This window comes from Calditerricola yamamurae (genome assembly GCF_054654135.1).
The window spans coordinates 1-110,579 of sequence record NZ_BAAIFH010000003.1 but is presented as its reverse complement, the minus strand read 5'-3'; the positions used below and the strand labels follow the sequence as shown (position 1 = coordinate 110,579).

Annotated in this window: 113 protein-coding genes, 4 tRNA genes and 1 CRISPR repeat array (1 of these 118 running past the window's edge); of the genes, 97 read left to right on the top strand and 20 right to left on the bottom strand. The window is 62.8% G+C overall.

Going from position 1 to position 110,579, the window contains the following annotated elements:
• The 7 genes from ACYQ0Z_RS00655 to ACYQ0Z_RS00625 form a co-directional block, all read left to right on the top strand.
• Positions 1 to 202, top strand: the 3' portion of a protein-coding gene (locus ACYQ0Z_RS00655; RefSeq protein WP_459863400.1) for a hypothetical protein. It extends 191 nt beyond the left edge of the window; only the last 202 of its 393 coding nucleotides appear in the window; the start codon falls outside the window, past its left edge; the stop codon is at positions 200 to 202.
• The gene (locus ACYQ0Z_RS00650) at positions 133 to 639 is read left to right on the top strand and encodes a prepilin-type N-terminal cleavage/methylation domain-containing protein (RefSeq protein ID WP_459863398.1); all 507 of its coding nucleotides are present in this window, start codon (positions 133 to 135) and stop codon (positions 637 to 639) included. Before ACYQ0Z_RS00655 ends, ACYQ0Z_RS00650 begins: the two co-directional genes overlap by 70 nt.
• Positions 614 to 1,039: a hypothetical protein gene (locus tag ACYQ0Z_RS00645; RefSeq protein WP_459863396.1), complete on the top strand. Its 426-nt coding sequence runs from the start codon at positions 614 to 616 to the stop codon at positions 1,037 to 1,039. Before ACYQ0Z_RS00650 ends, ACYQ0Z_RS00645 begins: the two co-directional genes overlap by 26 nt.
• Before the next feature lie 7 nt (positions 1,040 to 1,046).
• Positions 1,047 to 1,580 (top strand): shikimate kinase, encoded by a 534-nt coding sequence (locus ACYQ0Z_RS00640; protein ID WP_459863393.1) that lies wholly within the window; start codon positions 1,047 to 1,049, stop codon positions 1,578 to 1,580.
• 29 nt (positions 1,581 to 1,609) lie between these two features.
• On the top strand, positions 1,610 to 1,774 hold the full coding sequence (locus tag ACYQ0Z_RS00635) for a YqzE family protein (protein WP_459863391.1): 165 nt from the start codon (positions 1,610 to 1,612) through the stop codon (positions 1,772 to 1,774).
• Positions 1,775 to 1,809: 35 nt separating this feature from the next.
• Positions 1,810 to 2,082 (top strand): YkuS family protein, encoded by a 273-nt coding sequence (locus tag ACYQ0Z_RS00630; protein ID WP_459863389.1) that lies wholly within the window; start codon positions 1,810 to 1,812, stop codon positions 2,080 to 2,082.
• Positions 2,083 to 2,274: 192 nt separating this feature from the next.
• The gene (locus tag ACYQ0Z_RS00625; RefSeq protein WP_459863387.1) at positions 2,275 to 2,832 is read left to right on the top strand and encodes a hypothetical protein; all 558 of its coding nucleotides are present in this window, start codon (positions 2,275 to 2,277) and stop codon (positions 2,830 to 2,832) included.
• Here ACYQ0Z_RS00625 and ACYQ0Z_RS00620 read toward each other — a convergent pair whose 3' ends face one another.
• Complete coding sequence (locus tag ACYQ0Z_RS00620) at positions 2,833 to 3,573, bottom strand: cytochrome c biogenesis CcdA family protein (RefSeq protein WP_459863384.1); 741 nt, start codon at positions 3,571 to 3,573, stop codon at positions 2,833 to 2,835.
• 55 nt (positions 3,574 to 3,628) lie between these two features.
• Here ACYQ0Z_RS00620 and ACYQ0Z_RS00615 point away from each other — a divergent pair, with 55 nt between their 5' ends.
• Positions 3,629 to 4,084, top strand: a complete 456-nt coding sequence (locus ACYQ0Z_RS00615) for a YhcN/YlaJ family sporulation lipoprotein (protein ID WP_459863382.1) — start codon at positions 3,629 to 3,631, stop codon at positions 4,082 to 4,084.
• A gap of 206 nt (positions 4,085 to 4,290) precedes the next feature.
• On the opposite strand, the gene ACYQ0Z_RS00610 is transcribed toward ACYQ0Z_RS00615, so the two are convergent.
• The 4 genes from ACYQ0Z_RS00610 to lipB all read right to left on the bottom strand — a co-directional run bounded on the left by ACYQ0Z_RS00610 (position 4,291) and on the right by lipB (position 7,847).
• Positions 4,291 to 5,580, bottom strand: a complete 1,290-nt coding sequence (locus tag ACYQ0Z_RS00610) for a helix-turn-helix domain-containing protein (protein WP_459863380.1) — start codon at positions 5,578 to 5,580, stop codon at positions 4,291 to 4,293.
• Between the two features lie 264 nt (positions 5,581 to 5,844).
• The gene (locus ACYQ0Z_RS00605) at positions 5,845 to 6,162 is read right to left on the bottom strand and encodes a YbjQ family protein (protein WP_459863378.1); all 318 of its coding nucleotides are present in this window, start codon (positions 6,160 to 6,162) and stop codon (positions 5,845 to 5,847) included.
• A 204-nt stretch (positions 6,163 to 6,366) separates the two neighbouring features.
• Positions 6,367 to 7,107, bottom strand: a complete 741-nt coding sequence (locus ACYQ0Z_RS00600; RefSeq protein ID WP_459863376.1) for an alpha/beta hydrolase — start codon at positions 7,105 to 7,107, stop codon at positions 6,367 to 6,369.
• Positions 7,104 to 7,847, bottom strand: a complete 744-nt coding sequence (lipB, locus tag ACYQ0Z_RS00595; RefSeq protein WP_459863374.1) for a lipoyl(octanoyl) transferase LipB — start codon at positions 7,845 to 7,847, stop codon at positions 7,104 to 7,106. Before lipB ends, ACYQ0Z_RS00600 begins: the two co-directional genes overlap by 4 nt.
• Positions 7,848 to 8,048: 201 nt before the next feature.
• Here lipB and pdhA (ACYQ0Z_RS00590) point away from each other — a divergent pair, with 201 nt between their 5' ends.
• From pdhA (ACYQ0Z_RS00590) to lpdA, 4 genes are all read left to right on the top strand, one after another.
• Positions 8,049 to 9,131, top strand: coding sequence for a pyruvate dehydrogenase (acetyl-transferring) E1 component subunit alpha (gene pdhA / locus ACYQ0Z_RS00590; protein WP_459863372.1), 1,083 nt, complete (start codon positions 8,049 to 8,051; stop codon positions 9,129 to 9,131).
• Positions 9,132 to 9,134: 3 nt separating this feature from the next.
• Entirely contained in the window at positions 9,135 to 10,115 is a 981-nt protein-coding gene (locus ACYQ0Z_RS00585) for an alpha-ketoacid dehydrogenase subunit beta (RefSeq protein WP_459863370.1), read from the top strand.
• Positions 10,116 to 10,176: 61 nt separating this feature from the next.
• Complete coding sequence (locus ACYQ0Z_RS00580; RefSeq protein ID WP_459863368.1) at positions 10,177 to 11,505, top strand: dihydrolipoamide acetyltransferase family protein; 1,329 nt, start codon at positions 10,177 to 10,179, stop codon at positions 11,503 to 11,505.
• A 2-nt stretch (positions 11,506 to 11,507) separates the two neighbouring features.
• Entirely contained in the window at positions 11,508 to 12,920 is a 1,413-nt protein-coding gene (gene lpdA, locus ACYQ0Z_RS00575; RefSeq protein WP_459863366.1) for a dihydrolipoyl dehydrogenase, read from the top strand.
• A gap of 846 nt (positions 12,921 to 13,766) precedes the next feature.
• Here lpdA and ACYQ0Z_RS00570 read toward each other — a convergent pair.
• The gene (locus ACYQ0Z_RS00570) at positions 13,767 to 14,987 is read right to left on the bottom strand and encodes an ISL3 family transposase (protein ID WP_459863364.1); all 1,221 of its coding nucleotides are present in this window, start codon (positions 14,985 to 14,987) and stop codon (positions 13,767 to 13,769) included.
• 297 nt (positions 14,988 to 15,284) lie between these two features.
• Between ACYQ0Z_RS00570 and ACYQ0Z_RS00565 the strand changes: the two genes are divergently transcribed.
• Positions 15,285 to 15,470 carry a hypothetical protein gene (locus ACYQ0Z_RS00565; protein WP_459863362.1) on the top strand — a complete coding sequence of 62 codons (186 nt, stop codon included), beginning with the start codon at positions 15,285 to 15,287 and terminating at the stop codon, positions 15,468 to 15,470.
• Positions 15,471 to 15,565: 95 nt separating this feature from the next.
• On the opposite strand, the gene ACYQ0Z_RS00560 is transcribed toward ACYQ0Z_RS00565, so the two are convergent.
• Together ACYQ0Z_RS00560 and ACYQ0Z_RS00555 are read right to left on the bottom strand one after the other, a co-directional pair.
• A complete protein-coding gene (locus ACYQ0Z_RS00560) occupies positions 15,566 to 16,909 on the bottom strand; it encodes an Nramp family divalent metal transporter (protein ID WP_459863360.1) in 1,344 nt (447 codons plus the stop codon).
• A 233-nt stretch (positions 16,910 to 17,142) separates the two neighbouring features.
• Positions 17,143 to 17,775, bottom strand: coding sequence for a GNAT family N-acetyltransferase (locus ACYQ0Z_RS00555; protein WP_459863358.1), 633 nt, complete (start codon positions 17,773 to 17,775; stop codon positions 17,143 to 17,145).
• Between the two features lie 124 nt (positions 17,776 to 17,899).
• Between ACYQ0Z_RS00555 and ACYQ0Z_RS00550 the strand changes: the two genes are divergently transcribed.
• The 16 genes from ACYQ0Z_RS00550 (at position 17,900) to bioB (ending at position 36,383) form a co-directional block, all read left to right on the top strand.
• Positions 17,900 to 18,823 (top strand): M14 family zinc carboxypeptidase, encoded by a 924-nt coding sequence (locus ACYQ0Z_RS00550; protein WP_459863356.1) that lies wholly within the window; start codon positions 17,900 to 17,902, stop codon positions 18,821 to 18,823.
• 82 nt (positions 18,824 to 18,905) lie between these two features.
• Positions 18,906 to 19,979 carry a CRISPR system precrRNA processing endoribonuclease RAMP protein Cas6 gene (gene cas6, locus ACYQ0Z_RS00545; RefSeq protein WP_459863354.1) on the top strand — a complete coding sequence of 358 codons (1,074 nt, stop codon included), beginning with the start codon at positions 18,906 to 18,908 and terminating at the stop codon, positions 19,977 to 19,979.
• Positions 19,976 to 22,354 (top strand): type III-A CRISPR-associated protein Cas10/Csm1, encoded by a 2,379-nt coding sequence (gene cas10 / locus ACYQ0Z_RS00540; protein WP_459863352.1) that lies wholly within the window; start codon positions 19,976 to 19,978, stop codon positions 22,352 to 22,354. The genes cas6 and cas10 overlap by 4 nt, the downstream gene beginning before the upstream one ends.
• The gene (gene csm2 / locus ACYQ0Z_RS00535; RefSeq protein WP_459863350.1) at positions 22,344 to 23,021 is read left to right on the top strand and encodes a type III-A CRISPR-associated protein Csm2; all 678 of its coding nucleotides are present in this window, start codon (positions 22,344 to 22,346) and stop codon (positions 23,019 to 23,021) included. The genes cas10 and csm2 overlap by 11 nt, the downstream gene beginning before the upstream one ends.
• 12 nt (positions 23,022 to 23,033) lie before the next feature.
• Positions 23,034 to 23,873 (top strand): type III-A CRISPR-associated RAMP protein Csm3, encoded by an 840-nt coding sequence (csm3, locus tag ACYQ0Z_RS00530; protein ID WP_459863348.1) that lies wholly within the window; start codon positions 23,034 to 23,036, stop codon positions 23,871 to 23,873.
• Positions 23,819 to 24,799 carry a type III-A CRISPR-associated RAMP protein Csm4 gene (csm4, locus tag ACYQ0Z_RS00525; protein ID WP_459863345.1) on the top strand — a complete coding sequence of 327 codons (981 nt, stop codon included), beginning with the start codon at positions 23,819 to 23,821 and terminating at the stop codon, positions 24,797 to 24,799. The genes csm3 and csm4 overlap by 55 nt, the downstream gene beginning before the upstream one ends.
• A complete protein-coding gene (gene csm5 / locus ACYQ0Z_RS00520; RefSeq protein WP_459863343.1) occupies positions 24,796 to 25,917 on the top strand; it encodes a type III-A CRISPR-associated RAMP protein Csm5 in 1,122 nt (373 codons plus the stop codon). Before csm4 ends, csm5 begins: the two co-directional genes overlap by 4 nt.
• Before the next feature lie 56 nt (positions 25,918 to 25,973).
• Entirely contained in the window at positions 25,974 to 27,329 is a 1,356-nt protein-coding gene (locus ACYQ0Z_RS00515; protein WP_459863341.1) for an RNA repair transcriptional activator RtcR family protein, read from the top strand.
• A gap of 109 nt (positions 27,330 to 27,438) precedes the next feature.
• Positions 27,439 to 29,668: direct repeats of the CRISPR family, unit length 30 nt; unit sequence GTTTTGACCTGAGTTATAAGGGACGGAAAC.
• Between the two features lie 359 nt (positions 29,669 to 30,027).
• Positions 30,028 to 30,103 (top strand) — tRNA-Lys (locus ACYQ0Z_RS00510).
• A 7-nt stretch (positions 30,104 to 30,110) separates the two neighbouring features.
• A tRNA-Leu gene (locus ACYQ0Z_RS00505) sits at positions 30,111 to 30,197 on the top strand.
• A gap of 160 nt (positions 30,198 to 30,357) precedes the next feature.
• On the top strand, positions 30,358 to 31,734 hold the full coding sequence (gene bioA / locus ACYQ0Z_RS00500; RefSeq protein WP_459863339.1) for an adenosylmethionine--8-amino-7-oxononanoate transaminase: 1,377 nt from the start codon (positions 30,358 to 30,360) through the stop codon (positions 31,732 to 31,734).
• Complete coding sequence (gene bioD / locus ACYQ0Z_RS00495) at positions 31,731 to 32,471, top strand: dethiobiotin synthase (protein WP_459863336.1); 741 nt, start codon at positions 31,731 to 31,733, stop codon at positions 32,469 to 32,471. Before bioA ends, bioD begins: the two co-directional genes overlap by 4 nt.
• Positions 32,468 to 33,652 (top strand): 8-amino-7-oxononanoate synthase, encoded by a 1,185-nt coding sequence (bioF, locus tag ACYQ0Z_RS00490; RefSeq protein ID WP_459863333.1) that lies wholly within the window; start codon positions 32,468 to 32,470, stop codon positions 33,650 to 33,652. The genes bioD and bioF overlap by 4 nt, the downstream gene beginning before the upstream one ends.
• Positions 33,649 to 34,491 (top strand): alpha/beta fold hydrolase, encoded by an 843-nt coding sequence (locus tag ACYQ0Z_RS00485; protein WP_459863331.1) that lies wholly within the window; start codon positions 33,649 to 33,651, stop codon positions 34,489 to 34,491. Before bioF ends, ACYQ0Z_RS00485 begins: the two co-directional genes overlap by 4 nt.
• A gap of 21 nt (positions 34,492 to 34,512) precedes the next feature.
• Entirely contained in the window at positions 34,513 to 35,334 is an 822-nt protein-coding gene (gene bioC, locus ACYQ0Z_RS00480; protein WP_459863329.1) for a malonyl-ACP O-methyltransferase BioC, read from the top strand.
• A gap of 38 nt (positions 35,335 to 35,372) precedes the next feature.
• Positions 35,373 to 36,383, top strand: a complete 1,011-nt coding sequence (gene bioB, locus ACYQ0Z_RS00475) for a biotin synthase BioB (RefSeq protein WP_459863327.1) — start codon at positions 35,373 to 35,375, stop codon at positions 36,381 to 36,383.
• Positions 36,384 to 36,437: 54 nt separating this feature from the next.
• On the opposite strand, the gene ACYQ0Z_RS00470 is transcribed toward bioB, so the two are convergent.
• The gene (locus ACYQ0Z_RS00470) at positions 36,438 to 37,631 is read right to left on the bottom strand and encodes a pyridoxal phosphate-dependent aminotransferase (RefSeq protein ID WP_459863325.1); all 1,194 of its coding nucleotides are present in this window, start codon (positions 37,629 to 37,631) and stop codon (positions 36,438 to 36,440) included.
• A 116-nt stretch (positions 37,632 to 37,747) separates the two neighbouring features.
• Between ACYQ0Z_RS00470 and ACYQ0Z_RS00465 the strand changes: the two genes are divergently transcribed.
• Entirely contained in the window at positions 37,748 to 38,893 is a 1,146-nt protein-coding gene (locus ACYQ0Z_RS00465) for an alanine racemase (protein WP_459863323.1), read from the top strand.
• A gap of 59 nt (positions 38,894 to 38,952) precedes the next feature.
• Here the strand turns inward: ACYQ0Z_RS00465 and ACYQ0Z_RS00460 are convergent, their stop codons facing one another.
• A complete protein-coding gene (locus tag ACYQ0Z_RS00460; RefSeq protein ID WP_459863321.1) occupies positions 38,953 to 39,849 on the bottom strand; it encodes a LysR family transcriptional regulator in 897 nt (298 codons plus the stop codon).
• A 411-nt stretch (positions 39,850 to 40,260) separates the two neighbouring features.
• On the opposite strand from ACYQ0Z_RS00460, the gene ACYQ0Z_RS00455 reads away from it, so the two are divergent.
• The 53 genes from ACYQ0Z_RS00455 to ACYQ0Z_RS00195 all read left to right on the top strand — a co-directional run bounded on the left by ACYQ0Z_RS00455 (position 40,261) and on the right by ACYQ0Z_RS00195 (position 88,260).
• Positions 40,261 to 40,998, top strand: coding sequence for an RluA family pseudouridine synthase (locus ACYQ0Z_RS00455; RefSeq protein ID WP_459863319.1), 738 nt, complete (start codon positions 40,261 to 40,263; stop codon positions 40,996 to 40,998).
• Between the two features lie 61 nt (positions 40,999 to 41,059).
• On the top strand, positions 41,060 to 42,682 hold the full coding sequence (locus ACYQ0Z_RS00450; RefSeq protein ID WP_459863317.1) for an ATP-binding protein: 1,623 nt from the start codon (positions 41,060 to 41,062) through the stop codon (positions 42,680 to 42,682).
• Positions 42,683 to 42,907: 225 nt separating this feature from the next.
• The gene (locus ACYQ0Z_RS00445) at positions 42,908 to 43,435 is read left to right on the top strand and encodes a helical membrane plugin domain-containing protein (RefSeq protein WP_459863315.1); all 528 of its coding nucleotides are present in this window, start codon (positions 42,908 to 42,910) and stop codon (positions 43,433 to 43,435) included.
• Positions 43,428 to 43,823, top strand: coding sequence for a hydrogenase maturation nickel metallochaperone HypA (hypA, locus tag ACYQ0Z_RS00440; protein ID WP_459863313.1), 396 nt, complete (start codon positions 43,428 to 43,430; stop codon positions 43,821 to 43,823). The genes ACYQ0Z_RS00445 and hypA overlap by 8 nt, the downstream gene beginning before the upstream one ends.
• Positions 43,783 to 44,472 (top strand): hydrogenase nickel incorporation protein HypB, encoded by a 690-nt coding sequence (hypB, locus tag ACYQ0Z_RS00435; RefSeq protein ID WP_459863311.1) that lies wholly within the window; start codon positions 43,783 to 43,785, stop codon positions 44,470 to 44,472. Before hypA ends, hypB begins: the two co-directional genes overlap by 41 nt.
• A gap of 31 nt (positions 44,473 to 44,503) precedes the next feature.
• Positions 44,504 to 45,475 (top strand): hydrogenase small subunit, encoded by a 972-nt coding sequence (locus tag ACYQ0Z_RS00430; protein ID WP_459863309.1) that lies wholly within the window; start codon positions 44,504 to 44,506, stop codon positions 45,473 to 45,475.
• Positions 45,476 to 45,557: 82 nt separating this feature from the next.
• Positions 45,558 to 47,192: a nickel-dependent hydrogenase large subunit gene (locus tag ACYQ0Z_RS00425; protein ID WP_459863307.1), complete on the top strand. Its 1,635-nt coding sequence runs from the start codon at positions 45,558 to 45,560 to the stop codon at positions 47,190 to 47,192.
• Between the two features lie 48 nt (positions 47,193 to 47,240).
• On the top strand, positions 47,241 to 47,708 hold the full coding sequence (locus ACYQ0Z_RS00420; RefSeq protein WP_459863305.1) for a hydrogenase maturation protease: 468 nt from the start codon (positions 47,241 to 47,243) through the stop codon (positions 47,706 to 47,708).
• The gene (locus ACYQ0Z_RS00415) at positions 47,698 to 47,883 is read left to right on the top strand and encodes a hypothetical protein (RefSeq protein ID WP_459863303.1); all 186 of its coding nucleotides are present in this window, start codon (positions 47,698 to 47,700) and stop codon (positions 47,881 to 47,883) included. The genes ACYQ0Z_RS00420 and ACYQ0Z_RS00415 overlap by 11 nt, the downstream gene beginning before the upstream one ends.
• Positions 47,884 to 47,918: 35 nt before the next feature.
• A complete protein-coding gene (locus ACYQ0Z_RS00410) occupies positions 47,919 to 49,169 on the top strand; it encodes a tetratricopeptide repeat protein (protein WP_459863301.1) in 1,251 nt (416 codons plus the stop codon).
• Positions 49,156 to 50,022, top strand: a complete 867-nt coding sequence (locus ACYQ0Z_RS00405) for a NifU family protein (protein WP_459863299.1) — start codon at positions 49,156 to 49,158, stop codon at positions 50,020 to 50,022. Before ACYQ0Z_RS00410 ends, ACYQ0Z_RS00405 begins: the two co-directional genes overlap by 14 nt.
• Positions 50,019 to 51,104, top strand: a complete 1,086-nt coding sequence (locus ACYQ0Z_RS00400; RefSeq protein ID WP_459863297.1) for an NHL repeat-containing protein — start codon at positions 50,019 to 50,021, stop codon at positions 51,102 to 51,104. Before ACYQ0Z_RS00405 ends, ACYQ0Z_RS00400 begins: the two co-directional genes overlap by 4 nt.
• A 50-nt stretch (positions 51,105 to 51,154) precedes the next feature.
• On the top strand, positions 51,155 to 51,493 hold the full coding sequence (locus tag ACYQ0Z_RS00395) for a HypC/HybG/HupF family hydrogenase formation chaperone (protein ID WP_459863295.1): 339 nt from the start codon (positions 51,155 to 51,157) through the stop codon (positions 51,491 to 51,493).
• A 49-nt stretch (positions 51,494 to 51,542) separates the two neighbouring features.
• Positions 51,543 to 52,655, top strand: a complete 1,113-nt coding sequence (gene hypD, locus ACYQ0Z_RS00390; RefSeq protein WP_459863293.1) for a hydrogenase formation protein HypD — start codon at positions 51,543 to 51,545, stop codon at positions 52,653 to 52,655.
• Between the two features lie 42 nt (positions 52,656 to 52,697).
• The gene (locus tag ACYQ0Z_RS00385; RefSeq protein ID WP_459863291.1) at positions 52,698 to 53,387 is read left to right on the top strand and encodes a HoxN/HupN/NixA family nickel/cobalt transporter; all 690 of its coding nucleotides are present in this window, start codon (positions 52,698 to 52,700) and stop codon (positions 53,385 to 53,387) included.
• A 134-nt stretch (positions 53,388 to 53,521) separates the two neighbouring features.
• Positions 53,522 to 55,132, top strand: coding sequence for a long-chain fatty acid--CoA ligase (locus tag ACYQ0Z_RS00380; RefSeq protein WP_459863703.1), 1,611 nt, complete (start codon positions 53,522 to 53,524; stop codon positions 55,130 to 55,132).
• 29 nt (positions 55,133 to 55,161) lie between these two features.
• Positions 55,162 to 56,694 carry an acyl-CoA synthetase gene (locus ACYQ0Z_RS00375; protein ID WP_459863289.1) on the top strand — a complete coding sequence of 511 codons (1,533 nt, stop codon included), beginning with the start codon at positions 55,162 to 55,164 and terminating at the stop codon, positions 56,692 to 56,694.
• Positions 56,695 to 56,849: 155 nt separating this feature from the next.
• Positions 56,850 to 57,119, top strand: a complete 270-nt coding sequence (locus tag ACYQ0Z_RS00370; protein WP_459863287.1) for an acyl-CoA dehydrogenase family protein — start codon at positions 56,850 to 56,852, stop codon at positions 57,117 to 57,119.
• On the top strand, positions 57,050 to 58,018 hold the full coding sequence (locus tag ACYQ0Z_RS00365; protein ID WP_459863285.1) for an acyl-CoA dehydrogenase family protein: 969 nt from the start codon (positions 57,050 to 57,052) through the stop codon (positions 58,016 to 58,018). Before ACYQ0Z_RS00370 ends, ACYQ0Z_RS00365 begins: the two co-directional genes overlap by 70 nt.
• Positions 58,019 to 58,020: 2 nt before the next feature.
• Positions 58,021 to 59,178: a thiolase family protein gene (locus ACYQ0Z_RS00360; RefSeq protein ID WP_459863283.1), complete on the top strand. Its 1,158-nt coding sequence runs from the start codon at positions 58,021 to 58,023 to the stop codon at positions 59,176 to 59,178.
• A 74-nt stretch (positions 59,179 to 59,252) separates the two neighbouring features.
• A complete protein-coding gene (locus tag ACYQ0Z_RS00355; protein ID WP_459863281.1) occupies positions 59,253 to 60,017 on the top strand; it encodes a 3-hydroxyacyl-CoA dehydrogenase in 765 nt (254 codons plus the stop codon).
• A gap of 492 nt (positions 60,018 to 60,509) precedes the next feature.
• Complete coding sequence (locus ACYQ0Z_RS00350; RefSeq protein ID WP_459863279.1) at positions 60,510 to 61,298, top strand: hypothetical protein; 789 nt, start codon at positions 60,510 to 60,512, stop codon at positions 61,296 to 61,298.
• 73 nt (positions 61,299 to 61,371) lie between these two features.
• The gene (locus tag ACYQ0Z_RS00345) at positions 61,372 to 61,983 is read left to right on the top strand and encodes a hypothetical protein (protein WP_459863277.1); all 612 of its coding nucleotides are present in this window, start codon (positions 61,372 to 61,374) and stop codon (positions 61,981 to 61,983) included.
• Positions 61,984 to 62,265: 282 nt separating this feature from the next.
• The gene (locus ACYQ0Z_RS00340) at positions 62,266 to 63,690 is read left to right on the top strand and encodes a BaiN/RdsA family NAD(P)/FAD-dependent oxidoreductase (protein ID WP_459863275.1); all 1,425 of its coding nucleotides are present in this window, start codon (positions 62,266 to 62,268) and stop codon (positions 63,688 to 63,690) included.
• Positions 63,644 to 65,278, top strand: coding sequence for an amidohydrolase (locus ACYQ0Z_RS00335; RefSeq protein WP_459863273.1), 1,635 nt, complete (start codon positions 63,644 to 63,646; stop codon positions 65,276 to 65,278). The genes ACYQ0Z_RS00340 and ACYQ0Z_RS00335 overlap by 47 nt, the downstream gene beginning before the upstream one ends.
• Positions 65,279 to 65,311: 33 nt before the next feature.
• The gene (locus tag ACYQ0Z_RS00330; protein ID WP_459863271.1) at positions 65,312 to 65,665 is read left to right on the top strand and encodes a hypothetical protein; all 354 of its coding nucleotides are present in this window, start codon (positions 65,312 to 65,314) and stop codon (positions 65,663 to 65,665) included.
• A gap of 143 nt (positions 65,666 to 65,808) precedes the next feature.
• Positions 65,809 to 66,459: a DUF2953 domain-containing protein gene (locus ACYQ0Z_RS00325; protein WP_459863269.1), complete on the top strand. Its 651-nt coding sequence runs from the start codon at positions 65,809 to 65,811 to the stop codon at positions 66,457 to 66,459.
• Positions 66,432 to 66,902 (top strand): GerW family sporulation protein, encoded by a 471-nt coding sequence (gene ytfJ, locus ACYQ0Z_RS00320; protein ID WP_459863267.1) that lies wholly within the window; start codon positions 66,432 to 66,434, stop codon positions 66,900 to 66,902. Before ACYQ0Z_RS00325 ends, ytfJ begins: the two co-directional genes overlap by 28 nt.
• 107 nt (positions 66,903 to 67,009) lie before the next feature.
• The gene (locus tag ACYQ0Z_RS00315; RefSeq protein WP_459863264.1) at positions 67,010 to 67,531 is read left to right on the top strand and encodes a hypothetical protein; all 522 of its coding nucleotides are present in this window, start codon (positions 67,010 to 67,012) and stop codon (positions 67,529 to 67,531) included.
• 85 nt (positions 67,532 to 67,616) lie between these two features.
• Positions 67,617 to 68,390, top strand: coding sequence for an enoyl-CoA hydratase-related protein (locus ACYQ0Z_RS00310; RefSeq protein ID WP_459863701.1), 774 nt, complete (start codon positions 67,617 to 67,619; stop codon positions 68,388 to 68,390).
• A 154-nt stretch (positions 68,391 to 68,544) separates the two neighbouring features.
• On the top strand, positions 68,545 to 68,685 hold the full coding sequence (locus ACYQ0Z_RS00305; RefSeq protein ID WP_459863262.1) for a hypothetical protein: 141 nt from the start codon (positions 68,545 to 68,547) through the stop codon (positions 68,683 to 68,685).
• Positions 68,686 to 68,964: 279 nt separating this feature from the next.
• Positions 68,965 to 69,945: a 1,2-phenylacetyl-CoA epoxidase subunit PaaA gene (gene paaA / locus ACYQ0Z_RS00300; protein WP_459863260.1), complete on the top strand. Its 981-nt coding sequence runs from the start codon at positions 68,965 to 68,967 to the stop codon at positions 69,943 to 69,945.
• A gap of 13 nt (positions 69,946 to 69,958) precedes the next feature.
• The gene (locus ACYQ0Z_RS00295; protein WP_459863258.1) at positions 69,959 to 70,303 is read left to right on the top strand and encodes a phenylacetic acid degradation protein; all 345 of its coding nucleotides are present in this window, start codon (positions 69,959 to 69,961) and stop codon (positions 70,301 to 70,303) included.
• A complete protein-coding gene (gene paaC, locus ACYQ0Z_RS00290) occupies positions 70,300 to 71,094 on the top strand; it encodes a 1,2-phenylacetyl-CoA epoxidase subunit PaaC (RefSeq protein WP_459863256.1) in 795 nt (264 codons plus the stop codon). Before ACYQ0Z_RS00295 ends, paaC (ACYQ0Z_RS00290) begins: the two co-directional genes overlap by 4 nt.
• Before the next feature lie 396 nt (positions 71,095 to 71,490).
• Positions 71,491 to 72,369 carry a branched-chain amino acid ABC transporter permease gene (locus ACYQ0Z_RS00285; RefSeq protein WP_459863254.1) on the top strand — a complete coding sequence of 293 codons (879 nt, stop codon included), beginning with the start codon at positions 71,491 to 71,493 and terminating at the stop codon, positions 72,367 to 72,369.
• Complete coding sequence (locus ACYQ0Z_RS00280; RefSeq protein ID WP_459863252.1) at positions 72,369 to 73,382, top strand: branched-chain amino acid ABC transporter permease; 1,014 nt, start codon at positions 72,369 to 72,371, stop codon at positions 73,380 to 73,382. Before ACYQ0Z_RS00285 ends, ACYQ0Z_RS00280 begins: the two co-directional genes overlap by 1 nt.
• Positions 73,358 to 74,140 (top strand): ABC transporter ATP-binding protein, encoded by a 783-nt coding sequence (locus ACYQ0Z_RS00275; protein ID WP_459863250.1) that lies wholly within the window; start codon positions 73,358 to 73,360, stop codon positions 74,138 to 74,140. The genes ACYQ0Z_RS00280 and ACYQ0Z_RS00275 overlap by 25 nt, the downstream gene beginning before the upstream one ends.
• The gene (locus tag ACYQ0Z_RS00270) at positions 74,119 to 74,886 is read left to right on the top strand and encodes an ABC transporter ATP-binding protein (protein WP_459863248.1); all 768 of its coding nucleotides are present in this window, start codon (positions 74,119 to 74,121) and stop codon (positions 74,884 to 74,886) included. The genes ACYQ0Z_RS00275 and ACYQ0Z_RS00270 overlap by 22 nt, the downstream gene beginning before the upstream one ends.
• A 41-nt stretch (positions 74,887 to 74,927) precedes the next feature.
• The gene (locus ACYQ0Z_RS00265; RefSeq protein WP_459863246.1) at positions 74,928 to 76,124 is read left to right on the top strand and encodes an ABC transporter substrate-binding protein; all 1,197 of its coding nucleotides are present in this window, start codon (positions 74,928 to 74,930) and stop codon (positions 76,122 to 76,124) included.
• A gap of 252 nt (positions 76,125 to 76,376) precedes the next feature.
• On the top strand, positions 76,377 to 76,982 hold the full coding sequence (locus tag ACYQ0Z_RS00260) for a TetR/AcrR family transcriptional regulator (protein WP_459863244.1): 606 nt from the start codon (positions 76,377 to 76,379) through the stop codon (positions 76,980 to 76,982).
• Entirely contained in the window at positions 76,979 to 77,965 is a 987-nt protein-coding gene (gene paaA, locus ACYQ0Z_RS00255) for a 1,2-phenylacetyl-CoA epoxidase subunit PaaA (protein WP_459863236.1), read from the top strand. The genes ACYQ0Z_RS00260 and paaA (ACYQ0Z_RS00255) overlap by 4 nt, the downstream gene beginning before the upstream one ends.
• Before the next feature lie 36 nt (positions 77,966 to 78,001).
• The gene (locus ACYQ0Z_RS00250) at positions 78,002 to 78,385 is read left to right on the top strand and encodes a phenylacetic acid degradation protein (protein WP_459863234.1); all 384 of its coding nucleotides are present in this window, start codon (positions 78,002 to 78,004) and stop codon (positions 78,383 to 78,385) included.
• Positions 78,354 to 79,148, top strand: coding sequence for a 1,2-phenylacetyl-CoA epoxidase subunit PaaC (gene paaC / locus ACYQ0Z_RS00245; protein WP_459863232.1), 795 nt, complete (start codon positions 78,354 to 78,356; stop codon positions 79,146 to 79,148). Before ACYQ0Z_RS00250 ends, paaC (ACYQ0Z_RS00245) begins: the two co-directional genes overlap by 32 nt.
• 43 nt (positions 79,149 to 79,191) lie before the next feature.
• On the top strand, positions 79,192 to 79,677 hold the full coding sequence (gene paaD, locus ACYQ0Z_RS00240) for a 1,2-phenylacetyl-CoA epoxidase subunit PaaD (RefSeq protein ID WP_459863230.1): 486 nt from the start codon (positions 79,192 to 79,194) through the stop codon (positions 79,675 to 79,677).
• Between the two features lie 151 nt (positions 79,678 to 79,828).
• Entirely contained in the window at positions 79,829 to 81,184 is a 1,356-nt protein-coding gene (locus ACYQ0Z_RS00235; RefSeq protein ID WP_459863228.1) for a phenylacetate--CoA ligase family protein, read from the top strand.
• 102 nt (positions 81,185 to 81,286) lie between these two features.
• The gene (locus ACYQ0Z_RS00230) at positions 81,287 to 81,595 is read left to right on the top strand and encodes an EthD family reductase (RefSeq protein ID WP_459863226.1); all 309 of its coding nucleotides are present in this window, start codon (positions 81,287 to 81,289) and stop codon (positions 81,593 to 81,595) included.
• 9 nt (positions 81,596 to 81,604) lie between these two features.
• Positions 81,605 to 82,384: an enoyl-CoA hydratase-related protein gene (locus ACYQ0Z_RS00225; protein ID WP_459863224.1), complete on the top strand. Its 780-nt coding sequence runs from the start codon at positions 81,605 to 81,607 to the stop codon at positions 82,382 to 82,384.
• 29 nt (positions 82,385 to 82,413) lie between these two features.
• Positions 82,414 to 83,193, top strand: a complete 780-nt coding sequence (locus ACYQ0Z_RS00220) for an enoyl-CoA hydratase-related protein (protein WP_459863222.1) — start codon at positions 82,414 to 82,416, stop codon at positions 83,191 to 83,193.
• 88 nt (positions 83,194 to 83,281) lie between these two features.
• Positions 83,282 to 84,136, top strand: a complete 855-nt coding sequence (locus ACYQ0Z_RS00215; protein WP_459863220.1) for a 3-hydroxyacyl-CoA dehydrogenase NAD-binding domain-containing protein — start codon at positions 83,282 to 83,284, stop codon at positions 84,134 to 84,136.
• Positions 84,123 to 84,869 (top strand): 3-hydroxyacyl-CoA dehydrogenase family protein, encoded by a 747-nt coding sequence (locus ACYQ0Z_RS00210; RefSeq protein ID WP_459863218.1) that lies wholly within the window; start codon positions 84,123 to 84,125, stop codon positions 84,867 to 84,869. Before ACYQ0Z_RS00215 ends, ACYQ0Z_RS00210 begins: the two co-directional genes overlap by 14 nt.
• Positions 84,870 to 84,898: 29 nt before the next feature.
• Positions 84,899 to 86,104: a 3-oxoadipyl-CoA thiolase gene (gene pcaF, locus ACYQ0Z_RS00205; protein ID WP_459863216.1), complete on the top strand. Its 1,206-nt coding sequence runs from the start codon at positions 84,899 to 84,901 to the stop codon at positions 86,102 to 86,104.
• A gap of 45 nt (positions 86,105 to 86,149) precedes the next feature.
• Positions 86,150 to 87,628, top strand: a complete 1,479-nt coding sequence (locus ACYQ0Z_RS00200; protein ID WP_459863214.1) for an aldehyde dehydrogenase family protein — start codon at positions 86,150 to 86,152, stop codon at positions 87,626 to 87,628.
• Between the two features lie 161 nt (positions 87,629 to 87,789).
• Entirely contained in the window at positions 87,790 to 88,260 is a 471-nt protein-coding gene (locus ACYQ0Z_RS00195) for a PaaI family thioesterase (protein ID WP_459863212.1), read from the top strand.
• A 100-nt stretch (positions 88,261 to 88,360) separates the two neighbouring features.
• On the opposite strand, the gene ACYQ0Z_RS00190 is transcribed toward ACYQ0Z_RS00195, so the two are convergent.
• Positions 88,361 to 88,885, bottom strand: a complete 525-nt coding sequence (locus ACYQ0Z_RS00190) for a gamma carbonic anhydrase family protein (RefSeq protein WP_459863210.1) — start codon at positions 88,883 to 88,885, stop codon at positions 88,361 to 88,363.
• A 92-nt stretch (positions 88,886 to 88,977) separates the two neighbouring features.
• Here ACYQ0Z_RS00190 and ACYQ0Z_RS00185 point away from each other — a divergent pair, with 92 nt between their 5' ends.
• The 9 genes from ACYQ0Z_RS00185 (at position 88,978) to ACYQ0Z_RS00145 (ending at position 97,952) form a co-directional block, all read left to right on the top strand.
• On the top strand, positions 88,978 to 89,964 hold the full coding sequence (locus tag ACYQ0Z_RS00185) for an NAD(P)H-dependent flavin oxidoreductase (RefSeq protein ID WP_459863699.1): 987 nt from the start codon (positions 88,978 to 88,980) through the stop codon (positions 89,962 to 89,964).
• A complete protein-coding gene (locus tag ACYQ0Z_RS00180; protein WP_459863208.1) occupies positions 89,961 to 90,353 on the top strand; it encodes a thioesterase family protein in 393 nt (130 codons plus the stop codon). Before ACYQ0Z_RS00185 ends, ACYQ0Z_RS00180 begins: the two co-directional genes overlap by 4 nt.
• Before the next feature lie 90 nt (positions 90,354 to 90,443).
• Positions 90,444 to 91,550 carry a Glu/Leu/Phe/Val dehydrogenase dimerization domain-containing protein gene (locus ACYQ0Z_RS00175; protein WP_459863206.1) on the top strand — a complete coding sequence of 369 codons (1,107 nt, stop codon included), beginning with the start codon at positions 90,444 to 90,446 and terminating at the stop codon, positions 91,548 to 91,550.
• A 21-nt stretch (positions 91,551 to 91,571) separates the two neighbouring features.
• Positions 91,572 to 92,633, top strand: coding sequence for a pyruvate dehydrogenase (acetyl-transferring) E1 component subunit alpha (pdhA, locus tag ACYQ0Z_RS00170; protein ID WP_459863204.1), 1,062 nt, complete (start codon positions 91,572 to 91,574; stop codon positions 92,631 to 92,633).
• Between the two features lie 2 nt (positions 92,634 to 92,635).
• Entirely contained in the window at positions 92,636 to 93,613 is a 978-nt protein-coding gene (locus tag ACYQ0Z_RS00165) for an alpha-ketoacid dehydrogenase subunit beta (protein ID WP_459863202.1), read from the top strand.
• A gap of 181 nt (positions 93,614 to 93,794) precedes the next feature.
• A complete protein-coding gene (locus ACYQ0Z_RS00160; RefSeq protein ID WP_459863200.1) occupies positions 93,795 to 94,016 on the top strand; it encodes a hypothetical protein in 222 nt (73 codons plus the stop codon).
• A gap of 528 nt (positions 94,017 to 94,544) precedes the next feature.
• Complete coding sequence (locus ACYQ0Z_RS00155; RefSeq protein ID WP_459863198.1) at positions 94,545 to 95,366, top strand: Cof-type HAD-IIB family hydrolase; 822 nt, start codon at positions 94,545 to 94,547, stop codon at positions 95,364 to 95,366.
• The gene (locus ACYQ0Z_RS00150) at positions 95,353 to 96,396 is read left to right on the top strand and encodes a hypothetical protein (RefSeq protein ID WP_459863196.1); all 1,044 of its coding nucleotides are present in this window, start codon (positions 95,353 to 95,355) and stop codon (positions 96,394 to 96,396) included. Before ACYQ0Z_RS00155 ends, ACYQ0Z_RS00150 begins: the two co-directional genes overlap by 14 nt.
• Before the next feature lie 140 nt (positions 96,397 to 96,536).
• Positions 96,537 to 97,952 carry an NAD-dependent malic enzyme gene (locus ACYQ0Z_RS00145; protein WP_459863195.1) on the top strand — a complete coding sequence of 472 codons (1,416 nt, stop codon included), beginning with the start codon at positions 96,537 to 96,539 and terminating at the stop codon, positions 97,950 to 97,952.
• Between the two features lie 157 nt (positions 97,953 to 98,109).
• On the opposite strand, the gene ACYQ0Z_RS00140 is transcribed toward ACYQ0Z_RS00145, so the two are convergent.
• From ACYQ0Z_RS00140 to ACYQ0Z_RS00110, 7 genes are all read right to left on the bottom strand, one after another.
• Positions 98,110 to 98,610: a DUF2062 domain-containing protein gene (locus ACYQ0Z_RS00140; RefSeq protein WP_459863193.1), complete on the bottom strand. Its 501-nt coding sequence runs from the start codon at positions 98,608 to 98,610 to the stop codon at positions 98,110 to 98,112.
• A gap of 103 nt (positions 98,611 to 98,713) precedes the next feature.
• Positions 98,714 to 100,336, bottom strand: coding sequence for a hypothetical protein (locus ACYQ0Z_RS00135; protein ID WP_459863191.1), 1,623 nt, complete (start codon positions 100,334 to 100,336; stop codon positions 98,714 to 98,716).
• Positions 100,320 to 101,093, bottom strand: coding sequence for an ABC transporter ATP-binding protein (locus ACYQ0Z_RS00130; protein ID WP_459863189.1), 774 nt, complete (start codon positions 101,091 to 101,093; stop codon positions 100,320 to 100,322). The genes ACYQ0Z_RS00135 and ACYQ0Z_RS00130 overlap by 17 nt, the downstream gene beginning before the upstream one ends.
• A gap of 512 nt (positions 101,094 to 101,605) precedes the next feature.
• Entirely contained in the window at positions 101,606 to 101,818 is a 213-nt protein-coding gene (locus tag ACYQ0Z_RS00125; RefSeq protein ID WP_459863187.1) for an RDD family protein, read from the bottom strand.
• Positions 101,819 to 101,968: 150 nt separating this feature from the next.
• A complete protein-coding gene (locus tag ACYQ0Z_RS00120) occupies positions 101,969 to 105,418 on the bottom strand; it encodes a pyruvate carboxylase (RefSeq protein WP_459863185.1) in 3,450 nt (1,149 codons plus the stop codon).
• A 26-nt stretch (positions 105,419 to 105,444) separates the two neighbouring features.
• Positions 105,445 to 106,626, bottom strand: coding sequence for an aminotransferase class I/II-fold pyridoxal phosphate-dependent enzyme (locus tag ACYQ0Z_RS00115; RefSeq protein WP_459863183.1), 1,182 nt, complete (start codon positions 106,624 to 106,626; stop codon positions 105,445 to 105,447).
• Positions 106,623 to 107,117 (bottom strand): Lrp/AsnC family transcriptional regulator, encoded by a 495-nt coding sequence (locus ACYQ0Z_RS00110; protein WP_459863181.1) that lies wholly within the window; start codon positions 107,115 to 107,117, stop codon positions 106,623 to 106,625. Before ACYQ0Z_RS00110 ends, ACYQ0Z_RS00115 begins: the two co-directional genes overlap by 4 nt.
• A gap of 224 nt (positions 107,118 to 107,341) precedes the next feature.
• Between ACYQ0Z_RS00110 and fabI the strand changes: the two genes are divergently transcribed.
• The gene (fabI, locus tag ACYQ0Z_RS00105; RefSeq protein WP_459863166.1) at positions 107,342 to 108,118 is read left to right on the top strand and encodes an enoyl-ACP reductase FabI; all 777 of its coding nucleotides are present in this window, start codon (positions 107,342 to 107,344) and stop codon (positions 108,116 to 108,118) included.
• 87 nt (positions 108,119 to 108,205) lie between these two features.
• Here the strand turns inward: fabI and ACYQ0Z_RS00100 are convergent, their stop codons facing one another.
• Positions 108,206 to 108,646, bottom strand: coding sequence for a GNAT family N-acetyltransferase (locus tag ACYQ0Z_RS00100; RefSeq protein WP_459863164.1), 441 nt, complete (start codon positions 108,644 to 108,646; stop codon positions 108,206 to 108,208).
• Between the two features lie 22 nt (positions 108,647 to 108,668).
• Entirely contained in the window at positions 108,669 to 109,184 is a 516-nt protein-coding gene (locus ACYQ0Z_RS00095; RefSeq protein WP_459863162.1) for a 2'-5' RNA ligase family protein, read from the bottom strand.
• 285 nt (positions 109,185 to 109,469) lie between these two features.
• On the opposite strand from ACYQ0Z_RS00095, the gene ACYQ0Z_RS00090 reads away from it, so the two are divergent.
• The 4 genes from ACYQ0Z_RS00090 (at position 109,470) to ACYQ0Z_RS00075 (ending at position 110,562) form a co-directional block, all read left to right on the top strand.
• Complete coding sequence (locus ACYQ0Z_RS00090; protein ID WP_459863160.1) at positions 109,470 to 110,030, top strand: phosphatidylglycerophosphatase A family protein; 561 nt, start codon at positions 109,470 to 109,472, stop codon at positions 110,028 to 110,030.
• Positions 110,031 to 110,136: 106 nt separating this feature from the next.
• Positions 110,137 to 110,331, top strand: coding sequence for a hypothetical protein (locus ACYQ0Z_RS00085; protein WP_459863158.1), 195 nt, complete (start codon positions 110,137 to 110,139; stop codon positions 110,329 to 110,331).
• Between the two features lie 73 nt (positions 110,332 to 110,404).
• Positions 110,405 to 110,481 (top strand) — tRNA-Met (locus tag ACYQ0Z_RS00080).
• 5 nt (positions 110,482 to 110,486) lie between these two features.
• Positions 110,487 to 110,562: transfer RNA gene (locus ACYQ0Z_RS00075), tRNA-Ile, on the top strand.
• Positions 110,563 to 110,579 lie beyond the last annotated feature (17 nt).

Genomic DNA, 110,579 nt, shown 5'->3' with positions numbered 1-110,579 from the left:
CACCGAAGCCGGCTGCGGGGAGCTCGCCCCTGGCCAGACGCGGGTCGTCGCCGCCGGGGGCCGGGCGTTTTCCACGACGTTGCGCCGCCAGCATGTTGCTGACGGACTTTGGCGACTGGAGGTGACCGTGTCGTGGGACGAGCGCGGCACCCCTCAGCGGTTGACCCTTGTCCGCGACGTGGCGGGCGCGGGTTTACCCTGACCGAACTGCTCGTCGCCCTAGCGGTGACGACGGTGCTGATCGGCATGCTCGTTCCCGCCGTGTGGGCATGGCGCCAGGAGGAGGAGCGCGCCGCGCAGGTTGCAGCGCTCATCGCCGAGACCAACGGGTTCGTGACCTTTGTTGTCTCCGAGATGCGGCGGGCGCACGCCGTCGTTCCGGAGGGAAGCCGCCTTGACCTGTACACCTATGACGGCCAACGCATCACCTACCGGCTGGATCATGCGGGACGCATTGTGCGCACCGTAAACGGCCTCGGCTACACCATACTTTGCCAGGATGTCGCCGACGTCCGCTTTGCGGAAGCGGCCGGGGGCGTGCGCGTCACCCTTCAGCTCTCCAAGGGGGCGGTGCGGCACGCCGAGACGTTCGTTCTGGGAGGGACATGGTATAATGGCCCCAACGAATCGGATTCGTAGGGACGTCCCCTGCACGGAAACGACAAAGGGGGAGGCGGGTGTCGCGCTGCTCGTGGTGCTCGTCTTGCTCGGCACGACGGTTTTGGCCGCGGTGGCCGCACTGGACGGCGTGCTGACGGCGCTGCACACGCAGGCAAACGTGCTGGGGGCGTGGCGGGCGCGTTATGCCGCCGAATCCGGGGTCGCCTATGTTCAAATGGCCGTGCGCGCGGCTCCGGACGCGCTGGCGTTTCCGGTCACGCGGGCTGTGGGTGACGGGCAGGTCACGGTGTGGCGGCTGGAGGAGGACGACACAACCCTCCACGTGCGGGCTGAGGCGTCGGTTCCCCCCCATTTCCGCCATGGCGTCACGTGCCGGTTGCGGAAGGCGGATGGAGCCGTCTTGTCGTGGGAGGAGTGAGACGCAGATGCGCAATGTGGTGCTCATCGGCATGACAGGCACGGGGAAGTCCACCGTGGGCCGGATGGTTGCCGAAGCCCTCGGTTGGCCCCATGTGGACACCGACCAGCGGATCGAGGCGGTCACCGGGTGCACCATCGCCGAGTTGTTTGCCGAGCGGGGGGAAGCCTGGTTCCGCCAACGCGAACATGAGGTGCTGCGTGAGGTGCTGAAGGGGGAAGGCCAGGTGGTATCCACCGGCGGGGGCGTCGTCCTGCGCCGGGACAACGTCGCCCTGCTGACGGAGGGACAGTTTGTTGTGGCGCTGACGGCCAAAGCCGAAACACTCGTCCGCCGCTTGCGGGGGGATACGTCCCGCCCTCTGTTGGCCGGCGATGTGGAGGCGCGGATCCACAAGCTGCTTTGCGAGCGGTGCGGACTCTACGATTTCGCCCACGTGCGCATCGCCACGGACAACCGCTTGCCGCGGGAGGTGGCGGAGGAGATTGTTCGCCTGTACCGGTGCCGGATGAATGAACGAACGGCGGGCGGATCATACTAGGACTAACGTGTCGGAATGGCGGATGGCAGGTGAATGTTGTGCAGGAACTGATCAAGTTCCTCACCCAGCGGTTTGTGCAATACCTCGAGACGCCGCGCGATGAGCGGCGCAAGCGGCGCCAGGCGAAGGAGCCGTGGACTGTTCGCTGGTTCGGCATGATCCCCTTGTCCCTGCGCATGTTGATCCGCCGCTGACAGCAGGCGAGGCGCTGTGAAGGAGGTGTCGTGTAATGCGGCGAGTTGCCGTCGAAGAGACCCTGACTCATGTGGGGCAAGCGCTGCGTGCCGGCGGGTTTGAGGTCGTTCCGCTGCGAGAGGACGTGTTGACGCAGGTGGACGCCGTTGTCCTTTCAGGCCAAGACCCCAACGTGATGGGCATGACGGACTGGCAGACCGACGCGTCGGTCATCAACGCCCACGGCTTGACCGCGGAAGAGGTGGTACAAGTCGTACGGGAGCGCATCGGGCGCGGGCAGGAGAACGGATCCGACACCGTCGGGTGAGTGGCGCTCGCTCGGTACAAGGCAGGCAGAAGCGAAAGCCCCTGGGAGCACATGGTCCCAGGGGCTTTTGTTGTCGGCCGGCGGGCGGCATGCCGATGGTGCGGCCCCATTCTGGGGACATAATGGGGAGGGGGATGGGGGAGATTATCAAGTAGAGATTTGGAACGCACATCTTGACGGGGAGCGACAGCCATGACCGAACACACTCGGCGCTTTGTCCTCGACTGCCGACGGCTCTCCGAACGGTTGCGGGACATTGCTGCCCAACTTCGCCAGCTTCCCCCGCTGCCCTTCTACGGGGAGGCCGCTGCTGGGCACGAGACGCTGTCGCGCGTGGCCGACCTGGTGGCCCGCAGCCAGGAGCAGTTGGACAGGGTGGGGGCCATGTTGGACCGCTTGCCCCGCGCGGCGCGCGAGGCGCTGCTTTCCTCCTTCCACACCGTTTCCCTGCAGTCGGCGGATGCGCGTCCTTCCGACGGGACAGCTCACCGGGAAGCCCGGCTTCTCGACAACGGACTGAGCGAAGTCGTGGAACAGCTCGGGCTGGCAACCACACTGCTGCGCAACCTTCTCGATTCTCTGGACGAGCGTCGCGAACCTATCGGGAAACTGGCTGCGGAACTGGCCGGCGCGGCGGACGAGGCCGTCATGCTGGTTCACGAGCTGTATCACACGTACCAGACGGGCTGGATGCCGCTCCGGACGGAAGTGGAGTATGACACGCGGGGCGAGCGCATGGGCCCCGACTGATCAGAAGCCGGTAAATCCGCCGTACAAATCGATGAGCCAGATCGTGATGCGCGACAGCTGGTTGGTGTAGAGGAGGATGCCCATCACGATCATGACCGCGCCCCCCACTTTCATCAACGGTTCACTGATGCGCGCAAGGATGCGCAGCCGCCCGAGGAAAAAGGACATGATGAAGAACGGCAGGGCAAATCCGGCGATGTACGCCGTAATGAGGGGCACGCCTTTGGCCGGGTTGGCTGCCGACAGCGTCAGGATGGCCGTCAAAATCGGTCCGATGCAGGGCGTCCATCCGGCAGCAAAGGAGATGCCCACCAGGAAGGACCCCACATAGCCGGCCGAGCGTCTGGCGGGTTCCCAGCGCTTTTCCCGGTACAGCCATTTGAGGGGAAGCACACCCAGCAGGAAGAGCCCCATGGTCACGATCAACAGGCCACCCAGTTGCCGGATCAAGTCTTGGTAACGGCTGAACAAACTCCCCAGCGCCGTTGCCGATAGCCCAAGGGCAAAGAAAATCACCGAGAAGCCGAGCATGAAAAACAGTGTGTGCAAGATGGCCCCACGGCGAAACAGGGCAAGATCTTCACGGATCTGTGCGCCGGAAATGCCGGTGATGTACGAGAGGTAGGACGGATAGAGCGGGAGACAGCACGGGGAGAGAAACGACAAAAACCCCGCGCCAAAGGCCAATACGAGCGTGACATCCGCTTGCAACCGACTCACCTCCGGTCGTTTCCTTTCCATCATAGCACAGTTCGTTTGTGGCTGGGTTGCAGTTCTACGAAGGGAGGATGATGGGGTGCGCGCCTTGCTCTTGCTCGCCGTCAGCGTGTGCTTGTTGGCCGGATGTGGCGACATGGTCCCCAAGCAGAACGCCGCGAAGCAGGGTCAGGGGCAAGTAACCGCACAAGCAGTGCCACGGGAACCGGCCTTTGACCGCCGGGCGGCCGAACGGGCCGAGGCAATTGCCGAAGGCGTGCGCGGCGTCGACCAGGCGGTGTCCGTCGTGGTGGACCGGCAAATCAGCATCGCGGCCAAGGTCTCGGGGTTTCAACGCTTTCGCCTCAAGGGCATTCGCCAAGACGTGCATCATCGGCTCAAGGCGGCCTTCCCCAACCATGAGATCCACGTCACAACCGACAAGAAACTGTTTTGGGAACTGGAAAAACTAAAGGCCAAAGTCAACCGGGGCGAGATGGGGTTTCGTCAAGCCAAGCAGCGCGTTGAAAAGATCAACGAGGACATGAAGGGGTAGCGTAGAACCGCGTTGGCCCATAACAAATGGGGTGGCGACGCGCCACCCCGCTTTTGAGTTTCCATTCCCATGTTGTGAACGCAGATTCGCTTATTTGACCGCTTCGAGGGGGATCTGGAAAGCGCCGATGATCTCCCTGGCCGAGCAGACGCCGGCAACCAGGACCGAGAACACGGCGGTCAAGAACAGGACTTTCCAAAACGTCTTCATTCCACCGTTCCTCCTTTCTGGAAGGTTGTTGCAAGTTTATAGTATTTTGCGGCTTCCTTGTATTTCCTTTTACCGTGGAACAGGTCGCCTATTTTTTCGGCCGTTTGAGCGGCCTGTTCCCGGTAGTTGTGTTGCGCGTAAAAGGCTAACGCTTCCTGGAGGAGTTTCTGGGTCCGGTCGTCGTTTCCGAGAGCCTGTTCGGCCATGGCGAGGTAGACTTGTAAATCGTATTGCTCCAACAGGAGGTTGAGTTGCTTCGCCAGGCGGATTCCTTCTTTCGTGGAATTTCGCAAATTCAGAACATCGCCGATTTCCTGGTAATGTTGGGCCAAGGCCAGGTAAATCCGCAAGCTGTCGATTTCGTAACCGTGTTGTTGCAAGATTTTGATCGCTTCCCGGTATTTGGCCACTCCCTGCTCGTGCATGTTCTTTTTAATCAAGAGGCTTCCCATGTTGAAATGGAGATAGCCTTGAAGATAAGGGCTTTCAAAGCGCGAAAGGATTTGCTGGGCCGCTCGCAGGCAGGTTTCGCAGGCGAGCAAATCCCGGTAACGCATATGAATGACGGCCAGCGCCAGTTGTGCCACGCCCATCTCGTACCAGCGGCCGAGCAACTGGGCGATTTCGTAAAACTTGGTCCAGTAGTAAAGGATTTCGCGATTGTCCTTTTTCATGCGGTCCAATACCGAGGCCATGTTGTAGTGGACATAAGCGACCTCCACATCGATGGGCAGGTGGTGGGTGATCTCGAGCGCCGCACAGAAATAGTCGTATGCGGTGATGTAGTCGCCCCGGTAAAATGCGTACGTGCCCTTCGTGCGCAGCGCCAGCATTTTGGTGTAGAGCGAGATGCCCTCGTCGATCCACCAGTCCATTTTTTCCAGCCAGGTTTTGGCGTCCTCCAGCTTTCGCCGGCGGATGTGGTACGTCGCCATCAGCCGGTAGGCGTTGACTTTCTTGTCGATGTTGGCAATCTGTTCGGCGAGGGCTTCCACCCGGGGCCGGAGCGCATCGGCCGTCTGCAGATTGTAGAGGATCAACGCCTCGTTGAACTCGGGAATCACCTCATCGTATGCTTCCGTTAGGCTCGGCGGGTCGTCCCCGCGCAGGAATTCCGGGGAAACCCCCAGTTTCGACGCAAATTTTGAAATGTAGTAATCCGAAATTTCGCTTTTCCCGTTTTCCATGTTGCTCAAATGCGCGATGGAAGCGATCCCGCTGGCCAACTCCTCTTGGGTCCAGCCGCGCATGCGGCGGAGAATGCGCAAACGACGGCCTGCGTTCATGGGGGTCCCTCCCCGAGGGCAAAGTTCCATCGATTGGGCGATCGGAAGCGCGGTCCGGTGGTTTTGCGTTTTGCAACGAGGAGGGGGGTTACTTCATACTATACCAGAAATTGATGGTTTAGACCATACCATTCACAACATTATGGCAAAAGCGCAAGAAAATCCGGACAGAGATGTACCGGACAGGCTGAGGCCATTCTCGTCATGCCGAGGCGATAAAAACACCCCCTTCATTCGGAAGGGGGATGGTGTGCTGAAATCGTCTCAATCAGCTAGTTTGACTGCCGTTCCCGTCGCCACAACGACCATCATGCCGTCGCGCATCGTCTCAAAATCGAGATCGATGCCTACCACCGCATCAGCGCCCAGCCGGCGGGCGCGTTCCGCCATCTCGTTCAACGCCAGCTGCCGCCCCTCTGCCAACTTGCTTTCATATGCCCCGCTGCGCCCGCCGATGATGTCGGTGATGCTGGCCAAGAAATCGCGCACCACATTGGCACCCATAATTGTTTCCCCGGTTACGACGCCGAGGTACGCCACGATCCGCTTGCCTTCCACATTGGGTGTCGTGGTGAGGATCACGGGATTCCCTCCTTTCCCATCGTTACCTTAACCATAGCGTACCCGATAGCGCCCGGCAATCGGCTGAGCCGGCTTTTTCACGCTCGTCCCCGGTGGACGATGTGCAAGAAATTGTAGGGGCCGAACCGGTTTCAGAATGCATCACCCCTTCCGGAGGTGCCCGGAAGGGGTGTTTTGGTGTCGCGATCGAGGATCCAAATGGCCTTAGCCTGTCCGGGAAGTGTGGAAAAAGTGGCGCAAGGCGTCAGGGAGCATCGTTTGCCAGAAGCCCCACACATGCGTCCCCTCGGCCTCGCGGTAGGTAACGGCAGCGCCTTTTTGCCTCAGGAGGTCCCGCGCCTGGCGGTTGATGGCCACAAAGTCGACGGGGCCGATGTGGGTTTCCACCGCTGTCTCCGCCGTGCCGACGCACATGAAGATGTCATAGCCGGAGAGGTCGCCGGATGCGGCAATGCGTTCCTGGAGTTTCGGGTAGAAGGCGCCGGAGAGGGACAGCACGCGGCGGAACCGGTCCGGATGTTCCAGGGCCAGCTGAAGGGAGACACTGGCTCCCAGGGAGTCTCCGGCCAGGACGCGTGCTTGGGGGGTACGGCGTGCGGGATAGTGTGCTTCAATGAAAGGGACGAGCGTGTCGACGAAAAAGCGTGTGTAGGCCGGGTTGCGGTCGCCGGTGATGGCGTACTCGGCCGTGCGACGCTTGATGTCGACGGTGACGCCGACGATCAGGATGGGTTCCATCCCTTCGTCGAGGATGAGTTTGTTCGCAATCGTGGCGATGCGTCCGAAGTTGAAGAATTCGCGTCCGTCTTGGCAGTACACCACCGGGTACGTCTGCCCTTCGTCGTACCCCGGCGGGAGATAGACCAGGATCTCCCGCTCGTGGTCCAGGTGCGGGCTGGCCAGGTTGTGGCGGTGGATGGTGCGCTTCAGGTACGGATTGCTCACGACGGCCTCACCTCGGAGGCGGGACCGGGCGCGACCGATGGCAGTCCTTCCGCGTAGGCCGGCTTGTCCGGGTCGCCTTCCGCTACGTCCGAAAAGACGGCGCGAAAATGGTGGACAACCCGCTCCTTCACGTCCGCCATCGCCACCCGTTTCCCCAACAGCCGTTCCATGGACGTCACGCCATATTCGCGGATACCGCAGGGAATAATGAGGTTGAAATACCGCAAGTCGGTGTTGACGTTCAGCGCAAATCCGTGGCTGGTGATGATGCATCCCCGGTGGCGGCGCGCACGGGTAAACTTCACTCCGATGGCGGCCACCTTTTCATCACCGACCCACACCCCGGTATACGGCGCTTTCCGTCCGGCGTCGATGCCAAAGTCTCCCAAGGTGCGGATGAGCACCTCTTCCAAGTCACGCAGGTAGCGGCGCGGGTCGGCGCGGTGGCCGCACAAACGGAGCAGCGGGTAGCCGACCAGCTGGTCGGGGCCGTGGTAGGTGATGTCGCCGCCGCGGTCGATTTCGTAGACGCGGATTCCGCGCTTGGCCAGTTCGTCCTGCGGGGCCAGCAGGTGCTCGTAGGTGCCGCCGCGGCCTAGGGTGTAGGTGTGCGGGTGCTCCAGAAGCGCGAGCACGTTGGGCGAGCGGCCCTCGTCCAATTCGGCGATGAGGCGTTTTTGGCGGTCCCACGCTTCCTGGTAGTCGATGAGCCCCCAGTCTTCCACGCGAAGGGGTGACATGGCCATCACCTCAGTGAAACAGATCGAATTTCCTGTTTGATACAGGGCGCTATTGAAATGGCTTACGCCAACTTTTATAATAGGGGAGAACGCTAAGAAAATAAATGCTTTTTCCTGATTCGGGCGGAGCTCGGTGTTATACCATAACAGGACGACTGTATTGTATAACACAGACTGAATCTCCATTCAGGGGTGAAGGCGATGAGCATGGCGACGAAAGAGCGTCCCGAGTTTGAAACGGTGCAGATCCTGGCGCCGGACGGCACGGTGGTCAATCCGGATCTGATGCCCGACTTGTCCGACGACCAGCTCCGCGAGCTGATGCGCCGGATGGTGTTCACGCGCATCTGGGATCAGCGGGCCATCAGCCTGAACCGCCAGGGGCGCCTCGGGTTCTACGCGCCGGTTGCGGGTCAGGAAGCGTCGATGATCGGCAGCGAGTTTGCCCTCAACAAGGACGATTTTATCCTGCCCAGCTACCGCGACATCCCGCAAATGGTGTGGCACGGTCTTCCGCTCTATCAAGCGTTCCTCTATTCCCGCGGCCACATTCACGGCGGGCAGATTCCGGAAGATGTTCACGTGCTGATGCCGCAGATCATCATTGCGGCGCAGTGCACGCAGACCGTTGGTGTGGCCATGGCCTTCAAGCTGCGCGGCGAAAAGCGGGTGGCCATCTGCTACTTCGGCGACGGGGCCACGTCGCAGGGCGACTTCTACGAAGGGATGAACTTTGCGGGCGTCTACCGCGTTCCGGCCATCTTCTTCTGCCAAAACAACCGGTACGCCATTTCGGTGCCGCTGCACAAGCAGACGGCGACGCCGACGCTGGCACAAAAGGCGGTTGCCGCCGGCATCCGCGGTGTGCGCGTTGACGGCATGGACGTGCTGGCCGTCTACCGGGTGACGAAGGAGGCGGCCGAGCGGGCGCGCAATGGCGAGGGAGCCACGTTTATCGAGGCGCTGACCTACCGCTACGGTCCGCACACGATGGCCGGGGACGACCCGACGCGCTATCGCACGAACGAGGAGTTTAGCGAGTGGGAGCAGAAGGATCCGCTGATCCGTTTCCGCCGTTTCCTGGAAGAGAAGGGGCTGTGGGGCGAAGAGGACGAAAACCGCGTCATCGAGGAGGCCAAGCAGGCGGTTGCCGACGCGATCAAGAAGGCCGACGAATGGATGCCGAAGCAGAAGGTTACCGACCTGATCGACGCGATGTACGAGACACTGCCGCCGCACCTGAACGAGCAGAAGGCGGAGTTCGCGGAACGGGAGGGGCGATAAGGGATGGCGCAATTGACGATGATCCAGGCGATTACCGACGCGCTGCGTCTCGAACTGGAGCGCGACCCGTCGGTGCTGGTCTTCGGCGAGGACGTCGGGGTTAACGGCGGGGTTTTCCGTGCCACGGAAGGATTGCAGAAGCAGTTTGGCGAAGAACGTGTATTTGATACGCCGCTGGCCGAGTCGGCCATTGCCGGGCTGGCGGTTGGCCTCGCGGTGCAGGGCTTCCGGCCGGTTGCAGAGATCCAGTTCTTCGGTTTCGTGTTTGAGTGTTTCGACGCCATTGCCTCGCAGGCGGCGCGGATGCGCTACCGCTCCGGTGGCCGCTACCAGGCGCCGATCGTGTTTCGCTCGCCCTTCGGCGGCGGCGTGAAGACGCCGGAGCTGCACGCCGATAGCCTCGAGGGGCTCTTCCTCCAGACGCCCGGGGTGAAGGTGGTCATCCCGTCCAACCCGTACGACGCAAAGGGGCTCCTCATTTCGGCCATCCGCGACAACGATCCGGTCATCTTCCTCGAGCACATGAAGCTGTACCGCTCCTTCCGCCAAGAAGTGCCGGAGGAGGCGTACACGATCCCCCTCGGGAAAGCCAACGTGGTGCGCGAGGGGACCGACGTTACCGTGATCGCCTATGGCGCGATGGTGCACACGGCCCTCAAGGCGGCCGACGAGATCGAGAAGACGCGCGGGGCGAAGGTGGAAGTGATCGACCTGCGCACGATCAACCCGCTGGACGAGGAGACGATCATCCGCTCGGTGGAAAAGACGGGACGCGCCGTTGTCGTGCAGGAGGCCCAGAAACAATCCGGCGTGGCGGCGGAAGTGATCGCGCGGATCAACGAGAAGGCGCTCCTTTCCCTGGAGGCGCCGGTGGTACGGGTGACGGCGCCGGATACGGTGTATCCGTTCGCGGCCATCGAGGACGCGTGGTTGCCCGATCCGGCCCGCGTAGCGGAAGGCATCAACAAGGTGCTTGACTTCTAACATTTAACATTAAGAAGCAGTGGAAGCTCGAGGGATCTGAACGCCAGAGGAGGGGGTCCGCTTGGCCGAGTTTCACTTTAAGCTTCCGGACATCGGGGAAGGCATCCACGAAGGCGAGATCGTCAAGTGGCACATCAAGGAAGGCGACACCGTCGAGGAGGACCAGGTTATTCTCGAGGTGCAAAACGACAAGGCTGTGGTGGAAATCCCCAGCCCGGTGACGGGCAAAGTGAAGGAGATCAAGGTGCCGGAGGGGACGGTGGCCGTCGTCGGCGATGTGCTCGTCGTGTTCGAGACGGAAGGCGCCGCGCCGGAAGCGGCGGAGGCCGGCCAAGAGGCGCCCAAGGCGGACGCGACCGGCGGAGCGAGCTGCGACGTCGGACAGCAGGTGGCCCAGGCGGTAGCCCAAACGGAAGCGGCGCCGGCTCCCGCGGCAGAAGCGGGCGGGCGCAAGCGCGTGCTGGCCACGCCGGCGGTGCGCAAGTTTGCCCGTGAAAAAGGCGTGGACATCCGCCTGGTGCCCGGGACGGGGCCGAACGGCCGCGTGACGAAGGAGGACATCCTCCGCTATCTCGAAGGCGGGGCACAACCGGCACTGGCGGCGCAACCGGCCCAGGCGGCCGAGGCGACGCCCGAGCGCGAGGCCGTCCAACAGCCGGCTCCGGCGACGGTGGCGGCAGCGGGCGAGCGCGTCGAAGAACGCGTGCCGCTCAAGGGCATCCGCAAGGTGATCGCCGAGGCCATGGTCAAGTCCATGTACACCGCACCCCACGTGACGGTGATGGACGAGGTAGAGGTGTCCAAACTCGTCGCGCTGCGGGAGCGGGCCAAGGTTATCGGCGAAGCGAAGGGCATCAAACTTACGTACATGCCGTTCATCATCAAGGCGGCCGTGGCCGCACTCAAGCAGTTCCCGGCGCTGAACGCCTCCATCGACGACGAAAAGCAGGAAATCGTCTACAAGAAGTACTACGACATCGGCATCGCCACCGACACCGAGCGCGGCCTTGTCGTGCCGGTCATCCGCGATGCCGACCGGAAGAACATCTGGACGCTGGCCCAGGAGCTGCGTGACCTTGCCACGCGGGCGCGCGAAGGGAAGCTTGCACCGCAGGAGATGAAGGGGAGCACGTTTACGATCACGAACATCGGCTTCGCCGGCGGCATGTTCTTCACGCCGATCATCAACCATCCGGAAGTGGCCATCCTCGGTACGGGCCGCATCACCGAAAAGCCGGTGGTGAAAGACGGTGAGATCGTCGCGGCGCCGGTGATGACCCTGTGCCTCAGCTTCGATCATCGCCTGATTGACGGCGCGATGGCCCAGCACTTTGTCAACACCCTCAAGCAGCTCTTGAACGATCCGGAGCTGCTCCTTCTGGAGGTGTAATTATGGTCGTCGGAGAGTTCACGCTCGAGGCGGATGTTCTGGTCATCGGCGGCGGACCGGGCGGGTACGTGGCGGCCATTCGCGCTGCCCAGCTGGGCAAAAGCGTCACCCTGGTGGAGCGGGACAAGCTGGGCGGCGTCTGCCTCAATGTCGGTTGTATCCCCTCCAAAGCCCTCATCTCCGCGGCGAGCACCTACGAGCGCGTCAAACGCGGCAGCGAGATGGGCATCGTGGCGGAAAACGTCACCCTGGACTTTGCCAAGGTGCAGGCGTGGAAGCAGGGCGTGGTGGACAAGCTGACCGGCGGCGTGGCCAGCCTGCTGAAGGGCAACAAGGTTCAGGTGGTGAAAGGGGAAGCCCTGTTCGTCAACGAGCGCGAGGTGCGCGTCATCAACGGGTACGAGGCTAACCGCTACCGGTTCAACCACTGCATCATCGCCACCGGATCGCGACCGGTGGAGCTGAAGACGTTGCCCTTCGGCAAGCGCGTCCTCTCCTCCACGGAAGCCCTGTCGCTGGAGGAGGTGCCGAAACGCCTCGTCGTCATCGGCGGCGGGTACATCGGCGTCGAGCTGGGCACGGCCTACGCCAAGTTCGGGTCCCAGGTGACGATCGTCGAGGGTCTCGATTCTATTCTGTCGGCCTTTGACAGAGAACTGGTCCGCTACGTCGAGCGCAAGCTGAAGAAGCTCGGCGTCAAGGTGCTGACGAAGGCCCTGGCCAAGGGCGTCGAGGAGAAAGAGGACGGCGTTGTCGTTACCGTCGAGGTCGGCGGCAAGGAGCAGAAGCTGGAGGCCGACTACGTCCTCGTCACCGTCGGGCGCCGTCCGAACACCGACGAGCTGGGCCTCGAGGCTATCGGCATTGCCGTGGACGAGCGCGGCCTGATCCCGGTTGATCGGCAGGGCCGCACGAAGGTGCCGCACATCTTCGCCATTGGCGATGTTGTGGCCGGCCCAGCCCTGGCCCACAAGGCCTCCTACGAAGGGAAGGTAGCGGCCGAGGCGATCGCCGGCCTGTCCAGCGAGGTTGATTACACGGCGATCCCGTCGGTGGTCTTCTCCGATCCGGAAATCGCCGCCGTGGGCCTCACCGAGGCCGAGGCGAAAGAACAGGGCTACGAGGTGGCGGTGGGCAAGTTTCCCTTCGCGGCGAACGGCCGCGCCCTGTCGCTTCTCGAGGCCGAAGGGTTTGTCAAGGTGGTGGCCGACAAGGCATCCGGCCTCGTCCTCGGTGTGCAGATTGTTGGCCCCGAGGCGTCGGACCTCATTGCCGAGGCGGCGCTGGCCGTCGAGATGGGGGCGACGCTGGAGGACATCGCTCTCACCATCCACGCCCATCCGACCCTCGGCGAGACGATGATGGAAGCGGCCGAGGTGGCCCTGGGGCACGGGATCCACGTACTGACCAAGTGACGTGTAACCACAGCCGGTCTTGCTACGGCAAGGCCGGCCTGTGTATTTTTGCACGTTGCATGGTGTGCACGCGGCAAGAGAGGGCTTAAAAAAATGCCCGCGCGGTATATGATGCGCGGGGCTTGTGGACATAATTGAGCAGAAGATCATTGCAATACTATTTTTTGGATAGCATCAAGAGAATTTTAACTAATAAACCTACAACAACAACTGTTACTGCAAGAATTACAAGTCCCATACCATGATATATGGCAGTACCGATCTCCATAAGTATTCCTCCTAAAGGGATCTAGTAGTTGGCTGAAGAATAATATTTGTCATTCCCAACGTGCAATCTTAGCCTAAATGTAGTCGAATAGTAACCTCCTGGAGACGTTCCCACCCATTCTAAAGTTGCATAAGCAGGACCAGAAAGATTTTCCTGTGCTTTATTTACTCTAAAAGATGTAACTGAGTAAGATCCGACCATACTTATGGACCAGTCTACAATATCCAGTTCCACAGCTCACTTTTCCAGTACTAGTATCTACAGCTAAAGAACCAATATCACCAGTTTCTCCACTGCCTTCAATAGGTATTTCTCTCGTAGTAACACTAATTGAACCATCAGGATAAGTTAACTTAGTTACTTCCTCCAAAACGCCTTCATAATTTTATTAATGAGTTTTTGCTGCGTAGCTTTATCCATACCCCATGGAGCCAACATTTTTCTACGAACTCTTCTAAGGATAATTTTTCAGTTTTTACTTTTCTTTTATAATACAAATAATTTTCTTTTGCTGATATCTCACCTCCCTATCTTTCAATTTAAACAAAATAGTGTAGTTTGTCAATAGTGCAAAGGCTCTAAGTCAATAACTGTGGATGGGAGGTCAACCAAGCCAAGGGTATAAAAGCGAGGAGCATCTTTCGCACATAGATCTCACGGTTACGGAAGCCGTAGCTGATTCGTTTGAGCAGCTTGATCTTGGTGTGCACGCCCTCCGTGTAGCCGTTCGAAACACGCCAGGTGTGGTAAGCCAGAATCGCCTCGCGCCAGCGGCGGAGCGTGCGTCCCCACTGCAGGAGCGCGGCATCGCTTGCCGACTGGGCCTCAAAGATCACGCGGTCCAGGATGGCTGCGGCTTCGTCTCGATTGGAAGCACGGTAAACGTCTCGCAGCTGCTCTTTGACCCAGTGAAAGTGGGCCACGTTCTTGTGATGCTTCCGAATGGCGGCAAGCTGGGCAGCTTGGCGTTCGGTGAGGTCGTCCTCGTTCTTCAAAAGCGGCCAGCGCCTCAGGCGCACCCCGGTCACCTGCTGTTCCACAAGCCGTGCTTCGTCAACCCGCCGATTCGCGTCCTGGATGACGTGAAACGGATCCGCCACGATGACAGCGCCGGGCAAAGCGCGCTTCACGGCATGACGCCAAGCATCCTTCAGGTCGATGCACACGGCCTGAATCCGCTGACGAACCGTCTCCGGCAGCTGGCGCAAAAAGCGCTCCAGTGTTTTCATGCGGTCATCCGGCAAGATGGCCAAAAGGCACCGTTTTGGCCACACGCATGTGACCGTAACCATCATGTCACGGCCACGATAGCTGTGTTCATCGATGCTCAGCACGAACGCATCAACATCCCGGAGGGCTTCCTCGAGATTTACCTGCTGGCCTACGCACCGGAAAAGCAGACGGCGCAAGGTGCTGGTGCTTGTTCCGCTTTCCTGGGCGGCACGACGAAAACTGCCTGCTTTCAGGCGCTGGAGCAAAAGGGCTTCGGCCCGTTCGGTCCTGCGTGCCCAGGGGCGAATACCAGGAAAGCGTTCGGTGAACACTTTTCGACAGGCCGTGCACTGGAAGCGCCGGGGACGTACCCAGAGGTAAACCGGTTTCTCGTTGCACCAGGTGTGCAGCTTCCGTTTCCATTCGCGCGCACGATCGTAGACGCGGCGTGTCAGCTGTCCACAATCCGGACACCGCGCTTCCTTACGCGGCCGACCGGCGTAGATGTGAATACCATCGGATTGATGCACGATACGGTAAACAATCCACGATTGTAAGCCGAACATTTCTGCGGTAAGCTTGTTCATAGGCGGTCGCGAGCCTCCTTCGGGATGTGGTGTGCTTAACTATCCCTTGGCTCGTCGACCGCCTTTTCCTCTTAGAACCCACACTTTTTAGCGTAGAGCCTAGTGCAAATCATATCCTGAAGCCAGAAACTCGAGAGGTTGAAAAAGGTTCTAAGGTAGGAGAAGGATAGCGGTTCAGAAGAGAGGGACGATTGAACGCCAACATCTTCGTCAATCGTAAACCGCCGTTTGTGATCAAGTCCAATTTTGTGTGGATTACGGACTCACCTACGCATACTAAGGGCGGAGGCGATGGAGATGGACGACAAGCGGAAACCGGATTCCCCTCACGCGCCTGATGTCGATCACGAAGGGCGCGACCGGTATTTTCTCGACGTCGACCGCATGATCAACGAGGGACTCAGCGGCGGGAGGGTGACGCCCCACGGGGGGCGCATTGAAGCGAGTCGGCCGCTGCAACGCGAGACCCCACCGATGGAATAGCACAAAAAACGCGGGATTTCCCTCTCCGGCACGGTATGGGGTTACTGCGAAGGGAAATCTCGCGTTTTCGTTTTCGCCATTTTTTTGTTTCTTGCTCAGCGTTGGACGAAAGTGGAGAACAGCAGGTAGAGGTTTAAGCCTACGATGAGGACAGTTACCAACCATGCCAATATTTTTAGCCATAACGGATTCGCAAAGGAACCCATGATCGTTTTATCGCTGGTAAACTTGACGAGCGGTACCACGGCAAAGGGAAGTTGCATGGAGAGGATCACTTGGCTCAACACCAGCAGCTCTGTGGTTCCCTTTTCGCCCGATACAGCTGTCACGATGATGGCGGGGACAACGGCGACCGCCCGCGTGATCAAGCGCCTGAGCCAGGGTTTCAACCGGATGTTGAGGAAGCCTTCCATGATGATCTGCCCGCAGAGGGTACCGGTGAGGGTAGAGTTCTGTCCCGAAGCCAGCAGGGCGACACCAAAGAGGATGCTGGCCAGCGTTGTCCCTAACAGCGGCGTCAACAGGTGATAGGCGTCGGCGAGGTCTGCAACATCTGTATGGCCCGCCTGATGAAACGTCGAGGAAGCCAAAATCAGGATGGCGCTATTGATAAAGAAGGCAAACAGCAGGGCAATGGTGGAATCGAGTGTGGCAAACCGTATGGCTTCCCGCATGCCTTGCTTCGTTGGTTCAAAGTTTCGGGTCTGGACGATCGACGTATGCAAATACAGGTTGTGCGGCATCACCGTGGCGCCAAGAATCCCCATGGCGATATACAGCATCTCCGGGTTGGTCAGAAGCTCCGACGTCGGAAGAAATCCGCCCAGCACCTCGTTCATATCGGGTTTGGATAACAACAGCTCAGCGGCAAAACAGCCGCCAATTACGGAAATCAAGCCGATCACAATGAATTCGATCAGCCGAACACCTTTGTTTTGAAGAAGAAGAATCAGCAGAACGTCGAGAACCGTAATCAGGACGCCGAGGAAGAGCGGAATTCCGAATAACAGGTTGAGCGCGATGGCGGCCCCGAGCACTTCCGCCAGGTCCGTTGCCACAATCATGAGTTCCGCGAGGATCCAAAGCCCGAACGCAACCGGCTTGCTGTACCGATCCCGGCAGGCTTGTGCGAGATCTTGACCCGTCACAATCCCGAATTTCACGGCCAGTGCCTGCAGCAAAATGGCCATGAGGTTCGAGATGAAAATCACCGACAACAGCGTGTACCCGAACATGGAACCGCCCGCAAGATCGGTGGCCCAGTTTCCGGGGTCCATATAGCCAACGGCTACCAAATATCCGGGGCCGAGAAAGGCGAGAACCTTTCGGAACCAAGACCCATTTTTAGGGATATTCAACGAGCGGTATACTTCGGGAAGTGTAGGACGCGTACCGGTGTTTTTCCATCCGTCATCCGCGTTTGTGGTTTGTTTGTTCACGCAATTTTCCCCCTTGTGTCGCGAATGGGATGAACCAACTGGATTCTTCTTTCTGTGCAGGCGAAACCGATCACGAAGCAATTTATGGGCGATCGATTGGAATTGTGACAAGGAAAAAAGATTGGCGTAAACCGCAAAAGTTTCCCCAAGGAAAAATTATAGCGCTGGGGAAAATTCGTGTCAAAGGAACCCCGCAATTCCGCATCCAATAACAAACCCACCGCTCACCTCGTTCAGGGAGCGGTGGGTGCAGTGGCCTGGATGGCGGAAAAGGGCCTGGATTGGGACGTGGCCGAACGCTCAGCGTAGCGGGCGCGGGGCAAGGTGAACAGGGTGTACTGGTAGGGAACGGCGGTCTTTCGCAGCGCCCGCGGTGGCACCCAGTCGTAGGTTTCGCCGCTCGGTTCGAAGCCGAGCGCCTCAACCATGCGGATGGCGCGTAAATTGGTAACAGCCGGCGTGGCTTGGAGCGCCGGGATGCGCAAGTGGGTGAAGCAGTAGTGCACGAGCAAGGCCAGCGCTTCCCGCCCGTAGCCCTTTCCCCAGTGTTCGGGAAGCAGCTTCACTTCGAGGGTGCTGACGCCTTCACGGCTCATTTGCCCGATGCACGCTTCACCGAGAAAGTGATCGCCATGGTCGGTCACCACCATGGGATACGGGTTGACGGCTAGGTCGCAGTCGCGGTACAAGCCGGAAACCCAGGCGGCCACCTTCTCTTTGCTGAGGCGGATGCCCTTGGGATACCCGAGATGGCTCATGACGTGGCGATTGGCCCATAACTTGCGTAGCTGTGCGATGTCCGTCCGCTGCACCGGACGGAGCTGGATGCGCGGACCGCGGAGAACGACAGGATGCGGAACGATCATGGGCGGACTCCTTTCTCTCTGTCAACTAGAGGGGTTTGCGTTTCACAACGTTTCCCAATGCCATTATACGGTTCCACGGGACCTTTGCCTATGCCGGGGTTTGAACTGAGAGGAGGCCTGCATCATGGACGCGTTGTACACCTTGGCGGACCTTGAGCGCGATCTGGCGCGGCTTCAGGCGCGTTATGCCGACGTGATCGCGTGCCGGGAGATCGGGCGCTCGGTGGAAGGACGCCCGCTGTATGCGGTGCGGCTGGGGGAAGGGACGCGCTGCGTGCTCCTCAATGCCAGCCACCATGCGCGGGAGTGGGCCACCACCTGGCTGGCGATGGCCCTTTTGTGGCGCTATGCGCACGCGTACGCCACCGACGCGCGATGGGAGGGCGTACCGGTGCGGGCGCTCTTGGATCGCGTGGCGCTGGTCGTGGTGCCGGTCGTCAACCCCGATGGCGTGGAGCTGGCCACCCGCGGGCCTGCGGCGGTGGGCGTTCCGGAGGCGCAGCTCCGCACGATGCTGAGGCGCAACGGATGGGATCGGTTTGCCCTGTGGAAGGCCAACGTGCGCGGTGTGGACCTCAACCGGCAGTACGACGCCGGCTGGAGCAGTTTGCGCCAGGTGGTGGACGGACCGGCGGCCGCCTTCTATCCCGGCGTGCGTCCGGCCACGGAGCCGGAGGTGCGGGCAATGATCGCGCTGACCCGGACGCTGCGCCCGTGCGCCACGCTGGCCTACCACACCGCCGGGGAGGAAATTTACTGGTATTTTGGGCAAATCGGCGAGCGCCTGCACCGCGACCAGGCACTGGCGGAAGGGCTGGCTCGCCTGACCGGCTATCGCCTGATTCCGGAGGACGACCGCACGGCCTACGGCGGCGGCTATACTGACTGGGTGATTGCCACTTTCTGCATCCCGGCCTTCACCTTGGAAGTGGGTCGCGAACCGCATCCGGTGGACCGCCGCCAGTTTGCGCGCATCTGGCGGCAGAACAAGGAGGTGCCGTTTTACCTGATGCGGGAGGTGGTGCGGTTGGGAATGGGAGAGGATTGAGACAGGTGGATTCTGTTATTCGTTTTGGTTATGAAAACCGCAAACTTTTTTGTCGAAAAAGGAAGAAGGAAAAAGGAAAAACATGTCGAAAGAAAGCAAAAAGGGTATTGTTTTGGATGCATTGATAAGCGGAACGGTTTTTTCTGAATGGGGGGGCCCTTTCAGCGCAATGGTATCCGAATGCCGATCATTGTGGGATGATTTGCGAATCCTCAACCTCGAAATTCGCTTGGTGGCCGAAGAGGACATCCGGCTGCCTTTTTTTCGGGAAAATGCTTTGCGAGCAGCTTTGGGAACGTCGTTTCGTACCACGGTTTGTATCTATTCGAAACACTACCCGTGTGAGGAGTGCCAGTTGCAACAGATTTGCGCGTATTACCAGCTATTTTCCGCATCACGCGGAAATATGCCGGCCGGGAATTCTTCACCTCCTTATCTCAGCTTTTTCGCACCTTCCACTCCAACGCATATAAAAGCGGGAACATCTGTTACCGTATATCTTCGTTTAATGGGTACAGCCGTTTCCTATTATCCTTACTTTTATTTCTGTTTGGAAAGTATGAGTAGAACAGGAATTGGATTGCGCAATGAAAGTGGGAAACGAGGACGTTTCGTAGTGGACCGCATTTATTCCCTTTCTCCCGGAGGGCAGAAAAACGCCATTTTTTCGCGGAACGCTTCCGTTCGATTGGAAAACGTCCATCCGCTACCTTTGGGTGACTACATCGACTTCCGGGAAGTGCAAACCTTAACCGTTCGGACCTTGAGTCCGTTGCGCATAAAACATCAGAATCGGCTTACCGACGATTTGGAATTTCATGTGCTGTTCCGGTCTGCTTTGCGGAGGATGACGAGCCTTTATTATTGGACCACTGGTCGATATCCGGATCTCGATGCAGCCCGCTTGCTAGAAAAGGCAGCAACGATTAGGAGGGTCTGCAATTCCCTTCGATGGTTTGACTACCGTCGCTATTCCACTACACAGCAGATGGACATGAAATTGGGAGGGGTTGTGGGCAAAGTCAGGTATCAAGGAGATCTTACCGACCTGTACCCGTACATCAAGGCTGGAGAGGTGTTAGGGGTAGGGAAGAGCCTTTCATTTGGATTCGGCCGGTATGAGGTGAGCATTGAGGAGGAGGGGCAATCGGATTGAAGCGTGAACGTATTGTGTTGGCCGCTCTGTTGCACGACATCGGAGAGGTCATCTTCCGTGCTCTTTCACCGGATCAACGGGACGGTCGGAGTCCCCGAGAATTGGGGTATCAATGGGCCAAGGAGATGGAATTGCCTCATGAAGTACAGGAAGTCATTCGGTTGCAACCTGGAGACTTGATGGATTCGGGTTTGCCTGCTGATGCGTATCAGATCCCGCGGGAGATCCAAAACCTTGTTTACCTGGTGGCGGAGGCCGATTCCATTGCCTCCGGCATGGAACGGGAAAGGAACATTGCTGACGGAAATCATGGTGAATATGGTTTAGACGTGATCTTTGACCGGGTAACGTTGGATGAAGAACGATCGGAAAATAGGCAGCGCCATCTATGGCAGCCGGGGCTCCTGGAAGATACTCCGTACCCGGTTCTGGCGGAGCAAATTTCTCGTGAGGCGTTCAATTCCGTTTACCGTAAAGTGTGGGAAGGTCTACGGGAAGGTTTGCAGCGAAGGGAGAATTGGCAAGAGGACAGGTTACTATTGCTTCTGGAAAAATACGTAAGCCTGGTACCTAAGCAGACTCACGGATCGGAACAGGCCCGTTCCGTCACATCGCTTTACCAGCACCTCAAAACCACGGCAGCTCTTAGTTGGTGCAATTATTGCTACCTTCGTGACCAGGGGTACGACTGGCAGCGCGACGATCTTCGGGACGTCATCCGGCATCGGCACGAATCCCGTTATCTGTTGGTGGGAGCCGACCTGTCTGGGATTCAGAATTTCATCTATACGATTGGCTCAAAGGCGGCTCTTAAAACGCTGCGGGCCCGCTCGTTCTATTTGGATCTTCTCATTGAAAGTGCTGCCAGCCAGCTGTGTCGAACATTGTCTTTCGGACGTTCCCACTTGATTTATGCTTCCGGTGGCGGTTTCTATCTGCTTGCTCCCAATACGCCCGCATGCTTGGAGCAAATCCGATCTTTTCAGCAGCGGTTCAATGCTTGGCTTTATGAACGATATGGAACGCTTCTCTATCTCTGTGTTGCGGCGATACCGCTAAGCGGTGCCGACTTAAGAGGTGACACCGACGGCCTATCTGCGGCCTGGGGAGAGTTGCACCGCGAATTGCACATGCAGAAAAACGGCAAATGGGAAGAATTCTTGACGCAGGACCCGGAAGCGTTTTTGGGGCCCCGTCCTGTCGAAACCGAATGCGAGGTTTGCCATCAGTCCGGTGACATCAAGCCTGTCGAACTTGACGGCGACGTATATGAGCTTTGCGGTTTTTGCCGCTCAATGATAGATCTGGGAAGAACACTGGCCACAATCGAGAGGTTTTATGAGATCAAGAAATCGCACATTCAAGGTGTGCTTACCGTTTCTGTTTACGAAGCCACGTATGCGTTTGGCACCGTCAGGGAGGACGATATCCTCACGGAATACCGGGTGGTGACCCCCTGGGATTTGCCCGATGGGACTTGGCCGGTTCGCGCCTTTCCGCTTGGATCGTACTTTAGCCGGAGCGAATTTCGTGAACTGGCGGGACAAGCAGTAGGAGACAAGCGCATCGGCGTATTGCGCATGGATGTGGATCGCCTCGGCCAGATCTTTGCCCGGGGACTTGACCGGTTGACGTTTGCCCGAATGAGCGAGTTGTCCGCACGTCTTAACCTTTACTTTAAGTACTATCTTCCCCAGCTCTTAAAAAAAGAGGAGGGGGATTTTCTCCCGCTTCCTCCACGAAAATTTGTGGTCAATGTTGTGTACGCCGGAGGAGACGACCTTTTCTTGGTAGGAGCTTGGGATTCCGTGCTTGAGGCCGCCCGCGCCATTTATCACGATTTTCGGAAGTACACCGGGGATAACCCGGATATCACCCTTTCCGGAGGGCTGGTTGTTTCCGATGAAAAGGTGGCGTTGTACAAACTGGCCGATCTGGCGGGGGCAGCCGAAGCCGGGGCTAAAGACGGCGGGCGTGATCGTTTGGCCTTGTTTGGTGGGGTATTAACCTGGCAGGATCTTGAGAGGTTACGCGAATACTTTCGCATTTTTGGCGACGTTCTCACGCTGGAACAGCTCACCGTCAAAGCGGCGTTTTCACGAAATTTCCTTAACCGATTTGCTGCCTTGATCGAAGCCTACAACACCGCGGAATCTGGAATGAGCGGAAACAGAGCATGGGTATTGCCGCAACTGTACTATCTGTTTTCCCGCGTCATCAGCGGTGAAAAAAAAGGACGTAACGAGAAAGTTGAAAGATTCTACCGATCGCTGTTGGCGATGAGTTTGAGTGATGAAGCGCTAAAAACGTATCTTCCTCCCATGTTGAAGATCTTAAAGCATATGTTGAGGGGGACAAAGGAAAATGATGAATAGACCGACTGATTTGGCCCTACAGGAGTTTCAGCAGCTTTTGGATAACAAGCCTCCGGTTGAGCGGGCTGTATGGTATCACATTCTCTCTTCGGAAAAATGGAAGAAAGATTTTACGAAAAATGTTAAAAGGAAATGCCGGGACTACCTCCTTAATGATGACCAAGAATTGGTTAGCGTTATCGATCTTCTTCATCAAAACTATGTAGAAGCAAACAATCCGGTAAAAAAACAAATAGATAATCGCTTGGATTCAATTCTCGGTGATACGAAGGAATCGATTATACAAAATGACATCGTCAGTAAAGTTTGTGAGGTAGAACGTCTTTCGGCAATACCGGAAGAGAAGCTGGTTACATGGGCCAATGTGTTGGGTGCGCTTCTGGCTCATGACCTCAAGATGGCCCAAATCCGCCGCTTCATGGGAGCCGTCTTGAAAGTGGAAGTCGACGTTCGGTTGGAGGGTCCAGAAGGATTTTGTAAGGATCAAGTGGTATACCTCAAAGTTCTTCTGGCGTATGCTGCGGGGCGCAACAAGGCGGTCCGGCCACTATTAGCGGTGATTGCCCCCATGATTGATCGCATAGAGGGATGGAAAGATTTTCAACAGCTTGTGCGCTTCGTTCGTGCCGTGGTGGCGTACCACAAATTTTATGGCGGTAACGAGTAGGAAGGGAAGGGGATGACCGGAATGAATGGGAACAGCTTCGCAGGCAAGCTATTGATTGAGGGCGAGATTGAATGCCTCACCGGCCTCCATATCGGAAGCAGCCGTGAGACGAGTGACATCGGGGGAGTTGACTTGTTGGTTATTCGCGATCCGGTCACGCGTGAACCCTATATCCCCGGTAGCTCGTTGAAAGGAAAACTGCGCAGTCTATTGGAACGCTATCGGCATGCGCTGGAACCGGAAAAATACAGGTTTATCCGCAAGATGAAAGTCGGCGATGTGGAAGTTCATCTTCACGAATGCGGAGAAAAAACGTGTGTCATCTGTAGGCTATTTGGCGTGAGCCGTACAAAAGGCGTTGTGGAAACCAACTTGCCGGCTACGCTCTATGTGCGGGACGCGCGCTTAACAAATACGAGCAAACAAAAGCTATTGGAGATGGAAAGCGGCTATTACTTGACCGAAGTGAAGTTTGAAAATGCCCTGGACCGAATTACCTGTGCCGCCAATCCACGGCAGATTGAGCGGGTTCCACGGGGGGCGCAGTTTCGCTTTCAAATGGTGTATAACGTCTGGGAAAAAACAGCGTCTGCAAACATTGAAGAAGACGTGAACGAAATCTTTACCGGTCTGCAGCTGTTGGAAGACGACTATCTCGGCGGGCACGGCTCACGCGGTTACGGGCAAGTTCGATTTGTGAATCTCCACGTATATTGGCGCAGCCTGGAATATTACCAGGGCAAGGAAGAGGAACAGGCTTGGCGTGCGGAGCCCGAGCAATCCCTTAAGGACGTGGCATGCGCGGTAAAGAGTTGGCTTACTTCGCTTCAGCGACCGGAGGAAAGAGCATGATGCAGCTGGTGAAACTGCGCTTCAAGGCTCCGGTGCATATCGGCGAAGCCGGCTTGGGCCTGGAGGAAAGCGCCCGCATTGTCCATTCCGATACCCTGTACAGCGCCGTTTTCCAGACTTGGCTGCGCGTCTTTGGGGAGGCGCCGCCGGAATTCCGTCTTTCCTCGGCCTTTCCCTTTGCGGGGGAGCGGTACTATTTTCCGCGCCCCTTGCTGCCGGCCCCGGGCTATACGAATGAGCTAGCGTTGAAATACGGAAAGCAACTGAAACGCGCGCGATTTATCGAGCGAAAGCATTTTGTGCGATGGATCAAGGGTGAACCGCTGGATTATGAAACGTTGATAGAAGAAACGCAGGTTCTGGAATCGGTGATGGAAACCCGGGTGCGACCGCATGTGACCTTGGATCGCCGGAGGGCGGCTTCGGTTCTGTATTTCGTTGGTGAGACGGTTTTTGATGACCGTCGCGATGCCGGCCTGTTTTTTCTGGTTGATGTTCAACAGGAAGACTGGCCTCGTTTTCAGACGGTCCTCACGGTATTGGGAGAGGAAGGAATTGGTGGTCGGCGGAGCCAAGGATATGGGGTTTTTGAACCGGAATTTTCCGGTGCATTCGCCATCGAGCAGGTTTCGGATCCCAACGCCTATTTGACGCTTTCTCTCGTGTATCCGGACAACTCGGAAGAGGTGCGCGACAACCTGGTGGCCTATCATTTGGTGGAACGTACCGGCTGGTTGGAGAGCATGAAGGGAAATCTCGGCCGGCGTCATCAGCGGGTCCTCATGTTTGGGGAAGGGAGCCTATTCAGGAGGCCGGTCCGTGGAAAATTGGTGAATGTGGCTCCCCCAGGCTTTGCTGCCCATCCGGTTTATCGGAATGGCCGGGCGTTTATCGTCGGCGTAAGACGGGAGGAAGGAAACCCGTGATCTACGAGCTGACGATTGAGGTGTTGACCCCCGTACATATTGGGGATGCGAAGGGCAGGATGACCTCCCTTGAATTTTTCCAAGACGACCACGCGGTGTACATGGTTAATGAGGCGGCATGGGCAGAAACCTTGGCCACACAAGGCGATATCGATGACTTTGTCCGGTATGTGGAACAGGAAACCCGACCGTCGCTTGACCGATATCTGGATCGGTTGCCGGTGGATCGGGCGAACCGTTTACGGCAAGAGACGGTATTGCGTCGGATTCCCAAGGGCGAACGCATGTGGGTGAGCCACCTTCTCCCCTTTGTGACTGATCCGTTATCGGGTACCCCCTACCTCCCGGGGTCCAGTCTCAAGGGGGCCATTCGCGTCGCGTTGCTCAACCAACTGGCCGACACACCGGCGCGTGCGAAGCAGATTGTTGGTGAGGGCAGACGGATTCAGGATGGACGGAAAACGGATCGACCGGGAGAACGGCTCGATAACTTATTGCGAGCGTCGTTGCGGGGCCATCGTCGCGGTCCGCAAACCGATTGGTTACGGGGGCTGCACGTGAGCGACGCGTATCCCGAACAAACCGCGTGTACAGAAGTACGGGAGGTAAGGATTATCAGCCTCAATGAGGGAGAAGGGTACCATTATGGAGCGAATGGTGCCCGTGTGTTTGTGGAAGTCGTTCGACCGGGCACCACGTTTAAAGGAAGATTGAAATGTGATCGGGAGCTCTTGGAGCTCCTTTCCAAAACAACGGGACAGCGCGCCCCGTTTCGTCTAGAGGCCTGGATGGACGCCTGTCAAACCATGTACAGTCGTTCCCTTGAAGAGGATAAGCGCTTTTTTGAGGATGCGGGCTTGCCGAACATGGTCGGCGAGTTGGATGTGCTCACTCGGAAAAGCCCGAATCTGCGGGTGGGGTGGGGAAGCGGCTTGCTGTCCGCGTCTGTGGTGATGCATTTGTCGAATGCGGAACGCCAGACGCTACGCCAGCTGTATTTCCCCCGTCGTAAGCATCCGCAGTTTCCGCAGTCGCGAAAGGTGGTCATGGCCAAGGGGGTGCCGACCTCTCCCCTTGGATGGCTTCGCCTTTCGGTTTGCGAAGCGAGGGGTACGTAAGGCGGATGCATAATGTTTCTCGCGCGCAAATCCAAATAAGGAGGTAAAGAAGACGGATGAACATATTGCTGTCGTTTGTCGGGAAACAGGACCCCATTTCCGAAAAGACGAATAAAGAGGGTGCGGTGCTCACACTGTGCAAGCATTTACAACCGGACCTTGTTTACCTTTTCCCTACTGCTGAAGGGCCTGGTGTTCGTGATGCCACGGAATCGAATGCTTACGCCACCAAGGAATTGCTGCCGGAAGTGTCGCCTCGCAGCACGTGTTACGTTCGATCGCTTTACCTTAAAGACCCAACTGATTTCTCCGAGTTGATGCCAAGTGTGAAAGAAGAGGTGAGGAAAATTCTAGCGGGGTTAGAGGAAGAGAAGAAGAACGGTCAAGACGTTCAGATCCATCTTAACTGTTCTTCTGGGACACCCCAAATGCAAACGTGCTGGTACGTCCTGGCCAATAGCGGGTATATACCCGGAGCGCGGCTGTGGCAAGTAAAGAATCCTGATCTTTCGTCACCGGAAGAGCGCATTCGGGAAATCCAGCTAAATTTCCTCGAGGAAGAAAACAGTCTCAGCCGTATTCGTCACTGTTTGCCGGAGTTTTTGTTTGGCGTCATGGTGAACGAATGCCGGCGACTGCAGGAAATTAGCGTGTTTAGTTCGCGTCGGCTTGCGGCGGAACTTGTGGCGAACATTTTCGAGGCGTATCGCAAATGGGACTTGCTGAAATATCGGGAGGCATATGAAAAGCTGGCCTCCATTGAACGGCGGTGGCGGGCGACCAGAGACGCCGGTACCATCGCGGAGAGCTTGCGAAAGCAGGTCGATTACCTCAAACGCCTTGAACCCGAAAAGGATAAGGAAACACCCCACAACCTGGTGGACATTTATTTCAACGCCCAGCGCTGTTTTGCCCGTCGGGCGTATGCCGACGTGCTGGCCCGGTTTTGGCGGATCTTTGAAGGAGTGGTTTACTATCGTCTCCGTGAAAAATGGGGGGTTGAACCTCGGAATTTGAGCGAAAGTTCAAGTGCCCAAAACCGCGAAGCCGTTGCGACCTTGAACAAGTCTCGGAATATGCTAGATCGGGCCACTGGGCTTAAAGCTCTTAAGGAGGTCTTGAAAGATAAAGAATTTGTTCAGATACTTGAGCTGGAGGTCAATGCGCAGAGAAGCAATTCGGTGCAAAAAATGAAACTGGCAAAGCTTCTCGACGAATTGACGGAAAAACGGCATGCTTCCGTGGTGGCACACGGCATGAAACCGGTGTCGGAAGAAGACGCTGTAAACGGCTTGGCCGCCGCCAAAACGCTGTTGTCCAACCTGTTGCCGAATGGAGATGCGCTGCTTGTCTCTTATCCCTTGCAGCGTGCCCAGATTGAGCAGCTGATCGACTACTTGGCTAAGAGTTGATCGCAAGGTGTCGTCGACCTCCCGGCTTTTTTGCACGATTGGAGGTCGACGACATATTCAATGTGATTGAGCAAACGAAAAGCTTGATGTAGCAAGGTTTTTGAATGGGGTTTTGACCTGAGTTATAAGGGACGGAAACCGACGTTGGAAGGTGTGTTTGCATCGCCGTCGATGGCCAGTTTTGACCTGAGTTATAAGGGACGGAAACAGTATAGTTGGTAGATCTAGAATATCACCACTTCCAGTTTTGACCTGAGTTATAAGGGACGGAAACTCTGATTGTTGGTGTTGTGTTCGTTGTGGGGGTCAGTTTTGACCTGAGTTATAAGGGACGGAAACACGCTGCGCGCGCGTCTTTCGGGAAAGAGACGCGGGAAGTTTTGACCTGAGTTATAAGGGACGGAAACACGGTGATCACACTCATTCGGTGTCACCCTTCCGAGTTTTGACCTGAGTTATAAGGGACGGAAACCTGTCTTATGTGTTGTACGGTGCGCAACATCTCCTGGTTTTGACCTGAGTTATAAGGGACGGAAACAGGAGGCCCACCAAGAGCTGGCGAGCATGTACCTCGGTTTTGACCTGAGTTATAAGGGACGGAAACCCAATGCTGGCGCGTCATCTGTGCAAACAATTGCGCCCGGGTTTTGACCTGAGTTATAAGGGACGGAAACCGGAATGTATCTAACACCGATTCTGGCAGTGTTTGAGGAGTTTTGACCTGAGTTATAAGGGACGGAAACAACCATTCCGGTTGGACGAGCCAGAACGAGTCATAGTTTTGACCTGAGTTATAAGGGACGGAAACCTCACATCATCTGCCCATTTCCGCCGTGCCTTGGGAAGTTTTGACCTGAGTTATAAGGGACGGAAAACGCCCAGCGGATCTGACCATCTACCGTCATGTACGGGTTTTGACCTGAGTTATAAGGGACGGAAATCACGCGGAGGCGATAATGGACCCCGAGGACGTCGGCGTTTTGACCTGAGTTATAAGGGACGGAAACGTTCCAGTCAAAAGAACTGTTTTGGTTTGCCTTTACGGTTTTGACCTGTGTTATAAGGGACGGAAACTTCCTGTCCCATCACGCGGGAAGAAAGATACGCTTTGTTTTGACCTGAGTTATAAGGGACGGAAACCGTTCCTCCACGTTCAGGTTCTCAAGGGCACACTCGATGTTTTGACCTGAGTTATAAGGGACGGAAACATGCCGAGCACGGTCACTATCGGGATGATCCAGTCCGTTTTGACCTGAGTTATAAGGGACGGAAACAACGTCGGTACCCTCTTTTCAAACGGCTCGCTCTAGGGTTTTGACCTGAGTTATAAGGGACGGAAACCCGCTCGGAGATGGGCTTCGCGCGCCCGACGGTCGTTTTGACCTGAGTTATAAGGGACGGAAACCGGGTCATCCCCGTGAATTCCAGCTCCACACCGAAGTTTTGACCTGAGTTATAAGGGACGGAAACCTGCCATCATGTGATTCACCGCCCCTCGCCGTGGTATGAGTTATAAGGGACGGAAACTTTCCATCCACGACTTCCTCCTTCGGACGAAGCTCGAGTTTTGACCTGAGTTATAAGGGACGGAAACGCCAACTCCTCGAGCGGCAGGTTTGATGTGTATATCGTGGTTTTGACATGAGTTATAAGGGACGGAAACCTGCTTCGGCTCGCCTGCTCCCGGGATTTCGACCTTGTTTTGACCTGAGTTATAAGGGACGGAAACCGGAAGAAAAACGGCCTGTGTCCTTAGTGCGGCGGCGGTTTGACCTGAGTTATAAGGGACGGAAACCGAAAATATTCCTGGCACCGTCGACAGTACGACGGTGGGTTTTGACCTGAGTTATAAGGGACGGAAACGGTTCCAGATGGCCGGGTTCCAGGGAAGGTCAACATGTTTTGACCTGAGTTATAAGGGACGGAAACCCGAGCGGGCGAGTTCCAGCGCTCCCTCGGCATCACCGGTTTTGACCTGAGTTATAAGGGACGGAAACGTAACGCTCCGAATACGAGCTATCCGCCATCGCCGTCGTTTTGACCTGAGTTATAAGGGACGGAAACTCACGTGGGATGGCCATGTACTGCTTGCCGTCCACTTCGGTTTTGACCTGAGTTATAAGGGACGGAAACAGATAGACACGATACATAACCTCGTGTAAATGTGCGAGGTTTTGACCTGAGTTATAAGGGACGGAAACAGTCCGGCCAACGCGCCGGGCTTCACTTACGACGGCCGGGTTTTGACCTGAGTTATAAGGGACGGAAACGAGCTCGGTACTCTCACTTCACACGGCTCGCTCTTTGGGGTTTTGACCTGAGCTATAAGGGACGGAAATTCGTAGGGCAGCCCGAGCTGCACCAGCATATTCGCCGTTTTGGCCTGAGCTATGGAAGCTCGTAACCTTCAAGCGGGTAGTTCATCGTTTTTTGTGGTTTTGACCTGAGCTGTAGCGGGCGGAAACAATCGCTCCATGATCCTCAGCAGAATGGCCGCCGCCAGGTGTTTTGACCTGAGCAATAGGGGACGGAAAATGCTTGTAAAAGATTTCAAGATCGCATTTGTCCGTGCCGTTTTGACCCGAGCTATAGGGGACGGAAACTAACTATTCTTCACCCACTCTAAGCTGCTAGCAAAAAAATCCCCTTGCGCATTTAGGAGAAATGGTGTATAGTTAACCATGCGTTGTCGATCCATGAGCCGTTAGCTCAGTTGGTAGAGCACCTGACTTTTAATCAGGGTGTCGCAGGTTCGAGTCCTGCACGGCTCACCAATCTTGTGCGGTCGTGGTGGAATTGGCAGACACGCTGTCTTGAGGGGGCAGTGGCCTTCGGGCCGTGCGAGTTCGAGTCTCGCCGACCGCACCATACATAACGAAACGTAAGCTGTTCGCCGCGGCGCGAACAGCTTTTTTGCTGCGCAAACGAGGAATTTTTTTCTTGCCTGATTTGTTAATCTAGTCGTATAATGAGGTTAACAATTCCGCGAAGGAAGCGCGCGAAACCACAAACGGGAGGATGCGGACAGGTGGCGGAACAGCCCTTTTCGTACGAGACGCTGCGCGAATTCAACGTGCGGCACCTGTGGAATCCGTTTACGCAAATGAAGGACTATTGCGAAGACGAACCCGTCATCATCGAGCGCGGCGAAGGGGTGCGTCTCTTCGACGTACGCGGGAGGGCGTACTGGGACGGGTATGCCTCGCTGTGGCTCAACGTGCACGGGCACAACGTCCCCGAGCTGAACCAGGCCATCATCGACCAGCTTGGTAAGGTGGCCCACGCCACGCTCCTCGGCAGCGCCAACGTGCCGGCGGTGCTCCTGGCCAAGCGCCTGGCCGACATCGCCCCGCCGGGGCTGACGAAGGTGTTCTTCTCCGACAGCGGGGCCGAGGCGGTGGAGATCGCCGTCAAGATGGCCTTCCAGTACTGGCGCAACATCGGTCGCCCGGAAAAGCAGTGGTTCGTGACGATGACCTGCGCCTACCACGGCGACACGCTGGGGGCGGTAAGCGTCGGGGCCATCGAGACCTTCCATGGCCTGTACCGGCCGCTGCTGTTCCCGACCCTCCGCGTGCCCTATCCGTACGTCTACCGCCACCCCTCGGGCGACCCGGAAGCCTGCGCCGCCGACTGCCTGGCCCAGCTCGACCGGGTACTGGAAGAGAAGGCCGGGGAGATCGCCGCGCTGATCGTCGAGCCGATCATGCAAGGGGCGGCAGGGATGATCCGCATGCCCGCGGGGTTCCTGCGCGCCGTGGCCGAGCGGTGCCGGGCCCATGACGTGCTCCTCATCTGCGACGAGGTGGCCACCGGCTTCGGTCGCACCGGGCGGATGTTCGCCGTCGAGCACGAGGGGGTGACGCCGGATTTCCTCACGCTGGGCAAGGGGATCACCGGCGGGTATTTGCCCGTCGCGGCCACGCTGACCACCGACCGGGTGTACGACGCCTTCTACGCCGATTACCACGAGGGGAAGACCTTCTACCACGGCCACTCGTACACCGGCAACCCCCTCGGCTGCGCCGTGGCCCTGGCCAACCTCGACCTGTTTGAGCAGCGTGACCTGGTGGCCCACGTGCAGCGGATGGCCGCGCACGTCGCCGGCCGGCTTGTAGAGGTGGCGGAACTGCCCCACGTCGGCGACGTGCGCCAGGCCGGGCTGATGGTGGGCATCGAGGTGGTGCGCGATAAGGCCACCAAGGAGCCCTTTGATCCCGTGCGGCGCGTCGGGTGGCGCATCTGCCGCCGGGCGCGCGACCTGGGGCTCCTGACGCGGCCCCTCGGCGATGTTGTGGTGTTCATGCCGCCGCTCGCTAGCCGGCGGGAGGAACTGGACGCCATGTTGGGCATCCTGCACCGGGCCATTGCCGAGGTGACGGAGGAGGAGGCGAAACGTTCGTGAGCGGGCTCTTCATCACCGGAACCGACACCGACGTGGGCAAAACCTTTGTCGGCGCGTGCCTAGCTGCTGCCTTGCGCCGCCGCGGGCGCGATGTGGGGGTGATGAAGCCGGCGCAAAGCGGTTATGCGCCCGGCGATCCGGCCAGCGACGCGGCGCGCCTCGCGCGGTGGGCGGGGGTGGACGATCCCCCCGACCTCGTCTGCCCCTTCGCCTACGAGGAACCGCTGGCGCCGGAGGTGGCCGCCGCGCGGGCCGGGCGGTCGGTCGACCCTGTCCGGGTGCGCGGGGCGCTGGCGGAACTGGCGCGCCGGCACCGCCACCTGCTCGTGGAAGGGGCCGGGGGCCTGCTCGTGCCTCTTGCCCCGGGGTGGACGGTGGCCGACCTCGCCGTGGAGGCGGGCTTTCCGCTGCTCGTCGTCGCCCGGCCGGGACTGGGGACGGTCAACCACACGCTGCTCACGGTCTTTTACGCCCGGTCGCGCGGCCTGGAGGTGGCCGGAGTGGTGCTGAACGGCTACGCGGAGCCCCTCGGGGTGAGCGAACAGGTCAACCCGTCCCTCATCGAGCGCTACGGCGATGTGCCGGTGATCGGCCGCCTGCCGCGCCTTCCCGCCCTGCCGGAGCCGGAGGAGGCGGCGGAATGGGCCGAGCGGCACCTCGACCTGGCGGCGGTGGAGGCGTGGCTGGACCGCCCGGCGGCGGGCAAGCAGGCCGCGGGGGAGGGACGCGCGCGGTGAGCCTTTCCCTTGACACTGTGCTCGCCGAGGAACTGGCCGCTTGCGACCGGGACGGCCTGCGCCGCCGCCTGGTGGTGACCGATCACGCCGGTCCCTACGCCCTACGCGGCGGGCGAAGGCTTCTGAATCTTTCGTCCAACAACTACCTTGGGCTGGCCGACCACCCGGATCTGAAGGAAGCCGCCCGGGCGGCGGCCGAGCGCTGGGGTACGGGGGCCGGCGCCTCGCGCCTCGTGACCGGTCATTTGCCCCTGGCGGCGGAATTGGAGGAGGCCGTGGCACGGTGGAAGGGGACGGAGGCGGCAGTGGTCTTCACCAGCGGGTACGCGGCCAACGTCGGCGTCATCCCGGCCCTGGTGGGGCGGGGCGACGTCGTCTTCAGCGACCGGCTCAACCACGCCAGCATTGTTGACGGCATCGTCCTGTCGCGGGCCCACCACGTGCGTTACCGCCACAACGACGTGGAGCACCTGGAGTACCTGCTGAGGAAGGTGCCCCGCGAGGCGCGCAAGCTGATCGTCACCGACGCCGTGTTCAGCATGGACGGCGACGCCGCACCCCTCGAAGACCTGGTGGCCCTCAAGGAACGCTACGGCGCGTGGCTGATGGTCGACGAGGCCCACAGCGCCGGTCTCCTCGGCCCTCGCGGCGCCGGATTGGTGGCCGCCCTTGGGCTCACCGACGTTGTGGAGGTGCAGATGGGAACCTTCAGCAAGGCCCTGGGTTCCCTTGGCGCCTATGTAGCCGGCTCGCGCGCGCTCATCGGCTGGCTGGTGCAGCGGGCACGCTCGCTCGTCTACTCGACAGGCCTGCCGCCGGCGGTGCTGGCTGCCTCGCTGGCCGGGCTGCGCTTGGCCCAGGAGGAGTCGTGGCGGCGGGAGAAGGCGCTGGCCCTTGCCGCGCGGTTTCGCGCCGCGCTGCGGACGGCCGGCCTTGCCGGGGGCGACGGGCCATCGGCCATCGTGCCGCTCATCGTCGGCAGCAGCAGGGCGGCGCTGGCGGTCAGCCGCGCCCTGGAGGAGCAGGGCGTCCTGGCCGTGGCCATCCGCCCGCCGACGGTGCCCGAGGGTACGGCGCGCCTTCGCTTTTCGTTTACTGCTCTCCACGACGAGGACGACGTGGAGCGGGCCGCCCGCGTGGCGATCGACGCGGTGCGCGCCTTGGGGGGACCGGAGGCGTGAAGGATCTGAGCGCGAGGGGTGCCGGGACACAAGACACGGGACGGGTGGGCGCCTTCGTGTGGGTGCCGGGCTGGGGCATGCCGCCCGCGGTGTGGATGCCGGTGTGGCCGCATCTCGCCCACGCTGCGGTCCACGTGGCGGTGGACTGGGCGGGGTGCCGCGCGCCGGGGGACTTTTCCCACGTCGTTCGTACGGCCGTTGCCCAGGCGCGGGAGGCGAGTCGGGGCCCGGTGGCGGTCGTCGCCTGGTCGCTGGGCAGTCTGGTGACCCTCTCGATTGCCCGGGAAATGGCAGACGACGTGGTTGCCCTGGTGCTCGTCGGGGCCACGGCGCGCTTCGTGACGGCCCCCGACTGGCCGCACGGCTGGGATGCGCGGGTCCTGCGCCGTTTCGCCCGTCGCTTTGCGCGCAACCCGCTCGCCACCTGGCGGGGCTTCGTAGCCAGCCTGTTCGGACCGGGCGAGCGGGTGGAGGCGGCCGCCGTCTGCCAGCGGCTCTTCACTTCCCCGCCGCCGGCGGAGGAAGGGCTGGCCGGTTTGACCGTGCTGGCGGAGGGCGACGCGCGGGAGGAGCTGGCGCGGTGCCGTGTACCGGTGCGCCTCCTGCACGGCTCGACCGACGCGGTGTGCCCGCTGTCCGGGGCGCGCGACTTGGCCGATGCACTGCCGAACGCGCATCTCACGGTGTGGAACGGCGCGGGCCACGCCCCGCACCTGGTCCGCCCGTCCGCCTTTGCCCGCTGGCTGGAGACCGAGCTGGCAACGGTACAGCGATCCGCCGACACGGGGCACGGGTACGGCGGTGCGGGACGTGCGCAGCGGGTGGACGTGCCGAGCTGATCCACGGAAGGAGGCCCAGCGATGCTGATGCACACGTCCGTCAATCCCGTTGACAAGCAGGCGGTGCGCCGCCACTTCGGCCGAAGGGCCCGCGAGTACGACGGCTACGCCGAGGTGCAGCGAGCCATGGCCGACGCCCTGCTGGAACACCTTGCCGCCGTGGAGGGGGACGCATTGGCGGTGCGCACGGTACTGGACGTCGGGTGCGGTACGGGCTACCTGACGCGGAAGCTTCTCGACCGGTACCCCCGGGCCTGCTGCACGGCGGTCGACCTGGCCGAGGAGATGCTCGCCGTGGCCCAGGAACGGCTGGCCACTTCCCGCGTGCGGTGGGTGTGCGCCGACATTGAACAATGGGTGCCCGAGGGCCCCGTCGACCGCGTCGTGTCCAACGCCACCTTCCAGTGGCTCACCGAGCCCGCGCGCACGCTGCGGACGCTGGCGGACGCCCTGACCCCGGGCGGACATTTGGCCTTTGCCACTTTCGGCCCGCGCACCTTTTGGGAGTTGGACCAGGCCTTCGCCGCTGCCGGCGACGTGGGAACGCCGCGCCGCGGACCGGTGTTTTTCGCAGCGGGGGATTGGGCGGCGATGGTGCGGGATGCCGGGCTGGATGTGCGCCTCATCCGGGAGGCCCAGTGGCAAAAGCGCTATCCGACGGTGCGGGCCTTCCTGGATACGGTGAAGCGCACCGGCGCGAACCACGCCCCGGAGGGCCTGCCGCGCGCCAGCCGCCGCATCCTGCTGGGAATGCTCGAAGCCTACGAGCGGCTCTTTGGCGGACCGGACGGCGTGCCGGCTACCTACCACGTGGTGTGGATCGTTGCCCGGCGTGCCCCATGAGGCACGGGGAAAAGCAACGAAAAAGAGGAGGCGGGATTGTGCATTCGCAAACGGTAACGCAGGGCGCGACGGCGCGGGGATGGGCGTTCTGGGAGCAGCTTGCCGACAAAGCCATCGCGGGCGAGCCGCTAACCCGCGGGGAAGCGCTGGCCGTCCTTCAGGCCGATGACGACGAGCTGCTGGCCATCCTGCATGCCGCCTACCGCGTGCGCCGCCATTACTACGGCAAGCGCGTGCGCCTGAACATGATCATCAACGCCAAGAGCGGGTTGTGCCCGGAAGATTGCGGCTACTGCTCCCAGTCGATCGTCTCCAAGGCGCCGATTGCCAAGTATCCGATGCTGTCCAAGGAGGTACTTGTAGAAGGAGCGCGCAAGGCAGCCGAACTCCAGGCGGGGACGTACTGCATCGTCGCCAGCGGCCGCAGCCCCACCGAACGGGAGCTCCAAACGGTGATCGAGGCTGTCAAGGAGATCAAGGCCGAGCTGAACCTGACGGTGTGCGCGTGCCTGGGCATCCTCACGGAAGAGCAGGCCCGCGCCCTCAAAGAGGCGGGGGTGGACCGCTACAATCACAACCTCAACACGAGCGAAGGCCACTACGCCAACATTGCCACCACCCACACCTACGCCGACCGCGTGGCCACGATCCGCAACGTGATCAAGGCCGGCATCTCGCCCTGTTCGGGCTGCATCATCGGGATGGGCGAGTCGCCCGCGGACGTGGTGGAGCTGGCCTTTGCCGTGCGCGAGCTGGATATCGACTCCATCCCCATCAACTTCCTGCACGCCATCCCCGGCACGCCCCTCGAACACCTCAACGAGCTGACGCCCACCTACTGTCTGAAGGTGGTGGCCCTGTTCCGCTTCGTGAACCCGACCAAGGAAATCCGCGTCGCCGGCGGGCGGGAAGTGAACCTGCGCACGCTGCAGCCGCTGCTCCTCTACGCGGCCAACTCCATCTTCATCGGCGACTACCTGACCACGGAAGGACAGGCGCCGCCGGCGGACTACCAGATGCTGGAGGACTTGGGGTTTGAAATCGCCTAAAAGGGAGGGACGTGGCTGTCCCTCCCTTTGCCGTGTTCCCCGTTGGGTCTTCCGTCACCGCGCCGCGCTGCCGACCTGCTGGGCGACGCGGGCCATGCGCCGCGCCGCTTCGCGAATGCGCGCTTCGGGGGCGAGCAGACCCACGCGCACGTACCCTTCGCCGCACGACCCGAAGCCGATGCCCGGCGCCACCGCCACATGGGCCTCCTCCAGCAGAAGGTCGGCGAAGCCGGCCGAGGTGAATCCCTTCGGCACAGGCAGCCACACGAAGAAGGAACCTTCGCACGGCAGGAGGTCCCACCCCGCCGCCCGCAGCTCGCTGTAGAGGGCGTCGCGCCGCCGCTGGTAGGTGGCCACCAGCTCGCGCACGCAATCTTGCGGACCGGTGAGGGCGGCCACGGCCGCCATTTGCACGGCACCGAACAGGCTGCAGTAGTAGTGGTCCTGGATCAGGTTGATCAGGCGGATCACGTCCCGGTTGCCGAGGGCGAAGCCGACGCGCCAGCCGGCCATGTTGTATGTTTTGGACAGCGTGTAGAACTCCACGCCCACCTCCTTCGCCCCGGGACGGCTCAGGAAGCTGACCGGCTTGCGGCCGTCGAACCCGATGGCCCCGTAGGCGAAGTCGTGGGCGACGACGATGTTATGCTCGTCGGCGAAGCGGATGACGTCGTCGAAGAAGGTTTCCGGGGCGCACGCGCCCGTCGGGTTGTTCGGGTAGTTCAGGAACATCAGCTTGGCCCGCTGCCGCGCCGCATGCGGAATGCGCGCGAGGTCGGGCAGGAAGCCGTTTTCCCGTGAAAGGGGCATGGTTACCATTTCCGCCCCGGCGATGGCGATGCCCGACCAGTAGTCGGGGTAGCCGGGGTCAGGCACGAGGCAGACGTCACCTGGGTCGAGCAGGCACTGTGCGATTTCCACCAGGCCGGCCTTCGCTCCGAAAAGGATGGCCACTTCCGCTTCCGGGTCCAGCTCAACACCGTGTTCGCGCCGGTACCAGTCAGCGATGGCCGCCTTGAGCGCCGGCAGTCCCGTAAACGGCGGATAGCGGTGATGGCGCGGGTCCTCCGCCGCCGCCTGCAAGGCCTTGACGATATGCGGAGGTGTCGGCAGGTCGGGGTTGCCCTGGCCCAGGTTGATCAGGTCGGCTCCCGACGCGCGCACGCGGCTTACCTTGGCCACAAGGGAAGCGAAAAACTGGGTGGGGAGCCGTCGCAGTTGCTGAGAAGGTTGCACGGTGATGCCCATGGTCGGTCTTCCTTTCGCTGTGGTCGGATTGGAGTGGTTGCAAAGAGCGGTTGCCTCTTTCGGGGAAAAACCATTATTCCTAATCTTAGCACGAGAATTTCGAAAGGGGAAAGAACATGAGCAGTTCAAACGGAACGCCGGTCCGGAGCGGGCACGCCACGCGGGCCTACGCAGACGTGCCGACCCCGGCCTTGCTCATCGATCTCGAACGCCTGGAGGCCAACCTGCACCGCATGCAGGAGCGCGCCCGTCGCGCCGGCGTGAAGCTGCGCCCCCATGCCAAGACACACAAGTCGGTGGCCGTGGCGCGGCGGCAGCTCGAGCTCGGCGCCGCCGGCCTGACGGTGGCCAAGGTGAGCGAGGCGGTGGCCTTGCTCCCGAGCGGCGTGCGCGACCTGTTTGTTTGCACGCCGGTTGTGGACGAGGAAAAGCTGCGCCAACTGGCCCGCCTGGTTGCGGAGGGCGTGCGCGTCCGCGTGGCCGTCGACCATCCGGTGCACGTCGAGCGCCTTCTGGCGGTGTTCGGGGAGGACATCCCCCTCGAGGTGATGGTTGAGGTGGACACTGGCCAGCACCGCGCCGGGTTGGCGCCGGATGCGGCCGTGGCGTTCACCCAGTGGGTGCTCTCCTGGCGGCCGCAGGTGCGCGTGGCCGGCCTGTTCACCCACGAGGGGCACGTCTACGGCGGCGCAACCGTCGAGGAGATGCGCCGCCTGGCCGAGGCGGCGCAACGGGCGATGCTGGAGGCGGGGCGGGCCCTTTCCGCGCGCACGGGACGGACCTTTGAGCTGTCGGTCGGGTGCACACCGGCGCTGTTGGTTGGGGAGATCCTGCCGGGGATCACCGAGATCCGTCCCGGCGTATACGCCTATTTCGACCGTTCCCAGGCCCTCGTGCGCGGCGAGTGGGAATCGTGTGCGGCGACGGTATTGGCCACGGTGATGACGGTGCGCGACGGCGAGCGCCTGGTGCTGGACGCGGGGGCCAAGGCCCTGGGGTCCGACCCGGTCAACACCGGGCCGCCGGGGCGCCACCCGGGATACGGCGTGCTGAAGGACCACCCCGCCTGCTTCGTGACCCGCGTGTCCGACGAACACGGCATCATCACCCCGTGGACGGCGGCGCTTGTCGTGGGCGATCGCGTTGAGGTGATTCCCAACCACATCTGTCCCGTTGTCAACCTGTACGACCGCGCCTATGCTGTGCGGAACGGCCGGGTTGTGGGTGAGCTCGACATCGCCGCGCGGGGCTGCAGCCGGTAGCAGCACCCGACGCGACGGTGTGGTGGGGACGCTGCCGGCCGTTCAAGATGCGGCCCGGCCTACCGAAGGGCGTAGTATTCCCGCGTAAACTGCCGGAAGAGGCGCGCCGTTCCCCGCTGCAGGTACGGCGGCGACAGGAGGTAGGTCACAAACCGGACGGAGGCCAGCTCCTGAACGGGAACGGCGACGATGCGCCCGGCGGCCACGTCGTCCTGCACGTAGGATTCGGGAAGGAAGGTGACCCCCAGCCCTGCTTCCACCATTTTTTTCAGCGTGGTGAAACTGTCCACCTCCAGGCGGATGTGCGGCCGTACGCCGGATTCAGAAAAGATGCGGTCGAGGAAATCGCGGTAGTATGTGCCGGGGGAAAACAGCAAAAACGGCTGACCGTCCAGCGCGGAAACAGACAGCGGCGACGGCGCGTGGGCCAGCGGATGGTGGGCAGGAACGGCGAGGATGATCGACTCCGTCTCCAGGGGCAGGGCCTCCAGGTAGGGATGGTGGAACTGGTCGGCGGCGATAAAGGCCAGGTCCACTTCGCCGTTTTCCAAGGCCATCACCATCTCGTGGGCGCGACCGGTCTTGACGTTGACGTCGATCTCCGGGTACTGGCGGGTGAACGGGGCAAGCAGCGGGGGCAACACGTGCTGCAGGGTGGTGAGCCCTGCGCCGAGCGTCAGCGGGCCGCGCGTCGGCGTCTCCATGGCGACCAGCTCATCGGTGAGGCGGCGCACGGCCCCCACCACCTCGACGGCCGTCTGGTACGCCCGCCGGCCCGCCGGGGTGAGCACGAGATGCTTGCCGCGCCGCTCAAAGAAGGCGGTGCCGAAGCGCTCCTCCAGCTTTTTGATCGCGCGCGACAGGGTGGGTTGCGTGATGTGCAGCCGGTCGGCGGCTCGGTTCATGCTGCCTTCCTCGACGATGGCCACGAGCATTTCCAGCTGCTCGTACAGCACGGGTTTGGCCTCCTCTCTTATACCAAAGGCGAATAAGTAGTCCGATAAAAATGGCATTTCCATTATAACAAGATCTCGGTTACCATATTGGTACAGAAAAACGCATTCAGTGGATGGGTACCGGTTTCACGAGCGCCAAAAGGAGGATGAAGTCATGGGCTTGCTGTACCAGCTCGTGATGGCGCAGAAGAAAAAGGGGCAGTCCGCGGTCAAGCCGCAGGCCTCCGATGCGAAGAAGAGCCAGAAATAAGGGCGCGGATCGCGGCGCTGGGGTGGAGAGGCCTTTTGGGCGCACTGACCGTGAGGGGAGAGACGGAGGCGCGAGGGCGCAACGGAACAGCAGAACGGGGAGAAGGAAGCGCGGAGGCTCGTGGGAGCTTCCTTTTTTGTTGGGAAGGGGGGACGCGCGTCATGGGCGAGGAAGGAGTTGTGACCGAGCCGGATGGGCGAGGGATCGCGCAAGGGGCGATCCGCATTCTGTATGAAGATGAGGACCTCCTGGTCGTCGACAAGCCGCCAGGACAATGCATGCACCCCACGGTCCACCATCCGCGCGGGACGCTGATGGACGCGGTGCTCGCCTACTGGGCCGCGCGCGGCGAAACGCGCGCCTTTCATCCGGTGACGCGCCTCGACGTGGGGACGTCGGGGGCGACGCTCATCGCCAAGTCCCCCGCGGCGCACGCCCAACTGGCCCGTTTGCAGGCGGCGGGGGCGGTGCGGAAAACCTACCTGGCCTGCGTAGAAGGCCGGGTGCCGCGAAGTTCAGGTGTTATCGACGCGCCCATCGGCCGGGTCCCCGGTTCGATTATCCAGCGCGCCGTGCGGCGGGACGGACAGCCGGCCTGCACCCGCTATCGTGTGGCTGTGCGCTACGCCGCAGGAACGCTGCTGATCAGCCGGCCGCTGACAGGACGCACGCACCAGATCCGCGTCCACCTGGCGCATCTGGGCCATCCCCTGTTTGGGGACGACCTGTATGGAGGTGCGCGGACGGCCATCGCGCGCCCGGCGCTTCACGCGTGGCGCCTCGCCTTTCCCCACCCGCGTACCGGCGAGCTGGTGCGCCTCACCGCACCGCTGCCCGAGGACTTCCGTCGCCTGCTCGAGCGGTTGGCCGACCCGTTTTCCTCCCCATGCGGGGGATGACTGTAGTAAGATAGAAAAGCGTGGACCGAAAGGAAGCAGCCCCCCACGAGGAGGAACACGCATGGACGAAACCTGGCCGATGCCAATGGCCGCCTTGGCCCTGTCGGAAGCGGAACGGCAGAAGAAAATCCGCGAGGCATGGGAGCGTTCGCGTCGTTACGGCGTGCCGAAGGGCTGCTTGCCCACCGTCGCGCCCGTCCCGCCGGAAGAGCTGGCTCGCCGGAAAGCGCACAACCGGATCTTGCTGGATGTGGCCCAGCCGTTCCTCGACCATCTGTTTGAGCAGATCAAGTCGCGTTTCATCGTCGTGATCTGCGACGCCGATGGCATTCTGCTCCACTGTCGGGGTGAACGCCTGCCCGATCCCCTCTTGCAACACCATACCACCGAGGGCCTGTGTTGGAAGGAGTCGGTGTACGGTGCTAACGCGTTGGGGACGGCCCTGGCAACGGGTGAACCGATGTCGATGGTGGGGCGGGAGCACTACTGCGAGGCGTTCTACGACATGACGTGTGCGGCCACCCCGCTCCGGGACGCGGAAGGCCGGCTGATCGGGGGACTGGCCGTTGCCGCGTACCGGGAGGAGCACAGCCCGTATCTTTTGGGGATGGTCCTGTCGACGGGGTATGCCATCGAACAGGCGTATCTGCTCAAAAGCCAGAACCTGTACGTCACCCACCTGTTTAACCAGCTGATCCACACGACCGATGAGCCGGTGCTGATTTGCACGGAAGAGGGCGCGATCGAATTGATGAACCGGGCGGCACGGCGCAAGTTCGGCGACTATGAAGGTGCCCCCGTTGACCGCATCTTCTCACGCCACAATGCCATTTCCATCAGCTTGCGCGAACGGCGGTCGCTGCGCGACTTCCGCGAGACCTTTGTCCACCCCGTGACCGGCGAGACGCGGGAGTACCTGTGGGAGACCTTCTGGCTGGACGACAGCGCGCGCGGTGTGCGCCGCTTGGTCGCGTGTGCGCGGGACATTACCCGCGTGGTCGAGCTGGAGCGGGCCCTCAAGCAGATGGAACGGCTCGGCGTGATGGGACGGTTTTCGGCGCAGATTGCCCACGAGATCCGCAATCCGCTGGCCATCATCCGCCTGGCCATGCAACTGATGAAGGAAAAAGGGGTGTTTTCCGGCCCCTATGAAGAGAAGGCCAATCTGATCCTGAACGAATTGGACCGGATCACCGAACTGGTGCAGCATTTTTTGCGGATCTCGAAACCGGCGGTGCCCAAGCGCCGCAAAAGCGACGTGGTGCGCCTGGTATCGGAAACCTGCCGCTTGCTGGAGAGCGAGATGGTCGAAAAGAACATCACCTTGGTGGAACATTACGACGAGGCCGTGCCCTTGATCGACCTCGATCCCGACCAGATCCGCCAGGTGCTCATCAACCTGATCCAGAACGCCATCGAGGCGACCGCCGCTGGCGGGCAGATTACGGTCGCGGTCAACCGGTTGGAGGCCGACGTCCTCATCACGGTGGCCGACACGGGACCCGGCATTTCGACGGAGCGGTGGGACGAGATTTTCGAGCCGTTTTATACCACCAAGCCATGGGGCATTGGGCTCGGGCTGGCCAACAGCAAGGCGATTGTCGAGGCGCATGACGGCACGCTCGACGTAAGCAGCGTACCCGGGGAAGGAACGAAAATTTTCGTGTATTTGCCGATTCACTGATGGATCGAACCCCTCTCGCCAGCCGGGGGGTTCGTTTTTATCTGACAGAATAATTCGTCAAGATGTTCTATTAAGGCATTGTTAACGCTTTCGAATTGTGCTATGATAAGTTTGCCTCGTCGTTTTGTCCTGGGATGAGAGGGGGGGGGGACGCAGGTCAGCCACCAGGGCCGACGCTGAAGCGGAGAACATCCCGACGATTTACCCGGAAAAGGGGGGATGACCATGGCGGGGGCTGCGCAACGGGCTGCCGCTGACGTGCATCCCGAGCAGATGCTGCTGGAGCGGCTCGAAGATCCACGGACGGCCGAACAGTTGGTTCGCTTGCTGGATAAGCTGGATAACGTTGTGTTTCTGCTCGAAATGGTGGAAGGGTTTTTGCGCCGCGGGCCGGAGATCGCCGACTCGATCAACGACATGGTGATTCAATTGCGGCAGGCCCTGTCCGCGTCGGGGCAGCGCGCGCCCTTGGGGAACGTGTTCCATACCGTAGGCCGCCTCCAGGAGTTCCTTGACTCGCCCCAGGTGCAGTCCTTGTTCCGCTCCGACGTGCTCGATGTTCGCTTTGCCCAGGTGGTGGGAAAGCTGGCCCGCGCGATGATCCAGGCTGCCGAGGACGTTTCCCGCGCCGAACCCAAGCGGATCGGGCTGATCGGGCTCATGCGCGCCCTGGGAGACCCTGACGTGCAGGTGGCCCTCCAGTTTGTGCTGAGCTTCGCCAAGCGCCTGTCGCGGGAGCTTCACCATGCATGAGCTGTCCATCGCCCACAGCCTGGCGGAGCTGGCGGCAGAAGAAGCTGAACGCCAGGGTCTGCGACGGATACGGGCCCTCTACGTCAAGCTGGGCGTCCTTTCGGGGGTGGTGAAGGAAGCCTTGGAGTTTTCCTTTGATGTGGTGATTCAAGGAACACCCTTGGAAGGAGCCAGACTGGTCATTGAGGACGTTCCGGTGGTCGTGTACTGCCCCCGTTGTCAGGAAGCGCGCACGCTGCCCGAGCCGTTGCCCATGCGCTGCCCCGTCTGCGGAACGCGAACGGGAGCGGTGCTGCACGGGCGTGAAATGGAGCTGTACGCACTGGAGGGCGAGGAGGGAGCAGGGGATGAGGCCCCGCATCGTCGAGATTCGGCAGAATATTCTTAAGAAGAATGACCTCCTGGCGAGGGAATTGCGCAGGCGCTTTCGCGAAGCCGGCGTCTATGTAGTCAATTTGGTTTCGAGTCCCGGGACGGGAAAGACGACCTTGCTGCGGGAGACGCTTCTGCACCTTGGGAAGCGCTATCGTGTGGCGGCGCTGGTGGGGGATTTGGCAACGGAAAACGATGCCCGGCGGTTGCGCGAGAGCGGTGCCGCGGTGCGCCAGATCACCACGGGCACGGTCTGTCATCTCGAGGCGGAGATGATCGACCGGGCCCTGGAAGGATGGAACCTGGCCGAACACGATTTTCTCTTCATCGAAAACGTCGGCAACCTGGTGTGCCCGGCGAGTTACGACCTGGGGGAAAACGAGCGCGCGGTGCTCTTTTCCGTTACCGAAGGGGAAGACAAGCCGTTGAAGTACCCCACCATCGTCAACAGCGCCGATGTGGCCGTCATCACGAAACTCGACTTGGCCGAGGCGGTGGGGTTTCAGCGGGATCGGTTTTATGAGGGGCTGCATGCGGTCAGGCCGGGCCTGCCGGTAATCGAGGTCTCGGCGCGTACGGGGGAGGGGTTGGCCGGGTGGTTGAACCATCTGGAAGCGGGGTATCTGGCGTTCCGGGAGATGGCGACCCGGACGAGTGGGACTTGAGGCGATGCGATCTGGATTGGAGGTGAGGGGCATGGCCAATGTGCTGTGGATGCACGGGGGCGCCTGTAACGGCAACACCCAGTCGTTCTTGAATGCCGAGGAGCCCACGGTGGTGGATTTGGTCACCGACTTCGGCATCCGCATCCTCTATCACCATTCCCTGTCCCTGGAATTTGGAGATGCCGTCCGCAAAATTCTCGACGGCGTTCTCAACGAGGAGATCCCGCTCGACATCTTCGTTTTTGAGGGGACGGTCATTCAGGGGCCCAACGGAACGGGCCGGTACGACATGTTCTTTGACCGTCCGAAGAAGGACTGGATTTGGGAGCTCGCCCACAAGGCCCAGTACGTTGTGGCCATCGGCGACTGTGCTTGCTGGGGCGGCATTCCGGCGGCGAAACCGAACCCCACCGAGTCCGTGGGCTTGCAATACCTGAAAGAAGAAAAGGGCGGGTTTCTCGGCGCGGATTTCCGCTCGCGGGCGGGCTTGCCGGTGATCAACATTCCCGGCTGTCCCGCTCACCCCGACTGGGTCACACAGATCCTCGTGGCCATCGCCACCGGGAGGGCCGAGGACATCGTCTTGGACGAGCTGCAACGGCCGCAGACGTTCTTCAAGAGCCATACCCATACGGGTTGTACCCGAAATGAATACTTCGACTACAAGGAGCCCGTGGAGGAATTCGGCCAGGGAACGCGGAAGGGCTGTCTGTTCTATGAACAGGGTTGCCGCGGTCCCATGACCCACTCCTCCTGTAACCGTATTCTCTGGAATCGGCAGTCCTCTAAAACGCGGGCGGGCATGCCCTGCATCGGGTGCACGGAGCCGCAATTTCCCTTCTTTGACCTGGCGCCGGGAACCGTCTTCAAGACGCAGAAGGTTTTGGGATCGATTCCCAAGGAAGTGCCGTCGGGCAGCGACCCGCTGAGCTATTCGATTCACGCCGCGGTGGCGCGGGCAGCGGCGCCGAAGTGGGCGAAGGAAGAAATGTTCGTGCCCTGATGCGCGGCGCCTGCCCCCTGCGGCAGTTGGCCGGGAGTGTCGCGCCAATGGGTCAGTCACGGGAAAGAAGGGAGGAAGGGGCATGGCCAAGGAAGTGATCCCTTCGGGCAAGAAGACGGAGGTCAAGGTTCATTCGCTGGGCCGCGTGGAAGGCGACCTGGACGTTCGGGTCGCCCTTGAGGATGGAGTGGTCGTCGATGCTTGGACGGAGGCCACCATGTTCCGCGGCTTTGAGATCATTCTCAAGGGCAAGGATCCCCAGGCGGGCCTCATCGTGACGCCGCGGATTTGTGGCATTTGCGGGGGCAGTCACCTCTACAAATCAGCGTATGCCCTGGATACCGCCTGGCACACGGAAGTCCCGCCCAATGCCACCCTTGTTCGCAATCTGGCGCAAGCGGCGGAAACGATCCAGAGCATCCCCCGGTGGTTTTACGCCCTGTTCGCCATCGGCCTGACACACCGCAAGTATGCGTCTTCCCCGCTCTACGATGAGGTGGTGCGCCGCTGGGCGCCCTTCGAAGGGGAGCACTACGAGATCGGCGTGACGGTTTCGGCCAAACCGGTCGAGATTTATGCCATCTTCGGCGGGCAGTGGCCGCATTCCAGTTTTATGGTGCCGGGTGGTGTGATGTGCGGCCCCACCCTTTCCGACATCACCCGCTCCCTCTCCATTCTGGACTATTACCGCCAAACGTGGTTGGAGAAGGTCTGGCTCGGGTGCTCGATAGAGCGGTGGCTGGAAAACAAGACGTGGCAGGACGTCCTCAACTGGCTGGAGGAAAAACCAGAGCACCGCGATTCCGATCTGGGGCTGTTTCTCCGGTACAGCATGGAGATCGGCTTGGACAAGATCGGTGCGGGGCCGGGACGGTATCTGGCGTATGGTACCTTCTTCCACCCCGAGAAATACCGCTACCCGAACATTGAGGGCCGCAACGGCGCTCTGATTAGCCGCTCGGGCGTGTATGACGGCCAGCAGTTCCACGACTTCGATCAGGAGCGGATCCGGGAAGATCACACCCATTCCTTCTATCGCGGCGGGGCTTCCCTTCACCCCTTCAACGGGGTGACAGAGCCCATCGATCCTGCCGAAGGGCAGAAGGAGGGCAAGTACACCTGGGCCAAAGCGCCGCGGTACGACCTGCCGGGTGTTGGCGAGATCGCGGTTGAAGTCGGGCCTCTGGCACGCCAGGTGATCGCCGGGCGTCCGGGCGCCGAACCGTGGCAAGACTACGACCCGCTCTTCCTGAACATCCTCCAGGAGATTGGGCCGAGCGCCATGGTCCGCGTCTTGGCGCGCATGCACGAGGCGGCGAAATACTACCTGCGCATGCACGAGTGGCTAAAGCAGATCGACCTGAACGAGAAGTTCTACGTCAAGCCGCAGGAGCTGCCGGAAGGGTGGGGGTTCGGCGCGACGGAAGCAGCCCGCGGCGCCCTTGCCGACTGGATCCAGATCAAGGACGGCAAGATCGAAAACTACCAGGTGATCACGCCCACGGCGTGGAACATCAGTCCCCGGGATCGCCACGGAAACCGCGGCCCTATTGAGACGGCGATGATCGGGACGGTGGTGCAAGATCCCGACGATCCGGTGGAGCTGGCCCACATCGCCCAGAGCTACGACTCCTGCTTGGTTTGCACGGTGCATGCGTACGATGCGAAGACGCACAAGCAGCTGGCGCGCTACAAGGTGGGTCCAACCTTCGGGTGAGGCGGGACGGCGTATGCGTGGAGGCTGGCGGGAGGGGAGGCGGGCTGGATGACGGTGATTATCGGCTGCGGCAACTTGCTCCGGAGCGACGACGGCGTGGGGCCGATGCTGGTGCGCCGGTTGTGGGAATGGGGGCCGCCTCCCGGGGTGCGCCTGGCCGACGGCGGAACCGCCGGCATGGATGTGGCCTTTCAGATCGGGGATGCCCGGGAGCTGATCCTCGTCGACGCCTGCCAGACGGGAGCCGAGCCGGGCACCATTTTCGAAATTCCGGGGGAGGAGGTGGAAACGCCTCCTCTCTCGGCTGTCAACCTGCACGATTTTCGGTGGGATCACGCCCTTGCTTTTGGCCGCTGGCTCCTGAAGGATCGCTTTCCGGAGAAGGTGACGGTCTTCCTGATCGAAGCAGCGACCGTCGATCCCGGATTTGGCCTTTCTCCGGTTGTCGAGGCGGCCATGGAACGCCTGGCGTCGGAGCTGATGCGGCGCTTGGGAGGGAGCGACCGTGAACCTTGAGATCACCACGACCGGGCTGCTGCTTAAGGTGCGCAACACGCGCGACGATCGGAGTCTCTTGGTGCACCATCTGCTGCCCGAGGGCGTTGAACCGGGGGTGCGCGAGGCGCGGTGGGACGGCGAGGCGGGCGCCCTGCGTATCTCGCTTGTTCTCTCAAAGGCTGGAAACCGGTAATGTTGCCGCTGGATAAGGGCAAAGGAGGCTGCAGCATGCTGCGTCCGCAACCGATCGGTGTGTTTCCCGGCACGGCAGGGTTGTTGCTCCTGCCGCCTGTCCCGGAAGCCCCGGTATTGTTGCCCGAGCTGTTGCGCGGGCGGCTTCCCGAGCGATGGCCGGAAGCATGGGGGTTCTTCGCCCGGGCCGTGGAGGGGGAGAACGAAGCCTCCCTGTTATCGGCGTTGCCGGAAGGGCCGGAAGGTGTTTACAACCGCTTCGTTCTGCAACCGGATGCGGAGGTTTACGTGTGGGCCACGGAGCGCCTGGGGGGCGACTACGCCCGGCTTTTGGACGCAGTGGCCTGGCGGATGGGTCTGGGCGCGGCGCCTCCCGATCTGCGGGAGAGCGACGGGGAAATCCGCGCGTTTCTCCTGGCAACCCAGGGGTATGACGCGCTTCAGCAGGGGGATTGGGCAACGGGCTACGAGCGGATCCGGACCGCGGCGGAGGCGGCGGAAAGGGTATCACCCGTCTTTGCGGCCCGGCTGTACGCCGAAGAGGCCGCCATCCGGCAGATGCGGGGCGACGACGGGGAAGCGGTCATCGCCGGCTTCCGCAAGGCGCTCGAGCTTTTGGAAGGCACGGCCTTCCGGGAAGTCCGGGCGGAACTGTGGTTCCAGCTGGGAACAGCCTACCAAAGTCGTGCGGACGGCCGAAAGGGTCCTCTGCTGGAAGCGGCGCGATGTTACCAGGAGGCGCTCAAGGTGTTCCGGCGGGAAAGCCACCCCGAGGCCTACGCCATGGCCCAGATGAATCTGGCCCTAACCTACCTCGCCATGCCGCCCCTCGACCGCGGTGCGCGCTTGCGCGTCGCGGTGGCTGTCCAGGGGTTACGCGAAGCCCTGCGCGTCTTCCGCAAGGACACCCACCCCGAGCTATGGGCGAGCGCCACGGTGAACCTGGCCAACGTCCTTCAGCAGGTGCCGACGGCCCACCTCGAAGCCAACCTGCGGGAAGCCGTGGCCTTGTACGAGGAAGTCATGACCGTGCGGCGGCTGGAGGACGACCCGGTAGGGTACGCCCGCGTCCTGGCCAACCAGGGCAATGCCCTGGCCCATCTGGGGGCCTTTTCCCGGGCCGTGCCGCGGCTTCAGGAGGCGCGCCGCCTGTTCCTGGAGCATGGGGAAACGGACGCGGCCGCGGCGGTGGACGAAGTGCTCGGGGAGATCGCGCGCCTTCGCCGGCGGCCGGCGTCGGCGGAAGCCGTGGCGGAAAGGGGAGAGGAACGCCATGGGACCGCATGAGCACCGGGATGCCCCCAACAGCCATCACGACAACTTCGAGGCGCTGGCCGCCCGCGTGGACCACGCGCTGGAGGCGCTCAAGGGGTTACCGGAGGACGCCCGGAGCCGGGCCCTTGAACTGAAAGAAGCCATCGAGGCGTTCCACCGACACGCGCTGCGCCAGCTCGTGCGTTCCTTGCGCGCAACGGAACCGGGTACAGAGCTGCTGCTCAAGGCGGTGGAAGATCCCGCCGTTTACGCCCTGTTCCTCATGCACGGCATCATCAAGCCGAATCTCTTCACACGCGTCGCCGCCGCCTTGGAAGAAGTGCGCCCGTACATGCGCTCCCACGGCGGCGATGTGGAGCTGGTGAAGGTGGAGGACGCCACCGTCTACGTCCGCCTTCACGGGGCCTGTTCCGGTTGTTCCCTGTCGATGCGGACGTTACAGGAAGGTGTGGAAGAGGCGGTCAAGGCGCGCGTGCCAGAGGTCCAACGCGTGGAAGTGGTGGCGGAGGAGGGGGTGTCCGGATTGATCCCCGTACACGAAGTGGGGAACCTCGCGAAAAGCGGTTGGATGGAAGGCCCGCCCCTTGAAGCGTTTGAAGACGGTCGTCCTCTTCGCTTCCAAAAAGCAGGCCAGGATGTGCTGTTGGTCCGCGTGGGAACCAAGATCATGGCCTTCCGCAACCAGTGCCCGCATCTGGGGATGCCCCTGGATCGAGGACCCGTGGAAGGGACCGTCATCACCTGCCCGTGGCACGGGTTTCGCTTTGACCTGCTGACGGGTGAATGCCGGACCGCTCCTCACGTTCAGTTGGAACCGTTCCCTGTCCGGGTGGAGGGAAACCGGGTATGGGTGCGCCCCACATGAGGGCGGAACCCGTACGCTGGCTGGGGGCACCGGCTCCAGGGGGATTGGCGCTGCCACCGGCCCGGCCGGACCGGGTCCAGCTCTACGCGCCGCGAGGGGTGTATGTGGACGAGCGCGTGGTGGTGGTGGCCGACACCGGCAATCATCGCGTCCTCATCTGGTACGGGTGGCCCGAAGCGGACCATGCGCCCGCCGACGTGGTCGTGGGGCATGACGACTTCGAGACGGAAGGTCCTGGCCTCTTGCACTTGCCCACCGGGGTGGCGGTGGTGGAAGGCCGTCTGTTTGTGGCCGACGCCTGGCACCACCGCATCTTGGTGTGGGACACCCTCCCCAAGACGAACGGCCAGCGGCCCGACGACGTCATCGGCCAGCCCGACTTGCGCGCGACGGCCCCCAATCGGGGCGGCGGCGTCGGTCCGCTGGGGTTTTTCTGGCCCTACGGGTTTGCCTATGTTGGCGGGTGGTTCTTCGTGGCGGACACGGGCAATCGGCGGGTGCTTGGCTGGCGGGGAGTGCCGGAGGGCGAACGCATGCCCGACCTCGTCCTGGGCCAACCGGACCCGTATACCGGCGCGGAAAACCGTGGTCAGGGGGTCGGGGCCAACACGTTCCGTTGGCCCCACGCCGTGGCGGGAGACGGCGACACGCTGTACGTGGCCGATGCCGGCAACCACCGGGTGCTGGGCTTCACCCCACCCCCGGAGGCGGATCGCCCAGCCGACTTGCTGCTTGGCCAAGAAAGCTTTACCCAGGCCTTCGAGCTCCCCCATGTCCCCCAAGGTCCGCGGCGCCTCCGGTTTCCGTATGGTGTCACCGTATGTCGCGGCCATTTGGCGGTGGCGGATACCGCCAACAACCGCGTGCTCCTTTTTCCCGGTCCCCCGCGCAGGGGGGTGTACCGGGAGGCGACCCTCGTAATCGGACAAGACGATTTTGACGGTTCGGGCGAAAACCGCTGGCAAGCGGTCAGGCGGGACACCCTTTGCTGGCCCTATGGCATTTGGGGCCACAAGGATCTGCTGGCCATTGCCGATTCGGGCAACAACCGCGTCATGCTCTGGCGCCTGGTATCGGCTTGAGGAGAACGGGCCCCGTTGTGTTGGCGGGCGATGAAGGAGGAGGGGCGTTTATGTGCTTGGCCATACCCGGTCAGATCGTGAAACTGCTCGATGAAGATCCGCACTATGCCGTCGCGGATGTGTCGGGTGTGCGGCGGAAAATCAACGTGGACCTGCTCAAGAACGACGGCGTCCGGCCCGGCGATTGGGTGCTAATCCACGTCGGCTTTGCCATGAGCAAGATCAGCGCCGAGCAAGCGGTAGAGCAGCTGCAACTCCTGGCGATGCTGGGGGAAGCGGACGAGGCCCTGCAGGAGGTTCGCGGTTACCGGTTTGATGACGGAGCACCAGCGGATGCCGCCGCCGGTGCAGACATCGGCGGGGCGGAGAAAGGGGAGAACAGGCGGTGACGACCCCGTGGGGGATGGCCGTTGGTCGGGCCTTGGAGGTGCCGGAGCGATGAAATACGTCGATGAGTTCCGCAACCCGGAGTTGATTCGGAAAGCGGCCGAAGAGATCTGCCGGTTGGTGGATCCGGACCGCCGGTATCGCATCATGGAGGTGTGCGGAGGGCACACCTATTCCATCTACCGGTTCGGACTGCAAAAGCTGCTTCCCGAGAACATCGAGCTGGTTCACGGGCCGGGGTGCCCCGTTTGCGTACTGCCCATGGGGCGCATGGATGACGGGCTGGCCATCGCTGAGCAACCCAACGTCATTTTCACCGCTTTTGGGGACCTCATGCGGGTGCCCGGGCGCCGCGGCAGCCCCTTGGAGCTGCGCGCCAAGGGGGCCGATGTGCGCATGGTGTATTCTCCTCTGGACGCATTGAAGCTGGCCCTCGAGAACCCGGACCGCGACGTCGTCTTTTTTGCCATCGGTTTTGAAACGACAGCCCCGTCCACGGCGCTCACCCTCCTTCGCGCCCGGGCCACAGGCGTGCGCAACTTTTTCGTCTTTTCCAACCACGTCCTCATTCTTCCGGTGATGCAGGCGATATTGGATGCGCCGGACCTGCACATTGACGGGTTTATCGCCCCCGGGCATGTCTCGACGGTCATCGGGGCCGGGGCCTACGAACAGATTGTCCGGAACTATGGCAAGCCGGTGGTCGTATCCGGTTTTGAGCCGCTGGATCTACTGCAGTCCATCCTCATGTTGGTCAGGCAATTGCGCGACGGGCGCGCCGAAGTTGAAAACCAATATGCCCGTGCCGTCTCCTGGGAAGGGAATCGCCCGGCCTTGCAGGCGATGGCCGAGGTGTTTGAGGTGCGCCCGGTCTTTGAATGGCGCGGCCTCGGCGGGATTGCGCAGTCGGCCCTGAAGCTGCGGGCCGCGTTTGCGCCGTGGGATGCCGAGGTGCGCTTTGCCGTGCCGGGGGTCCACGTGTCCGATCCCCAGGGGGCCCCATGCGGCGAGGTGCTCAGAGGGGCCCTGAAACCCCACCAATGCCCGTTTTTTGGAAAGACGTGCACCCCCGAACACCCCGTCGGTGCCCTGATGGTGTCGTCAGAGGGCGCCTGCGCCGCTTACTATCACCACGTGTTTCAGCGCCAAGCGGTTGGCGAGTGAGAGCGGGAACCGTTGGGACACGAGGAAAAAGGAGGGATGGAAATGGATGCGTTTGTCCTGTTCGGGGTTGCGCTGCTCCTTGGCATGCGGCACGCGCTGGATCCCGATCATGTGGTGGCCGTGTCCACCTTGGTGGCCGAAGAGCGCCGCCTCTGGCCGGCCGCGTGGCTTGGCTTCGTGTGGGGCATCGGCCATTTGCTCTCCATCGCCGCGGTGGGTCTGCCGTTGCTCCTCTTCCGTCTCCAGTTGCCGCCGCGCTTCGAGGATATGGTGGATGTGACGGTGGGCGCCCTTCTGGTGTTGCTGGGAGTTGTGACATTGTGGCGCGTGGCGCGGAGCCGCATCCACTTTGATGCCCACGCCCACGGCGATGTCGTTCACGGCCATTTTCATTGTCCCGGTCACCAGCACCCCACGGTCAAACTGGTGCGCCGCCAGTGGATCACCTTTGGGTTTGGCGTGGTGCACGGCCTTGCCGGCAGCGGGGCGGTGGCCGTCCTGGCCCTGCAGGCGTCGCCCGGCCTCAGCGCTGCGACGCTTTGGCTGCTCCTGTTCGGATTGGGCACGGTCCTCGGGATGTTCGCCGTAACCCTGTTCGTGGCCGCGCCGGCCCTGACGGTGGCCTCCCGCAGGTTCGCCGTACAGGCCGGGATCCGCACTCTGGCCGGCCTGGTCAGCCTTGTGTTTGGCGGCTACATGGTCGGGACCTTGCTTCCGGAATTGCTGGCCTGATCAGGGTCATCTGAGGAGAGAAGAGGCGTGGGGATGGAAGCTTGACAGTCCGGGGGAGGCAGAGTACAATACGAAAACAACTAAACTTAAAAAATATTAAGAAAATAAGGAGGATGGCCGTGGTCACGAGCACGATGATGGCCTATCCACTCACGCTGACGCACCTGCTGGAGCGAGCAGGCAAGCTGTTTGGCCCGGTGGAGATCGTCTCGCGCCTGCCGGATATGACCCTTCACCGCTACACGTACGCCGATTTTGTTCGCCGGGCCAACGCCCTCGCGGAAGGGCTGCAGCGGCTCGGCTTGGCCAAGGGGGATCGGGTCGGGACGCTGATGTGGAACCACTACGCCCACCTGGAAGCGTACTTTGGCATCCCTGCCGCCGGCGGCATGCTCCACACGCTCAACCTGCGCCTGCATCCGGATGAGATCGCTTACATCATCAACCACGCCGAAGACCGGTTCCTCATCGTGGATGATGTGCTGGTGCCGCTGTTGCGTCGGATCCAGGACCGCATCCGCGTGGAGCGCATCTTCGTCGTGCCCCTCACCGGACAGGACGTGCCCGGGGGCTATGACGATTACGAGGCCCTCTTGGCCGCCGCTACGGGCGACTTCGCCTATCCTGACCTAGACGAGAACGATCCGGCCGGCATGTGCTACACCTCGGGGACGACCGGCCGCCCGAAAGGCGTGGTCTATTCCCATCGCGCCCTCGTGCTGCACTCCTTTGCGGCGGCGCTGGCTGACACGCTGGCCATCTCCCACCGCGACACGGTACTCCCGGTGGTGCCCATGTTCCACGCCAACGCCTGGGGCGTCCCCTTTGCGGCCACCATGGTTGGCGCCAAACAGGTGTTTCCGGGACCCCATCTCGATCCGGAGAGCCTGCTGGACTTGTTCGAAGGGGAAGGCGTCACCTGTGCCGCCGGGGTGCCGACGATCTGGCTCGCCGTTCTCCAGGCCCTTGACCGGTCCCCCGGGCGCTGGTCGCTGCCGCCGGGCATGCGCCTCGTCGTCGGCGGATCGGCCGCGCCCGAGGCGATGATCCGCGGGTTTGACCGCCACGGCCTGCGCGTCATCCACGCGTGGGGCATGACGGAGACGACGCCGCTGGGGACGGTCAGCCACCTCAAGTCGTACCTGGCGGACCAGCCGGAGGAGGAGCAGTACGCCTACCGGGCCAAGCAGGGCATTCCCGCTCCCTTCGTGGACGTGCGCGTGGTGAACGACGCGGGCGAGGCGCCGTGGGACGGGAAGACGATGGGCGAGCTGCAGGTGCGCGGGCCGTGGGTGGCGGGAAGCTACCACAACCACCCCGGTGCGGCGGACAGCTGGACGGCGGACGGCTGGTTCCGCACCGGCGACGTGGCCACCATCGACCCCCACGGGTATGTGAAGATCACGGACCGCGTCAAGGACCTCATCAAGTCGGGCGGCGAGTGGATTAGTTCGGTGGACCTGGAGAACGCCCTGATGGCCCACCCGGCCGTAGCTGAGGCGGCGGTGGTCGGCGTGGCCCATCCCAAGTGGCAGGAGCGCCCCTTGGCCGTGGTGGTGAAAAAAGAAGGCGCCGAGGTGACACCGGAGGAATTGCGGGCGTTTTTGGCCGATACGTTTCCCAAATGGTGGCTGCCCGATGCCTTCGTCTTTGTCGAGGCCATTCCGCGCACATCGGCCGGGAAATTCCTCAAGGCCAAGCTGCGCGAGCAGTATCGAGACATCTTCGGGACGGCCGCCGGTTAGCCGCCATCCCGGGAGAAGGGGGCATGCCGATGAACGCGATTTGGCGGAACACCATCGGGGACCTGATCCGACGCACCGCGCGGCGATGCGGCGACCGCGTGGCGTTGGTGTTCGGGGGGCGCGCGTGGACGTACCGGGAGCTGGACGCGGCGGCCGAGCGGCTGGCCGGCCACCTCCTTGCCGCAGGCCTCGAGAAGGGCGACCGCGTCGCTGTCTACGGGCGCAACTCCGACGCCTACGTGCTCCTGTGGCTGGCGGCGGCGAAGGCCGGGCTGGTGCACGTGCCCGTCAACTTTGCCCTGACCGGTGACGAGCTGGTCTACATTGTCAACCAGTCGGGCAGCCGTGCCCTGTTTTACGATCCCGCCGGGGCCGGAGCGGTGGAGGATGTGCGCGAGCGGTTGGGCGTAGCGGTGTACGGCACGCTGTGGGGCGGGGACGGGCTCGACGTCCTGCGCCTTGCCCGCGTCGACCCGCCGGTTCTGCCCGACGGCAACCTCGAGGAGACGGACCTCGTCCAACTCCTGTACACCTCCGGTACGACGTCGTTGCCCAAGGGGGCGATGATGACGCACCGGGCCCTGATGTACGAGTACATGAGCTGCATCCTGGCCCTCGATTTTGCGGCCACGGACCGCGTGCTGCACGTCATGCCCCTCTACCATTCGGCCCAGTTGCACGTCTTCCTGATGCCCTATCTGCTGCTGGGGGCGACAAACTGGCTGCACGGGGCCCCCGACCCGGAGCGGGTGCTCGCCACCATTGAAGCCGAGCGGATTACCAGCTTTTTTGCCCCGCCCACGGTGTGGATCGCCCTGCTTCACCATCCGGACGTTGTGCGGCGCGACCTGTCCTGCCTCCAGAAAGGATACTACGGCGCGTCGATCATGCCCGTCCCGGTGCTCGAGCGGTTCCGCCGGCAGTGGCCCCAGCTTTCCCTGTACAACTGCTTCGGCCAATCGGAGATCGGCCCTCTGGCCACCGTGCTGCGCCCGGAGGAGCACGACGAACGGCCTGCGTCGGCGGGCAGGCCGGTGCCCTTCGTCGAACTGCGCGTTGTCGACGAGGCCATGCGCGATGTGCCGCCGGGCGCGATCGGCGAGGTGGTGTACCGCTCGCCGCAGCTGTGCACCGGGTACTGGGAAAAGCCGGAGGAGACGGCGGAGGCCTTTGCCGGCGGCTGGTTCCACTCCGGCGACCTGGCCCGCGTCGACGAAGCGGGGTACATCACCGTGGTCGACCGCAAGAAGGACGTGATCAACACCGGCGGCGTGCTGGTGGCCTCGCGCGAGGTGGAGGAGGTCCTGTACACCCACCCGGCGGTGAAGGAAGTGGCCGTCATCGCCACGCCCGACCCGAAGTGGATCGAGGCTGTCACCGCCGTCGTGGTGGTGAACGAGGGCGCGGCGGTGAGCGAGGAGGAACTCATCGCCTACGCGCGGGAGCGCCTGGCGCCCTTCAAGGTGCCGAAGAAGGTGCACTTCGTGGCCGACTTGCCGCGCAACGCGTCGGGAAAGATCCTCAAGCGCACGTGGCGCGAGCGGTTCGGCGCGCCCGCGTAAAGTGGATGTCCCGCCGTTCTCGCCGGATAGGGGGCGGCGGGTACGGCGTTGCTTTCCCTGAATGACTGTTCATTCAACGTCGCGGTGTCGTACGGGGCGGAGCACAGGCGTCGCCGCAAGCCCATGGGACGGCGCGACTGCAGAGGAGGGGGCATATGGACTTTGCGCTGACCGAGGAGCACCGGCAGGTGCAAGCGTTGGCGCGCCGGTTTGCACGGGAGGTAATCGCGCCGGCCGCGGCGGAATGCGACCGGACAGCCCGCTTTCCCCACGCCATCGTCGAGGAGGCCCGTGCCCTGGGCCTGGTCAACCTGCTGCGCTTCCCGCGTCCTGCGGCGGCACCGGGGCCACGCCGGTGGAGCTGGTGGTCGTGGCGGAAGAGCTGGCCTGGGCGTGCACGGGCATCGCCGCGGCCATCCTCCTGAACAACCTGGTGGCCGATGCGCTGACCCTGGCCGGCACGGAGGCGCAGCAGAAGGCGTACGGCGCGCGCCTGGCTACGGGGCTGGGGGCATACGCGCTGACTGAACCCGATGCGGGGTCGGATGTGGCGGCCATCCGGACGCGGGCCGTGCGCAGGGAAAGGGGATGGGTCCTCCGCGGGCGGAAGACGTGGATCAGCCACGCCCCGGAGGCCGACTTCTTTGTGGTCTTTGCCAAAACCGATCCCGACGCCGGCCACCGCGGGATCAGCGCGTTTCTGGTGGACCGTCACCGCCCGGGCGTTTCGGTTTCCCCGCCCCTCCCCAAGATGGGGCAGCGGGCATCCAGCGCGGCGGAAGTGGTGTTCGACGACGTGGAGCTGGCGCCGGACGCCCTGCTGGGGGAGGAGGGCAGCGGGTTTCGCCTGGCCATGCGCGTCTTCGACCGTTCGCGTCCCATGGTGGGCGCCCTCGGCGTGGGGCTGGCCCAGCGCGCCCTCGACGAGGCGCTGGCCTACGCCGCGGAGCGGGAGGCCTTCGGACAAAAGCTGCTTGCCTTCCAGGGTGTCGGCTTCAAGCTGGCGGAAATGGGCATGCGCACGGAGGCGGCCCGCCTGCTGGTGCGTCAGGCGGCGTGGAAAGCGGCGGCGGGCGCGCCCAACACCCTGGAGGCCGCCTACGCCAAGACCTTTGCTGCCGACACGGCGATGTGGGCGGCGGTGGAAGCGGTGCAGGTGTTCGGCGCGTACGGCTACAGCGCGGAATTTCCCGTGGAGAAGCTGATGCGTGACGCCAAGGTGCTGCAGATCTACGAAGGAACCAACGAAATCCAGCGTACGATTATGGTGCGGGAGCTGGCGCGCCGAGCGGGTGCCATCCACGCCAGCGGAAAGGAGCGGTGAACATGGGCGAACCGGTGATTGTGGATGCCGTGCGAACGCCCATCGGCAAAAAGAACGGCGCCCTGCGCCACGTGCGTCCGGACGCGCTGTATGCCCACGTCCTCAACGCGCTGCTGGCGCGCACGGGCGTGGACGGGGCGCTGGTCGACGACGTCATCACCGGCTGCGTGACACAGACGGGGGAGCAGGGGGCCAATGTCGGCCGGCTGGGCGTGCTCTTGTCCGACCTGCCGCACACGGTGCCGGCGGTGACGCTCAACCGCATGTGCGGCTCCAGCCAGCAGGCCATCCATTTCGCCGCCCAGGCCATCGCCGCAGGCGACGCGCGCGTGGTCATCGCCGGGGGCGTCGAGGCGATGACGCGGGTGCCGATGTTTTCGGACATCGGCGGCGGGTTCGAGACGCTGAACCCAGCGTTGCACGACAAATACGAGCTCGTGCACCAGGGGGAGTCGGCCGAGCGCATCGCCGAGCGGTTCGGGCTGAGCCGGGACGACCTGGACGACTTTGCCTATGAGAGCCACCGGCGCGCGGCGGCGGCGACCCGCGAAGGGCGGTTTTCGGACCACCTGGCGCCCCTTACCGGGCTGGACGCCGGGGGCGAGCCCTTCCTTTTCGAGCACGATGAGGGCATTCGCTTTGCGCCGGACCGCGAGAAGATGCGGGCCCTTACCCCGGTGTTTCGCCCCGATGGCGTCGTCACGGCGGGCAATGCCAGCCAGATCTCCGACGGGGCGGCGGCCGTCCTCCTCGCCGATGCCGACACGGCGCGGGCGCTGGGGCTGAAGGCGCGGGCGCGCTTCCGGGCACGGGTGGTGGTTGCCGGCGACCCGACGCTGCAGCTCCTCGAGGTGATCCCGGCGACGGAAAAAGCGCTCGCGCGGGCGGGGCTCACCTTGCGCGACATCGACGTGGTCGAGATCAACGAGGCTTTTGCCAGCGTGGTGCTGGCGTGGGCGCGGGCGCTGCAAGTGGATCTGGAGAAGGTCAACCCGAACGGCGGGGCCATTGCCCATGGCCACCCCCTCGGGGCCACGGGGGCGGCCCTCATGGCCAAGCTGCTTTCCGAGCTGGAGCGCTCCGGCGGGCAGTTCGGCCTGCAGGTGATGTGCATCGGCCACGGCATGGCCACGGCAACGGTGATCGAGCGCCTGGCGTGACGGCGCCGGGCATCGTGCCGGTCGGGCGCCGGGAGCGGCGCCGGAGAAACCCTCGCGAGGAGGAGGTTGGCCCTATGGATGTGCGCGGCATCAGTGCGATTGTAACGGGCGGCGCGTCCGGCCTGGGAGCGGCAACGGCGCGGGCCCTGCATCTCCTCGGGGCGACGGTGGTGATCGCCGACGTGCGCGCCGAGGCGGGGGAGGCCCTGGCCGGAGAGCTGGGCGACGGCGCCCTGTTTGTGCCCACCGACGTGACCGATCCGGCTGCCGTGGAGCGGGCCATCGATGCGGCGGTGCGGCGCGCGCCGCTCGGCGTCCTCGTCAATTGCGCCGGGATTGGCTTGGCCCAGAAGGTGCTGGGCAAGGAGGGGCCCCATGACCTGGCCGCCTTTGAGCGGGTTATCCGCGTCAACCTGGTCGGGACGTTCAACGCCCTGCGCCTGGCCGCGGTGGCGATGCGGGGCAACGCACCGAACGCGGATGGCGAACGCGGGGTGATCGTCAACACGGCATCGGTGGCCGCCTTCGAGGGCCAGATCGGCCAGGCAGCCTACAGCGCCTCCAAGGGCGGGGTGGCGGCCCTCACGCTGCCCGCGGCGCGGGAGCTGGCCGCCTACGGAATCCGCGTCGTCAGCATCGCGCCGGGCATCTTCGAGACGCCGATGCTGGCCGGGCTATCCGAACCGGTGCGCCGTTCCCTCGGCCGGCAGGTTCCGTTCCCCCAACGTCTCGGACACCCGGAGGAATACGCTGCGCTGGTGTGCCACATCGTGCAGAACCCGATGCTCAATGGCGAGACGATCCGCCTCGACGGCGCGCTGCGCATGGCGCCGCGGTAAGCTCGCACCCGCGCTACGCCTTGGGGCATGCCCGCTGGCCGTTCACGGCCTAGGAAAGGAAGACGTCTTTGTTCCGCGGCCTAGCGATGCTTTGTCGCTGGGCCGTCTCCTTTGAGTGTCGGCATGGGCGCTGTCTGCGCCGATTTCGTGAGAAATGGGACTAAGATATAGCCCGAGTCGGTGAAAGATCCATCGCAAACCGCGGGGGCTTGGTTGTGGTTTAAGGGGAAGGATTTGTCGAAACATGCTGTCGAAGTATGTTAAAGCATTTCTAACCGGCTAGGGATTGACGTATGCTATTTCCAGGGTTATTGATATATTTATACCTCTACAGGTGATAAGGTAGGCGATGCAAATGTTTATATTAATCATGCCTTGTTTAGAAACAAAAAATTAATACACGTAGAAAGTAAGTTATTTTTATTTAACGAAATTTGGATATTTTACGCGAATAACTTCAAATTATTGAGGGATACATGGGTTGCTGAGGCTTTGTACGTTAAACATAATAATAGCAAAATAACTACTTATGGTGGTAATTTAGCTATTGAAAGGAGAGGGAAAGTCATCTCGGGTTATATTAGCGCTAACGAAAATTCTGTTCTTTTTACTGCTGGGCCTGAAGCAATAACATTAGAAAGGTTGAAAAATATAATTCAAGATGAAGAAGAGAAATTTTCCACCTATGCTGCTGATCCGGGAAGTGGATCCATAAGTGACCCCAACCTCCGTGCTGTTATTTACCAAAACGGTGTTTATGCTCATCTAGTAGGGTCTCCTCAATTAAGCGCACAAGAAAATGATTCAGCTTATACTTCACGAGTGTGGTTAGATAAAGAATTGCCATCAACGCAGGTTTTAACTAAAGTAGAACATTTTATCGACCCAACAGATTACAGCTCTGGTGGTTTGAGTGTTAGAAATGTCTATCCCAATGGAAAAAGTGGATCAATACAGATTAGTATTCAGTATGCATATTTTGGCGTCACCTTAAACTTCCCTGTTAGTTCATCATCTGGAGAAGCAAATGGTAGAAGCAGGAGTTTCATTACACTTGTGAATAATAGCATTTGGGGATGGAACAAATCTAATTATCTTTATGATAACTATAAGAATAAAACTGGGATTGCTGGAGACTTTTACATATACATGATGGGTGGATCGAAATCTGGTAATTTATATTCCGGATCATGGAGTGTTAAAGTCACAATTTATGATTCGTTAAATCGATTTTACTTTACTCGTGGAGGGTCATCAACATTCAGTGTAAGAGCTAGATAGTATCAAAGTAGAAGGCGGGGGTTGTCCCTACTCTCTCTCTTTTTCACAAGACTTAATGCATTCGGAAAAGGACGTGATCGGCAAAACGATGTTTCGCAACAAGAGACTCTTTTATGGAATAACATCTGTGCTGTTATTGTTGGCTTTCTACGAAACGGCTGCCTTTCTTGCGCGCCACATTCAAGAGACCTATTTGTTTCACCCCATGACTTTTCGACAAGACCACATCACCAACAAAAAATGGTCAGCGTACAAACAACCCGTGCGTGTGGAATACGGGGTGGTGCGTGGTCGTTCGTGGAAAATCCGGTTTGTCATTGGAGAAGCGGAGGCGCGTACGATCATAAAAGAACTCAAACGAGGAACGTGGACGCCCAACGAGCGCCTTCCGGTAAACGGCAATGGGGAACAGATGGGATGGGTGCGCATCGTCACCTATGTTCCCGGAAAGGAACTGGAATGGAAGGTGCGAAAAGTATTGTTGGAATTTCACGGCGATGTTGCCGAAGGCGTTTACGCTGTCAACGGCGGTGTCGTTCGAGTGCCGGAGGAGCTCAAGGAATTGCTGCGGGAACGGTTCAAACAAACCGAGATCCAACCGACGGTGGTGTTGCCCTTTGAAACAAGCGGAGAACCAACACTCCCGTTAAGGAGCCTTCCTACAACAAAACAAACGGGCGTTTGAACAGAACGCATACCTCCGCGATGTGCTTGCCAAGCACTCGGGTGAGCATCCTCACGCTACGGGTTATGCATACGGCTGATTCGGATTTTCCCAAATCGTGATAATGCCTTGCGGTTTTTGGGTGCTTTGCTGATGGAGATGGACGAGAAGTGGGCCAGAGGCAATGGAAAAGCCCGGAGACGATCCAAACCTCCGGCGCCTTTTCTTCATCGGGAAAACTGTGGTAGGGTAAAGGTCGGACCAGATGCTGCCCCAAACGATGGGGCCAAGGGGAAGGAGCAAATGGCGTACGACGTCATCGTGGTCGGCGGCGGACCGGCCGGGCTGATGGCCGCCGCCGCAGCCGGCCTGGGCGGGGCGCGTGTCCTGCTGCTTGAAAAGAAGGACAAGCTTGGCCGCAAGCTGGCCATCTCCGGCGGCGGGCGCTGCAACGTGACGAACAACAAGCCCATCGACGAGCTGATTCGCCACATCCCCGGCAACGGCCGGTTTTTGTACCGCGCCCTGTCCACCTTCGGTCCGCGCGAAATCATCTGCTTTTTCGAGGAGCTGGGCGTGCGGCTCAAGGAAGAGGACAACGGGCGCATGTTCCCCGTCTCCGATCGGGCCAAGGACGTGGTGGCCGCCCTGGTGCGCCGGGTGCGTGAGGCGGGGGTGACCATCCGCCTCCATGCGCCCGTGGCCGAGGTGATCTACGAGGGCGGGCGCGTGCGGGGCGTGCGCCTGGTGTCGGGGGAGGTGGCCTGCGCCCGTGCCGTGGTGGTGGCCGTGGGGGGCATGTCGGTGCCTCACACCGGGTCGACGGGCGACGGCTACGCCTGGGCACGGGCCGCCGGGCACACGGTGACGGAGCTGTACCCCACCGAGGTCCCGATCACGTCGGACGAGTCCTTCATCCGCGACCGGCGGTTGCAGGGGCTGGCGCTGCGCGACGTGGTGCTCACCGTGTGGCACCCGACGAAGGGGAAACCCCTCGTCGCCCACCGCGGGGACATGCTCTTCACCCATTTTGGCCTGTCCGGCCCCGCCGCGCTGCGGTGCAGCCAGTTTGTAGTGAAAGCGCGCAAGGAGACCGGCGATTTGCCGGTGACGATCACCGTTGACCTCTTGCCCGACTGGACGGAGGAGCAGCTGCAGCGCGAGCGCGACCGCCTGACCCGCACACAGCCCAAGAAGGCGCTTAAGAACGCCCTCAAGGCCTTCCTGCCCGAGCGTCTGGCGCCGCTCGTCCTGGAGCGCGCGAAGATCCCCGGCGACGTGACGTGTGCCCACGTGTCGAAGGTGGCGTGGCGCGAGATCGTGCGTCTCGTCAAGGCGTTTCCCGTTCGCGCCACGGGCACACGGCCGCTGGAAGAGGCCTTTGTCACGGGCGGCGGGGTGCACGTGAAGGAGATCGACCCGCGCACGATGCAGTCCAAGCTCATGCACGGTCTCTATTTCTGCGGGGAGATTCTCGACGTGCACGGGTACACCGGCGGCTACAATATCACCGCCGCGCTGTCGACGGGGTATGTGGCCGGAACGAGCGCCGCGGAGCAGGCCCTGGCCGAGCGTGCCGGCGCGGAGGCGGAGCCGCGTGCGGCGGGGGAGGGTGCCGCTTCTTCCTTCACGGGTTCAGGGTCGGGGAGCGCGACGCGGGGCGGAAGGAGAGGAGAGGGCCGTGCCGAACAAGGTGCTGATTCGCGGCGGGACGATCTACACCTTTGATCCCGCCCATCCCGTGGTTACCGCCCTGTATGCCGAAGACGGGCGTATCGTGGCGGCGGGCGACGACGCGGACCTGCGCCTCCAGTTCGGGCGTCCCGGCGTGGCCGTGATCGATCTCGAAGGCGGTGTGGCGGTGCCGGGCCTTACCGATAGCCACGTCCATCTCCTCGGCGTGGGGCAGCGCCTGTCCCGACTCGACCTGTCGGGCGCACCGACACTGGCGGCCCTGCTGGAGCGGGTGCGCGCCGCCGCTGCGCGGACGCCGCCGGGGAAGTGGATCGTGGGGGTAGGGTGGGACGAATCCCACCTTCTCGAGCGGCGCCCGCCCACGCGGGACGAGCTGGACGGGGCGGCGCCCAACCACCCGGTACTGCTTGTTCGTATCTGCACCCATGCCGCCGTGGCCAATAGCGCGGCGCTGCGCTTGGCGGGTATCACCGCCCAGACGCCCGATCCGCCGCGCGGGCGCATTGTCCGCGACGGGCGGGGCCGGCCCACCGGTCTCCTGCTGGAGGCGGCCCGCTGGCAGGTGGAGCGCGCCGTTCCGCCGCCGACGGAGGACGAGCTGGTGGCCATGTTGCGTGCAGCCGTCCGCGCGGCGCTGGCATGCGGACTTGTGGCTGTGCATACGGAAGACGTGGGTTATTTTGGCGGTTGGTCGCGCGTGCGGCGTGTCTATCAGCGCCTATGGGAGGAGACGCGCTTTCCCCTGAGGGTGACGCAGCTCGTGTCGTTCCGTTGCCTCGACGAGTGGCGCGACGCGCGCGCCGCAGCCCCGGACGCGGAGCCGCCGTGGTTTCGCACGGGACCGGTCAAGCTCTTTGCCGACGGGTCCCTCGGCGCGCGCACGGCACACCTGCGGGAGCCCTATGCCGACGATCCGGAAAACCGCGGCGCAGCCGCCTGCGATGACGAGGCCCTGCGCGACAAGGTGGCCCGCGCCCGCGCGGCCGGCCTCCCCGTCGCCGTGCATGCCATCGGCGATGCGGCGCTGGAGCAGGTTCTGCGCGTGCTGGCCGACGTGCCGCCGCGGCCCGGCCAGCGTGACCGGTTGATTCACCTGTCCCTCACCGCCCCTGATTTGCTGGACCGCTTGGCGCGCCTTCCCGTGGCCGCCGACATCCAGCCGGCCTTCGCCGCCGACGACGCCGGGTGGATTGCCCAGCGCCTCGGCCCCCGGCGGCTGCGCTGGGCCTACGCGTGGCGCTCGCTTCTCGCCACCGGTATTCCCTGCGCCGGCGGTTCCGACGCGCCCGTGGCGCCCCTCAACCCGATCACCGGCATTCACGCCGCCGTTGTTGGGGGCCGCACCGCCGCCGGACCCGTCCCGGTTGCTGGGGAAACGCTGGACGTCGAAACGGCCCTTCGCCTCTACACCGTCGGCGGTGCGGCCGTGGCCGGGGAACTGGGGGAACGGGGTACCCTGTCCATTGGCAAGTGGGCCGATTTGACCGTATTTACGGGTGATCCCCTCGCCGCGGGGAGGCGCGACCCCGCCGTGCTGCTTGGGCTGCGTGTCGCCATGACGATTGTGGAGGGGCAGGTGGGCTATCCCCCTTTTCAATTGCACCGCCTTTCACTATGTTGAAAGTAGAAGGCATGTTGGGAAGGGGGGCCACAGATGAGCAAGGTGTTGTCGCAGCATCAGCTCATCGAAGCGGCGGAGATCTTCCGTGCCCTGGTTTCCAACGTCAACGAGGAAAACAAGCATGTCTTCTACTGGTCAGCGGCCACGCTTCTCGACTACTACCCGTTCGAGTTGACGCGGGAGCTTTTGCTCCAGCTCTCGTCGTTCCGTACCGATACGGAGGAAGGCTTGCGGGCGCTCAAGCGCTTCTTGTTTGAAAAAGGCCTGGAACAACTGGTGGAGAAGGTGAAAAACCTTCGCAGCGAAGAGGAATGGATTGCCTTCCTGTACCAGCTGGAAGAGCAGCGGCAGGCGAAGGAGCACGGCGTCACCGGCTTGCTCCACTGAGGCGGCTTGCTTCCCGGCTTCGGCCGGGAATTTTTTTGTGTCGCGCAGCGGTTTCCCGTGGGTGGCCACATCGCTTGGGTCCCTTTCCCTCATACTAGGGACATGGGAAACTGTGGACAGCCGACCTGGGGTGTGAGGAGCACATGTGGCTTGGCCTGAGCATCGTCAGTTTGATTGTGTTCCTGCTGACGCCGGTACGGGTGGCCATCACCGTGCAGCGCGAGGGCGAGCGGGATTACGTGTGCGTCGAGGTGTGGACGTGGTTTCGGTGGATGGGCATCCGCCGCGAGATCACCGGCGTGGACGGGGAGGAATGGCGGGTTCGCTATGCCCGCCGTACCGCGACCGTTGCCGGCGACCGCACGCTCGACGAGCAAACCCGACGGCTCACCCGTGCCGACGTGCGGCGTCAGTGGAGACAAATGCGCCGCTTCCTGCGGCGGTTCCGCGACGCCCGCCGGGCACTGCGCGCGTTTACGCAGCACATTACGTGTGAGCGGCTCTCGTGGGAGTCGCGCATCGGCACCGGTGACGCCGCCCTGACCGGGATGTTAACCGGACTGGCGTGGGTGGCCAAAGGCGCTGTGCTGGCGACCGTAACGCGGTACGTGCGGCTGAAGGCGGTTCCGAACGTCCGCGTGATTCCCGCCTTCCACGAGACAACCCTTTCCAGCCGTCTCACCTGCATGCTGCGCATCCGGATCGGGCAAGCTATTCTTGCGATGGCCAAACTGGCGTGGACTTTGTACAAAGGACGGGAAAAACGATGGCGGAGCATCCCATCCAGGGCTTGATGAAGACGGCGATGGAAAATCTCAAAGAGATGGTGGACGTCAACACCATTGTGGGTGAACCGGTGGAGACGCCTGATGGCAGCGTCATTCTGCCCATCTCTCGCGTCGGGTTTGGGTTCGCGGCGGGCGGGAGCGAGTTTGAGTCCGACGGCAAAGGCGGCGGTGGGGGAACGAACGGACGCGGTTTCCCCTTTGGCGGGGGAAGCGGTGGCGGCGTGTCGATCACGCCGGTGGCGTTTCTCGTCGTCAACAGCAAAGGGATTCGTTCCGTACCGCTGGAGGGACCGACGCACCTGTACGAGCGCATCCTGGAGCAAGTGCCCAAGCTGGTGGAACGCCTGCAGCAGGCGTTTCAAGCCAATTCCTCGGCTGGCGCGTCACCGATGAGCCGGAACGGGCTCGAAAAGCCCGACCGCACGTGCGACATGCCGTCCCAGATGTAAGGGGTGCTCTCCCGGCTTTCGGGAGAAGCGTTTTTTGTGTTGTCAAAACCCGTCCGCGTATGGCCGGCGGCTCGGTTGCCCACACTGGGTGGGAGGGGGTGACAGGCGTGCACCTCGCTGACAAGCCGGCCGCCTTTTTGTGGCGGATGCTGGTGCCGCCCCAGGCGATCGTTTGTACGCACGAATTGGATGACGATGAACTGATCTTCCTCTGGCGGGAATGGGTCGTCTACGTGCAGCCCGACGGGGCTGTGCTGCGCATTCCGCGACCCGCCACTGCCTCGCCGCAGTGGTCGGCGGCGGATTGGTGGAACCGCCTGTGGTGGGCCACGGACAGCGTCGATTACGATGCCCTCGGCATCTACGCCCTTGGCGAGATCATCCGCGATCTGGGGCTGGTGGTTCCCGTATGCCGAAGCGGCGAGAAGCCCGCGGACGTTTCGGCGCGGCTGGTTCGTCACGATGGCGTGCACGTGGAGACCCTTGTCTTCCGCCAGGTGTCCCCGGCGTACGCGTTGTACCGGGGGCTACTGCGATGCGCCGATCTCGATGCGGCCACCGGCGGCGAATGGGAGCACCACGTGCAGCGGCTTCAGGTTTCCCCCGCCGTTGTCCGGCCCAAGCATTGAGACCGGGGAGATCTCCCGGTATAATGGAAGTGTTTTCAATTTCCTGAAAGATCGGATCAGGAGGGGAGAAACCGTGAGTGACGTGCTGCGCGATGAGGTTGTGCTGTTTGAGGTTGAAGGCCCTCTGGGCATCATCACCCTGAACCGCCCTGATGTGATGAATGCTCTCAATTACGCTACGCTGGTTCGCCTCGGCGAGATTGTGGACGCCATCAAGTTGCGCCGCGACATTCGCGCGGTGATCTTTACGGGCAAGGGGAAAGCCTTTTGCGTGGGGGCCGACCTGAAAGAGCGGCGCACGTTAACCGAACAGGAGGTGCGCCGCAACGTGCTGAAGATCCGCGATGTGTTCACGGCCATCGAGCGCTTGCCGCAGCCTACCATTGCCGTGATGCACGGCTACGCCTTCGGGGGCGGATTTGAGCTGGCCCTGGCGTGCGATTTTCGCTTTGCGTCGGAAGAGACGATGATGGGACTGACCGAAACGTCCCTCGCCATCATTCCCGGTGCCGGCGGTACCCAGCGCCTGCCGCGGCTCATCGGGCCGATGCGGGCCAAGGAGCTGATCTTTACGGCCCGCAAGATCACAGCCAAGGAGGCCTATGATCTCGGCATCCTCACCGGCGTGGCGGCCGATCCCTTCGAGGCGGCGCGCAAATTGGCGGAGGAAATTGCCCAAAACGGTCCGCTGGCCGTCACCCAGGCCAAGTTTGCCATCGACCGCGGGCTGGGCGTCGATATCCAGACGGGCCTAGAAATCGAATCAAAAGCATACGAAGTGCTCATTCCCACCAAAGACCGCGTGGAGGCGCTGCAGGCCTTCGCCGAAAAGCGCAAGCCGGTGTTTCGTGGGGAATAAGCCTGCCCGGGTGGTCCAGACGGCCACCCGTTTTTTTGTGGTTTGAGCGCATCGGGGGTGCTGGTGAAAGGTTCCGCGTAACGAAGGGGCCGGGGCGGGGCACATTACCTCGTGCCGAACATCCGCATGCACACGAGGAAAGGAGCGAAGGATCGTGGACGGCACGTGCTACTGGTGCGGCCATTCCCTTGCCGGCATCCACTACGTCACCTTTTATGAACCGGATGGCGGCGAGCGGAACGAACCGCTGTGCGACGAATGCTATGCGGAGTGGCTGGAATCTCTCAAAGGGTAGGCGCAGACCGGCACGACGGGGTGTGCCTGTTTGCCGGATGACCAAAACCTGCCTTCGGCGTTCGGCCCATGCTTCATCCGTGTACGGCGGAGGGGTGTCCTCCGCGTTTTTTGTGACAAACGTGTGAACATACGCAAAAAATGCACGTCAACGCGTTGACAATTCGCACAATGCCCTAGTATTCTGAAAACAAGCAAGCGCTTGTTTGTTTACGTCCGCCTGATTCCCGCACGGCCGGTCGGAGAATATGGGGGACGATCACGAGAAGGAGGAGGCAGCATGGTCACATCTACCTTGACGCTTGAGGAGATCCGCGAACAGATCCTTCAGGACGAGCAGAAGGCGGCGTTTCTGGCCCGGATCGAGCGGGGCGAGAAGATTGAGGCCACCGACTGGATGCCGGACGAGTACCGCAAGCTTCTCATCCGCCTTATCCACATGCACGGCATCAGCGAGGTGATGGGGTGCTATCCCGAAAAGGAATGGGTGCCCAAAGCGCCCAACCTGCGCCGCAAGCTGGCCATCATGGCCAAGGTGCAGGACGAGGTGGGCCACGGGCAACTCCTGCTGCGTGTGGCGGAGGACCTGGCGGCGCCGCTGAATCGGACGCGCGACGACCTGATGGCCGATCTGTTTGTGAGCAAGGTGAAATTCCACAACGTGTTCCACATGGAAGCGCGGACCTGGGCCGACGCCGGCCTGATCGGATGGCTGGTTGACGGGGCGGCCATCTGCACCCAGGCGTCGTTGCTCGACACGTCGTATGCCCCGTACGGGCGGATGCTGAAGCGCATCTGCGCCGAGGAGAGCTTCCACATGCAGCACGGCGAGTCGATCTGCCTTGCCCTGGCCCAAGGAACGGCCAAGCAGCGCGCCATGTTGCAGGACGCCCTTGAGCGCTGGTGGGAAGCGCTGATGTTCTTCTTCGGTCCGCCGGAGATGTCGGAAGCGGCCAAGAAAATGCTCGTTTACAAAATTCGCACCAAAACCAACGAGGAATTGCGGCAAAAGTACCTGAACCGCTACGTCCCGCGCATTCAGGCCCTGGGACTCAAGATTCCGGACCCCAACCTGCGCTACGACGAAACGAAGAAACGTTGGATTTACACCGAGCCGGATTGGGACAAGTTCTATCGCATTGTTCGCGACAACCAGGGACCGAAGTCCAAGGAACGCATTGAACTGCGCCGCCAGGCCCACGAAGGCAACCGCTGGGTGCGTGAAGCGATGACGCGGGTTCGGACGCGAATGACGGGGTGAGGAGGGAATGGCTATGCGGGAAGGGATCTACGACGTGTACGAAGTGTTTGTGCAGTACAACAAGACGGACCACCACGTCCATGTGGGCAACGTCCTGGCGCCTTCGCCGGACCTGGCCCTCCACGTGGCACGGGAAAACTTTCTCCGCCGCGACCGGGCGGTGAGCATCTGGGTGGTGCGCCGGGAGGATATCCACGCCACCTCCTACCAAGATCCGGACTTCTTTGCCCGGGAGACGGACAAATCGTACCGCGAAGTTTCGGGTTACACGGAAAACGGACGCCTGTGGCGGATGTTCAAGCAGCGCATGATGAACATTGAAGAGGTGGTTCAGGACATGCGGGGTGATGACCGGTGACGGTGCAAAACGCAGCAGAAGCCCTGCAGCGCCCGGCCTACAAGGCGGCATTGGTTGATCTCCTGTACCAGCTGGCCGACGATGAGCTGTTTCTCGGCCATCGCGATTCCGAGTGGCTGGGCCTGGCCCCGGACATCGAGGAGGACGTGGCTTTCAGTTCCATCGCCCAAGATGAGGTAGGCCATGCGGCGTACTTCTACCAGTTGTTGAGCGAACTGGGGGAAGGGGACGCCGACGACCTGGCCTATGGCCGCGCGGCGGCGGTGCGGCGCAACGCGCGGCTTGTCGAGCGGCCCAACGGCGACTGGGCGTACACGATCGTGCGGCACCTCGTGTACGACGTCTTTGAAGACGTCCGCCTGGAGGCGCTGGCGTCTTCCAGCTACGCGCCGCTGGCCCACGGGGCGGTGAAGATCCGCCGCGAGGAACGTTACCACCTCCTGCACATGGAGACGTGGTTTACCCGCCTCGGCCAGGCCGGCGGGGAAGCCAGGGAACGCCTCGAGAACGCGGTGGCCGCCATTTGGCCGGAGATCGGTGACCTGTTTTCCCTTGGCGCGCACGCTGCTGTGCTCGTCGCCGAGGGCATCCTGCCGATCGGCCGCGAGGAGCTGGTCGCCCGCTGGGAGGCGCGGATGAAGCCGCTGTTTGAGGCAGCCGGGCTTGCCTGGCCGGGCACGCCCCAGCTCCCGGCGCAAGACGGGCGGTTGGGGCAGCACAGCGCAGACCTCGTCGCCCTGCTGGACACCATGGGAGAGGTGTACCGGCTCGAGCCGGCGGCCCGCTGGTGAAGGGGGTGCCGTTTTCGCAGCGAGAAGCCGGGGGGAACGGAGCGGAGGGTTGGGTCCTCCGCTCTTTCATTTTTTGATGATTCAGGGAAGGTGTGACGAATTTCATTGCACGCGTTCCTGTCAATGTTCAAAAATTATTTTTTATTATTGACGAGTGTGTCTCGTTTGGCTATTCTAAAATTAACTGATTTAAAGCAAGCAAGCGCTTGGTAATTAACGGGGGCGAAGACGACCGGTTTCACCGGATACAGGGGGTGACGCACGGGCGTATCCCGCATGGGGGTGAATTGACCGAAGAGGGTTAAGATTTGTAAATTTAAGAATAATACGCAATCTATTGGAAGCGCTGACACGGGATGAGCCAGATGGGTGACGGGCGGAGAGGGAGGATGCGACATGGATCAGATCATCCAGTTTTTGATCAGCGGACTTCTCATCGGAAGCACGTACGCCGTAGTGGCGGTGGGGTTCGTGACGATCTACAGCGTGTCACGGGTGATTAACCTGGCCCAGGGCGAGTTTGTCATGCTCGGCGGGTTGATCGTGTATACCCTCTTGACAGCCGGTCTCCCGCTGTGGTTGAGCGCGCTGGTCACGATGGCCCTGGTGGCCGCCTTCGGCCTGCTTATCGAGTGGGGCCTGGTGCGGCGGGCGCGGGGGGCCGACGAGTTGAGCCTCATCATCCTCACCATCGGCGTGGCCATCTTCGTGCGGGGCACGGCGAGCCTCATCTGGGGCAAGGAACCGGTCAAGGTGGCGTCCTTTACCGGCGATGACCCCGTCGTGGTGGGTGGCGTGCCGATTGCGCCGCAAAGCTTTTGGGTGGTGGGGACGATTTTTGTCGTCGTCGTGCTGTTGTACCTGTTCATGGAGCACACGCTCCTCGGCAAGTCGTTCCAGGCCTGTGCGGCGAATCGCACCGCGGCACGGCTGATGGGCATCCGTCCCGAGCGGATGTCGGCCTTGTCGTTCGGGATCAGCGGGGCCCTTGGTGCGGTGGCCGGCATCGTCATTTCTCCCCTCATTTATCCGGCCTACGACATCGGCCTGATGTTGGGCATCAAGGGCTTTTCGGCGGCCATCCTCGGCGGGCTGGGCAACGCCGCCGGCGCCGTGGTCGGAGGCCTGGTCATGGGCGTGATCGAGGCGCTGGGTGCGGGCTATGTCAGCTCGGGACTGAAGGACGCCATCGTCTTCACTGCGGTGCTCCTGGTGCTGCTGGTGCGGCCGCAGGGGCTGTTGGGTGAAAAAAGCGTGGGGAAAGGAGGATTGTGATGCGCGCGCTGGCGGTGTTCGCGCTCGTCGTGCTCCTCTACCCGTGGGTCGCCCACACGTCGTACCTCATCACCGTGGCCACGTTCACCGGGATCTATACCATCGTGGCGGTTGGGCTGGGGCTGCTCATGGGGTACGCCGGCCAGGTGTCCCTCGGGCAGGCGGCCTTCTATGGGGTCGGCGCCTACACGACGGCGGTGCTGACGACCCGGTATGGCCTCAACCCGTGGCTCGGCGTGGTGGCGGCCATGGCCGTTCCGGCGCTGATTGCCTACGTGTTTGGCCGGACGCTCTCCCGCCTCAAGGGCTACTACCTGGCCATGGCCACGCTGGCCTTCGGCATCGCCATCTATGTGGTGATCAACGAGTGGGCCGATGTGACCGGCGGGGCATCCGGCCTGTACGGCATTCCCAAGCTGTCGATTGCCGGATGGGCGATTTCGTCGGGGCTGCCCTACTACTACTTCGTATGGGCCATCGCCCTCCTGGTGATCTTCATGGGGCTGAATATCGTTCGCTTCCGCGTCGGTCGTGCCCTGCGCTCGATCCACAGCAGCGAAGTGGCGGCGGCGGCGATGGGCGTCGACACCGGGGCGTACAAGATGCAGGTGTTCATCCTCAGCGCCGTCCTGGCCGGGCTGGCAGGCGCGCTCTATGCTCACATGAGCTACAGTTTGGTGCCGGAGCCCTTCGGCCTGCAGACGTCGATCCTGTTCGTGACCATGGTCGTGCTGGGCGGGATGCGCTCAATCTGGGGGGCCGTCGTCGGCGCGATGATCGTTTCGGCCATCCGGGTGGGCGTGAACTGGTTGGGCCACACCCTCCCCGGCGTAACCAGCGAAGTGGAGCTGGTACTCTTTGGCCTCATTCTCATCGGCATCGTCATTTTCCTGCCGAACGGCCTGGTGCCGACGCTGGCCCCGCTCCTTCGCCGTATCGGGCGCCGACCGGTAAAAAGTGCTGTGGAAGACGGAAAGGGGGAAGCGGCATGCAAGGCGACCTCCTCCGCGTAAGCGGTGTCGGGCGGCGGTTTGGCGGTCTCGTCGCCTTGCGCGACGTCCACATGACGGTGCGTGCGGGCGAGATCGTCGGCCTCATCGGGCCCAACGGGGCGGGGAAGAGCACACTGTTTCACATCATCTCCGGCGTGTTGCCGCCGACGGAGGGCGAGGTCACCTTTCGCGGTGAGCGAATCAGCGGCCGCTCCCCCCACGAGATCGCGGCTCTGGGGCTGTCCCGTACCTTCCAGAACATCCAGGTGTTTGGTGACTTGTCCGTTCTCGACAACGTGCTCGTCGGCTGTCATCGTCACGGTCGGGCGGGGCTTCTCGCCACGGCCTTCCCGTCACGCCGCGTGCGGGACGAGGAGCGGCGGCTTCGCGAACGGGCCCTAAAAGCCCTTTCCTTTGTCGGGATCGCCGACCTGGCCTTCACGACTGCCGGGCTGCTCCCGTTGGGGCAACTGCGCCTCCTGGAGCTGGCGCGGGCCCTGGCAGCGGAGCCGATACTCCTCCTGCTCGATGAGATCGCGGCGGGCCTTAATCCCGTCGAGACGTCGACCATGGCCGAGAACATCCGCGCCGTTCGCGACCAAGGAATCACCGTGCTGCTGGTCGAGCATGACATGGACCTGGTCATGGCGCTGTGCGACCGCATCGTCGTCCTCGACCAGGGAGAGAAGATCGCCGAGGGCTTCCCTGAGGAGATTCAGCGCGACGAGCGGGTCATCCGGGCGTACCTCGGCGCCGAATGGGAGGAGGTGAGCGCGTGAGCCAGGTACCGCTCTTATCTGTCCACAACCTGACCGCCGGATACGGCCGGGTTGACGTGCTGCACGAGGTGTCGCTGGACATTCAGGAAGGCGAGATCGTCGCGCTCCTCGGGGCCAACGGCGCCGGGAAGACGACGCTTCTGCGGGCCATTTCGGGCCTGCTGGCGCCAAAAAGCGGGTCCGTCCGGTTGCGCGGCGAAGAGGTGGGCCACCTGGGCGCCGAGCGCCTGGTCGAGCGGGGCATCGTCCATGTGCCGGAGCACCGGCAGGTTTTTGGCACCCTCACCGTGCGGGACAACCTCCTCCTCGGCACCTACGCGTTTCGCCGCATGTCCAAACGGCAGCGCCTGGAACGTTTGGAGGAGGTGTACACCCTGTTTCCCCTCCTGAAGGAGCGCCAACGGCAGCTCGGCGGTACCCTCTCCGGCGGCCAACAACAGATGCTGGCCATCGGCCGGGCGATGATGGCCAAGCCGGCCGTGCTGCTCTTGGACGAGCCGTCCCTCGGACTGTCGCCGCTCATGGTGCGCGAGGTCCTTGAGCTCGTCCGGCGACTGCGCGACGAGTGGGGTACTACTGTGCTCCTCGTCGAGCAAAACGTGCGCGGCGCCTTGCGCATCGCCGACCGGGCGTACGTGCTGCAGACGGGCCGGGTCGTCCTGCACGGCCGGGCCGAAGAGCTGGCCGGCGACCCGTCGGTGCAGGAATCGTACCTCGGGAAACATTCTTCGGCGGCGGTTCGGTAAATTCCACCAAGACATCACAAGCAAGGAGGTTGGGTGGTCGCATGAAAAACACGTTGCGGATCCTGAGGGTGGTCGGCTTGACGATGGTGCTGATGCTGGCCGGCTGCGGTGGCCAGCAAGGGGCGTCGGGTGGCGGCGACGGAGAACCGGGCGGCGGGGAAAAGCCGAAAGAGTACGTCATCGGTGCCATCGTGTCCAAAACCGGTCCGGCGAGCCCGCTGGGCGAACCCGAGTACAACACGCTCAAATTGCTGGAAAAGAAGCTGAATGAAAGCGGCGGCATCAACGGCGTTCCCCTGCGCCTGGTGCTGGTCGACGACGAGAGCGAGCCGCAAAAGGCCCAGCAAGAGATGAACCGCATGATTCACGATGAAAAGGTGCTGGCCGTCATCGGGTCCACCACCACCGGGGCCAGCCTGGCCATGAAGGGCATCGCCCAGGAAAACCAGGTTCCCCTCGTTTCCCTGGCGGCGAGCGTAAAGGTGGTGGAGCCCCCGAACGAGTGGGTCTTTAAGACGCCCCATTCCGACGAGCTGGCCGCGGCGCGCATCTGGCAATACCTGAAAGACAAGGGCCTGACCAAGGTTGCCATTGTCCACGACTCGAATGCGTATGGTACTGCCGGAAAGGAAGCCTTGGTCAAGCTCGCCAAGGATTTCGGCATCGCGATCGTGGCGACGGAATCGTACAACACGAAGGACCAGGACATGACCGTTCAGCTGACGAAGGTCAAGAACGCCGGCGCCCAGGCCATGGTCGTGTGGGGGACCAACCCCGGACCGGCCATCATCGCCAAGAACCGTAAAGATCTTGGCCTGACCATCCCGTACATCAGCAGCCACGGCAGCGCCTTTAACACCTTCATCCAGCTGGCTGGTGACGCGGCGGAAGGCGTCGTGCTTCCGACTGGACGGCTGCTGGTGGCCGAGCAGATCCCGGACAGCGATCCGCAGGCCAAAGTGGTGCGCGAGTTTTACCAGGAGTATGTGCAAGCCTACAACAGCGAGCCGGGGAACTTTGCCGCGTATGCGTACGACGCGTTTCACCTCATCGTCGATGCGCTGAAAAACGGCGCCACCACGCGTGAAGCCATCCGCGACCACCTGGAGAAGACGACGAACTGGGTGGGCACCACCGGTGTGTTCAACTTCTCGCCGGAGGACCACAACGGTCTGACGACGGACGCGATGGTCATGGCTGAAGTGAAAGGCGGCAAGTGGGTGTACAAGCAAGACTGAGGGGCGCATCATCGGCGCCCCTCTGGCCAAGGGGACGGGGACCGCTTCGCGGGGAAACGCGCGAGGGGGCCCCTTCCTTTGTAGGAGGACGGTTTCGAACGGGCAAGGCGAAGAATCGGGTGAAGCGTGACAAATGTCATTGCACAGAACCTGGGGAAGGGTGAAAATTATCTTTATATTATTGACAGCAAACCTGTCCTTGCGCTATTCTAAAAACAAGCAAGCGCTTGTTAAAGACAAGGGGGGAGGACATTGCCTCGTATCGGCCGCAAGGAACAGATTCTGGCCGCGGCACGCCAGCTCTTCAGCGAGAAAGGCTACCACGGAACGACGATTCGCGACATCGCCGATGCCAGCGGGATTCTTTCCGGGAGCCTTTACGCGCACATCGCCTCCAAGGAAGACCTGTTGTTTGCCATCACCAACGAAGGCGCCGACGCTTTCCTTGCGGCCTTGGAACCGATCGCCGCGGGTCCCGGCGATCCGGCCGACAAGCTCAAGCGCGGCCTCATCGCCCATGCGCGCGTCGTCGCCGATCACCTGGACGCGGCCAAGGTCTTCTTCCACGAGTGGCGGGCGCTGACCGACGAGCGGCGGGCGGTGATCCAGGAGAAGCGCGACCGGTACGAGGCGATGTGGGCCGCCATTCTCGAGGAAGGCATCCGCAGCGGGGCATTCAAGCCAGTCAACGCCAAATTTGCCCGCTTGCTCATCCTGTCGGCGGCCAACTGGCTGTACCAGTGGTACAACCCTGCCGGGCCGCTGAGTCCGGAAACCATCGCCGAGCAGTTTGCCGACCTCCTGCTTCAGGGGCTGTCGGCAGAACGGAAGGAAGGGGAAAGGAGGAACGCGCCATGACGACGGCAACGCGCACCCTGGAGGAGATTCGCGCGGAAATCCTGCAAGATGAGCAAAAGGCCAAGTTCCTGGCCCGCATCGAGCGGGGCGAGAAGATTGAGGCCACCGACTGGATGCCCGACGAGTACCGCCAGCTCCTCATCCGGCTGATCCACATGCACGGCGTGAGCGAGATCATGGGGTGCTACCCCGAGAAGGAGTGGGTGCCAAAAGCGCCGACGCTGCGTCGCAAGCTGGCCATCATGGCCAAGGTGCAGGACGAGGTGGGGCACGGACAGCTGCTCCTGCGCGTGGCGGAGGACCTGGCGGCACCGCTGGGCAAGGTGCGTGACGATCTCATCACCGACATCTTTGTGGGCAAGGTCAAGTTTCACAATGTGTTCCACATGGAGGCACCGACGTGGGCCGACGCTGGCGTGATCGGCTGGCTGGTCGACGGCGCGGCGATCATCACCCAGGCGTCGCTCCTTGATACCTCCTATGCGCCGTACGGGCGTGTGTTGAAGCGCATCTGCGCCGAAGAGAGCTTTCACATGCAGCATGGCGAATCGATCATCCTGGCTCTCGCCGACGGAACGGAAACGCAGCGCCGCATGCTGCAGGAGGCCCTCGAGCGCTGGTGGGAAGCGCTGATGTTTTTCTTCGGTCCGCCGGAAATGTCGGAGGCGGCCAAGAAGATGCTTGTTTACAAGATTCGCACGAAGACCAACGAGGAGCTGCGCCAGAAGTTCCTCGACCGGTATGTGCCGCGGATCAAGGCGGTCGGGCTGACGATTCCCGATCCAAACCTGCGGTACGACCAGACCCAGAACCGGTGGGTCTACACGGAGCCGGATTGGGACAAGTTTGCCCGCATTGTGCAGAAAAACCAGGGGCCCAAGTCGCAAGAGCGAATTGCGCTGCGCCGCCAAGCCCACGAGGGCAACCGCTGGGTGCGCGAAGCCATGACGCGCGTCAGCCGTACCGCAGCGCAGGCCGTGTGACGGCGGGGTTGCGCAGGGGAGTAAGGAGGGGCTGTCATGCCGGACGTGAAGCGAGAAGGCGTCTACGATGTCTATGAGGTGTTCATCCAGCGCAGCCCGACGGAGCATCACGTGCATGTCGGCAGCGTCCTGGCACCCTCCCCGGAGCTGGCGCTTCAGGTTGCGCGGGAGAACTTTCTCCGGCGCGACCACGCAGTGAGCATCTGGGTGGTGCGCCGCGAGCATGTGCATGCCACGTCCTACGAGGACGCCGACTTCTTCGCCCGGGAGCTGGACCGCCGCTACCGCGAAGTGGCCGGATACACCGAGAACGGGCGGCTGTGGCGGATGTTCAAGGAACGGATGATGACGCTCGAAGAAGTTGTCCAGGATTTGCGGGGTGAGGCGGATGAAGGTCGAACAGGCCGCGCAGGCCATTGATCGCCCGGTGTACAAGGCCGCGCTGATCGACTTCCTGTATCAGCTGGCCGACGACGAGCTGTTTCTCGGCCACCGCGATTCCGAGTGGCTGGGCCTGGCCCCGGACATCGAGGAGGACGTGGCCTTCAGCTCCATCGCCCAGGACGAAGTGGGCCACGCCACGCTCTTCTACCACCTCCTCAGCGAGCTGGGCGAGGGGAAGGCAGACGATCTGGCTTACGGCCGCCCGGCGGCGGTGCGGCGCAACGCGCGGCTTGTCGAGCGGGCCAACGGCGACTGGGCGTACACGATCGTTCGCCACCTCGTGTACGACATCTTTGAAGATGTCCGCCTGGAGGCGCTGGCGTCTTCCAGCTACGCGCCGCTGGCCCACGGGGCGGTGAAGATCCGCCGCGAGGAGCGCTACCACCTCCTGCACATGGAGACGTGGTTTACCCGCCTTGGCCAGGCCGGCGGGGAGGCCAAAGCGCGTGTGGAACGGGCGGTGGCTGCCGTATGGGACGACCTGGGCGACTTGTTCTCCCTCGGTGTCCACGAGGCGCATATTGTCGCCGAAGGCATTCTGCCGGTCGCCCGCGACGAACTGGTTCAGCGCTGGGAGGCGCGGATGAAGCCTCTCTTTGAGGCGGCCCAGCTGGCGTGGCCAGGCGCACCACATCCGGCGAAGGAGGACGGCCGTCTGGGCCAGCACTCCGCCGACCTGGACGCGCTCCTCGAGACGATGGGGGAAGTCTACCGCATCGATCCCCACGCCCGTTGGTAAACCGGCCGCGGGCCGGTGAAGGGCGGCGACGGGAGGTGAAACGATGGACGAACGAATTTGCGAAACATTGGAAACGGCGCTGTGGGAGGCGCTGCAGGAGGTCAAGGATCCGGAAATTCCCACGGTGAGCGTCGTCGAGCTGGGAATGGTGCACCGCGTGGCAGCCGAGGGGGGGCGGGTCACCGTGGAGATGCTGCCTACCTTCGTTGGCTGCCCAGCCCTGGACATCCTGCGCCGCGATGTGACAGCACGCCTGGCGCAGGTGGACGGGGTGGAGGAGGTGGAGGTGCGCTTTGTCCTGAACCCGCCGTGGACGTCGGATCGCATCACACCCGAGGGGCGCCGGAAGCTGGCCGAATTCGGCCTGGCGCCACCGCCTGCTTCCGACGGTATGGCGATCGCGCCGGAGTGTCCCTATTGCGGCGCGCGGGACACCGCCATCGAGAACCTGTTTGGTCCGACTGCCTGTCGCGCCATTTTCTACTGCAAAGCCTGTCGGCAGCCGTTTGAAGGCATGAAGCCCGTGTAAGCGGTTTCGCCGCATTCCCACGCCGCTGCGGAAGCCGCGAGCGGGCGGTGTGCGGGAAACCGAGACGTGAGGAAGACGGGACGCGTCAAGACGGTGTGTGAGGAAGACGGGACGAGAACGCGTTGCGGGGAAGACGAGGGAGGGGACCGCTGTGCTGTTCCAACCGGAAATCGAACTGATGGATCGGCCGGCGCTGAAGCGACTGCAGTCGGCTCTGCTCCGCGAAACGGTCGAACGGGTGTACCACCGCGTGCCTTTCTATCGCCGGCTGTTCGACGAGCGGGGGATCAAGCCCGAGGACATTCGCGGGGTAGAAGACCTGCACAAGCTTCCGTTCACGAAAAAGTCCGATCTAAGGGAAAATTATCCCTTCGGGCTTTTTGCCGTGGACCTGCGGGACGTCGTGCGCATCCACGGGTCTTCGGGGACGAAGGGCAAGCCAACGGTTGTGGGGTATACGAAGCGGGACATCCAGAACTGGGCCGAGGTCTGCGCGCGGGCCATCGCCACGGCAGGGGGACGTCCGGGCGACGTCTTCCACAACGCCTACGGCTACGGCCTGTTTACGGGCGGTCTCGGCATGCACTACGGTGCGGAACGGTTGGGCTGCACGGTTGTGCCGGTGTCCGGCGGCAACACACCGCGCCAGATCACGCTCATTGAAGACTTCAAACCGCGCGGGATCGCCGGCACGCCGTCCTACGTGCTGAACATCGCCGAGACGATGGAAGTGATGGGCAAGAATCCGCGCACCACCAGCCTGGAGTACGGGATCTTCGGGGCCGAGCCGTGGACGGAGGAGATGCGCCAGACGCTGGAGGAGAAGCTGGGCATCAAGGCCGTGGACATCTACGGGCTGTCGGAGGTGATCGGTCCCGGCGTGGCCATTGAATGCTGGGAAGCCCAGGAGGGGCTCCACATCGCCGAAGACCACTTCCTCGTCGAGGTCATCGATCCGGAAACGGGCGAGCCGCTGCCGCTCGGGGAAACGGGCGAGCTGGTCTTCACTTCGCTCACCAAAGAAGCGTTCCCCGTCATTCGCTACCGTACCGGCGACGTGGCCTTCCTCTATCCCGAGCCCTGTCGCTGCGGTCGGACGCACATCCGCATGTCGCGCGTCAAGGGGCGAATCGACGACATGCTGATCATTCGCGGGGTGAACGTCTTCCCGTCGGAGATGGAAGCCGTGGTGCTCAGCGTGCCGGAGCTGACCGCCCATTACCAGGTGGTGATCGATCGCCAGGGGGCCTTGGATCAGGTGACCCTGGAGGTTGAAGTGTCGGAATCCTTTGTCGCGGGCATTGGTGGTTTCGCGCCGGAACACCCGAGCCTTGGCCGGTTGGCCGGACACCTGCGCGAGATGCTGAAGGATGCCCTCGGCGTCACTGTGGACGTGGCCCTGAAGGCCCCGCACACCCTCCCGCGCAGCGAAGGAAAGGCCAAGCGCATCATCGATCGCCGACAGCTGTATCAGACCAACCCCTCCGCGTCCAAGACGACAGTGTAATGGATCCGTTTCGTTAGGCGCAGCAGGCATTCCCGCGCCGATGGATGTCATAACGATCGGAAGGGTGGGACCATTTGAACAACGCAAGGGGAGGCGAGGAGCATGGTCAAACTGATCGCCCTGTACCGCCAGCCGGAAGACAAGGAGGCCTTTGACCGCCATTACTTTGAGACCCACGCCCCGCTGGCCAAGAAGATGCCCGGCCTCCAGAAAATCGAGGTGACGCGCATCAGCGGCACGCCGATGGGCGGCGAGGCGGAGTACTACTTGATGGCCGAGATGGTGTTCGCCGACCGCGCCGCGTTGGATGCGGCAATGGCGTCGCCGGAAGGGAAGGCGGCGGCCAAGGACCTGATGGGCTTCGCCGGCAAGCTCGTGTACATGATGATCGGCGAAGTGGTGGAGGCCTGAGGGCGGGCGATGGAGCGGGCGTACCAACACCTGCTGGTCGACCTTTCCGACGGCGTGGCTCTTATCCGCCTGAACCGCCCGGAGGTGCTCAATGCCCTCAACCTGGCGCTGGTCGACGAGCTGGTTGACGCCTTGGAACGCCTCGACCGCGACGACGCGGTCCGCTGCATCGTCCTCACCGGAAACGAGCGGGCCTTTGCCGCCGGCGCGGACATCACGGAGATGGCCGAAGCCGGCGTGGTGGAGATGAAGCAGCGCAACCAGTTCCGCGTGTGGGACCGCATCCGCTGGATCACCAAGCCTATCATTGCCGCGGTGAATGGGTACGCCCTCGGCGGCGGGTGCGAGCTGGCTATGGCCTGTGACCTGATCATCGCCGGAGAGAACGCCCGTTTCGGCCAGCCGGAGGTGAACCTGGGCGTCATGCCGGGTGCGGGGGGCACGCAGCGCCTCACCCGCCTTGTCGGCAAGGCGCGGGCCCTTGAAATCCTGCTGACCGGCGATCCGATCACGGCGGAAGAGGCGTACCGCATCGGTCTGGTCAACCGCGTGGTGCCGACGGAAGCCTGTCTCGACGAGGCGCTTCGCCTGGCACGGCGCATTGCCGAAAAACCGCCCATGGCCGTGCGCCTGATCAAAGAGGCGGTCTACAAGGCCCTCGATACCACGCTGCAGGACGGTATGGAGTACGAGCGCAACTGCTTCTACCTGCTGTTCGCCACGGAAGACAAGGCGGAAGGCATGCGTGCCTTTCTCGAAAAGCGCCGTCCGTCGTTCAAGGGCCGCTGACGGCTCATCAACGCCAGAGGAGGATGGCCATGTACGAGACGATTCGCGTGGAGCAGCGGGAAGGGGTGGCGGTTGTCACCTTGAACCGCCCGGACAAGCTGAACGCCGTCACCCCGCAGATGCACAGGGAACTGCTCGACGCCTTCAAACGCATCGCGCGGGACGACGCCGTGCGCGCTGCGGTCCTCACCGGGGAAGGGCGGGCCTTCTGCGCGGGACAGGACCTGGAGACGGTGACGCAAAACCCGGACCTCGACTATGGCGAGCTGCTGCGGAGCGGGTACAACCCGATCATCGAGGCCATCACGTCCCTCGAAAAACCCGTCGTGGCCGCGGTCAACGGCGTGGCCGCCGGTGCGGGCGTGAGCTTGGCCTTGGCCTGCGACCTGAAACTGGCGTCGGACAAGGCGTCCTTCGTGCAGGCCTTCGTGCATATCGGCCTGGTACCCGATTCGGGCAGCACGTGGTTTTTGCCCCGCCTCGTGGGCTTGACCAAGGCAATGGAGCTGGCCCTGCTCGGCGACAAGGTGACGGCGGAGGAGGCGGCCCGCATCGGTCTGATCAACCGCGTCGTGCCCCATGACGCGCTGATGCCGGAGGCGATCGCCTTGGCTGAGCGCCTGGCGCAGATGCCGACACGGGCCATCGCGTTGACCAAGCGGGCCTTCTACAAGGGATTGACGGTTCCGCTGGGCGAGCAACTGGCCTATGAGGCGCACCTGCAGGCCATCGCCGGGAAAACGGAAGACCACCGCGAAGGCGTGCGGGCCTTTTTTGAGAAGCGCAAGCCGGTGTTCCGCGGCCGCTAGGGCGGCCGCGAAAGGCGGGGCGCAGCCGGCGCGCATCCGCAGACCCGCTGGCACTGCCGCTCGAGCACGGAAGGAGGAGACAACCGGGATGTCCAAGGAAACCGTCGCCGTTATCGGGGCGGGGACGATGGGCAATGGCATCGCCGAAGTCTTTGCTGTTGCCGGGTATGCTGTTCGGCTGTACGACGCTGCGGAGACGGCGCTCGAGCGAGGGCTTCGCGCCATCGCCGGCCGGCTGAACAAGCGGGCAGAGAAAGGACGGCTGGCGGAGGACCCCGCCGCGGTGCTCGCGCGCATTGCCCCGATGGCGGCGCTGGAGGACGCGGCCGGCGCGGCACTAGTCATCGAGGCGGTCATCGAGCGCCTTGACGTCAAGCGCGAGGTGTTCCGCACCCTCGACGCCGCTTGCGGGCCGGAGACGATCCTGGCCACGAACACCTCGTCGCTGTCGGTCACGGAGATCGCCGCGGCGACGAGACAGCCCGAGCGCGTGGTGGGCATGCACTTTTTCAACCCTGCGCCGGTAATGCCCCTTGTCGAGGTGATCGCGGGGAAGTTCTCGGCGCCCGCGGCGGTGGACGCTGCCGTGCGGTTTGTCGAAGCCGTGGGCAAGGTGCCCATCCGCGCCCAGGACACGCCCGGCTTCATCGTCAACCGGGTGGCCCGGCCCTTTTACAATGAAGCCTTGCGCATCGTCGGCGACCGCGTGGCCACGATCGAACAGGCCGACCGCATTTTGAAGGCGGCGGGCTTCCGCATGGGGCCCTTTGAACTGCAGGACCTGATCGGCATCGACATCAACTTCGCCACGACCACCTCGGTGTACGAGGCCTTCTTCCACGACCCGCGCTTCCGCCCGCACCCGATCCAGCGCATGATGGTGAGCGCTGGCGCGCTGGGCCGGAAAACGGGAAGGGGGTATTACCGCTATGACGGCGAGTAGGGTGTTGCTGGTCGGCAGCGGGCCGCTGGCCGACGAGGTGGCTCGCTGGCTGGCAGCGCAAGGCGACGAAGTCCTCCGCTGGGACGGCGGAGAGGCGGCCGGCGCACTCGCCGTCGACGCCGTCGTGGACGTCACTGCGCGGCGCGAGGAGAAGCGCGCCCTTTTGGCGGCGGCTGAGCGGGACCTGGATCCGGCCGTTCCCGTGTACACGTCGGCCGTCGGCGCCTGCGCCACCGAGGTGGCCGCGCATCTGGCGCACCCCGGGCGCGTGGTCGGGTTTTCGCCGTGGCAGCTGGACGAGATGCCTGTGCTGGAGGTGAGCCGCCCGCTGCAGGCCGAAGACGACGCCCAGTGGGAACGGGCCCTAGCCTTCTGGCGGGCGCGCGGCAAATCGGTTGAGGTGGTGGACGACGCGCCGGGGCTTGTCTTCCCGCGCACCCTGGCCATGATTGCCAACGAGGCGGCTTTTGCCCTCATGGAGGGGGTGGCCACGGCGGAGGACATCGACTTGGCGATGAAAAAAGGCACGAACTATCCCTACGGTCCCCTGGAGTGGGCCGACCGCATCGGCCTGGACCAGGTGCTGGCCGTCTTGGAGGGCCTTTTCCGCGAACTGGGCGAAGACCGCTACCGCCCGGCCCCCCTCCTGCGCAAGCTGGTGTATGCCGGGTGGACGGGCAGGGCGGCGGGCCGCGGCTTTTACCGGTACGCAGACGGATCGTCGCGCGCGTAAGAGACGCTGTGAGCAAAGGAGGAACAGCCATGCGCGAAGCCGTGATCGTTGACGCCGTGCGCACGCCCTTCGGCCGCTACCGCGGCAGCCTGAGCCGCGTGCGTCCGGACGACCTGGCCGCGCACGTCATTCGCGCCCTTTTGGCGCGCAACCCGCAGTTGAACCCGGCCGCCATCGAGGATGTTATCTTCGGCTGCGCCAACCAGGCCGGCGAGGACAACCGCAACGTGGCGCGCATGGCCGTGTTGCTGGCCGGGCTGCCCGAGGAAGTGGGCGGCGTGACGGTGAACCGCCTGTGCGGCTCGGGGCTGGAGGCCGTCAACCAGGCGGCGGCGGCCATTTCTGCCGGGTGCGGCGACATCTTCATTGCCGGCGGGGTGGAGAGCATGTCGCGGGCGCCCCTCGTCATGTTGAAGCCCGAGGAGGAACTGCCCCGCGGCAACCGCGAGTTGGTGGATACGACGATTGGCTGGCGCTTCGTCAACCCCCGCCTGGCGGAAAAGTACCCGCCCTACAGCATGGGGGAGACGGCGGAGAACGTCGCTGAGCGCTTCGGCATCACCCGCGAGGAGCAGGACGCCTTTGCCCTGGAGAGCCAGCGGCGAGCGGCCCGGGCGTGGGAGGAGGGCAAGTTCGCCGACGAAATCGTCCCCGTGGAGGTGCCCGCCGGACGCGGCGAGACGCGCCTCTTCGACAAGGACGAGCACCTGCGCCCGGACACGACCCTGGAGAAGCTGGCCCAGCTGAAACCCGCCTTCCGCCCGGGAGGAACGGTGACGGCCGGCAACTCGTCGGGGATCAACGACGGGGCGGCGGCGCTCCTGATCATGGAACGGAAGACGGCCGAATCCCTCGGCTTTACGCCCTTGGCGCGGATTGTCACCTTCGCCGTGGCCGGCGTCGACCCGAGCTACATGGGTCTGGGGCCGATCTACGCCACGCGCAAGCTCCTGGCGCGCGCCGGGCTCACCGTCGACGACCTCGACCTGGTGGAGCTGAACGAGGCCTTCGCCGCCCAGGCGCTGGCGTGCATCCGTGAGCTGGGCTTGGATCACGCCAAGGTGAACGTTAACGGCGGCGCCATCGCCATCGGCCATCCCCTCGGGGCCAGCGGCGCGCGCATCCTCGGCACGTTGGTGTACGAGTTGCGCCGTCGCGGCGGGCGCTACGGCCTGGCGACGATGTGCATCGGCGTCGGCCAGGGCATCGCCACCCTCGTCGAGCGCCTCGCGTGAGCAAGACCCACACCATCGATCCAGCAGAAGGGAGAGGCGAATACCATGCTGAAGGACCGGTACCTCCTGTTCATCAACGGGCAGCACGTAGAGAGCGAAAGCGGCGAGTATTTCGACACCTACAACCCGGCGACGGGCGAGGTTATCGCCAAGGTGGCCAAGGCCACCCGTGCCGATGTGGACAAGGCTGTGGCGGCAGCGCGCAATGCCCTCGAAAACGGCAAGTGGGCCCGCTATCCGGCCTCCCGCCGCGCGCAGATCTTAAATCGCATCGCTGCCATCATGCGCGAGCGCTTTGACGAACTGTGCAAGCTGGAAGTGCTCAACAGCGGGAAGGCCCTCTCGGCGGCGAAGGGCCAAGTGATGCAGGCCATCGAGGACTTCGAGCTGTACGCCGCCGCGGCGCTGGCCTTCGAGGGCAGCACGAAGCCGGTGCCGAAGGGCTTCTTCCACTACACGGTGAAGGAGCCGGTCGGCGTCTGCGCCCAGATCGTGCCGTGGAACTACCCGCTGATGATGGCGGCGTGGAAGATTGCCCCCGCCCTGGCCGCCGGTTGCTCCATCGTCCTCAAGCCGGCGAGCCTCACGCCGATCACTGCCCTCGTGCTGGCGGAGATCTGCCATGAAGCAGGTGTGCCCGAAGGCGTCATCAACGTGGTCACCGGCAGCGGTGCTGACGTCGGCGCCTACCTCGTTGAGCACCCCGGCGTGGACAAGGTGGCCTTTACCGGCGAGACGACGACGGGGAAGGACATCATGGTCCGCGCGTCGGAAACGCTCAAGCGCGTCACGCTGGAGCTGGGCGGGAAGTCGCCGAACCTCGTGTTTGAGGACGCCGACCTCGACGCGGCCGTCGACGGCTCCCTGTTTGGCATCTACTACAACACCGGGCAGTCCTGCGAAGCCCGCTCGCGCCTGTTCGTCCACGAGTCGATCTACGACAAATTCCTGAATAAGTTTGTGGAGAAGGCCAAGAAGCTCAAGGTAGGCGACCCCCTCGATCCGAGCACGCACATTGGCGCCGTCATCTCCGCCAAGCAGGTGGACGTCATTGATTCCTATGTGCGCTTGGCCGAGCAGGAAGGGGCGCGCGTCCTGTACGGCGGCGAGCGGCTCACCGTGCCGGGCTTCGAGAAGGGCCACTGGTATGCGCCGACGGTGATCGTCGACGTGACGAACGACATGCGCGTGGCCCAGGAGGAGATCTTCGGCCCCGTGGTCGTGGTGATGAAGTTCCGCGACGAGAAGGAGGCGGTGCGCCTGGCCAACGACACCATCTACGGCCTGGCCGCGGCGTTGTGGACGAAGGACTTCGCCCGCGCCCACCGCGTGGCCGGACAGCTCAAGGCCGGCGTGGTGATGATCAACAACCCGTTCTCCGCCTTCCCGGGCCTGCCCTTCGGCGGGTACAAGCAGTCGGGCTTTGGCCGGGAGCTGGCCATCGAGTCCCTGGAACTGTACACGGAGACGAAGAGCGTGCTCGCCTACATCGGCGAAAAACCGCTTAACCCGTTCGGCGTGTAAGGCGCCGAACCGACGTGGCGATTGCCGGCGCGTCGGCGGGGCCAGGGTCACCTTCTCCCGTTTCTCGGCGGCCCGACCTGTCCCCGCCTGGGCCGCCGGCCGTCGCCGCGCCTGGGAGTTGTGGACAGGGCAACGCGCAAATTGAACCGGAGGGGACGGGCGTGAACGCATTCAGGGAAACCCCCGAACGGAATCTTCCGGAGCGTCTCCTCGACCGGTTCCGCGCAGACCCGTACGCCCGGCGGATGGGCTTTGCGCTCCTCGAAGCCGCCCCGGGTTACGCCCGCGTGGCCGTCGACGTGACGCCCGATCTGTTCAACTTCGCCGGCACGCCCCACGGCGGGCTCGTATTCAGCCTGGCCGACTACGCATTTGCCGTGGCCAGCAATTCGCACAATCGCGTGGCCGTGGCCACCAGCGTGTCGATCCAGTTTCTCGCCGCCGCCTCCCTTGGCGAGCGGCTCATCGCCGAAGCGCGAGAAAACCATGTGACACGCCGCGCCGGATTCTACGACATGACGGTAACGACCGCCTCCGGCCGGCTCATCGCCCGCTGTTTGGGCGTCGTGCACCGCATGGAGCGGCCGCTGGTCGAGGAAGCGCCGGCGGCGGGGGACGGCGCGGTGCGCTGAGGCGACGGTTGCCACCCCGCTGTCAAAAGGAGCCGCGGCCCGGGGCGTTGCCGCGGGCCGCGGTGGCGTTCGTCCGCGTCGCTCGACCGGACGTCGCGCTTCATTCCGTGCACCGGGTGAGGCGTTCGCGGAACTGCTTCGCCTTCTCCCGATACACGCGTGTGGTCATCTTGACCAGCTCGAGATCCTGCTCGGTCAGCTCGCGCACCACCTTCCCCGGTGCGCCCAACACCAGCGTGTAGGGCGGGATCTTCTTTCCGGACGGGATGAAGGTGTTGGCCCCGATGAGGGCGTATTCGCCGATTTCCACACCGTCGAGAATGACTGAACCCATCCCGACGAGGGCGCCGCGCTTCACGTGGCACCCGTGCAGGATGACGTTGTGGCCCACGGAGACCTCGTCCTCGAGGATAAGCGGGTACTTCTCGTACATGTGCAGGGTGCTGTTGTCCTGCACATTGACGGCGGTCCCGATGACAATGGGCGCTTCGTCGCCGCGGAGGACGGCGTTGAACCAGATGCCCGACTCCGGCCCGATCGTCACGTCGCCGATGATGTGGGCGCCGGGGGCGATGAAGGCCGTCTCGTGCACCCGCGGACGCTTGTCGCCAAGGGCGTAGAGCATGGCGCGATCCCTCCCGCGAGTTCTTTGGCGTCATTATAGCACGGTTGCGCGGGAGAAGACGAGGAAAGGGAAACGGAGGCATGGCCATGACCGTGAAGCGGCTCTTGGAACTCCTCAACATCCGCTATCCCATCATCCAGGGCGGCATGGGCAACATCTCCAGCGGCGAGCTGTGCGCCGCCGTTTCCGAAGCCGGCGGGCTGGGCCAGATCGGCGCCGGCACCCTACCACCGGAGGAGCTGCGCGCACGCATCGAGACGGCCCGGCGGCTCACCGACAAGCCCTTTGCCGTCAACCTGCCGCTATCTGTCCACCCGGACCTGGCGCGCGTCGTCGACGTGGTGCTCGAGACCGACGTACCGGTGATCAGCCTGTCGGCCGGCAATCCGGCGCCGTGGATTCCGCTTTTCAAGGAACGGGGCCGACGGGTGATGGTGACGGTGGCATCGGTGCGCCAGGCGAAGAAGGCGGCCGCCGCCGGGGCCGATGTGCTGGTGGCGGAAGGGGTGGAGGCGGCGGGGAAAAACGCGCCCTTGGAGCTGACGACGATGACGCTCATTCCGCAGATCGCCTCCGCCGTCCGTGTACCGGTGGTGGCGGCGGGCGGCATTGCCGACGCCCGCGGTTTCGTGGCCGCCCTCGCCCTGGGGGCCAGCGGGGTGCAGATGGGCACGCGCTTCGTGGCGACGAAGGAGGCCCGCGTTCACGACCGCTACAAGGAGGCCCTCGTGGCCGCTGCGGACACCGACACGGTGGTCGTTGGGCGGTCGGTGGGGCGGGTAACGCGCCTCCTGGCCACCCCGTACGCCCGGATGGTGTCCGCCCGCGAGCGGGATGGGCTGACGGAGGCCGAGTTCGACCGGCTGACGAGCGAGGAGAGCCACGTCCGCGGGGCGATTGAGGGCCGGCTGGAGGAGGGTCACGTCAACGCTGGGCAGATCGTCGGGCTTGTCACCGATGTGCCGACGGTACGCGAGGTGATTGCGCGCATCGTCGCCGAAAGCGGGCCGCTGATCGAGCAGCTGGCGGCGGCGTGGCGGACATTGGGCACCCCAGCGCAAGGAGGGAACGAACGGTGAAACCGGGCTTGGCGGTCGGGCATAGGGAGACAATCACCGTCACCGTTACCGAGGACATGTGCGCCGGCTTTGGGGGCAAGCGCATCCACCCCGTCCTGTCCACCGTGTCGATGGTGTACTACCTGGAGTGGGCCGGGCGTAAGGTGATCGAGCCGTTCCTGGAGGATGAGGAGGAAGGGATCGGCGCGGCCATCTCCGTCGAGCACCGCGCCCCTGCTCCCGTAGGGAAGACGGTGACCTTCACCGCCGAGGCGATTGAGGTGACGCCGAAGCGAGTCGTTTGCCGGGTGTGGGCCATGCACGACAAGGCTGTCGTCGGCGAAGGGGTCTTCACGCAGGTGATTCTCCCCAAGGCGCGCATCCAAGAACGCATCCATGCCATGGCCTAGGCCGACTTCTGTCGGCCACGGGCCTTCTCGAGGACAATTTTGAAAAGACATACATTTCTTTGTAAGCCCTTTCAGAAGGAGGCCGAAACCATGGCGCTGATGGAACGGTTCCCCGAACACGAGCAGGTGATCTTCTGCCACGATCCCGAATCCGGCTTGCGCGCCATCATCGCCCTGCACGACACGACGCTGGGGCCGGCGCTGGGTGGTTGCCGCATGCGGCCGTACGGCAGCGTGGAGGAGGCCCTTCAGGACGTCCTGCGCCTGGCTGAGGGTATGACGTACAAATGCGCCGCGGCGGACCTCGACTTCGGCGGCGGCAAAGCGGTGATCCTCGGCGATCCGCGCACCGACAAATCCCCGGAGCTGTTCCGCGCCCTCGGGCGTTTCGTCGCCGGACTGGGCGGCCGCTTCTACACCGGCACGGACATGGGCACGTACCCGGAAGACTTCGTCCATGCGGCCAAGGAATGCCCGTACATTGTCGGGCTGCCGGAAGCCTACGGAGGCGGCGGCGACTCCTCCGTGCCCACAGCCTACGGCGTGGTGATGGGCATCAAGGCGACGGCGAAGCAGCTGTGGGGTCGGGACGACCTGTCGGGGCGTACCTTTGCCGTACAGGGGCTGGGCAAGGTCGGGTTCAAAGTGGTGGAACGGCTGTGGGACGAAGGGGCGGCCAAGGTTTATGTGACCGACGTCCAGCCGGAGGCGCTGGACCGCATCGTGCAGCGGGCCCGCGCGCGCGGGGCGGAGGTGGAGGTTGTCGACGGGGCGGCCATCTACGACGTGCCCTGCGACGTGTTTGTCCCCTGCGCCGTCGGCGGGATCCTCAACGACGAGACAATCCCGCGCCTCCAGTGCCGGGCCGTTGTCGGCGCGGCCAATAACCAGCTCCTCGAGGATCGGCACGGCGACGAGCTGGCGCGGCGGGGCATCCTGTACGCGCCCGACTACGTCGTGAACGCGGGCGGCCTCATCCAGGTGGCTGACGAGCTGTACGGTTTCAACCGCGAGCGGGTGATGAAGAAAACGGAAGCGATCTACGACATGGTGCTGGCCATCTATCGCCTTGCCCATGAGGAAGGCCTTTCCACCCACGAGGCCGCGCGGCGCCTGGTGAAGGAGCGCATCGCCCGTCGCCGGCGCGTCAGCAGCATCTTCATCCCCGGCGTGGCGCCGAAATGGCGGTTGCGCTAAGGGAAGAAGGGAGGAGACACGATGGAGGAACGGTTTCCCCTTTACCGCGTTCTGGAGCCGGACGGCACGCTGGATGAGGCGGTGCGCGACCGGCTGCCCGCCGACCTGCGCCTGTCCCTCTATCGCCGGATGGTGCTGGCGCGCACCTTTGACCGCAAGGCGGTCAACCTGCAGCGCACGGGGCGCATCGGCACCTACGCCCCCTTCGAAGGGCAGGAGGCAGCCCAGGTGGGCAGCGCCGCCGCCCTCGATCCGGGCGACTGGCTCTTTCCCACCTACCGCGACCACGCGGCGATGATGACCTTCGGGCAGCGGCTCACCACCATTCTCCTGTACTGGTCGGGACGCCTGGAGGGCTGCGTGCCCCCGGAAGACCGGAACATCCTGCCGCCCTACGTGCCCATTGCTACGCAGATTCCCCATGCCGTCGGCGCGGCGTGGGCGGCCAAGCTGCGCGGCGAGAAGACGGCGGCCCTTGTCTACTTCGGGGACGGGGCGACGTCCGAAGGCGATTTTCACGAGGGGCTCAATTTTGCCGGCGTGTTTCAGGTACCGGTCGTCTTCTTCTGCCAGAACAACGGCTATGCCATCAGTGTGCCCTTTGCGCGTCAATCGGCGTCGCGCACGATTGCCCAGCGTGCCCTGGCCTACGACATGGAAGGGGTGCGCGTCGACGGGAACGACGTGCTGGCTGTCTACCTCGCGACCAAGCAGGCCCTCGACAAGGCCCGCGCCGGGGGTGGGCCGACGCTGATCGAGGCGGTCACCTGGCGTTACGGTGCGCACACGACGGCCGACGACCCGACGAAGTACCGCGACCAGCAGGAATCCCAGGCCCGTCGGGCGTTCGATCCCATCGACCGGCTGCGCCGCCACCTCGTGGCGGAAGGGCTGTGGGACGACAAACAGGAGGCGGCGCTCCTCGCCGAATGCGACGCGCAAGTCGCGGCGGCGGTGCGGGAACTGGAAGCGTACCCGCCGGCGGATGTGGCGCATCTGTATGACTTCGTTTTCGCCGAACTGCCGTGGTTTGTCCGCGCGCAGCGCGCATCCGCACTGGCACGCAGGAAGGAGGGGGTCTGATCATGGCGCAGCTGACCTTGGTGCAGGCGATTACGGATGCGCTGCGCACGGCGATGCGACGCGACGAACGGGTGATGGTGCTGGGGGAAGACGTCGGCGTCAACGGGGGCGTCTTCCGGGCCACCGACGGCCTTTTGGCCGAGTTTGGCGAACACCGCGTGGTGGACACACCCCTGGCCGAGTCGGCCATTGTCGGCTCGGCCATCGGGCTGGCCCTGAACGGCATGCGCCCGGTGGCGGAGATCCAGTTCTTGTCCTTCATCTTTCCGGCCTTCGAGCAGGTTGTCGCCCATGCCGCGCGCATTCGCACGCGGACGATGGGCCGCTACAGTGTGCCCCTCGTCATCCGCGCGCCGTATGGGGCGGGCATTCGTGCGCCGGAGCTGCACTCCGACAGCGTCGAGGCCTTTTTCGTCCACGTGCCGGGGTTGAAGGTGGTCGTCCCCGCCACGCCGTATGACGCCAAGGGGCTGCTTCTGGCAGCCATTGAAGATCCCGATCCCGTCCTCTTCCTCGAGCCGATGAAGATCTACCGCGCCATGCGCGAGGAGGTACCGGAGGACTACTACACGGTGCCCCTCGGCAAAGGGCGGATCGCGCGGGAGGGAAGCGACGTCACCGTCATCGCCTGGGGGGCAATGGTGCCCGTGGCGCTCGAGGCGGCCAAGCGCGCCGAAGCGAAGGGCATCTCCTGTGAAGTGGTCGACCTGCGCACGCTCTATCCCTTCGACCGCGATCTGGTGCGCGACTCGGTGCAGAAGACGGGCCGATGCGTCATTGTCCACGAGGCCCCGCGCACCGGCGGGTTCGGGGCCGAACTGGTCGCCTTCGTCAACGACGAAGCGCTCTTGTACTTGGAGGCGCCGGTGGCCCGTGTGACGGGGCCCGACGTGCATGTGCCCTTCTTCTCCCTGGAAGAGGACTACCTGCCGAATGCCGACCGCGTGCTGGAGGCCGTTGAGGAAACCCTGCGCTTTTGAGAGCGGGAACATCGGTGGGCATGGGGCGTCCGCGTTGGGGGCGCGGACGCCCGCATTTTTTTGTCCGGGCGCTGGAAGAAAAGGATCGCGCTTTGCAGGCGGGTGCTGTACTCCCTCGGTGTTCCCTCCCGGGTTCCCGCGAATAGATATAAACCGTAGGCACCGGATCGGAGGGGACACCATGAAACGACGTCATTTCGCGTGGTGGGGGAGGGTCAAACTCCACCTCCGCCACCGGACGTTTTTTTCGCACGTGTTGCACGGTTTGAACCTCCTGGCGCCGATCCTCCTGGCCGTCGTGACGGTGTTCGTCTTCTTCTACGCCCTGGTCAATCCCGGTGTGTTCGTGATCGTCGTCCTGTTTTTCCTGTTCCTCATCCTTCTCGGAATGGCCAACGACTGAGGCCGTTGCGGGAGGGGTTTTTTCGTTGGGCAACGGTTTGCACCTCAGGGGATCGGTCGCGCGACGGCGACGGAAATGGTAAGCTTAAAAAGCGGAACTTCGGTCGCGCCGAAGGAGGCGGCGATGCGGAAACATCCGGCCACACACGCGATGTGGACAGGCCTTTGCGTTCCCGAGGAGCGCTCGTATTCGTATATGGCACGCTGAGGCGGGGCAGTCCCTGACCATGACCGCTACCTGGGCGGATGCGGCCGGTTTCTTGGACGCGCCCGCGTTTTTGGCGAGCTGTGGGATACGGGATGGAGTTACCCGGCCCTGGTGCCGGGGGCGGGATGGGTATACGGCGAGCTCTACAGCGGCCTCGGGGCGGACGATTTGGCCCGGTGCCCCGCCTGCGCGCGCATCTTGCCCGGCACGGCCGTCGCGTGAAGAGCGGCGTGTGGCCCGTTGCCGGGGAGTGCGCCAGCGAATCGGACGGGGGCGATTCGGCGAGGCGTTCCAGGGCTGAAGGATGGAGGGAGAGAAACCGTGGAGATCCGGCTTTTGGTCAGCGACATGGACGGGACGCTCCTGGACGAGCAGGGGCGCATTAGTGAGGAAAACCGTGACGCCATTGCCTGGTTTTGCCGGCAAGGGGGCTTGTTCACGTTGGCCACGGGGCGCATGGAAGCCTCGGTGGCGCCATACCTGGAGCAGGTGGAGGTCAACGCCCCGCTCATCCTGTACAACGGCGCGCGCCTTGTGGACATGCGGACGCGCACGGTGTTGTGGGAGGCATTTCTACCGCCCGAGGCCTACGAGCTGGTGGAGGCCGTGCGCGCGGCGTTCCCCGACGTGAACACGGTGCTGTATCATGGCGGTGTGCCCTACGCCTACCCGTACACCGAGCGCGTTGCCGAACATGAACGGAAGGACGGCGTGGCCTGCGCACGCCTTGACCGGCTGGCCGATCTTCCGCCCGGCCCCCTTACCAAGGTGCTGTGGATCATCGCGCCGGAGCGTCTGGAGGATCTCAAGGGCTGGGTTAAGGAACAGAGGCTGGACGTGCAGTTCGTGCAGTCCGATGTGGACTACCTCGAATGCATTCCGCAAGGCGCGACAAAGGGAGACGGTCTCGCGCGTCTGGCCGAGTTGCTCGGCCTTTCCTTGTCGGCGGTGGCGGCCATTGGCGACAATTTGAACGATTACGAGATGGTTCGCCGAGCCGGCTTCGGTGTGGCCGTGGCCAATGCCCATCCGGAGCTCAAGGAGGTGGCCGACTGGATCAGTCCGCCCCACGGCGAGCATGCCGTGGCGGCCTGCATCGCCAAACTGCGCCGCGAGGGGAGGGTCCCCGTTGCCTCGCGATGAGGGCTGGCCTGATGCCCCGATTCAGCCGGCGCGCGCCCCGAATGGGGACACCGTTGGCCAGCGGCTGGACCCGGGACGATTTTCGGATGTGTACCGCCTCGTGCTCGAGGAAGGACGGACGTACACGGGGCTGTGGGATGGCGCGTCCGTGCACCTGCTTCTCGTGCACCCCGATGTCGAGGCCTTTGACGAGCTGGTGGACAGGGACCTGTGGCTTGGGTTTTCCCAGCAGGGTTCCCGGTGGATTGCCGTGGTGTGGGCTGAAGGGGAGGCGGAGAAGCCCGTCGGCTTCCCCTACACGTTTGACGTTGCCCGCGAGGCCGATCGGTGGCTTGCGGCACGTCTCTTGGGGCAGACATCGACGTGGCTGCACCATCTTGCCCACGACGGGGCGGGGGCGCTTGTGCACATCTTCAGCGAGCGCCTGCCGCTGACGGATGCCGCGCGGGAGGAGGGGTGGCGCCTGCTCGCGGCGGCCCGCGCCGCCGCGACGGAGGGGGATGAGCCGTTGTGGGCGACGACGACGGCTTCCGCCGCGGCCCTTCCCGACGACGTGCTGGCGGCCGAGGGGATCGGCTATCTGGTCGACTACGGCGCGCTGGTTGAGCGAGAGGGGGAAGAGGGGGCGCAGGAAGCGCTGATGGAGGCGGTGCACCGCGCCCTGGTCGTCTGCCGGCGTCATCCGCGGGCGGACATTCGGGAGGCGACCTTTTCCGTGTGGGTGGCCGAGGGCACCGACGGGCCGGTCGCCCCACTGCGCCCCCTGGTTACGCTGTTTGTGGCCCCGGTGCCCGATAGGTGGGATCGGGATGCGACGGCCGACCCCTTTTGGGCCATGCTCGAGGCGGATCCGGTGTTCGTGGGCCGTGAGCGGGGCCGGCCCCTTGCCGCGGGTGCGTATCCCATTGTGCGGTATGAAGGGGGCCGCTTGGTGCACCTGGAGCTGGACGAAGAGGCGCGTGCGCGGCTTTTCTGCCTGTTTGCTGTGCGGTGGCCCGACCGCCCCAATCCGTATGGCGCCGGAGGCTGACGGCTGGTCAAGAAATCGGACTTCACGATATAATGAACCATTATACCGGATCAATCAGACAAGCGTGAACTGCGCGGCAGATTTCTCGCTTCTGCTGGTGTTTTCTTTATTGGGTGAGGACAACGGAGAGGTGAACGGGATTGGCACTGGAACGAATGGCGAGCATGAGCATCATCCTGCGCCTGGAAATCGACAAATCGGTGGCCCATTTTGGGGGCATCCTGTCGTCGATCAGTGCGGCGGGCGGCGACATCGTCGCCATTGACGTGATCAAGGTGAGCAAAACCCGCACGGTGCGCGACATTACCGTTAACGTGTACGACCAGGCCCATGCCCAGCAGGTGGTCGACATCGTCTCCCGCCTGGCTGGTGTCAAGCTGATCAACGTCTCCGACCGGACGTTTCTCGTCCACCTGGGCGGAAAGCTGGAAGTGCAGCCCAAGATGCCGATCAAGAACCGCGAAGAGCTTTCCCGGGTCTACACGCCGGGTGTAGCCCGGGTCTGCCAGGCCATCGCCGAGGACCCGGCCAAGGCCTTCTCGCTGACCATCAAGCGCAACACCGTGGCCGTCATCTCCGACGGCACGGCGGTGCTCGGGCTGGGGGATGTGGGACCCTACGCGGCGATGCCGGTGATGGAAGGGAAGGCGATGCTCTTTAAACAGCTGGCCGGCATCGATGCGTTTCCCATCTGCCTCGATACCAAGGACACCGAAGAGATCATCCGCATCATCAAGGCTATCGCCCCAGCCTTCGGCGGCATCAACCTGGAAGACATCTCCGCGCCGCGCTGCTTTGAGATCGAGGAGCGGCTCAAGGAGGAGCTGGACATCCCCGTCTTCCACGACGACCAGCACGGCACGGCCGTCGTCATGCTGGCTGGCCTGCTCAACGCGCTGAAACTGGTCGGCAAGCGCCTGGAGGAAATCAAGGTGGTCGTCTGCGGCATCGGCGCGGCCGGTACGGCGTGCACGAAGATGCTCCTGTCTGCCGGGGTCAAGAACATCATCGGTGTCGACCGGGAAGGGGCCCTCGTTCGCGGCAAGCGCTATGACAACCCGATCTGGAATTGGTATGCGGAACACACCAACCCGGACAACGTCTCCGGCAGCCTTTCGGACGTGATCAAGGGCGCCGACGTGTTCATCGGGGTCTCCGCGCCGGGCGTGTTGAAGGTGGAGGACATCAAGAAGATGGCCCGCGACCCGATCGTTTTCGCCATGGCCAACCCCGTTCCGGAGATCGATCCCGAAGAGGCGGAGCCCTACGTGCGCGTCCTGGCCACCGGTCGCTCCGATTACCCCAACCAGATCAACAACGTGCTGTGCTTCCCGGGCATTTTCCGCGGCGCCCTCGACTGCCGCGCCCGCGAGATCAACGAGGAGATGAAGCTCGCTGCGGCGAAGGCCATCGCCTCGGTGGTCGGCGACGACGAGCTGAACGAAACCTACATCATCCCGTCGGTGTTCAACACCAAGGTGGTGGAGCGGGTGCGCGAGGCGGTGATCGAGGCGGCCGTGCGCACCGGTGTCGCCCGTCGGGACACGAAGGACTGAGGATTCTGCACAACCTGCCGCCGGTCACCTGGCGGGATTCTTCCTGCGGGCTGGTGCTCGGCACAACAATCCCCCACTCGGCCTTGCGGGCCGCGTGGGGGATTGTTGTAGGAAACCGGTGAAAGCGATGCCTCCGAATAGCGGGGAAACGGCGTCGTTATTTGCCTTCGTTTTCCGAGATGGTGACTGACCCCGGAGCGCCGGATCGTACGCGGCGCCGGCGGAGCCGGTTTCGGCGGTACGTCGTGAGCAGCCAGTAGACCGCGATGAAACCGACGGCAGCCACAACAATGCCGGTAACGGTGCTGCCGAGGAAAAAGGCGAGCCAGTGGGCCTTGACGAAGGAGAAGGTGAACCCGCCCGTGACCGTTTCGGCCGTGCGTTGGCCGAGGAGCAGGCGGCCGAGGTTGAAATTGAGGAGGAGAAACGGGGGCAGGATGACCTTCCCGAACACAAAGCCGATCAGCGAGGCGGGCACGCTTCCCCGGAAGAGATAGGAGAGGGGAAAGAGCAGGATGAACGCGGCTCCGAGCGTCGGCAGGGTGATGAACTCGACAAAGAGGCCCACGGAAAATCCGCGGGCCACCTTCGACGGCGCCCCCGGCGTGCGCAGCAGCTTCAGGTATTCCAGTCGCAGACGGCGGTAGAGTTTGTTCATCGGCAGCATCCCCTGGGACAGTTCCAATCCGAAGTACTGCTTTCAGTATACTGTTTTGGGGCGCGTCATGCACGAAAAACCATTTTGTGGCGAAACCTGACGCCTATTGCGCGGCGATGTCCTTGGAGCGGGACAGGTACGGAAACGGCGGTGCGCTCTGATCCACCAACCGTCTCCACAAGCTCGAATGCCCCGCTTCCGCCTTCTCGGCCTGCCAGACCAGGAACGCCACCAGGAGCGAAAGTCCCACCAGTTCGATTGCGCAAAAGAAAAGCAAGAATTGGGCGGAGAAAGCCCCGGTCAGCCGCTGGAGGAGCATGGCGAGGGCGGCGCACCCGCCGATCACCGTGCCGTTGACGACATACGACACGTAGCGCTTGAGGCCCCGCAGGGGTTGGAGCGGCTCGGTCCACCCGAAATGGGGGGAAAGCGCATCCAGGGCCACCTTTACCCCCGTCTGGAGCCAGAGGGACAGGACGATGGCGGCCACCCAGCCTGCGCGCAGGGAGGAGGGGAGCGGGAACAGGAAACAGGCGGTCAGCAGCGCCGGGAGGATCCCCAGGAGGTCCAGCAGCGCATTGGCGATGAGTTTGGCCAGGAAGAGCCGCGCAAGCGGGATCGGCAGGGCCCGTAGGGTCCACCACTCCCTGCCCTCGCGCGAAAAGGCGGCGAGCGATCCCGAGGACACGAGGCCGTACACCAGGAGGACGGCGCCGGCGACCAGGGCCTGCGGGAGCCGCTCGTCTCCGACCATCTGGGGCAGGCGTCCCGCTTCCACCGTCGCCAGGCGCTGGGCGAGGAGGATCAAGGGGACGATTGCGACCACCGACGTGGCAAGGTAATTCGTAAGATAGGCCGAAACGGAGACAAACCGTGCCCATTCGCGCTGAACCAGCCATAGAAGGGGCGAACGCTCCCCAACCTCCCGGAAGCGCCCTCCGCGGTACCGTCGAAGGGCAGGAGGGCGGTTGTTCTCCCCGTGGCTTTCTCTTCCCCGTGCCCACCAGCGCGGAACCGCCCGGCCGACCAGCCAGGTTTCGAGCACCACGATCCCCAAGCTGGCGATCCAGAAGCGCGCAGAACCCGTCGCTTCCCAGAACCGGTACAGGGCAGGCCCGGCGTGATGCCGAAACAGCATCCCGACCAGGAGGAGGAGGGTACCGGCAATCGCCCCCGCCCATACGTGCCTTCGCCCGGAATTGTGCGCAAACAGGAAGAGGAGCAGGAGCAGGGCGAGACCGAGGACGAGGGGAGGGCCGAGCAGCAGAAGGCCACCCAGCCGGAGCCCTTGCCCCATTGTAGGAGAACCTGTCTGGAAGAAGGCGACCAGGGCCGGCCCCGCCAACATCCCTTCCAGCAGGTAGGCGCGCACGAGCACCGGGAGGAAGAACGCAGCCACCACCAGTCGCTCGGAAAAGGGAAGGGCAAGCAGAGACGCCAGCTCGTTGTGCGAGTACAGCACCCCCATCAGCCAGAGGAAGCCGAGGTAGAACAACAGCGCCTGCAGCCCCACGAGCACCGTGAACACGTAGGTGAGCGCTTGGCTCGGGTCACCCTGTTCGCGGAGCACAAAACCGTACAGATCGTACAGATACTGCAGTCCCACCGCACTCAACACGCCCATGACCAGCAGGCGTCCCGTCCCCCTCCGCTTCGGGCGGAAAACGCTGGCGAAGGAATACCGAAACAGCGTCCCGACGAAACGGGCGTTAGACCTCGGTGCCATTGCGGGTCAACTCCAGAAACAGTTCTTCCAGGGTGGCCTGCTCATCGCCTGCCCGAGCCCGAAGCGATGCGAGGGTACCCGCAGCAACCCTCTTGCCGCGGGACAGAATCACCACCCGGTCACACAACTCTTCGGCCAGGAACATCAAATGCGTGGACATCAGGACGCTTCCGCCCTTTGCCGCGTGGGCTTTCAAGGCGTCTTTCAGAAACACCGCGGCAGGGGTATCCAAACCGATGAGCGGCTCGTCCAGCATCAGCAGACGCGGGCGCACGAGGAACGCGGCGGCGAGCACCAGCTTCTGCTTCGTGCCATGGGAGCATGCGGACACCTTCTTGTCAAGATGACCCTCCAGATGGAATCCCCGGATATACGGTGCCATCCGGTCGTCCCGTTCCCCGGCGGGGATTCCGTAAGCTGCAGCGACAAAGTGGAGGTATTCGGCGCCGGTCATGCCCGAGAAGGGCGCCGGGGTATCCGGCACAAAAAAGCGTGCCCGTTTGGCCTGGATTGGTTCGCGGAACACGTCGTGCCCTTCAATCTCGATCGTCCCGGCAGTGGGGCGCACCAGTCCGGCGATCAGGTTCATCATCGTCGTCTTCCCGGCGCCGTTCGGGCCCAGAAGTCCCACAATTTCGCCCGCTCCGACTTCAAACGACACGTTGTGGACCGCCGTCTTGCTCCCGTATTGCTTGGTCACGGAGACAACGCGCAGAACCGGGGGATTGGGGATGGGCGTTGGTTTTCGGGGAAGCATGCAGGATCCCTCTCACAAGCTTTCTCGCACAGCTCTTGTGCGGGTTGGTTCCTTGTCAAAAACGCTCGAAACGGGGGAATGAGGATGGGCAAATTTATATACCGTGTTGCAGTGCTGATTCTCTTTCTTTACTTAACGATCAGAAACGTAGGGAATCTCATGGCTTTCCTTTGGGGACTGGCGAGCGCAATCTGGGCATACGTTATGTATAGATTGTATACGAAGTCGAAGGAATAGAACACAATGGCCATCTGCTCTTCCCTCTCCCGTTTAGAAGACGTAGACCAACCGCCCCGTTCGCGACGTGCGGGGCGCGTGCCCCTGCAAAACGGAAATCGTGAGCATTGCCGTGTGCGGTGGCGGGCGGGACGGACTTTCCGGTCCCTGGCGAAATTTTTCGGTACAACAATCCCCCACACGACCCGCAAGGCCGTGTGGGGGAATGGTTTTGTGGAAAACCGATGGAAAGGGCGCGTTCCGCACGGGGATTCACCGGGTGGCGCCGGAGGGGGTTACCGGATTGGCGACGGGTCATGCGTCACGTACGTCCCGGCCAGGAGATCGTGGAGGGCGCGTTTGTCGCGGTTCAGCCTCACCATCAGCGCGCTGATCAAGCCGGCGATGCCGAAGGTGATGCCGCACAGCAGACCGCCTACCGCATGGCGCAGAAACATGGTCCCGAGGCCCGGCCTTTCGCCGCTGACTTTGGCGATGCGAATGCCCATGATGCAGGAGGATGAGCAGCCCGTCGATCGTCGAGGCCGCGAACCGAATCCAGAAACCGGCCGGGTTGCGCACATCTTGTTCACCAACGGTCATCTGCTTTTCTCCTTCCGCTAAACGTTTTTGCCTGAACGCGTGATCCCACGCCGGCGTTACGCCTTTTTGCCGAGCCGCAGGAGCAGGTCGCCCGTCTGCACGCTGTCGCCTTCCCTGACCAGGATCTCCTCGACCACGGCGTCGCACGGCGCCTGGATGGTCGTTTCCATCTTCATCGCCTCGGTGACAAGAAGGTGTTCGCCCTTGCGCACGCGGTCGCCGGCCTCGACGAGCACCTTGATCACCTTGCCCGGCATGGTGGCCCCGATCTCGAGGGGGTTAGCCGGGTCGGCCTTGGGGCGTTCTTCCGTGGCCACATGGGCGCTTTCGTCGCGGATGAGGATCTCGCGCGGCTGGCCGTTCAGCTCGAAGTACACCGTGCGCAGGCCGCCCTGCTGCAGCTCGCCGACGGACAGGAGCTTGATGATCAGCGTCTTCCCGCGCTCGATCTCCACAGCGATCTCCTCGCCCGGGCGCAGTCCGTAGAAAAAGGTGGGCGTGTCCAACACGGAGACGTCGCCGTAGGTCTGCACGTGCCGGACATAGTCGAGGAACACCTGCGGGTACATTACATATGAGAGCAGTTCCCGGTCGGTGACCTTCCGCCCGATCTTCCCTTCCACTTCCAGGCGAAGGGCGTTGAAATCGACCGGCTCCAGCAGCTCGCCGGGGCGGCAGGTGATCGGCTCGCGCCCCTTGAGGATGATTTCCTGCAACTTTGGCGGGAAGCCGCCCGGGGGCTGGCCGAGGTAGCCCTGGAAGAACTGAACGACGGAGTCGGGGAAGGAGAGCGCGTGACCCTTCTCGAACACGTCGTCCTCGGTCAGGTTGTTTTGGACCATGAACAGGGCCATGTCGCCGACCACCTTCGACGACGGCGTCACCTTGACGATGTCGCCGAACAGGCGGTTGACCACGGCGTACATCTCCTTGACCTCATCCCAGCGATCTTCCAGGCCTACGGCCTTGGCCTGCTGCTGCAGGTTGCTGTACTGGCCGCCGGGCATCTCGTGCCGGTACACCTCGGCGCTGGGCGCGAGGAGGCCGCTTTCAAAGCCCTTGTAGTACTTCCGCACGTCCTCCCAGTAGTGGTCCAGCTGCTGCAGCGCGTCCGGATCGAGGCCGGTGTCGCGCTCGTGACGCTGGAGAGCGTAGACGAGGGCATTCAGGCTGGGCTGCGACGTGAGGCCGGACAGGGCGCTCGTCGCGCAGTCGACGATGTCCACGCCCGCCTCGATGGCCTTCAGCAGCGTGGCCATGCCGTTGCCGCTCGTGTCGTGGGTGTGCAGATGGATGGGCAGGTCAACGGCATCCTTCAGGGCGCGGATGAGGTCGTAGGCGGCGTAGGGCTTGAGGAGGCCGGCCATGTCCTTGATGGCCAGGATGTGCGCGCCGGCCCGCTCCAGCTCCTTGGCCAGTTCCACGTAGTACCGGAGGTTGTACTTGGGCCGGCTCGGGTCGTGGATGTCGCCGGTGTAGCAGATGGCCGCCTCGGCCACCTTGCCTTCCTCGCGCACCGCCTCGATGGCCACGCGCATGTTGTCGACCCAGTTGAGGCTGTCGAAGATGCGGAACACATCGATGCCCGCCCGGGCCGCTTCCTTGATGAAGGCCCGGATCACGTTGTCGGGGTAGTTGGCGTACCCGACGGCGTTGGCTCCCCGCAGGAGCATCTGAAAGAGGATGTTGGGGATCTTCTCGCGCAACTTTTCCAGTCGTTCCCATGGACATTCCTTCAGGAACCGCATGGCCACGTCGAAGGTGGCCCCGCCCCACATTTCCAGCGAGAAGAGGCCGGATGCCAGCTTGCCCGTCGCCTCGGCGACGCGCACGAGGTCGTAGGTGCGCACCCGCGTGGCCAAGAGGGATTGGTGGGCGTCGCGGAACGTGGTGTCGGTGACGAGCACCCGTTTCTGGTCGCGAATCCACCGCACAAGCCCTTCGGGACCCTCGCGGTCGAGAATCTGCTTGGTTCCCTCGGGGTAGGGCGTGTCGTAGGGCACCTTCGGCAGACGCGGCGGCGGGAAGCTCGGCTTTTTCTCCTTCTTCAGTCCGGGAAAGCCGTTGACCACGACGTTGCCGATGTAGGTGAGCAGCTTCGTCCCCCGGTCGCGCTTGGGCGGGAAGACGAACAGCTCCGGCTTCGTGTCGATGAAGGACGTATCGTACTGCCCGGAGCGGAAGTCGGGATGGCTGACGACGTTTTCCAGGAAGGGGATGTTCGTCTTGACGCCGCGGATGCGGAACTCGCGCAGCGTGCGCAGCATCTTGGCCGCCGCCTGCTCAAAGGTATTGCCCCACGTGGAGATCTTCACGAGAAGCGAATCGTAGTGGGGCGAGATGACGGCTCCGGTGAAGGCGTTGCCCGCGTCGAGGCGCACGCCGAAGCCTCCGCCCGAGCGGTAGGCGAGCAGGCGACCCGTGTCGGGGACGAAGTTGTTTTCCGGATCTTCCGTCGTGACGCGGCACTGGATGGCGTAGCCGCGCGTTTCGACCTTCTCCTGCGGCGGAACGCCCACTTCCGGATCGTGCAGGGCATAGCCCTGGGCGATGCGGATCTGCGCCTGGACGATGTCGATGCCGGTGACCAGCTCGGTAATGGTGTGCTCCACCTGGATGCGCGGGTTGACCTCGATGAAGTAGAACTGCCCGTCGGGGGTGACGAGGAACTCCACCGTGCCGGCGTTGACGTACCCCACTGCCTTCATCAGGCGGACGGCGGCGTCGCAGATCGCCTCACGCAGCTCGGGCGAAAGGGACAGGCTCGGTGCCACCTCCACCAGCTTCTGATGTCGCCGCTGGATGGAGCAGTCGCGCTCGTACAGGTGGACGAGGTTCCCGTATGTGTCGCCGAGAATCTGCACCTCGATGTGCTTGGGCCGCTCGAGGTACTTCTCCAGGTACACGGCCGGGTTGCCGAAGGCCGAGCGGGCCTCCGAGCGCGCCCGTTCGTAGGCCTGCTCCAGCTCCGCCGGCGTGCGTACGATGCGCATTCCCCGCCCGCCGCCGCCGGCCGCCGCCTTGATGATGACGGGGTAACCGTGGGTCTTGGCAAAGCGAAGGGCGTCCTGCAGGTGCTCGATCGGCTCCTCCGTGCCGGGGATGATCGGCACGCCGCACGATTTGGCCAACTGGCGGGCCTTCACCTTGTCGCCGAAGATTTCGATCTGTTCCGGGCGGGGGCCGATGAAGGTGATACCCGCCGCTTCGCAGCGTCGGGCAAATTCCGCGTTTTCGGCCAGAAAGCCGTAGCCGGGGTGGATGGCATCGACGTCGTTGCGCTTGGCGATCTCAATGATGCCGTTGATGTCGAGGTAGGCCTCGATGGGCCCCTTGCCCGCGCCGACGAGGTAGGCCTCGTCAGCCTTGTAGCGGTGGAGGGAGGTGCTGTCCTGTTCCGAGTAGATGGCCACCGTGCGCATGCCCAGCTCGGTGCAGGCGCGGAAGATGCGGATGGCGATCTCGCCGCGGTTGGCCACGAGGACTTTGCGGAAGGGCTTGATCATGCGCCACGCTCCTTTCTCGTCAGGCGTTAGACGGGGCGGATGTGCTGAATGAAGCGGGCCATCCGCTCGAGGGCCTTCTCGAGGGCTTCGAGGGATGTGGCGTAGGAGCAGCGCACGTGGGCGGCACCGCCGGCACCGAACACGTCGCCCGGCACGACGGCCACTTTGCCCTCAAGAAGGAGCCGCTCGGCAAATTCGGTCGCGGAAAGGCCCGTCGGTTCAACGGAGGGGAAGGCATAAAAGGCCCCTTCCGGACGGTGGCAAGGCAGGCCGATGTCGCAGAGGCCCTTGACGAAGAAGTTGCGCCGCTGGCGGTAGGCCTCCACCATGCGCGCGACGTCATCGCGGCCGCGGCGCAGTGCCTCGATCCCCGCCTTCTGGCTGAGAATCGGCGCGCAGAGCATCGTGTATTGGTGGATCTTCACCATGCCGGCGATGAGGTCGGCCGGACCGCAAGCGTAGCCGAGCCGCCATCCGGTCATGGCGAAGGCCTTAGAGAAGCCGGAGACGAGGATGGTCTGCTCGACTACTGCGGGGAAGGAAGCGAAGCTGACAAACGGGCGATCATAGGTGAGCTCGGCGTAGATCTCGTCGGCGATGACGATCAGCCCTGCCTCGCGGACGACGGCCAGCACTTCGAGCCAGTCCTCTTCCCCCATGACCGCGCCGGTGGGGTTGTTGGGGTAGGAAAAGATGAGCGCCTTGGTGCGCGGGGTGATCCGCTTGCGCAGTTCGGCGGCGCGGAGGCGAAAACCGGTTTCTTTCGTCGTCGGCACGCTGACGGGAACGCCACCGCACAGGCGGACGTTGGCGGCGTAGGACACATAGCACGGCTCGACGACGAGCACCTCGTCTCCCGGATCAAGGATGGCGCGCAGGGCGAGGTCGATCGCTTCGCTGGCGCCGACGGTGACGACGATCTGATCTTCCGGACGATAGGACAGGCCGAAGCGGTCGAAGAGATAGGCGGCGATCGCCTCGCGCAGCTCGGGAAGGCCCGCGTTGGCGGTGTACGCGGTGTATCCCGCCTCGAGGCTGGCGATGGCTGCTTCGCGGATGCGCCAAGGGGTAACGAAGTCCGGCTCGCCGACGCCGAGGGAGATGCAGTCGGCCACCGAATTGGCCAGCTCAAAAAAACGCCGGATGCCCGACGGGGGGATGGACGCGACCGATCGGGCGAGGCGAACGCGGGTTGACTTCTCGGTCATGGCGTGACGACCATCCTCCGGTCATCGCGGCGTTCGTCGAAGATGACCCCGTCGTGTTTGTAGGTTTTCAACATGAAGTGGGTCGTCGTCGAGATGACCGAATCGAGGGTGGCCAGCTTTTCCGACACGAAGGCGGCGATCTCCTTCATGGACCGTCCTTCCACGATAACGGACAGGTCGTAGGCGCCGGACATGAGGTACAGAGCCTTGACTTCGGGGAACTGGCTGATGCGCCGCGCCACCTCGTCGAACCCCACGTCACGTTTTGGCGTCACTTTGACGTCGATCATCGCCGTGACGCAGTCTTCCTGCACCTTATCCCAATTCACGAGTGCCGAGTACTTGACGATGATGCCCTGCTCCTCGAGGCGGCGCAGCGCCTTGTTCACGTCGTCCACCGACACGTCGAGGAGCACGGCGAGTGCCTCCGGACTCCGCCGGCAATTGGCCTCGAGCAGGCGGAGCAGCTCGCGGGTCTTTTCCGGGGTCATGGGCTCCCCTCCACTCCGTCGGTGTTTTTCCTTGTTTCAGATAGTTTTGTCTGTAGCGTATTTTTCTTCACCTGTGGCGCATTTTTCTTCATCTTAGCACGGATCGCGCGCCGGGCAAAGGGCTCTTCCCTCGGGACCGCTCGTGCGTCCACGGGAGGAAATGGTATACTAAATGACGTTGACGGTGGCGACGTGGGGTCACGTTAGGAAAGGGAGGAAACGCGATGCAAGGATTATTGGAAGGCAAGAACATTCTCATCATGGGCGTGGCCAACAAGCGCAGCATTGCCTGGGGGATCGCCCAAGCGGCCCACCGCGCCGGTGCACGCCTCATTTTTACGTATCAAGGGGAGCGGCTGGAAGCCAACGTGCGTGATCTGGTGGCGACGCTGCCGCGCCAGGATTCGCTGCTCCTGCCGTGCGACGTGACAAAGGATGAGGAGATCGACACCGTCTTCGCCCGGATCCGTGAGGAGGTGGGCGTGCTGCACGGCCTGGCCCATTGCATTGCCTACGCGAAGACGGAGGAGCTGGAGGGCGAATTTGTCAACACGTCCCGTGACGGCTACCACCTGGCCCAGGACGTCAGCGTGTATTCGCTGGTGGCCGTGGCGCGTGCGGCGCGTCCGTTGATGACCGAGGGGGGGAGCATCGTCACGCTGACCTACCTCGGCGGGGAGCGGGTGGTCAAAAACTACAACGTGATGGGTGTGGCCAAGGCGGCCCTCGAGATGACCGTGCGCTACCTGGCCAACGACCTCGGTCCTGACGGCATCCGCGTCAACGCCATTTCCGCCGGCCCCATCCGCACGCTGGCGGCGAAGGGCATCCGCGGGTTTAACGAGATCCTGAAGACGATCGAGGAAAAGGCGCCCCTGCGCCGCACCACCGACCAGTCCGAGGTGGGCGATACGGCGCTGTTCCTTTTCAGCGACCTGTCGCGGGGCATCACCGGCGAAGTGATCCACGTCGACAGCGGTTACCATATCCTCGGGTACTAAACGGGCGAACACCTCGTATGGAACCCGGGGGGCCACCCTCTCAACGTCCGCTGCCTTCCCTTTGGCGGAAGGGGCGGACGTTTTCGGTTACGGGGCCAAGGTTTTGACCATGGTCACGTGCGGGATGCCCGCCTCCTCGAATACCTCGCTGACCGTTTCGTATCCCAATTTGCGGTAAAACGGTTCGGCATGGGTCTGCGCGTTGAGGCGAAGACGCACAAAGCCCCGGGCGGCCGCTTCCTGCTCCACCGCGGCCATCAGCAGGCGGCCGACGCCCTTGCCGCGCCAGGCGGAGAGCACCGCAACCCGTTCCACCTTGCCCGTATCCTTGTTGTAGGGGCGAAGGCGCGCTGCGCCGATCGCGCGGCCACCGGCGTACGCGACGAAATGGAGGGCGGTTTGGTCATGTTCGTCCAGTTCCAGCTCCGGCGGAACGCCCTGCTCGCGAATGAAGACTGCTTCGCGCACGGCCAGGGCGTCCCGTTTCTGCGCGTCATCGGCGGCCAGCACGACAACGGGATCTTCCATATCGTCCTCCCTCCCTTGCCGATCAGCATTCTTTTCCGAACAGGAACGTCTGGTACACGGTCCACACGCCGTCGTCCAACCGGTACAGCAGGTGGAACCGATCGATGGGAGAGATCAGATCCAGATTGGTCATGCGCAGGCGCCCGTAGACGTCGAGCAGCTCTTCGTTGGGCAGGTCTTGTCCGATGGTCAGGTGGGGAATGAAGGGGTGCTTCGGTTTGCCGAGCGGGAGGCGCTCATACAGCCGGCGACGGAGTTCCAGCAGGGCCGGCTCCTCCTTGATAGCGAAGTAGAGCACGTTATGGGTTGGGTGGAACGTGCCAAATTTGTGAAAGTGAAGCGTAAACGGTTCGCTGTTCTTGGCCACATCGGTCAAGTCTGCCACAACGGACATCAGCGCGTTGTCAGCCATCGAGAAGGGCTCGGTCACTTTGATGTGCGGGGGAATCTGCGCATAGTGCGGGTCGTACCGTTTGCGGTAGGAATTGGCCCGTTCTTGCACGTCCCGCTGCGGGAACAGGCAGACGCAGTAGAGCATGGACATACCTCCTTGATTCGTGCGTGTGATCGATGCTCCTATTGTATCAAATTGCGACCCCGGGGACGATGATCCCTGCCGCCGCTAGGGTATCGGAACCAGCAGGGGAGGGAAGGGTATGGGGTGGAGGGAGGATTCGCCGTGAAGCGATCCTTGGGCGTAGTCGCTTTCGGGAATAAACAAGCGTAGCGGTTTGGATTGCAGTTTTGTCGCAGTTTTGGCCCGTTGTGCTATGATAGAAATGAAGGGAAGAATTCGACTTTGCGCTGAAAGGAGATTGATCCCTTGCGCAGACGGGTGTCGAGCAAGGAAGTGAAAGCCGCTGCTCTCCAACGGTTGCGGGAGCGCGGTGTGACCGTTGAAGCGATTGCGGAAATCGTGTATCTCATGCAGTCGCCGTATACGCCGGACCTTTCGATGGAGGCGTGCGTGGAAAGCGTGGAACGCGTGTTGGAAAAGCGGGAGGTGCAGCACGCCATCCTGGTCGGGGTGGAGCTGGACGTCCTGGCCGAGAAGGGCCTGTTGTCCGAACCGCTGCTTTCCCTGGTTCGGTCGGATGAAAGCCTGTTTGGTTGCGACGAAACGCTGGCGTTGGGATCCGTGTTCGGTTACGGTAGCATTGCCGTGACCACCTTCGGACATCTTGACAAGCAGAAGGTGGGCATCATCAAACAGCTGGACACCAAGGCTGGGAAGGGCGTGCACACTTTTTTGGACGATATCGTCTGCAGCATCGCCGCGTCCGCCTCGAGTCGCTTGGCGCATCGCCTGCGCGATGAGGAGGAGGCGGCGTTGGAGGCCAAGCGCGACGCAACAGAGGTGGAACCGGAAGCGCACGCCGGGTAGGCGAAAGGTCCGGATCACGGGCAAGGGAGGCGTGGGACCGGCCAGCGAAGGAGGCTCTTGCCCGTGACCCACGTGATCACGACGTCGGAAGGACAGGTGGGAGGATATGGAAAAACCATCCAAACCCGCTCAGCCAGGGCGCTGGATTTATTGGGCCAAGGTGTTTGACTCCAAGTTTCAAGCGGGCTGTTTGGCCAAGAGGATGGAGGAAGACTGGTGGCTGTACGGCTACAAGAGCCCGCGAGAGGTGGAGGTGGTGCGCCTGAAAAATGGCCGCTACGGCGTGCGCTACATGTGGTGAGGAACGGAGAGGACTTCTCTCAAATTCCCACTTGATTTTCTTTCGACCGTTGTGGTATAGTAAGTTTCGTCGGCGCGGGGTGGAGCAGCCAGGTAGCTCGTCGGGCTCATAACCCGAAGGTCGCAGGTTCAAATCCTGCCCCCGCAACCACCTGTGGGCCTATAGCTCAGTTGGTAGAGCGGTCGGCTCATAACCGATTGGTCCCAGGTTCGAGTCCTGGTGGGCCCACCACTTGACAATCCGCGTGC

Excerpts from the sequence above, each read along its gene's own strand:
- ACYQ0Z_RS00085 (WP_459863158.1), top strand. The coding sequence starts at position 110,137 with ATGGAAAAACCATCCAAACCCGCTCAGCCAGGGCGCTGGATTTATTGG.
- ACYQ0Z_RS00280 (WP_459863252.1), top strand. The coding sequence starts at position 72,369 with ATGCGCGCGCTGGCGGTGTTCGCGCTCGTCGTGCTCCTCTACCCGTGG.
- ACYQ0Z_RS00250 (WP_459863234.1), top strand. The coding sequence starts at position 78,002 with ATGCCGGACGTGAAGCGAGAAGGCGTCTACGATGTCTATGAGGTGTTC.
- ACYQ0Z_RS00220 (WP_459863222.1), top strand. The coding sequence starts at position 82,414 with ATGTACGAGACGATTCGCGTGGAGCAGCGGGAAGGGGTGGCGGTTGTC.
- ACYQ0Z_RS00135 (WP_459863191.1), bottom strand. The coding sequence starts at position 100,336 with ATGGCACCGAGGTCTAACGCCCGTTTCGTCGGGACGCTGTTTCGGTAT.
- ACYQ0Z_RS00225 (WP_459863224.1), top strand. The coding sequence starts at position 81,605 with ATGGAGCGGGCGTACCAACACCTGCTGGTCGACCTTTCCGACGGCGTG.
- ACYQ0Z_RS00420 (WP_459863305.1), top strand. The coding sequence starts at position 47,241 with ATGACGGTGATTATCGGCTGCGGCAACTTGCTCCGGAGCGACGACGGC.
- ACYQ0Z_RS00555 (WP_459863358.1), bottom strand. The coding sequence starts at position 17,775 with ATGATCGTTCCGCATCCTGTCGTTCTCCGCGGTCCGCGCATCCAGCTC.
- ACYQ0Z_RS00100 (WP_459863164.1), bottom strand. The coding sequence starts at position 108,646 with ATGGAAGATCCCGTTGTCGTGCTGGCCGCCGATGACGCGCAGAAACGG.
- fabI (WP_459863166.1), top strand. The coding sequence starts at position 107,342 with ATGCAAGGATTATTGGAAGGCAAGAACATTCTCATCATGGGCGTGGCC.
- ACYQ0Z_RS00610 (WP_459863380.1), bottom strand. The coding sequence starts at position 5,580 with ATGAACGCAGGCCGTCGTTTGCGCATTCTCCGCCGCATGCGCGGCTGG.
- ACYQ0Z_RS00515 (WP_459863341.1), top strand. The coding sequence starts at position 25,974 with ATGAACATATTGCTGTCGTTTGTCGGGAAACAGGACCCCATTTCCGAA.
- ACYQ0Z_RS00465 (WP_459863323.1), top strand. The coding sequence starts at position 37,748 with ATGAGCAGTTCAAACGGAACGCCGGTCCGGAGCGGGCACGCCACGCGG.
- ACYQ0Z_RS00620 (WP_459863384.1), bottom strand. The coding sequence starts at position 3,573 with ATGGAAAGGAAACGACCGGAGGTGAGTCGGTTGCAAGCGGATGTCACG.
- ACYQ0Z_RS00570 (WP_459863364.1), bottom strand. The coding sequence starts at position 14,987 with ATGAACAAGCTTACCGCAGAAATGTTCGGCTTACAATCGTGGATTGTT.
- ACYQ0Z_RS00395 (WP_459863295.1), top strand. The coding sequence starts at position 51,155 with ATGTGCTTGGCCATACCCGGTCAGATCGTGAAACTGCTCGATGAAGAT.
- paaA (WP_459863236.1), top strand. The coding sequence starts at position 76,979 with ATGACGACGGCAACGCGCACCCTGGAGGAGATTCGCGCGGAAATCCTG.
- ACYQ0Z_RS00275 (WP_459863250.1), top strand. The coding sequence starts at position 73,358 with ATGCAAGGCGACCTCCTCCGCGTAAGCGGTGTCGGGCGGCGGTTTGGC.
- ACYQ0Z_RS00230 (WP_459863226.1), top strand. The coding sequence starts at position 81,287 with ATGGTCAAACTGATCGCCCTGTACCGCCAGCCGGAAGACAAGGAGGCC.
- hypD (WP_459863293.1), top strand. The coding sequence starts at position 51,543 with ATGAAATACGTCGATGAGTTCCGCAACCCGGAGTTGATTCGGAAAGCG.
- hypA (WP_459863313.1), top strand. The coding sequence starts at position 43,428 with ATGCATGAGCTGTCCATCGCCCACAGCCTGGCGGAGCTGGCGGCAGAA.
- ACYQ0Z_RS00285 (WP_459863254.1), top strand. The coding sequence starts at position 71,491 with ATGGATCAGATCATCCAGTTTTTGATCAGCGGACTTCTCATCGGAAGC.
- pcaF (WP_459863216.1), top strand. The coding sequence starts at position 84,899 with ATGCGCGAAGCCGTGATCGTTGACGCCGTGCGCACGCCCTTCGGCCGC.
- ACYQ0Z_RS00130 (WP_459863189.1), bottom strand. The coding sequence starts at position 101,093 with ATGCTTCCCCGAAAACCAACGCCCATCCCCAATCCCCCGGTTCTGCGC.
- ACYQ0Z_RS00115 (WP_459863183.1), bottom strand. The coding sequence starts at position 106,626 with ATGACCGAGAAGTCAACCCGCGTTCGCCTCGCCCGATCGGTCGCGTCC.
- ytfJ (WP_459863267.1), top strand. The coding sequence starts at position 66,432 with ATGGCGGAGCATCCCATCCAGGGCTTGATGAAGACGGCGATGGAAAAT.
- ACYQ0Z_RS00095 (WP_459863162.1), bottom strand. The coding sequence starts at position 109,184 with ATGCTCTACTGCGTCTGCCTGTTCCCGCAGCGGGACGTGCAAGAACGG.
- ACYQ0Z_RS00370 (WP_459863287.1), top strand. The coding sequence starts at position 56,850 with ATGGACTTTGCGCTGACCGAGGAGCACCGGCAGGTGCAAGCGTTGGCG.
- cas6 (WP_459863354.1), top strand. The coding sequence starts at position 18,906 with ATGTCGAAAGAAAGCAAAAAGGGTATTGTTTTGGATGCATTGATAAGC.
- ACYQ0Z_RS00405 (WP_459863299.1), top strand. The coding sequence starts at position 49,156 with ATGGGACCGCATGAGCACCGGGATGCCCCCAACAGCCATCACGACAAC.
- paaA (WP_459863260.1), top strand. The coding sequence starts at position 68,965 with ATGGTCACATCTACCTTGACGCTTGAGGAGATCCGCGAACAGATCCTT.
- ACYQ0Z_RS00295 (WP_459863258.1), top strand. The coding sequence starts at position 69,959 with ATGCGGGAAGGGATCTACGACGTGTACGAAGTGTTTGTGCAGTACAAC.
- hypB (WP_459863311.1), top strand. The coding sequence starts at position 43,783 with ATGAGGCCCCGCATCGTCGAGATTCGGCAGAATATTCTTAAGAAGAAT.
- bioC (WP_459863329.1), top strand. The coding sequence starts at position 34,513 with ATGCTGATGCACACGTCCGTCAATCCCGTTGACAAGCAGGCGGTGCGC.
- ACYQ0Z_RS00160 (WP_459863200.1), top strand. The coding sequence starts at position 93,795 with ATGAAACGACGTCATTTCGCGTGGTGGGGGAGGGTCAAACTCCACCTC.
- ACYQ0Z_RS00410 (WP_459863301.1), top strand. The coding sequence starts at position 47,919 with ATGCTGCGTCCGCAACCGATCGGTGTGTTTCCCGGCACGGCAGGGTTG.
- ACYQ0Z_RS00645 (WP_459863396.1), top strand. The coding sequence starts at position 614 with ATGGCCCCAACGAATCGGATTCGTAGGGACGTCCCCTGCACGGAAACG.
- ACYQ0Z_RS00470 (WP_459863325.1), bottom strand. The coding sequence starts at position 37,631 with ATGGGCATCACCGTGCAACCTTCTCAGCAACTGCGACGGCTCCCCACC.
- ACYQ0Z_RS00360 (WP_459863283.1), top strand. The coding sequence starts at position 58,021 with ATGGGCGAACCGGTGATTGTGGATGCCGTGCGAACGCCCATCGGCAAA.
- ACYQ0Z_RS00215 (WP_459863220.1), top strand. The coding sequence starts at position 83,282 with ATGTCCAAGGAAACCGTCGCCGTTATCGGGGCGGGGACGATGGGCAAT.
- lpdA (WP_459863366.1), top strand. The coding sequence starts at position 11,508 with ATGGTCGTCGGAGAGTTCACGCTCGAGGCGGATGTTCTGGTCATCGGC.
- ACYQ0Z_RS00425 (WP_459863307.1), top strand. The coding sequence starts at position 45,558 with ATGGCCAAGGAAGTGATCCCTTCGGGCAAGAAGACGGAGGTCAAGGTT.
- ACYQ0Z_RS00385 (WP_459863291.1), top strand. The coding sequence starts at position 52,698 with ATGGATGCGTTTGTCCTGTTCGGGGTTGCGCTGCTCCTTGGCATGCGG.
- ACYQ0Z_RS00190 (WP_459863210.1), bottom strand. The coding sequence starts at position 88,885 with ATGCTCTACGCCCTTGGCGACAAGCGTCCGCGGGTGCACGAGACGGCC.
- csm2 (WP_459863350.1), top strand. The coding sequence starts at position 22,344 with ATGATGAATAGACCGACTGATTTGGCCCTACAGGAGTTTCAGCAGCTT.
- ACYQ0Z_RS00325 (WP_459863269.1), top strand. The coding sequence starts at position 65,809 with ATGTGGCTTGGCCTGAGCATCGTCAGTTTGATTGTGTTCCTGCTGACG.
- ACYQ0Z_RS00455 (WP_459863319.1), top strand. The coding sequence starts at position 40,261 with ATGGGCGAGGAAGGAGTTGTGACCGAGCCGGATGGGCGAGGGATCGCG.
- ACYQ0Z_RS00375 (WP_459863289.1), top strand. The coding sequence starts at position 55,162 with ATGAACGCGATTTGGCGGAACACCATCGGGGACCTGATCCGACGCACC.
- ACYQ0Z_RS00210 (WP_459863218.1), top strand. The coding sequence starts at position 84,123 with ATGACGGCGAGTAGGGTGTTGCTGGTCGGCAGCGGGCCGCTGGCCGAC.
- ACYQ0Z_RS00175 (WP_459863206.1), top strand. The coding sequence starts at position 90,444 with ATGGCGCTGATGGAACGGTTCCCCGAACACGAGCAGGTGATCTTCTGC.
- ACYQ0Z_RS00430 (WP_459863309.1), top strand. The coding sequence starts at position 44,504 with ATGGCCAATGTGCTGTGGATGCACGGGGGCGCCTGTAACGGCAACACC.
- ACYQ0Z_RS00355 (WP_459863281.1), top strand. The coding sequence starts at position 59,253 with ATGGATGTGCGCGGCATCAGTGCGATTGTAACGGGCGGCGCGTCCGGC.
- ACYQ0Z_RS00565 (WP_459863362.1), top strand. The coding sequence starts at position 15,285 with ATGGACGACAAGCGGAAACCGGATTCCCCTCACGCGCCTGATGTCGAT.
- ACYQ0Z_RS00165 (WP_459863202.1), top strand. The coding sequence starts at position 92,636 with ATGGCGCAGCTGACCTTGGTGCAGGCGATTACGGATGCGCTGCGCACG.
- ACYQ0Z_RS00400 (WP_459863297.1), top strand. The coding sequence starts at position 50,019 with ATGAGGGCGGAACCCGTACGCTGGCTGGGGGCACCGGCTCCAGGGGGA.
- ACYQ0Z_RS00110 (WP_459863181.1), bottom strand. The coding sequence starts at position 107,117 with ATGACCCCGGAAAAGACCCGCGAGCTGCTCCGCCTGCTCGAGGCCAAT.
- csm3 (WP_459863348.1), top strand. The coding sequence starts at position 23,034 with ATGACCGGAATGAATGGGAACAGCTTCGCAGGCAAGCTATTGATTGAG.
- paaC (WP_459863232.1), top strand. The coding sequence starts at position 78,354 with ATGAAGGTCGAACAGGCCGCGCAGGCCATTGATCGCCCGGTGTACAAG.
- ACYQ0Z_RS00340 (WP_459863275.1), top strand. The coding sequence starts at position 62,266 with ATGGCGTACGACGTCATCGTGGTCGGCGGCGGACCGGCCGGGCTGATG.
- ACYQ0Z_RS00550 (WP_459863356.1), top strand. The coding sequence starts at position 17,900 with ATGGACGCGTTGTACACCTTGGCGGACCTTGAGCGCGATCTGGCGCGG.
- ACYQ0Z_RS00585 (WP_459863370.1), top strand. The coding sequence starts at position 9,135 with ATGGCGCAATTGACGATGATCCAGGCGATTACCGACGCGCTGCGTCTC.
- ACYQ0Z_RS00625 (WP_459863387.1), top strand. The coding sequence starts at position 2,275 with ATGACCGAACACACTCGGCGCTTTGTCCTCGACTGCCGACGGCTCTCC.
- lipB (WP_459863374.1), bottom strand. The coding sequence starts at position 7,847 with ATGTCACCCCTTCGCGTGGAAGACTGGGGGCTCATCGACTACCAGGAA.
- ACYQ0Z_RS00640 (WP_459863393.1), top strand. The coding sequence starts at position 1,047 with ATGCGCAATGTGGTGCTCATCGGCATGACAGGCACGGGGAAGTCCACC.
- ACYQ0Z_RS00445 (WP_459863315.1), top strand. The coding sequence starts at position 42,908 with ATGGCGGGGGCTGCGCAACGGGCTGCCGCTGACGTGCATCCCGAGCAG.
- ACYQ0Z_RS00380 (WP_459863703.1), top strand. The coding sequence starts at position 53,522 with ATGATGGCCTATCCACTCACGCTGACGCACCTGCTGGAGCGAGCAGGC.
- ACYQ0Z_RS00265 (WP_459863246.1), top strand. The coding sequence starts at position 74,928 with ATGAAAAACACGTTGCGGATCCTGAGGGTGGTCGGCTTGACGATGGTG.
- ACYQ0Z_RS00140 (WP_459863193.1), bottom strand. The coding sequence starts at position 98,610 with ATGAACAAACTCTACCGCCGTCTGCGACTGGAATACCTGAAGCTGCTG.
- ACYQ0Z_RS00200 (WP_459863214.1), top strand. The coding sequence starts at position 86,150 with ATGCTGAAGGACCGGTACCTCCTGTTCATCAACGGGCAGCACGTAGAG.
- ACYQ0Z_RS00270 (WP_459863248.1), top strand. The coding sequence starts at position 74,119 with ATGGGAGGAGGTGAGCGCGTGAGCCAGGTACCGCTCTTATCTGTCCAC.
- ACYQ0Z_RS00630 (WP_459863389.1), top strand. The coding sequence starts at position 1,810 with ATGCGGCGAGTTGCCGTCGAAGAGACCCTGACTCATGTGGGGCAAGCG.
- ACYQ0Z_RS00120 (WP_459863185.1), bottom strand. The coding sequence starts at position 105,418 with ATGATCAAGCCCTTCCGCAAAGTCCTCGTGGCCAACCGCGGCGAGATC.
- ACYQ0Z_RS00450 (WP_459863317.1), top strand. The coding sequence starts at position 41,060 with ATGGACGAAACCTGGCCGATGCCAATGGCCGCCTTGGCCCTGTCGGAA.
- paaD (WP_459863230.1), top strand. The coding sequence starts at position 79,192 with ATGGACGAACGAATTTGCGAAACATTGGAAACGGCGCTGTGGGAGGCG.
- ACYQ0Z_RS00330 (WP_459863271.1), top strand. The coding sequence starts at position 65,312 with ATGAGCAAGGTGTTGTCGCAGCATCAGCTCATCGAAGCGGCGGAGATC.
- pdhA (WP_459863204.1), top strand. The coding sequence starts at position 91,572 with ATGGAGGAACGGTTTCCCCTTTACCGCGTTCTGGAGCCGGACGGCACG.
- csm4 (WP_459863345.1), top strand. The coding sequence starts at position 23,819 with ATGCGCGGTAAAGAGTTGGCTTACTTCGCTTCAGCGACCGGAGGAAAG.
- ACYQ0Z_RS00125 (WP_459863187.1), bottom strand. The coding sequence starts at position 101,818 with ATGGGCATTCGCATCGCCAAAGTCAGCGGCGAAAGGCCGGGCCTCGGG.
- pdhA (WP_459863372.1), top strand. The coding sequence starts at position 8,049 with ATGAGCATGGCGACGAAAGAGCGTCCCGAGTTTGAAACGGTGCAGATC.